At 72.9% G+C, this 101399-nt stretch carries 89 protein-coding genes, 1 rRNA gene and 1 pseudogene; 34 read left to right on the forward strand and 57 right to left on the reverse strand.

Annotated elements, in window-relative coordinates; genetic code table 11:
* Positions 1-118: 118 nt before the first annotated feature.
* The 7 genes from ACZ4U1_RS31025 to ACZ4U1_RS31055 form a co-directional block, all read right to left on the reverse strand.
* Positions 119-820 carry a class F sortase gene (locus ACZ4U1_RS31025; RefSeq protein WP_467907473.1) on the reverse strand — a complete coding sequence of 234 codons (702 nt, stop codon included), beginning with the start codon at positions 818-820 and terminating at the stop codon, positions 119-121.
* Positions 807-1499, reverse strand: a complete 693-nt coding sequence (locus ACZ4U1_RS31030) for a hypothetical protein (protein WP_467907474.1) — start codon at positions 1497-1499, stop codon at positions 807-809. The genes ACZ4U1_RS31025 and ACZ4U1_RS31030 overlap by 14 nt, the downstream gene beginning before the upstream one ends.
* 102 nt (positions 1500-1601) lie before the next feature.
* Complete coding sequence (locus ACZ4U1_RS31035) at positions 1602-2840, reverse strand: MFS transporter (RefSeq protein ID WP_467907475.1); 1239 nt, start codon at positions 2838-2840, stop codon at positions 1602-1604.
* A gap of 23 nt (positions 2841-2863) precedes the next feature.
* Complete coding sequence (locus ACZ4U1_RS31040; protein WP_467907476.1) at positions 2864-4252, reverse strand: CitMHS family transporter; 1389 nt, start codon at positions 4250-4252, stop codon at positions 2864-2866.
* Positions 4253-4376: 124 nt separating this feature from the next.
* Positions 4377-6608: a molybdopterin oxidoreductase family protein gene (locus ACZ4U1_RS31045; protein WP_467907477.1), complete on the reverse strand. Its 2232-nt coding sequence runs from the start codon at positions 6606-6608 to the stop codon at positions 4377-4379.
* A gap of 161 nt (positions 6609-6769) precedes the next feature.
* Complete coding sequence (locus tag ACZ4U1_RS31050; protein WP_467907478.1) at positions 6770-7387, reverse strand: TetR/AcrR family transcriptional regulator; 618 nt, start codon at positions 7385-7387, stop codon at positions 6770-6772.
* 81 nt (positions 7388-7468) lie between these two features.
* On the reverse strand, positions 7469-8026 hold the full coding sequence (locus ACZ4U1_RS31055) for a hypothetical protein (RefSeq protein WP_467907479.1): 558 nt from the start codon (positions 8024-8026) through the stop codon (positions 7469-7471).
* A 150-nt stretch (positions 8027-8176) separates the two neighbouring features.
* On the opposite strand from ACZ4U1_RS31055, the gene hmgA reads away from it, so the two are divergent.
* The 3 genes from hmgA to ACZ4U1_RS31070 are packed head-to-tail and all read left to right on the forward strand — an operon-like array spanning position 8177 to position 11463.
* A complete protein-coding gene (gene hmgA / locus ACZ4U1_RS31060) occupies positions 8177-9487 on the forward strand; it encodes a homogentisate 1,2-dioxygenase (protein ID WP_467907480.1) in 1311 nt (436 codons plus the stop codon).
* A 46-nt stretch (positions 9488-9533) separates the two neighbouring features.
* Positions 9534-10283 (forward strand): GntR family transcriptional regulator, encoded by a 750-nt coding sequence (locus ACZ4U1_RS31065; protein ID WP_467907481.1) that lies wholly within the window; start codon positions 9534-9536, stop codon positions 10281-10283.
* A 25-nt stretch (positions 10284-10308) separates the two neighbouring features.
* On the forward strand, positions 10309-11463 hold the full coding sequence (locus ACZ4U1_RS31070; protein WP_467907482.1) for a type ISP restriction/modification enzyme: 1155 nt from the start codon (positions 10309-10311) through the stop codon (positions 11461-11463).
* 200 nt (positions 11464-11663) lie between these two features.
* On the opposite strand, the gene ACZ4U1_RS31075 is transcribed toward ACZ4U1_RS31070, so the two are convergent.
* A complete protein-coding gene (locus ACZ4U1_RS31075) occupies positions 11664-11894 on the reverse strand; it encodes a hypothetical protein (protein ID WP_467907483.1) in 231 nt (76 codons plus the stop codon).
* Positions 11895-11973: 79 nt separating this feature from the next.
* Between ACZ4U1_RS31075 and ACZ4U1_RS31080 the strand changes: the two genes are divergently transcribed.
* A complete protein-coding gene (locus ACZ4U1_RS31080) occupies positions 11974-13170 on the forward strand; it encodes a CaiB/BaiF CoA transferase family protein (RefSeq protein ID WP_467907484.1) in 1197 nt (398 codons plus the stop codon).
* Between the two features lie 42 nt (positions 13171-13212).
* On the opposite strand, the gene ACZ4U1_RS31085 is transcribed toward ACZ4U1_RS31080, so the two are convergent.
* From ACZ4U1_RS31085 to ACZ4U1_RS31095, 3 genes are all read right to left on the reverse strand, one after another.
* Positions 13213-13482: a hypothetical protein gene (locus ACZ4U1_RS31085; RefSeq protein WP_230921270.1), complete on the reverse strand. Its 270-nt coding sequence runs from the start codon at positions 13480-13482 to the stop codon at positions 13213-13215.
* Positions 13483-13608: 126 nt separating this feature from the next.
* Positions 13609-14451 (reverse strand): anti-sigma factor, encoded by an 843-nt coding sequence (locus tag ACZ4U1_RS31090; RefSeq protein WP_467907485.1) that lies wholly within the window; start codon positions 14449-14451, stop codon positions 13609-13611.
* Positions 14448-14990, reverse strand: coding sequence for a sigma-70 family RNA polymerase sigma factor (locus ACZ4U1_RS31095; RefSeq protein WP_467907486.1), 543 nt, complete (start codon positions 14988-14990; stop codon positions 14448-14450). The genes ACZ4U1_RS31090 and ACZ4U1_RS31095 overlap by 4 nt, the downstream gene beginning before the upstream one ends.
* A 210-nt stretch (positions 14991-15200) precedes the next feature.
* Here ACZ4U1_RS31095 and ACZ4U1_RS31100 point away from each other — a divergent pair, with 210 nt between their 5' ends.
* From ACZ4U1_RS31100 to ACZ4U1_RS31115, 4 genes are all read left to right on the forward strand, one after another.
* Positions 15201-16742 (forward strand): DUF4331 domain-containing protein, encoded by a 1542-nt coding sequence (locus ACZ4U1_RS31100; protein WP_467907487.1) that lies wholly within the window; start codon positions 15201-15203, stop codon positions 16740-16742.
* Positions 16743-16830: 88 nt separating this feature from the next.
* Entirely contained in the window at positions 16831-18492 is a 1662-nt protein-coding gene (locus tag ACZ4U1_RS31105) for a tetratricopeptide repeat protein (RefSeq protein ID WP_467907488.1), read from the forward strand.
* Positions 18489-20108: a HoxN/HupN/NixA family nickel/cobalt transporter gene (locus tag ACZ4U1_RS31110; protein ID WP_467907489.1), complete on the forward strand. Its 1620-nt coding sequence runs from the start codon at positions 18489-18491 to the stop codon at positions 20106-20108. The genes ACZ4U1_RS31105 and ACZ4U1_RS31110 overlap by 4 nt, the downstream gene beginning before the upstream one ends.
* Before the next feature lie 27 nt (positions 20109-20135).
* Entirely contained in the window at positions 20136-21788 is a 1653-nt protein-coding gene (locus ACZ4U1_RS31115) for a serine/threonine-protein kinase (protein ID WP_467907490.1), read from the forward strand.
* A 45-nt stretch (positions 21789-21833) separates the two neighbouring features.
* On the opposite strand, the gene ACZ4U1_RS31120 is transcribed toward ACZ4U1_RS31115, so the two are convergent.
* Positions 21834-22640 carry an SGNH/GDSL hydrolase family protein gene (locus tag ACZ4U1_RS31120; protein ID WP_467907491.1) on the reverse strand — a complete coding sequence of 269 codons (807 nt, stop codon included), beginning with the start codon at positions 22638-22640 and terminating at the stop codon, positions 21834-21836.
* A 300-nt stretch (positions 22641-22940) separates the two neighbouring features.
* Here ACZ4U1_RS31120 and ACZ4U1_RS31125 point away from each other — a divergent pair, with 300 nt between their 5' ends.
* The 5 genes from ACZ4U1_RS31125 (at position 22941) to ACZ4U1_RS31145 (ending at position 30133) form a co-directional block, all read left to right on the forward strand.
* Positions 22941-23357 (forward strand): hypothetical protein, encoded by a 417-nt coding sequence (locus ACZ4U1_RS31125; RefSeq protein WP_467907492.1) that lies wholly within the window; start codon positions 22941-22943, stop codon positions 23355-23357.
* Between the two features lie 415 nt (positions 23358-23772).
* Positions 23773-24594 carry a glycosyltransferase family 2 protein gene (locus tag ACZ4U1_RS31130; protein WP_467907493.1) on the forward strand — a complete coding sequence of 274 codons (822 nt, stop codon included), beginning with the start codon at positions 23773-23775 and terminating at the stop codon, positions 24592-24594.
* Positions 24591-25769, forward strand: a complete 1179-nt coding sequence (locus ACZ4U1_RS31135; protein ID WP_467907494.1) for a glycosyltransferase family 2 protein — start codon at positions 24591-24593, stop codon at positions 25767-25769. Before ACZ4U1_RS31130 ends, ACZ4U1_RS31135 begins: the two co-directional genes overlap by 4 nt.
* Entirely contained in the window at positions 25762-26562 is an 801-nt protein-coding gene (locus ACZ4U1_RS31140) for a polysaccharide deacetylase family protein (RefSeq protein WP_467907495.1), read from the forward strand. The genes ACZ4U1_RS31135 and ACZ4U1_RS31140 overlap by 8 nt, the downstream gene beginning before the upstream one ends.
* A complete protein-coding gene (locus ACZ4U1_RS31145; protein ID WP_467907496.1) occupies positions 26555-30133 on the forward strand; it encodes a lipopolysaccharide biosynthesis protein in 3579 nt (1192 codons plus the stop codon). Before ACZ4U1_RS31140 ends, ACZ4U1_RS31145 begins: the two co-directional genes overlap by 8 nt.
* Before the next feature lie 15 nt (positions 30134-30148).
* On the opposite strand, the gene ACZ4U1_RS31150 is transcribed toward ACZ4U1_RS31145, so the two are convergent.
* Positions 30149-31567 (reverse strand): GH39 family glycosyl hydrolase, encoded by a 1419-nt coding sequence (locus ACZ4U1_RS31150; protein WP_467907497.1) that lies wholly within the window; start codon positions 31565-31567, stop codon positions 30149-30151.
* Between the two features lie 109 nt (positions 31568-31676).
* Between ACZ4U1_RS31150 and ACZ4U1_RS31155 the strand changes: the two genes are divergently transcribed.
* Together ACZ4U1_RS31155 and ACZ4U1_RS31160 are read left to right on the forward strand one after the other, a co-directional pair.
* Positions 31677-32771, forward strand: a complete 1095-nt coding sequence (locus ACZ4U1_RS31155) for a DUF5925 domain-containing protein (RefSeq protein ID WP_467907498.1) — start codon at positions 31677-31679, stop codon at positions 32769-32771.
* 15 nt (positions 32772-32786) lie between these two features.
* Positions 32787-33593: a DUF72 domain-containing protein gene (locus tag ACZ4U1_RS31160; RefSeq protein WP_467907499.1), complete on the forward strand. Its 807-nt coding sequence runs from the start codon at positions 32787-32789 to the stop codon at positions 33591-33593.
* A 62-nt stretch (positions 33594-33655) separates the two neighbouring features.
* Here the strand turns inward: ACZ4U1_RS31160 and ACZ4U1_RS31165 are convergent, their stop codons facing one another.
* Entirely contained in the window at positions 33656-34027 is a 372-nt protein-coding gene (locus ACZ4U1_RS31165; protein ID WP_467907500.1) for a GntR family transcriptional regulator, read from the reverse strand.
* A 72-nt stretch (positions 34028-34099) separates the two neighbouring features.
* Between ACZ4U1_RS31165 and ACZ4U1_RS31170 the strand changes: the two genes are divergently transcribed.
* Entirely contained in the window at positions 34100-35029 is a 930-nt protein-coding gene (locus ACZ4U1_RS31170; RefSeq protein ID WP_467907501.1) for a GNAT family N-acetyltransferase, read from the forward strand.
* Complete coding sequence (locus tag ACZ4U1_RS31175; protein WP_467907502.1) at positions 35010-35513, forward strand: ribonuclease FAU-1 family protein; 504 nt, start codon at positions 35010-35012, stop codon at positions 35511-35513. Before ACZ4U1_RS31170 ends, ACZ4U1_RS31175 begins: the two co-directional genes overlap by 20 nt.
* 20 nt (positions 35514-35533) lie before the next feature.
* On the opposite strand, the gene ACZ4U1_RS31180 is transcribed toward ACZ4U1_RS31175, so the two are convergent.
* Positions 35534-36154, reverse strand: coding sequence for a class I SAM-dependent methyltransferase (locus tag ACZ4U1_RS31180; protein WP_467907503.1), 621 nt, complete (start codon positions 36152-36154; stop codon positions 35534-35536).
* 142 nt (positions 36155-36296) lie between these two features.
* Between ACZ4U1_RS31180 and ACZ4U1_RS31185 the strand changes: the two genes are divergently transcribed.
* Positions 36297-36431, forward strand: coding sequence for a hypothetical protein (locus ACZ4U1_RS31185; protein ID WP_467907504.1), 135 nt, complete (start codon positions 36297-36299; stop codon positions 36429-36431).
* Positions 36432-36442: 11 nt separating this feature from the next.
* On the opposite strand, the gene ACZ4U1_RS31190 is transcribed toward ACZ4U1_RS31185, so the two are convergent.
* Positions 36443-36898, reverse strand: coding sequence for a GNAT family N-acetyltransferase (locus tag ACZ4U1_RS31190; RefSeq protein WP_467907505.1), 456 nt, complete (start codon positions 36896-36898; stop codon positions 36443-36445).
* Between the two features lie 138 nt (positions 36899-37036).
* On the opposite strand from ACZ4U1_RS31190, the gene ACZ4U1_RS31195 reads away from it, so the two are divergent.
* Positions 37037-37981, forward strand: coding sequence for a lytic polysaccharide monooxygenase auxiliary activity family 9 protein (locus tag ACZ4U1_RS31195; RefSeq protein ID WP_467907506.1), 945 nt, complete (start codon positions 37037-37039; stop codon positions 37979-37981).
* Between the two features lie 52 nt (positions 37982-38033).
* Here ACZ4U1_RS31195 and ACZ4U1_RS31200 read toward each other — a convergent pair whose 3' ends face one another.
* Positions 38034-38900 (reverse strand): esterase/lipase family protein, encoded by an 867-nt coding sequence (locus ACZ4U1_RS31200; RefSeq protein WP_467907507.1) that lies wholly within the window; start codon positions 38898-38900, stop codon positions 38034-38036.
* Positions 38901-39066: 166 nt separating this feature from the next.
* Positions 39067-39513 (reverse strand): MarR family winged helix-turn-helix transcriptional regulator, encoded by a 447-nt coding sequence (locus ACZ4U1_RS31205; protein WP_467907508.1) that lies wholly within the window; start codon positions 39511-39513, stop codon positions 39067-39069.
* Positions 39514-39604: 91 nt separating this feature from the next.
* Between ACZ4U1_RS31205 and ACZ4U1_RS31210 the strand changes: the two genes are divergently transcribed.
* Positions 39605-39979: a cupin domain-containing protein gene (locus ACZ4U1_RS31210; protein WP_467907509.1), complete on the forward strand. Its 375-nt coding sequence runs from the start codon at positions 39605-39607 to the stop codon at positions 39977-39979.
* Between the two features lie 17 nt (positions 39980-39996).
* On the opposite strand, the gene ACZ4U1_RS31215 is transcribed toward ACZ4U1_RS31210, so the two are convergent.
* The 7 genes and pseudogenes from ACZ4U1_RS31215 to ACZ4U1_RS31245 form a co-directional block, all read right to left on the reverse strand.
* Positions 39997-40965, reverse strand: coding sequence for a DNA polymerase Y family protein (locus ACZ4U1_RS31215; protein ID WP_467907510.1), 969 nt, complete (start codon positions 40963-40965; stop codon positions 39997-39999).
* Positions 40962-44390 (reverse strand): DNA polymerase III subunit alpha, encoded by a 3429-nt coding sequence (locus ACZ4U1_RS31220; RefSeq protein ID WP_467907511.1) that lies wholly within the window; start codon positions 44388-44390, stop codon positions 40962-40964. Before ACZ4U1_RS31220 ends, ACZ4U1_RS31215 begins: the two co-directional genes overlap by 4 nt.
* Before the next feature lie 273 nt (positions 44391-44663).
* On the reverse strand, positions 44664-45566 hold the full coding sequence (locus ACZ4U1_RS31225; RefSeq protein ID WP_467907512.1) for a S1 family peptidase: 903 nt from the start codon (positions 45564-45566) through the stop codon (positions 44664-44666).
* Positions 45567-45761: 195 nt separating this feature from the next.
* Positions 45762-46543: pseudogene (locus ACZ4U1_RS31230) on the reverse strand (DUF1684 domain-containing protein).
* Positions 46544-46590: 47 nt separating this feature from the next.
* Positions 46591-47352 carry an amino acid ABC transporter ATP-binding protein gene (locus tag ACZ4U1_RS31235; RefSeq protein WP_467907513.1) on the reverse strand — a complete coding sequence of 254 codons (762 nt, stop codon included), beginning with the start codon at positions 47350-47352 and terminating at the stop codon, positions 46591-46593.
* The gene (locus ACZ4U1_RS31240) at positions 47349-49124 is read right to left on the reverse strand and encodes an FAD/NAD(P)-binding protein (protein WP_467907514.1); all 1776 of its coding nucleotides are present in this window, start codon (positions 49122-49124) and stop codon (positions 47349-47351) included. The genes ACZ4U1_RS31235 and ACZ4U1_RS31240 overlap by 4 nt, the downstream gene beginning before the upstream one ends.
* Positions 49121-49978, reverse strand: a complete 858-nt coding sequence (locus ACZ4U1_RS31245; protein ID WP_467907515.1) for an amino acid ABC transporter permease — start codon at positions 49976-49978, stop codon at positions 49121-49123. Before ACZ4U1_RS31245 ends, ACZ4U1_RS31240 begins: the two co-directional genes overlap by 4 nt.
* A 405-nt stretch (positions 49979-50383) precedes the next feature.
* Between ACZ4U1_RS31245 and ACZ4U1_RS31250 the strand changes: the two genes are divergently transcribed.
* A complete protein-coding gene (locus tag ACZ4U1_RS31250; RefSeq protein ID WP_467907516.1) occupies positions 50384-51307 on the forward strand; it encodes an ABC transporter substrate-binding protein in 924 nt (307 codons plus the stop codon).
* 1 nt (position 51308) lies between these two features.
* Here the strand turns inward: ACZ4U1_RS31250 and ACZ4U1_RS31255 are convergent, their stop codons facing one another.
* The gene (locus ACZ4U1_RS31255) at positions 51309-52652 is read right to left on the reverse strand and encodes a DUF5685 family protein (RefSeq protein WP_467907517.1); all 1344 of its coding nucleotides are present in this window, start codon (positions 52650-52652) and stop codon (positions 51309-51311) included.
* A gap of 266 nt (positions 52653-52918) precedes the next feature.
* Here ACZ4U1_RS31255 and ACZ4U1_RS31260 point away from each other — a divergent pair, with 266 nt between their 5' ends.
* A complete protein-coding gene (locus tag ACZ4U1_RS31260) occupies positions 52919-53356 on the forward strand; it encodes a cell division protein SepF (protein WP_059248508.1) in 438 nt (145 codons plus the stop codon).
* A gap of 37 nt (positions 53357-53393) precedes the next feature.
* On the opposite strand, the gene ACZ4U1_RS31265 is transcribed toward ACZ4U1_RS31260, so the two are convergent.
* Positions 53394-54584, reverse strand: a complete 1191-nt coding sequence (locus ACZ4U1_RS31265) for an acyl-CoA dehydrogenase family protein (RefSeq protein WP_467907518.1) — start codon at positions 54582-54584, stop codon at positions 53394-53396.
* A 99-nt stretch (positions 54585-54683) separates the two neighbouring features.
* A complete protein-coding gene (locus ACZ4U1_RS31270; protein ID WP_467907519.1) occupies positions 54684-56345 on the reverse strand; it encodes an MFS transporter in 1662 nt (553 codons plus the stop codon).
* A 260-nt stretch (positions 56346-56605) separates the two neighbouring features.
* Between ACZ4U1_RS31270 and ACZ4U1_RS31275 the strand changes: the two genes are divergently transcribed.
* Both ACZ4U1_RS31275 and ACZ4U1_RS31280 read left to right on the forward strand, forming a co-directional pair.
* The gene (locus tag ACZ4U1_RS31275; protein WP_467907520.1) at positions 56606-57913 is read left to right on the forward strand and encodes a glycosyltransferase family 39 protein; all 1308 of its coding nucleotides are present in this window, start codon (positions 56606-56608) and stop codon (positions 57911-57913) included.
* A gap of 237 nt (positions 57914-58150) precedes the next feature.
* Positions 58151-59248: a phosphatase PAP2 family protein gene (locus ACZ4U1_RS31280; protein ID WP_467907521.1), complete on the forward strand. Its 1098-nt coding sequence runs from the start codon at positions 58151-58153 to the stop codon at positions 59246-59248.
* A 119-nt stretch (positions 59249-59367) separates the two neighbouring features.
* Here the strand turns inward: ACZ4U1_RS31280 and ACZ4U1_RS31285 are convergent, their stop codons facing one another.
* The gene (locus tag ACZ4U1_RS31285; RefSeq protein ID WP_189299971.1) at positions 59368-59583 is read right to left on the reverse strand and encodes an I78 family peptidase inhibitor; all 216 of its coding nucleotides are present in this window, start codon (positions 59581-59583) and stop codon (positions 59368-59370) included.
* A gap of 415 nt (positions 59584-59998) precedes the next feature.
* Between ACZ4U1_RS31285 and ctaD the strand changes: the two genes are divergently transcribed.
* Positions 59999-61690, forward strand: a complete 1692-nt coding sequence (gene ctaD / locus ACZ4U1_RS31290) for an aa3-type cytochrome oxidase subunit I (protein ID WP_467907522.1) — start codon at positions 59999-60001, stop codon at positions 61688-61690.
* A 95-nt stretch (positions 61691-61785) separates the two neighbouring features.
* Here ctaD and ACZ4U1_RS31295 read toward each other — a convergent pair whose 3' ends face one another.
* Entirely contained in the window at positions 61786-62481 is a 696-nt protein-coding gene (locus ACZ4U1_RS31295; protein WP_467907523.1) for a LysM peptidoglycan-binding domain-containing protein, read from the reverse strand.
* Positions 62482-63024: 543 nt separating this feature from the next.
* On the opposite strand from ACZ4U1_RS31295, the gene ACZ4U1_RS31300 reads away from it, so the two are divergent.
* Together ACZ4U1_RS31300 and ACZ4U1_RS31305 are read left to right on the forward strand one after the other, a co-directional pair.
* Positions 63025-63816: a hypothetical protein gene (locus tag ACZ4U1_RS31300; RefSeq protein WP_467907524.1), complete on the forward strand. Its 792-nt coding sequence runs from the start codon at positions 63025-63027 to the stop codon at positions 63814-63816.
* Between the two features lie 55 nt (positions 63817-63871).
* Positions 63872-64231: a hypothetical protein gene (locus ACZ4U1_RS31305; RefSeq protein ID WP_467907525.1), complete on the forward strand. Its 360-nt coding sequence runs from the start codon at positions 63872-63874 to the stop codon at positions 64229-64231.
* A gap of 58 nt (positions 64232-64289) precedes the next feature.
* Here ACZ4U1_RS31305 and der read toward each other — a convergent pair whose 3' ends face one another.
* The 5 genes from der to aroH form a co-directional block, all read right to left on the reverse strand.
* Positions 64290-65783 carry a ribosome biogenesis GTPase Der gene (gene der / locus ACZ4U1_RS31310; RefSeq protein ID WP_467907526.1) on the reverse strand — a complete coding sequence of 498 codons (1494 nt, stop codon included), beginning with the start codon at positions 65781-65783 and terminating at the stop codon, positions 64290-64292.
* A gap of 74 nt (positions 65784-65857) precedes the next feature.
* Positions 65858-66511 carry a lysophospholipid acyltransferase family protein gene (locus tag ACZ4U1_RS31315; protein WP_467907527.1) on the reverse strand — a complete coding sequence of 218 codons (654 nt, stop codon included), beginning with the start codon at positions 66509-66511 and terminating at the stop codon, positions 65858-65860.
* Complete coding sequence (gene cmk / locus ACZ4U1_RS31320) at positions 66508-67203, reverse strand: (d)CMP kinase (RefSeq protein ID WP_189299956.1); 696 nt, start codon at positions 67201-67203, stop codon at positions 66508-66510. The genes ACZ4U1_RS31315 and cmk overlap by 4 nt, the downstream gene beginning before the upstream one ends.
* A 99-nt stretch (positions 67204-67302) precedes the next feature.
* Positions 67303-68388 carry a prephenate dehydrogenase gene (locus ACZ4U1_RS31325; RefSeq protein ID WP_467907528.1) on the reverse strand — a complete coding sequence of 362 codons (1086 nt, stop codon included), beginning with the start codon at positions 68386-68388 and terminating at the stop codon, positions 67303-67305.
* Complete coding sequence (gene aroH / locus ACZ4U1_RS31330) at positions 68385-68747, reverse strand: chorismate mutase (RefSeq protein WP_467907529.1); 363 nt, start codon at positions 68745-68747, stop codon at positions 68385-68387. Before aroH ends, ACZ4U1_RS31325 begins: the two co-directional genes overlap by 4 nt.
* Positions 68748-68894: 147 nt before the next feature.
* On the opposite strand from aroH, the gene ACZ4U1_RS31335 reads away from it, so the two are divergent.
* Positions 68895-69362: a Rieske (2Fe-2S) protein gene (locus ACZ4U1_RS31335; RefSeq protein WP_467907530.1), complete on the forward strand. Its 468-nt coding sequence runs from the start codon at positions 68895-68897 to the stop codon at positions 69360-69362.
* A gap of 22 nt (positions 69363-69384) precedes the next feature.
* Positions 69385-70128, forward strand: a complete 744-nt coding sequence (locus tag ACZ4U1_RS31340) for a nucleotidyltransferase domain-containing protein (protein WP_467907531.1) — start codon at positions 69385-69387, stop codon at positions 70126-70128.
* Here ACZ4U1_RS31340 and ACZ4U1_RS31345 read toward each other — a convergent pair.
* The 11 genes from ACZ4U1_RS31345 to ACZ4U1_RS31395 form a co-directional block, all read right to left on the reverse strand.
* Positions 70054-70803, reverse strand: a complete 750-nt coding sequence (locus tag ACZ4U1_RS31345; RefSeq protein ID WP_467907532.1) for a nucleotidyltransferase domain-containing protein — start codon at positions 70801-70803, stop codon at positions 70054-70056. The genes ACZ4U1_RS31340 and ACZ4U1_RS31345 overlap by 75 nt on opposite strands.
* Positions 70804-70806: 3 nt before the next feature.
* Positions 70807-71814 carry an ADP-ribosylglycohydrolase family protein gene (locus ACZ4U1_RS31350; RefSeq protein ID WP_467907533.1) on the reverse strand — a complete coding sequence of 336 codons (1008 nt, stop codon included), beginning with the start codon at positions 71812-71814 and terminating at the stop codon, positions 70807-70809.
* A gap of 64 nt (positions 71815-71878) precedes the next feature.
* Positions 71879-72940, reverse strand: a complete 1062-nt coding sequence (locus ACZ4U1_RS31355; protein WP_467907534.1) for a pseudouridine synthase — start codon at positions 72938-72940, stop codon at positions 71879-71881.
* Positions 72941-72953: 13 nt separating this feature from the next.
* Positions 72954-73571, reverse strand: a complete 618-nt coding sequence (gene scpB, locus ACZ4U1_RS31360; RefSeq protein WP_467907535.1) for an SMC-Scp complex subunit ScpB — start codon at positions 73569-73571, stop codon at positions 72954-72956.
* Positions 73568-74566 carry a segregation and condensation protein A gene (locus tag ACZ4U1_RS31365; protein WP_467907536.1) on the reverse strand — a complete coding sequence of 333 codons (999 nt, stop codon included), beginning with the start codon at positions 74564-74566 and terminating at the stop codon, positions 73568-73570. The genes scpB and ACZ4U1_RS31365 overlap by 4 nt, the downstream gene beginning before the upstream one ends.
* Before the next feature lie 18 nt (positions 74567-74584).
* The gene (locus tag ACZ4U1_RS31370) at positions 74585-75142 is read right to left on the reverse strand and encodes a hypothetical protein (protein WP_467907537.1); all 558 of its coding nucleotides are present in this window, start codon (positions 75140-75142) and stop codon (positions 74585-74587) included.
* Entirely contained in the window at positions 75127-76260 is a 1134-nt protein-coding gene (locus ACZ4U1_RS31375) for a ParA family protein (protein ID WP_078611716.1), read from the reverse strand. Before ACZ4U1_RS31375 ends, ACZ4U1_RS31370 begins: the two co-directional genes overlap by 16 nt.
* Positions 76261-76674: 414 nt before the next feature.
* Complete coding sequence (ald, locus tag ACZ4U1_RS31380; protein WP_467907559.1) at positions 76675-77790, reverse strand: alanine dehydrogenase; 1116 nt, start codon at positions 77788-77790, stop codon at positions 76675-76677.
* A 146-nt stretch (positions 77791-77936) separates the two neighbouring features.
* Positions 77937-80012, reverse strand: a complete 2076-nt coding sequence (locus ACZ4U1_RS31385) for a tetratricopeptide repeat protein (protein ID WP_467907538.1) — start codon at positions 80010-80012, stop codon at positions 77937-77939.
* 174 nt (positions 80013-80186) lie between these two features.
* Positions 80187-80813, reverse strand: a complete 627-nt coding sequence (locus ACZ4U1_RS31390) for an NUDIX domain-containing protein (protein ID WP_467907539.1) — start codon at positions 80811-80813, stop codon at positions 80187-80189.
* A gap of 99 nt (positions 80814-80912) precedes the next feature.
* Positions 80913-82562 carry a CTP synthase gene (locus ACZ4U1_RS31395; RefSeq protein WP_467907540.1) on the reverse strand — a complete coding sequence of 550 codons (1650 nt, stop codon included), beginning with the start codon at positions 82560-82562 and terminating at the stop codon, positions 80913-80915.
* Between the two features lie 541 nt (positions 82563-83103).
* On the opposite strand from ACZ4U1_RS31395, the gene ACZ4U1_RS31400 reads away from it, so the two are divergent.
* From ACZ4U1_RS31400 to ACZ4U1_RS31410, 3 genes are read left to right on the forward strand one after another with little or no spacing between them, the layout of a single operon-like run.
* Positions 83104-84906 (forward strand): glycoside hydrolase family 15 protein, encoded by a 1803-nt coding sequence (locus ACZ4U1_RS31400; protein ID WP_467907560.1) that lies wholly within the window; start codon positions 83104-83106, stop codon positions 84904-84906.
* 60 nt (positions 84907-84966) lie between these two features.
* Positions 84967-86295, forward strand: a complete 1329-nt coding sequence (locus tag ACZ4U1_RS31405; protein ID WP_467907541.1) for an FAD-binding oxidoreductase — start codon at positions 84967-84969, stop codon at positions 86293-86295.
* A 44-nt stretch (positions 86296-86339) separates the two neighbouring features.
* Positions 86340-87986: a PucR family transcriptional regulator gene (locus tag ACZ4U1_RS31410; protein ID WP_467907542.1), complete on the forward strand. Its 1647-nt coding sequence runs from the start codon at positions 86340-86342 to the stop codon at positions 87984-87986.
* Between the two features lie 5 nt (positions 87987-87991).
* On the opposite strand, the gene ACZ4U1_RS31415 is transcribed toward ACZ4U1_RS31410, so the two are convergent.
* From ACZ4U1_RS31415 to ACZ4U1_RS31435, 5 genes are all read right to left on the reverse strand, one after another.
* Positions 87992-89137: a glycosyltransferase family 4 protein gene (locus ACZ4U1_RS31415; RefSeq protein ID WP_467907543.1), complete on the reverse strand. Its 1146-nt coding sequence runs from the start codon at positions 89135-89137 to the stop codon at positions 87992-87994.
* 436 nt (positions 89138-89573) lie between these two features.
* Positions 89574-91316, reverse strand: a complete 1743-nt coding sequence (gene recN / locus ACZ4U1_RS31420) for a DNA repair protein RecN (protein ID WP_467907544.1) — start codon at positions 91314-91316, stop codon at positions 89574-89576.
* 48 nt (positions 91317-91364) lie between these two features.
* Entirely contained in the window at positions 91365-92270 is a 906-nt protein-coding gene (locus tag ACZ4U1_RS31425; RefSeq protein ID WP_467907545.1) for an NAD kinase, read from the reverse strand.
* A complete protein-coding gene (locus ACZ4U1_RS31430; RefSeq protein ID WP_467907546.1) occupies positions 92267-93082 on the reverse strand; it encodes a TlyA family RNA methyltransferase in 816 nt (271 codons plus the stop codon). The genes ACZ4U1_RS31425 and ACZ4U1_RS31430 overlap by 4 nt, the downstream gene beginning before the upstream one ends.
* A gap of 7 nt (positions 93083-93089) precedes the next feature.
* Positions 93090-93374 carry a hypothetical protein gene (locus ACZ4U1_RS31435; protein WP_467907547.1) on the reverse strand — a complete coding sequence of 95 codons (285 nt, stop codon included), beginning with the start codon at positions 93372-93374 and terminating at the stop codon, positions 93090-93092.
* Between the two features lie 42 nt (positions 93375-93416).
* Between ACZ4U1_RS31435 and ACZ4U1_RS31440 the strand changes: the two genes are divergently transcribed.
* Entirely contained in the window at positions 93417-93764 is a 348-nt protein-coding gene (locus ACZ4U1_RS31440) for a sterol-binding protein (protein WP_467907548.1), read from the forward strand.
* A 12-nt stretch (positions 93765-93776) separates the two neighbouring features.
* Here ACZ4U1_RS31440 and ACZ4U1_RS31445 read toward each other — a convergent pair whose 3' ends face one another.
* The 4 genes from ACZ4U1_RS31445 to ACZ4U1_RS31460 all read right to left on the reverse strand — a co-directional run bounded on the left by ACZ4U1_RS31445 (position 93777) and on the right by ACZ4U1_RS31460 (position 97810).
* Positions 93777-94628 carry an ABC transporter ATP-binding protein gene (locus ACZ4U1_RS31445; RefSeq protein WP_467907549.1) on the reverse strand — a complete coding sequence of 284 codons (852 nt, stop codon included), beginning with the start codon at positions 94626-94628 and terminating at the stop codon, positions 93777-93779.
* Complete coding sequence (locus ACZ4U1_RS31450; protein WP_467907550.1) at positions 94625-95671, reverse strand: FecCD family ABC transporter permease; 1047 nt, start codon at positions 95669-95671, stop codon at positions 94625-94627. The genes ACZ4U1_RS31445 and ACZ4U1_RS31450 overlap by 4 nt, the downstream gene beginning before the upstream one ends.
* A complete protein-coding gene (locus ACZ4U1_RS31455; protein ID WP_467907551.1) occupies positions 95668-96711 on the reverse strand; it encodes a FecCD family ABC transporter permease in 1044 nt (347 codons plus the stop codon). Before ACZ4U1_RS31455 ends, ACZ4U1_RS31450 begins: the two co-directional genes overlap by 4 nt.
* A 70-nt stretch (positions 96712-96781) precedes the next feature.
* Positions 96782-97810, reverse strand: coding sequence for an HAD-IIA family hydrolase (locus ACZ4U1_RS31460; RefSeq protein WP_467907552.1), 1029 nt, complete (start codon positions 97808-97810; stop codon positions 96782-96784).
* Between the two features lie 73 nt (positions 97811-97883).
* Here ACZ4U1_RS31460 and ACZ4U1_RS31465 point away from each other — a divergent pair, with 73 nt between their 5' ends.
* Positions 97884-99167 (forward strand): DUF1015 domain-containing protein, encoded by a 1284-nt coding sequence (locus ACZ4U1_RS31465; RefSeq protein ID WP_467907553.1) that lies wholly within the window; start codon positions 97884-97886, stop codon positions 99165-99167.
* Positions 99168-99255: 88 nt separating this feature from the next.
* Here ACZ4U1_RS31465 and ACZ4U1_RS31470 read toward each other — a convergent pair whose 3' ends face one another.
* On the reverse strand, positions 99256-100053 hold the full coding sequence (locus ACZ4U1_RS31470) for a tetratricopeptide repeat protein (RefSeq protein WP_467907561.1): 798 nt from the start codon (positions 100051-100053) through the stop codon (positions 99256-99258).
* Positions 100054-101307: 1254 nt separating this feature from the next.
* A 5S ribosomal RNA gene (gene rrf, locus ACZ4U1_RS31475) occupies positions 101308-101399 on the reverse strand; the annotation flags it as partial.

Genomic DNA, 101399 nt, shown 5'->3' on the forward strand with positions numbered 1-101399 from the left:
CCTTGTCTGCTTTTCTGCTCCTCGTCATCCCCTTCTCCCCCCCCCCCCCCCCTCCCCCCCCCCCCCCCCCCCCCCCCCCCCCCCCCCCCCCCCCCCCCCCCCCCCCCCCCGCCACCGGTCACTTCGTCGCGGTCAGATGGGCGAACACCACCACATTGCTGGTGTATCCGGTCCGCCGGCTGAAGAGGCCGCCGCAGGTGATCACCCGCAGCTCCGGGCGGCCGGTCGGGCCGTAGACCTCCTTGTCGGGGAAGCCGGCCTTGTCGAAGACCTTCACCCCGTCCACGGAGTAGACGGCGGTACGGCCGTCCGCCCGCCGGACCTCGATGGGTTTGCCGGCCTTGACCTGGGCGAGTCCGGCGAACACGGCCGGTCCGGTCCGGGTGTCGCGGTGTCCCACGGCGACCGCGGTGCCGGCCTCGCCGGGCGTGGGACCGCCCTCGTACCAGCCGACCAGCCTGGGTGCGTCGACGGGAGGTGTCTCCAGTTCGCGGTTCCGGTCGAGGCGGAGCGGGGTGATCGGGGCGTCGATCCCCAGGGAGGGCACGCGGAAGGACGTCGGCCGGGACCGGGGCAGCGGGCGGGGCGGCGGGGTCGGAGTGGCGGGGGGCGGGGGGTCGTCCGGGTCGGCGTCCCCTCCGCCGGACCGGGAGTCCGCGCCGAAAGCCGCCGCGGAACCCCGGCCGGTCCCGGCCGCTCCGCCGTCCGGCCCGCACCGGGCCACCACCGTCACCAGGACGACCGCCAGCAGGGCCGTCCTGACGAGACGGTAGGCGCGGGTCCGGTACCAGGGCCTGCGTCGGTACCTACGCGGCACCATGGGGCCGCCGGCGGATCAGCCGGACGTACACGACACCGCAGACGGCGACCAGACCCACGGCGGCCGCGGCGGCCACCGGGGAGTACGCGGCGGCCGTGTCGATGAGACCGCCGCCGCCCGCGTGCACACCGCCCTTGGGGCCGTCGTGGTCGTTCTTGCCCCAGCCCCCGTTGTTGTTCTGCTGGTCGTCGGAGATCTGCCCGCCCGGACCGTGCTCCCCCTGCTCTCCCTCGTGGCGCCCGTCCTTGCAGTTGACGCGGAAGACCTTCTCCTTCACGGCCGCGGGGGTCCCCACGATCCAGCTGATCTTGTACTGCCCGTCCGCCAGGCCCAGCGGGTCGGTGTGCCCGGCTCCCCCGGCGAGCTGGATGACCCCGGAGACGGTGGCGGCGGTGGGCAGCGGGGGCTGCGGGGTGATGGTGTACGCGATGCTGGTCAGGGTGTCGAAGTTGACCGCTTCGAGATAGAACCTGCAGACCACCGGATCGTCCTTGGCCGACCCCACGAGCGACGTTCCGTGGAGGTGGCGCTCGTCGTGGATCCGGATGTCGCCGTTCTCCCCCTGGGCCACCGCGCTCGGCGCCGCCACCCATGACGCGCCCGCCGCGGCGAGGGCGGTGAGGACGACTGTGGCGCCCGCGCGGGAGCCGACGGCACGTGGGAGTGTCAGGGTGGGCATGCGCAATCCTCCGAGTTCAGACGATTTTCATACAAATCGCTCTTTCGCCTGGACTCTCCGTCATGGGCCGCGCGGCCCCGGGCACCGACGCCCGACGCGCCGTCAGAGATCGCTCGTGCGGCGCAATCCCGGGCGCTTCGGCCCTTTCCCGCTCACCCGTCCGGACGGCCCCTCGGACCGGCCCGGCGAGCGCAGCGCCACCCCCGACGACAGCAGCAGCAACACCCCCAGCATCACGAACGGCGCCGCCACCCCGGCCACACCGGCGACCAGACCCGCGGCGGCGGGCGCGGCGACCTGACCGAGCCGGTTGCCGGTCAGCCGCAGGGCGAGCGCGGTGGAGCGGGCCTGGTCGGGCGCGGCCTGCACCACCGTCGTCATCGACAGCGGCTGGCCCACACCCAGGCAGAAGCCGAGGACCGCGAGCATCGCGCCGAGCGCCCACACCGGCACCGGCAGCGCCACCCCCGCGCACAGCAGGGCGGCCAGCAGGCAGGTCACGGTGAGCAGCGCGGGCCGGCCGAGCAGCCGCAGCAGCGGGGTGAGGACGAGCCGGCAGGCGATGGTGGCGCCGGCCCGGAGGCTGAGCAGGACACCGATCACCGAGGGGGCGATGCCCCGGTGCTCGCCGACCACCGGAAGGTAGGCGGTGAGGATGTCGGTCGCGGACAGCACCGACAGGCTGATCAGCATGCCCGCGGGCACGCCCCGGGCGCGCAGGATCCCGGTGACCGGCACGCGTTCGCCCTGCCGCGGACGGGAGCCGACCACCGTACGGTCCTCGATGCGCCACAGCGAACTGAACGCCACGGCCGCGCCCGTCCCCGCCACGACGAGGGCGAGCGCGCTGCTGTGGGCCATGTCCGGGCCGCCGATGAGGGCGCCCGCGGCGACGGGGCCGATGAGCTGGCCGAGGGAGGCGCCGATGGTGAAGTGGCCGAAGTTGCGGTCCTGTTCGTGCGGCGCGGACTGGCGGGCCACCAGCGACTGGGCGCCGATCACGAAGCAGAGGTGGCCGAGGCCCATCACCCCGCTCCACAGGGCCATCGCCCACAGGGAGCCGGCGAGCCCGCTGAGCGCGCAGCCGCCCGCGATGAGGAGCACGCCCACCGGCAGCAGGGGCGCACAGCGCCCGTGGTCGGTGCGGCGGCCGAGCGGTACGGCGGCGAACAGCGGCAGCAGCGCGTACACACCGGCGATGACACCGACCGCGCGTTCGTCGGCGCCCAGCGCGAGGGCCCGGTAGGAGACGGCGGGCCGGGCCATCGACACCGCCCCCTGCGCGAAGGAGAAGGCGATGACGAGGCGGAGCAGCCAGCCGCGGTTCCCACCGGGCGCCATGGACACGACCTCCGTGCAGTGAGTCAGATGATGCCGAACAGGATTCCCGCGCCGAGCACCACCAGGGAGGTGAGCGCGGCCCACTTGACGACGAACCGGGTGTGGTCGCCGAACTCGACCTTGGCCATGCCGACCAGGACGTACACGGCCGGGACGAGCGGGCTGGACATGTGCAGGGGCTGGCCGACGATCGAGGCGCGGGCGATCTCCACCGCGGAGACGCCGTGCGCCTGGCCGGCCTCGGCGAGCACCGGCAGGACGCCGAAGTAGAAGCCGTCGTTGGACATGAAGTACGTGAGCGGGATGCTCAGCACGCCGGTGACGAAGGCCATGTGCGGGCCCATGCCGGCGGGGATGTTGTCCACCAGCCACTTCGCCATGTGGTCGACCATGCCGGTGCCCTGCAGGACGCCGGTGAACACGGCGGCGGCGAAGACCATGCCGGAGACGTTGAGGACGTTCTCCGCGTGGGCGGCGATCCGGGCCTTCTGGTCCGGCATGTGCGGGAAGTTGACGGTCAGGGCGAGGGCCGCGCCGAGCAGGAACAGCACCGGGATCGGCAGCCACTCCATGATCATGGCGGTGAGCAGGGCGACCGTGAGCAGCGCGTTGAACCAGTAGAGCTTGGGGCGCAGGGTGGCGCGGTCCGGGTCGAGGACCTGGAGGCTCGCGTCCTCGGGCTCGTCGGGCAGGTCCACGCCCGGGCCGGGGCCGCCGGGCTTCTTCGTGTCGTTGCCGGCACCGGCGCCGACCAGCACCGTCTCGGTCTCCTCCACCAGCACCTCGTCCAGCGTCAGCACGCCGAGACGCTTGCGTTCCCGGCGGCCGAGGACGTAGGCGAGGGCGAAGACGAACAGCAGGCCCATGGCGAGGGCCGGGATCATCGGCACGAAGATGTCGCCGGCGTCGACCTTCAGCGCGGTGGCGGCACGGGCGGTCGGGCCGCCCCACGGCAGCGTGTTCATCACGCCGTTGGCCATGGCGGCGACACCGGTCATCACGACCAGGGACATCTTCAGGCGCTTGTACAGCGGGTACATCGCCGAGACGGTGATCATGAAGGTGGTGGAGCCGTCGCCGTCCAGGGAGACGATCGCGGCGAGGACGGCCGTACCGACCACGATCCGCAGCGGGTCGGCCTTGCAGAACTTCAGGATGCCCCGCACGACGGGGTCGAAGAGGCCGACGTCGATCATCACACCGAAGTAGACGATCGCGAACATGAGCATCGCCGCGGTGGGGGCGAGGCCGGTGATGCCGTCGATGACGTAGTCGCCGAGCTTGGCGCCCTTGCCCACGAACACGCAGAAGAGCGCGGGTATGAGCACGAGCGCCGCGATCGGCGACATCTTCTTCAGCATGATCAGGACCAGGAAGGTCGCGATCATGGCGAAGCCGAGGATGGTCAGCATGAGTGGATACCTAACGTTCGCCCTTGAACATCCCACCTGGGGGTCGGCGGTGCGATGACGTTAGGTCCGTTCAAACGGCGTTAACAAGACGTTGACGTGCGAGCAATACGCGCAAAAGTCCAGGTCACAGCAGTGCAACGACCTCGACGGGTACGCCGTTGAGCACCGCGTTGCCCGACAGCGGGTCGAGCAGGCTGCCGTCGAGCAGCTGGTTGACGTTGACACCGGGGTCGCCGGCGGCGTGGCTGAGCCGGGTGCCGGGCCGGTCGTGGCCCCAGCCGTGCGGCAGGCTCACCACACCGGGCCGGACGCCGTCGGTGACCTCGGCGGGGGCCGTCACCGCACCCCCGGCGCCCTTGACGCGGACGTCCGCGCCGTCCCGGACGCCGAGCCGGGCGGCGTCCTCGGGATGGATGTGCAGGGTGCAGCGGTTGCTGCCGCCGGTGAGGGCGGGCACGTTGTGCATCCAGCTGTTGTTGGAGCGCAGATGGCGGCGGCCGACGAGGACGAGTCCCGCCGGCCGCTCGTCCAGCGCCCGGCGCAGCCGCGGGAGGTCGGCGGCGATCGGCTCGGGCAGCAGCTCGACCTTGCCGCTGCGGGTCTTCAGCGGCTGCGGCAGGCGCGGGCGCAGCGGACCGAGGTCGATGCCGTGCGGGTGGGCGAGCAGCTTCTCCAGGGTCAGCCCGTCGGGGCGGGCGCCGAAGCCGTCGCCGTACGGGCCGAGGCGCAGCATCAGGTCGAGCCGCCGCTCGGGGCCGTTGTCGCCGGTGAGCCGGGCGGCGAGGTCGCGCGGGTCGCGGCCGTACACCGGTGCGTGCTCGTCCTGGACGGCCTTGCCGAGCGTCTGGTCGATGACCATCGCGTCGACGGCGGCCGGGTCGGTGCCGTGCATGCCGGTGGCGGCCAGGATCAGCCGGGCGAGGATCTCGCTCTCGGCCATGCGGCCGGGCTCCAGCGGGACCGCGGGGCGGGTGTAGCGGACCTGGTTGCGTACGGCGAGGGTGTTGAAGGCGAAGTCGTGGTGCGGGCTCTGGGAGGGCGGGGGCGGGGGCAGCACGACGTGGGCGTGGCGCGAGGTCTCGTTCAGGTACGGGTCGACGCTGACCATGAAGTCCAGGGACGCGAGGGCCTTGTCGAGCCGGTCGCCGTCGGGCGCGGAGAGCACGGGGTTGGCGGCGATCGCGATCAGCGCGCGGACCGGGGTGCCCTCGTCGGTCGCGGTGTCGATCTCCTCGGCGAGCGCGGAGAGCGGCAACTCGCCCTTCGCCTCCGGGTGTTTGCTCACCCGGGAGTGCCAGCGGCCGAGCTGGAAGCCGCGGCCGGGGCCCGCCGGGCGGGGCGTCCGGTCGGTGGCGGCCTGCGGGAAGAGGGCGCCGCCGGGGCGGTCCAGGTTGCCGGTGAGGATGTTGAGGACGTCGACCAGCCAGCTCGCCAGGGTGCCGTGCGGGACGGTGCAGCTGCCGATGCGGGCGTACACGGCGGCGGTGTCGGCCGCGGCGAGGTCCCGGGCCAGGGCGCGGATCTCGCCGGCGTCCAGGTCGCAGGCGGGAGCCACGGCCTCGGGCGTGAAGTCGCCGAGGGCGTCCCGGAGTTCGGCGAGACCCTGGACGTGCGGGGCGAGGTGCCCGAGTTCGACCAGGTCCTCGGCGAAGAGGGTCTGCGCCATCGCGGCGAGCAGCAGGGCGTCGGTGCCGGGGCGGATGGCCAGGTGGCGGTCGGCCAGCCTGGCGGTGCGGGTGCGGCGCGGGTCCACCACGGTGAGCCGGCCGCCGCGGGCCTTGAGCGCCTTGAGCCGGCCGGGGAAGTCGGGGGCGGTGCACAGACTGCCGTTGGACTCCAGCGGGTTGGCGCCGATGAGCAGCAGATGGCCGGTGTGGTCGAGGTCGGGCACCGGGATCGCGTGGGCATCGCCGAACAGCAGCCCGCTGGAGACGTGCTTGGGCATCTGGTCGACGGTGGAGGCGGTGAACAGGCTGCGGGTGCGCAGGGCGCCGACCAGGACCGGCGGGTAGAGACCGCCGGCCACGGTGTGCACGTTGGGGTTGCCGAGGACCACGCCGACGGCGTCGGGGCCGTACCGCTCCACGACCGGGCGCAGGCCGGCGGCGACCGCGTCGAAAGCCTCCTCCCAGGTCGCCTCGCGCAGGGTGCCGTCCTTGCGGACGAGCGGGGTGCGCAGCCGGTCGGGGTCGCCGTCGACGGCCCCGAAGGCGGCGCCCTTGGGGCAGATGAAGCCCTTGCTGAAGACGTCGTCCCGGTCGCCGCGGGCGCCGGTGACGCGGGTGCCCTCGAGGGTGAGGGTCAGCCCGCAGGTGGCCTCGCACAGGGGGCAGATTCGCAGGGCGGTGCGGGACACGGGTCCTCCCGTAAGGGTCGGCGGCGGTGCCGTGCAGGCGGGCCGGGGCCGGGGCAGGCAGGTCGGAGCGAGCATACCGACCGGTAGGCATGGAGGGGAGCCTTCTTTCCGGAGGCTTCTTCACGGCACGGTGCGCGCTTCGGGGCGCGCGGCGCCCCGGCTCAGTCGAGCACGCGCCCCAGGTATGCCCGGAGCAGCTCCCGCGTCTCCTGGATGATCGCCTCGTCCCCCTGGGAGTCGACCCGGAAGGCCAGCTGGACCAGGGTGTCCGCGGTCTCCACGGCGACCAGGAAGACGCGGCGCAGGTCCGCGTCCGGGGTGCGGCCGAGATAGCCGGAGAGCAGGTGGATGAGCCGGTCGGCGACCCGGGTGTTGGGCTCGGCCTGCCGGACGCCGACCGGGATCTGGTTGCCGAAGTCGACCAGGGAGAAGCCGGGTGCGGTGCGCTTCATGCCGAGGTACTCGTCCAGGACCGCGTCCATCGCGGCCCGCCAGTCCCCCTTGCGGCCCTCCTTCAGCCGCTCGGTGACGCGCTCGACGTACCGCTCCAGGTTGCGCTGGGCGAGCGCGTCGGCCATCTGCCGCTTGTTGCCGAAGAAGCGGTAGACCGAGCCGATGGGGACTTCGGCGCGCTCGGCGACCGCGCGCGTGCTCAGGGCGTCGTAGCCGACCTCGTCGAGGAGTTCGGCGCAGGCGTCCAGGATCCTGGTCAGCCGTTCGGCGCTGCGCCGCTGGACGGGCGCACGGCGGAGCGATGTCGCATGGGGCACGGGCTTCATGATGCCTTTCCGCCGGGGTCCGGTGAACCTCCCCCCACAGTACGGAGACAGGTGGCCGGTGCACTCATGTGCGGGCGGGGTTCATGCGCCGGCGGCGGGCGACCCGGTTCCGGCCGGTGCTCCTCCCGTGCCCGTCTCCGCGTCGGACACCGTTATGTCGGCGCCGCTCTCGACCGGCTTGCCGTGGACGGCCCACACCGTGCCGTCGTCGGCGTAGAGGCGCGCGGTGATCTGGTGGGTGCCCTGCGGGACGGCGCCGGCGCCCAGGTGGTACGTGGGGCTGTGCAGCACGGCGACCCGGTGGCCGTCCACGAAGAGGCGGGCGAATCCGCGGCCGGTGACCGCCACCGGCCGCGCGTCCGGCGCGGAGCAGCGGAAGTGCCGGAAGGCCAGCCGGACGTCCCAGCCGCCGGACGGGTCCGGGGTGACCTCGACGGCGACCTCGGGGGCGTTCTCCTTGGGCACCTCCCGCAGGTTCCGGCCGGTGTCGTCGGTCTCGTCCAGGACCTTGCCCACGGGTGAGGACGAGACCGCGCCCTCATGCGCCTCGCTGGTGGTGCAGGCCACCGCTGCGAGCGGCAGCAGGGCGCACACCGCGAGCGCGGCGAGCCGTCCACGCTTCCCCTTCGTCCACGACATGACCGGGAGCGTAGAACAGCGGCCCGTTCCCCCGGATCCCCCTCAAGTCGGGTTCCGGCCCTACCTCTGAGGGAGGACCCGGCGCCCTCTTGCGCGGGGCCCCGCTCATTCCTACGGTGTTGCATAGGAATCGGAGCGCGAGGAGCGAGCATGAGCGGGGACGCACGGAAGACCGCCGAGGGGCTGTCGTATCTGACCGGGTTCGGCAACGAACACGCCTCGGAGGCGGTGCCGGGCGCCCTGCCCGAGGGCCGCAACTCGCCGCAGCGCGCCCCGCTCGGCCTGTACGCGGAGCAGCTGAGCGGTACGGCCTTCACCGAGCCGCGGGCGCACAACCGGCGCTCCTGGCTGTACCGCGTCCGCCCCTCGGCCGCGCACCCGGCGTTCACCCGCACCGGCAACGGCGCGATCCGCACGGCCCCCTTCACCGAGACGGTGCCTGACCCCAACCGGCTGCGCTGGAACCCGCTGCCGGAGCCCCCGGCCGGCACCGACTTCCTCGCGGGCCTCTGGACGCTGGGCGGCAACGGCGACGCGACCCAGCGCTCCGGCATGGCCGTGCACCTGTACCACGCCAACGCCTCGATGGAGCGGGTCTTCTCCGACGCCGATGGCGAGCTGCTGATCGTGCCCGAGCGGGGCGGGCTGTTGCTGCACACCGAATTCGGCCGGCTTCATGTGGAGCCTGCCCATGTTGCGCTGATCCCGCGTGGGGTGCGCTTCCGTGTGGAGCTGCTCGATGAGTCGGCCCGAGGTTATGTGTGCGAGAACTATGGGGCGCCGTTCCAGCTCCCCGATCTCGGTCCGATCGGTGCCAACGGGCTCGCCAATCCGCGGGACTTCCGGGCGCCCGTCGCCGCGTACGAGGACGTCGAGGGCCCGGTGGAGGTGGTGAACAAGTTCTGCGGCAACCTCTGGACGGCCACCTACGACCACAGCCCGCTGGATGTGGTCGCCTGGCACGGCAACCATGTGCCGTACGTCTATGACCTGCGCCGGTTCAATGTGATCGGCACCATCTCCTACGACCACCCCGACCCGTCCATCTTCACGGTCCTGACCTCCCCGTCGGACACCCCGGGCCTGGCCGGCGTGGACTTCGTGGTCTTCGCGCCGCGCTGGCTGGTGGGCGAGGACACCTTCCGGCCGCCGTACTTCCACCGGAACGTGATGAGCGAGTACATGGGCCTGATCGAGGGGGCGTACGACGCCAAGGCGGAGGGCTTCGTGCCGGGCGGCGGCTCGCTGCACAACATGATGTCGGCGCACGGCCCGGACCGGGAGACCTTCGACCGGGCGAGCGCGGCCGAGCTGCGGCCGCAGAAGATCGACGACGGGCTGGCGTTCATGTTCGAGACCCGCTGGCCGGTGACCCTCACGCCGCAGGCGGCGGGCGCCGAACACCTCCAGCAGCGCTACGACGACGTGTGGCAGGGGCTGGAGCGGCACTTCCGGGGGTGACCGCCACCGTTGCGCCGAACGTTCTCCGCCAGGTACGGATAGCCGCGTGACCTCCTTCGCTCCGGATTCGATCGTCCTGAACCGCAAGCTGCCGCTGTGGTACCAGGTGTCGCAGTCGCTGCGCGCCTCGATACTGGGCCGCTCGCCCGAGGACCCGCTGCGCCTGCCCACCGAGGAGCAGCTGGCGGAGCACTACGGCGTGAGCGTGCTGACCATGCGGCAGGCGCTGAAGGAGCTGGAGGACGAGGGCCTGATCAGCAGGCACCGGCGGCGCGGCACGTTCATCGAGCCCGACGTCCGGCGCGGGGCCCCGGTCCGGCTGCTGGGCTCGGTGGACGCGATCGTGGCCCAGCAGTCCGGGATGACGACCGAGCTGCTCGGCCACGGGCGGGTGCCGGTGCCGGCCGGGCTCGCCGAGTACTTCCCGGACTGCGCGGAGGTGGCGTCGTACCACCGGCTGCGCTGTGACGAGAAGACCGGCGAACCGACCAACCACGCCGTCAACCACATCCGTCCCGAACTGGCCGAGCGCATCGACGTGGACGACCTGGTCCGCTGGCCGATGACCAAGGTGCTGCGGGACGTGGTGAAGGCGGACATCAGCCGGATCACGGACACCGTGGAGGCCCGGCTCGCCGACCCGGAGACGGCCCGTCTGCTCGAAGTCCCGCTGCTCAGCCCGATCCTGCACTACACGGGCGTGACGTACGACAGCGAGGGGCGGGTGCTGGACGTGGCCGTCATCCACTACCGGGGGGACAGGTTCTCGTTCACCGTGACGCTGGACGCCACCTGATCCCGGGGGCGGGTGAGGCCGTACCATGCCCAGCGTGACGCACGACGACGCTCCGCTGCTGGCGGACCTCATGCCGTGGTCCGTCGCACCGCTGCGGCCGGGCCGTGCCTGGCCGGCGGCGCCCGATCCGGCCTCGCTGAGGGCCCGCTGGGACGCCCTGCTGAAGGCCGAGGGCCCCGACCGGGAGGCCCTGTTCGAACCGAGCCGCGCCCGTACGCTGCAGTCGGCGGTGGGCCAGCTGCCCGGCCAGTCCACCGGCACGGAGCGGCTCGTGCGCGCCGGGGGACCCTGCGCGGAGCCGGTGCGGGTCCTGGCGGCCCCCTTCGACGAGCAGTGGCTGATCCCGGACCACCGGCTGCTCGACACGGCCCGCCCGGAGCTGTGGCGGGTGGCGGACGAGCAGCAGGTGTTCACCGTCGAGACGGGCGACGCGGACACCCCGCTGCTGGCGACCTCGCACCTGCCGGTCCTGCGCACCGGCCGCGTCCGCCCGCTGTACCGCCGCCCCGGCGGCACGGAACCGAACCTGGCCCCCGGCCTGCTGGACCATCTGTCGGCCCGGCTGGGCGCCCGCCCCTGTGCGCCGGACGTGCTGGCGTGGATCCTGGCGACGGTCCGCCCCGACCTCACCGTCCCGCTCACCGAGGACCCCGGCGTCTGGGCGTCCGGCGTGGACGTGGGCCGCCGGACGCTGTGGCTGATGCGGCGCGACGGCGAGCGCCCCAAGCTGCCGGGCGGGCGCCGCCCGTACGTCCGTGCGCCCCTGCCGGCCCGGCCGCTCGGTCTCCGCTACGACCGTGACGAGGAGACCCTGCACCTGGACGAGGGCCGCATCTCCCCCGTCCCGCCCGAGGCCTGGGACTACGAGGTGGCCGGAGCACGGGTCCTGGAGACCTGGTTCACGGTCCGTACCGCACCGGCCGAGCCGGGTACCCTCACCGCGATCCGTCCGACGACCTGGCCGCAGACCTGGACGTCGGAACTGCTGGAGCTGGTCACGGTCCTCGCCCTGCTGGCGGAAGTGCGGGCGGCACGGGCCGAGTTGAAGGTGACGTCACCGGTCACGGCGGCGGAGCTGCGCCAGGCGGGCGTCCTGCCCGTGCCGGCGCCCGCCCGCCGTCCCGCCTCGGTCCTCGACCACCACGAGGAGGGCCCGGACGGACAGTTCGCGCTGCTCTGACCGCCGGCCCGCCCGCGCAGGGCGGTCTCCAGCCGGGCGATGTCCTCGGCGTCCTTGGCCCGGCGGGGCCGGGAGGGGTCCCAGACGGGCATCATGCGCTTGATCTCGATCTGCACGCGCGGGTCGACGATCGGCGCCTCCAGCGCGCCGATCCGGCCGGGTACGGCACCGAGCAGCCCGTCCGGCCAGGGAGTCCCGGCTCAGGGGCCGCCGGCGACGGTCACCCGGCCCCCGGCGTCCCGGTCGACCAGCGTGAAGCTGCTCTCCAGGCCGTCCTTGACGAAGTCGAGCTGGAGACCGGCGGGCGGCCCCGGCACCGGCGTGTGGCCGAGCCGGGTCAGCGTGCGGGCGAGGGGCGCCGCGTCCTTCGCCCGGGCGAACCAGTCGATGTCCCCGTGCTCCCGGGTGACCTCCCCGAGAAAGAAGTCCATGGCACGCGAGGAAGGCCGGCGCATGCCCACGCAACCCGGCTGCTGACAAAACGGTCGGCCCGGGGAGATCATCCACCCCATGGATCATCTCCCGCTGCCCCTGGAGGGCATCACCGTCGTCGCCGTCGAGCAGGCCGTGTCCGCGCCCTTCGCGACCCGGCAGCTCGCCGACCTGGGCGCCAGGGTCATCAAGGTGGAGCGGATCGACGGCGGTGACTTCGCGCGCGGCTACGACACCGCGGCCCGCGGCCTCGCCTCGCACTTCGTGTGGTGCAACCGCGGCAAGGAGTCGATCGCGCTGGACCTGAAGGACCCGCGCGGTCTGGACGTCGTACGACGCCTGGTCGCGGACGCGGACGTGTTCGTGCAGAACCTCGCGCACGGGGCCGCCGCCCGGCTCGGCCTGGACGCGGCCACGCTGTGCGCCGCGCACCCCCGGCTGGTCGCCGTGGACATCTCGGGCTACGGCGGCTCGGGGCCGTACGCGGACAAGCGGGCGTACGACATGCTCGTGCAGTGCGAGGCGGGGCTGGTGTCGGTGACCGGGACGCCGGAGCAGCCGGTGAAGGCGGGCATCCCGGCGGCGGACATCGCGGCGGCCATGTACGCGTTCTCCGGTGTGCTGGCCGCGCTCGTGCGGCGCGGCACGACCGGGCGGGGCGGGCCGGTGGAGGTGTCCATGCTGGAGGCGCTCGCCGAGTGGATGGGTCATCCGCTGCACCATGCGATGCACGGGGGTGAGCCGCCGGCGCGCACGGGACTCGCGCACGCCGTGATCGCGCCGTACGACGCCTATCCGACGGCGGACGGCGGGCGGGTGCTGCTGTCGGTGCAGAACGACCGGGAGTGGCGGCGGCTGGCCGACCAGGTCATAGGCCGCCCGGAACTGGGCACGGACCCGGCGTACGCGACGAACGCCGCGCGGGTGGCGCACCGGGAGCGGACCGATGCCCTGGTCGCGGGGGCGCTGGCGGTGCTGGACGCCGAGGAGGCGCTGGCGCGGCTGGAGGGGGCGGGTATCGCCTGTGCCCGGCTGCGGGATCTGCACGAGCTGGCGGAGCATCCGCAGCTCGCGGCCCGGGAGCGGTGGCGTCAGGTGGGTTCGCCGGCCGGACCGCTGAAGGCACTGCTGCCTCCCATCACGCTGCCGGGCGGGGACGAGGCACAGATGGGTGACGTGCCCGCACTCGGGCAGCACACCGGAGCGCTGCTGCGTGCCGTGGGGATGACGGACGACGAGATCGCAGCGCTGCGCCGGGACGGTGTGGCAGCCTGAGCGCGGGCACCCCTGCTCGGGGTCAGGGGCCCTGCGGTGCGGTCAGTGACCGCCGAACAGCGAACGGCGCAGTCGGCGCAGCGGCGCGAAGAGGGAGACGCGGCTGACCCGCGCGCCCCGGTCACTGCGCCGGTGCGTGGTGTCACGCGCCGTCAGTTCGCGCATCAGCGAGGTCGCCTCGACCGTCTCCCGCTGCGGTATGGCGGGACCCGCCAGCACCGAGAGATGGCGGTCGAGGCGCGAACTGGTCGCGCTGCTCCCGCAGGTGATCGCAGGGACCCTGGCCCTGCTGCGCACTGTTATCTGTTCCATGTCACTCCCCACCCGTACGAGTCCACCCGGCCCGGGCAGGGTAACCCTATCGCCCCGGTGGGGCACGCGTGTATCTCGGCCACAGGATTCACCTTCCCTGTAAGGGGGTTGACCATCCCTCTTTGACTACTCTCCGAATCCGACCGATTTCAGGGTGAGTTGGACAAGCGGCTGGCTGGTGGGCTGTGCTGATCCGCCATCAGGCTCGACGGTTACGGCGAGTGACGTCGAGGAGGGGTCGAGGCCCTTCGTGACCAAGGGCGTGTCGCCCGCGAGGAGCCCCAGGGAGCGCGGTTGTGCACGGGGGCGCATGAGCCAGAGCTGGTGGACGCGTCCGCCGGGCGGGGCGCCGTATCCGCTGAGGGTGACGACGGCCTCCCGCTCGGAGGCGGAAGCGATCACTCCGATACTGCGGCCCCGTGCGTCCTCGCTGCTCGCCGCTCGGGCGTCGGGAGCGGCCAGAACGTGGGCGATCTCACGTGCCCGGGCCTGCTCCGCGTCCAGCCGGTCCTCGGTGCGGTGCGCCTGGACGGCGAAGAGGGAGGCGACGACGAGGGCCGCGGCGGCGGTGGCCGTGGCGAGCGGGGCGAACAGGGGGCGCCCGCGGGGGGCGCGGGTGCGGGCCGGCGGGGGCTGGGTGCCCCAGACGTGCGGCGGCAACTGGGGCGTGCGCTCCCGGGACGGCGCCCGGTCCCGCGCGCCCGCGTGGTTGCGCGCCGGCTCCTGCGGGGTGCTGCGGACGGCGGCCAGCACCCGGTCGCGCAGGGCGGCGGGCGCGGGGGCCGCCGTGGACCAGGCCAGCCGGACCGCGTCCTCGGCCAGGTCCCGCACCTCGGCGGCGCAGCGGTCGCAGCCCGCCAGGTGTTTCTCGAAGCGGCGCCGCTCGCCCGGTTCGAGGGCGTCGAGCGCGTAGGGCGCGGCGAGGGAGTGCAGGTCCTCTCGGCGCAGCAGCTTGCCGAGGATGCTCATGCGGCGCCTCCCAGGCACTCGCGCAGCCGGGTGAGTCCGTCGCGCATCCGCGTCTTGACCGTGCCGAGCGGCAGCTTCAGCCGCTCGGCCACCTCACGGTAGGTGTACCCGTCGTAGTAGGCGAGGGTCACCGACTGGCGTTGCAGGGCCGTGAGCCGGTGCAGACAGCGGCGCACCCACTCGCGTTCCAGGCCGGCCTCGACCTCCTCGGCGACCTGGTCGAACGCCGGTTCCCCGGCGCGCAGGGCCTCGCGCTGCTCGCGTTCCCCGGCCGCGCGGGCGCTGCGCACCCGGTCGACGGCGCGGCGGTGGGCGAGGGTGAGGACCCAGGACAGGGCGCTGCCCCGGCCGGGGTCGAAGCGGGCGGCGGAGCGCCACAGTTCGAGCAGCACCTCCTGGGCGACCTCCTCGGACTGGGCGGGGTCGCGCACCACGCGTCGTACCAGTCCGTACACCGGCCCGGACACCAGTGCGTACAGCTCCTCGAACGCCCTCTGATCGCCTCCGGCCACGAGCACCAGCAGCTCGTCCGCCTGCATGCGGGCCCCCTCTCCGTGGCCGCAGCCGGCTCTTCCCCGCGCACCGCGCATCCGCACCGAGACACACCTCCCCGAGGGTTTACGGATGAGCGGGCCGAAAACGCGGGTCCTGAAGCGGGAAAAAGTTTTTCGCCGTCCGACCAAACCGAACGGCGGGTCCGCTCCGTATACCCGTCCGTCAAAGGCAAGTCGGCACTGAGGACGGACGGCATGACACCTCTCTTCTCCAGGGACGGTTCGGGACGCAAGGGCCTGGCCACGCTCATCTGCGGCGCGCTGGCCGCCGGAGGGCTCGCAGCCGCCGGCGTCGCCACGCTGGCACCCGGGGCGGCCTCCGCCTCCTCCCACCGGGAGGCCCCGCTGATCTCGGGCACCCCGCAGTACGACAACACCGACCTGTACGCGTTCGTCAGCCCGGACAAGCCCGACACGACGACGATCGTGGCGAACTGGATCCCGTTCGAGGAACCGGCCGGCGGACCGAACTTCTACACGTTCGCCGACGACGCCCAGTACGACCTCCACATCGACAACAACGGCGACGCACAGGGCGAGCTGGTCTTCCGCTACACCTTCAAGACGCGTACGAAGAACGGGGACACGTTCCTCTACAACACCGGTCCGGTCACCAGCCTGGACGACCCCGACCTCAACATCACCCAGACGTACGACATCGACCTCATCAAGCTCAGCAACGGGCACGAGATGTCGAAGACCAAGCTGGCCGACGACGTGCCGGTGGCGCCGTCGAACGTCGGCAAGGCGTCCATGCCGGACTACGGCAAGCTGCGGGCGCAGGCGGTGTACAAGACGGCGGGCGGCGCCGCGACCTTCGCCGGGCAGGCGGACGACCCGTTCTTCCTGGACCTGCGCGTCTTCGACCTGCTGTACGGCGGGAACCTCACCGAGGTCGGCCGGGACACCCTCAAGGGCTACAACGTCAACACCATCGCCCTCCAGGTGCCGAACGACATGATCCGCGAGTCCGCCCACCAGCCCGTCGTCGGCATCTGGTCCACCACCCAGCGCCGTAACGCCCAGGGCTACTACAGCCAGGTCTCGCGCCTCGGCAACCCGCTGGTCAACGAGGTCGTCAACCCGCAGAAGGACAAGGACAGGTTCAACGCGTCCCAGCCCGCGTACGACGCCCAGTTCCTGAAGAACGTCACCAACCCCGAGCTGCCGAAGCTCATCGAGTCCATCTACAAGATCAAGGCACCCGCGGAGCCGCGCAACGACCTGGTCGACGTGTTCCTCAAGGGCGTCAAGGGCCTCAACCAGCCGCCGCACGTGAAGCCTTCGGAGGAGCTGCGGCTGAACACCTCCATCAAGCCGAGCATGCACCCGAAGCGGCTGGGCGTGCTGGACGGCGACAACGCGGGCTTCCCGAACGGGCGTCGGCTCAGCGACGACGTGATCGACGCGGCACTGCAGGTCGTGGAGGGCGAACTGGTCGGCTCCAAGAACGACTTGGGTGACGCGGTCGACAAGAACGACAAGAAGTTCGAGAACTACTTCCCCTACGTCGCCCAGCCCACGGCCGGTTCGCGCGGCGCGCTCGCCAAGGGCACGACGGCGGGGACGGACGTGCGCAGCCAGCTCGGGGACGCCCTCCAGCCGGCCGGGTCCTCCTCCACCGGATCCGGCAACACCATGCTGATCGCCGCGTCGGCGGCCTCCGGCGCGGCCGGGATCCTGCTGCTCGGCACCGCCTTCGCCTGGTGGCGCCGGCGCATGCAGCGCGCGTACTGACCCCCGCACCCACCGAGACCGGCGCGGCCCGTACCCCCCCTCCCCCACGGCGGGCCGCGCCTCCCACACGACCGACGGAGGAAAAGGCATGGTCCCGCGCGGGCAGGACGAGGAGAAGGACGGGCCGAGGGCGGGCGTCAGCGGCGACACCGTGCCGAACCCGGCCACACCGGCACTCTCGGCGTCGGGACCGGCGGCCTCCGGCCCCGACACGGGCGCCGAGAGCGGAAGCGGGAGCGCCGGGCAACGCGCCTGTGCCGACGGCGAGAGCGGCACGCGACGAGCCGCCGGCGTCGAGGACGCGAGCGCCCGTCAAGGGGCCGCCGGTGGCGCAGGCACGAGCGCGGGAGAGCACACGGCCCCCGGCGCGGACGAAGGCACCGGTCACGATGAGCGTGTCGCCGCCGTGCGGCGGGTCGGGGCCGTCGGGCGGCGGTGGCGGTCTCTGCAGCTCGCCTGCTCCGCCGCGCTGTTGGCGGTGGCCATGACCGGCGGGGCCATCGCGCTCGGCGCCGACCGGGCGCCGCGGTCCGTGCCGGTCGCCGCCGGGGCCGTGGATCCGGGAGTGCTGGGCGGCGGGGACCTGGACGCGAGCATCACCGCGCTCCAGGGGCAGTTGCGGGCGCAGCCGAAGGATCACGGCGGCTGGGCCACCCTCGGACTGGCCTACGTCGAGCAGGCGCGGACCAAGGGGGACCCGTCCCGGTACCCGCAGGCCGAGCGGGCGCTGCGGCGGTCCCTGTCGCTGGCGCCGGGCGACGACCGGGCCCTGGCCGGCCGCGCCGCCCTCGCCGCGGCCCGGCACGACTTCGCGAACGCCCTCGCCTGCGCGGACGCGGCCCTGCGCCGGAACCCGTACAGCGAGCGCGCGCTGTCCTCGCGGATCGACGCCCTGGTGGAACTCGGCCGGTACGCCGACGCGGAGCGGGCCGCGCGGACCGCCGACGCCCGCCGGCCGGGCGTGCCGGTGTTCACCCGGTACGCCTACGTACACGAACTGCGCGGGGACGTCGGCACCGCACGCCGGGTCCTCCAGCAGGCGCTGTCCGCGGCCACTTCGCCGGGCGACACGGCGTACGTCGCCACCCAGCTCGGCCAACTCGCCTGGAACCAGGGCGACTACAAGACCGCCCTCACCTCCTACGCCCGCGCCCTCGCCGCCGACGACGGCTACCTCCCGGCGCTGGAGGGCCGGGCCCGCGCCCGGGCCGCGAGCGGTGACCGGGCCGCGGCGATCAAGGACATGGAGGCCGTGGTGGCACGCTCCCCGCTGCCCGGGCCGCTGGTCGCACTGGGCGAGCTGTACGAGGCCCGGGGCGCGGCCGGCGACCGGGCGCGGGCCCGGCAGCAGTACGCACTGGTCGACGCCTGGACCGCGCTGGCCCGCGCCAACGGAGTCAACGCCGACCTGGACACCGCGCTGGCCGCCGCCGACCACGGCGACAAGGCCTCCGCCCTGCGCGCGGCCCGCGCCGAGTGGGCCCGCCGGCACACCGTGCACACCGCCGACGCGCTCGCCTGGGCCCTGCACGTCAACGGCCATGACGAGGAGGCCCTGCCCTACGCCCGCCGGGCCACCGCCACCGGCTACCGCAACGCCGCCTTCCTCTACCACCGCGGCGTGATCGAACTGGCCACGGGCCACGAGCGGGACGGTCGCGCCTCCCTGAGGGCGGCCCTGAAGCTGAACCCCGGCTTCTCCCCGCTGGGCGCCGCCGAGGCCCGCACGGCACTGGAGGCCGCGAAGTGAAGCTGCGTCTGCCGTTCGTCCTCGTCGCCGCCGGCGCCCTCGCGCTCCTCCCGGCCGGCACCGCGAGCGCGCACCCGCTCGGCAACTTCACCGTCAACCGCTACGACGGTCTCGTCGCCGCCCCGGGTCAGCTCCGCGTCGACCACGTGGAGGACCTCGCCGAGATCCCGGCGACCCAGGCCGAGCCCGACATCCAGCGGCTGGGCCTCACCGCGTGGGCCGAGCGGCGGTGCACCGAGGCGGCGCGGGGCAGCAGGCTCACCGTCGAGGGACGCACCGCTCCGCTGACCCCCGGTTCCGCCCGTGCCGAGCCGCGGCCCGGGCAGGCCGGGCTGAACACGTTGCGGGTGGAGTGCCGGTTCACCGCGCCGCTTCCCCGGGGGAAGTCCGTCACCCTCGGCTTCCACAGCGCGGGGGCCGCCGGCGGGCCCGGCTGGCGGGAGATCACCGCGCGCGGCGACCGTACGACGCTCACCTCGACGGACGTACCGAAGACATCCGTCTCACGCGAACTCACCACCTACCCCGCGGACTTGCTGTCCTCTCCGGCCGACACCGCCGCCGCCTCCGTGCGCGTGCGCCCCGGTGGGCCGGCCCTCGCCGAAGAGCGGCAGGACGCCCCGGGCGCCGCGGTGCTGCCCCGGGGCGCCGACCGCTGGACCCGCGCCCTGGACGACCTCGTGGCCCGCCACGACCTCACGCTCGGCTTCGCCGCCCTGGCCCTGCTCATCGCCGTCGTCCTCGGCGCGATGCACGCCCTGGCGCCGGGTCACGGCAAGACCCTGATGGCCGCGACGGCGGCGGCGCGCGGGGGCCGGGCCCGGCCGCGGGACGTGCTGCCGCTGGCCGCCTCAGTCACCGTGACCCACACCCTCGGCGTAGTCGCCCTGGGCCTCCTCGTCACGGCCGGCTCCGCCGCCGCGCCCGCGGTGATCTCCTGGCTGGGCATCGCCAGCGGCGCCCTGGTGCTCGGGGCGGGCGTCACCCTCGTACGCCGGGCCTGGCACGGCCGTGCGCGGACCACCGCCGCTCTCCACGAAGAGACGGAGCAGCGCGAGTTGGCGGTGGTGGGCGTCGGCCACAGTGCCGGTCACCACCCTCACCACCATCACAGTGGTGAGCACACCCATGGGGGCCACACCCACACGCACGCCCACACACACGGGGACCACACACACGGGGACCACACGCACGCCCACACAGACGGAGGCCACACACACGCAGGTCACACCCACACTCACGGCGGTCACACCCATACCCACCCCGTCGCCCCCACCCTCCGCGGCACGATCCTGCTCGGATTCGCCGGAGGGCTCGTGCCCAGTCCGTCCGCCGTGGTCGTACTCGTCGGCGCCGCAGCGCTCGGCAAAGCCTGGTTCGGGCTGCTGCTCGTCGTGGCGTACGGGGCGGGTCTCGCGCTGACGCTCACCGCCGCCGGCTTCGCCGTCGTACGGCTGGGCGCGGGGGCGGGCCGGGTGCTGGAGCGGCGCCCGCGCTGGACCGCGCACCCGCTGACCGCCCTGGTGCGCCGGACCCTGCCGCTCGTGTCGGCGCTGGTCGTGCTGGCGCTGGGCATGGGATTGGTGCTCAAGGGGGCCGCATCCGCTTTCGGCTGAGCTACTTTTGTGGAGAATTCGCGCGAGATGCCTTGGGGGGCGCCCGTGTCCGAGGAGCCGGGGCCGGAACGTGTGATCGCGGACCGCTACCGTCTGCTGTCCCCGCTGGGCGAGGGCGGCATGGGGACCGTGTGGCGCGCCCGGGACGAGGTGCTGCACCGCGAGGTGGCCGTCAAGGAGGTGCGGGCGCCGGCCGGGCTGCCCGGCCCGGAGGTGGAGCGGTTGTACGCGCGCCTGGAGCGGGAGGCGTGGGCGGCGGCCCGGGTCGCGCACCGCAACGTGGTCACGGTGTACGACGTGGCCATGGAGCGCGGCCGGCCGTGGATCGTGATGGAGCTGGTGCGCGGGCTGTCCCTCGCCGACCAGCTGGAGGCGGAGGGTCCGCTGCCGCCGCAGCGGGCCGCGCACATCGGTGCCGAGGTGCTGTCCGCGCTGCGCGCCGCGCACGCCGCCGGGGTGCTGCACCGGGACGTGAAGCCGGCCAACGTGCTGCTGGCGGGCGACGGCCGGGTGGTGTTGACGGACTTCGGGATCGCCTCGGTGGAAGGCAGTTCGGCGCTGACCATGACCGGCGAGGTGATCGGCTCGCCCGAGTTCCTCGCGCCGGAGCGGGCGCTGGGGCGCACGCCGGGTCCCGAGTCGGATCTGTGGTCGCTGGGCGTGCTGCTGTACGCGGCCGTCGAGGGGATCTCCCCGTTCCGGCAGGACACCCCGCTCAGCACGCTGCGGGCCGTGGTGGACGAGGAGTTGCCGCCGCCGCGGTGGGCCGGGCCGCTCGCGCCCGTGATCCGTGGGCTGCTGCGCAAGGAGCCCGCCGAACGGCTGCCGGCGGAGCAGGCGGAACGGGAGCTGCGGCTGGTCGCGGCGGGCAGGACGCTGGGGGCGGACGGCGGGCAGGCGGTGTCCGCGTACCCGCCGTCGGCGGCGGACCGGCGGCCTCGGGAGTCGTACCGCACCCCGCCGGTGCCGTATCCCGCCCCGCCGATGCCGTTGCCCGGCGGCCGTCCGGAGCCGACGGCCACGGCCGCCGAGCGGGGTCCGCGGCCGCAGCGCGATCGCCGCGCCGCCGTGGCGCTGGTCGCGGGTGTGCTCGCGGTGCTGTGCGCGCTGGCGGGACTGACGTACGCCCTGCTGAACCGCGACGACCGGGGCGGGCAGGGAAACGACACCGCGAGCGGCACCGCCGTCCGCTCCCCCAAGCCGAGCAACGGCACCGACACGCACACCGGAGCGCCCGCGCCCGCTCCCACGCCCACGCGCGGCAGCGCCTCGGCGAGCAGCCCGCCCGCGCAGTCGGTGCGCGTCACCCTGACCGGCGCGCACACGGCGTACTCGGGGGCGTGTCCGCCGCCGGCCGCACAGGCGCCCGCGTTCACGGCCGCCTTCACGGTGGGGCGTGTACCCGCGCGGGTGGAGTACCGGTGGGTGCTCGCGCACGGGTCGGTGTCGGACCCCGGGTGGCAGACGCTGCCGTTCCCGGCGGGCGGCACGCGGACGCGGCAGCGGCAGGTGACCGTGACGACGTACGCGGAGGGCGGGACGATCGAGAACGGGATCAGCGTCGAGGTGCGCGGTCCGGTGCGGACCACCTCGGACTCGGTGCCGTTCTCGGTCACGTGTACGACGGCGACGGAGACCCCGTCGGGCGGGGCCTCCCCTTCGCCGTCGGGCTCGCCCTGAGCAGGTTCACCCGGAAGGGCGAGCCCGTACGGGTCGAGCGGGGTGTCAGGCCGCGTTCTTGAAGACCGGCAGGTAGCCGCCGGACTGGCCGGACGCGGTCGGGTGGTACGACTCGCCGATGTTGAGCCAGTTGACGCTGTGCAGCCAGGAGCTGCCGGAGCAGATCTCGTGGCCGGAGAACGTGGTGCGGACGTCGCCGAAGACGAAGTTGTGGGCGGTGGCGCGGGCCTTGATGGCGGCGTCGAGGTAGTCGGCGGCGTCGTTGATCGCGGACCGCTTGGTCTCCGAGAGGCCGAGGCACGACTGGCCGAGCAGGTAGAAGCGGGGATAGCCGATGACGACCACCCGGGCGGACGGGGCTTTGGCGCTGATCGCGTTGTAGACGGTGTCCAGCTTGCCGGGGAGCGTGTTGGCGACGTACGCCCTGGCGGTGTCGATGCGGGCCAGGCAGGTGCTGTCGGAGCTGGTCACACAGGTGGTCATGACGTCGGCGAAGCCGGCGTCGTTGCCGCCGACGGTGAGGGACACCAGTGAGGTGGAGGAGTTCAGCGAGCCGAGCTGGCCCGCGAGTACGTCGTCCGTCGTGGCGCCGGAGCAGGCGTTGAAGGCGAACGAGGACGGGCTGTTGGCGGCGTTCCACAGGTACGGGTACGCCTTCGTGCTGCGGTTGCAGCTGCCGCTGGAGCTGATGTAGCTGCCGGCGCCCACTCCGGAGGAGTAGGAGTCGCCGAGCGCCACGTAGCCGCCGGCCGCGGCTGTCGAGGAAGCCTGCGCCGAAGCGGCCCCGGTGAGACCGAGGCCTGCGGCGAGGAGGAGCGAGGTCACGAATCCGGTAAGTCGGGAACGTCTCATGGAACCTCCCTTTAGCAGGATCTCTGCCTCAACTTTCGTAGCAGCTACGCGTGTTGACAGGAAGTGTTCATGCCAAAACTTTTGTCATCTCAACGAGATCAACCCGAAATATTCACCGCTCATGTATGGCGCGTGTACGCCAGGTCTGTTGACGACCGGTCAACTCCGGCGCACGCCCCGGGCCTGCGCGAACACCTGTGCCCCGGGGGTTGTCGTCTTGACGACCCGCCCGCCCTGCGCCACATTGAAGCCCGGCATCCGGCGCGTCGGGGGGCAAAGTCGCCAATGCAGACCTTAGGCATGAAGACACCTTCACCAGACGGCGCCGCGGACGACGCCGACGGGAAGCGGCCAGGGCCGGGGAGGGACCTGTCGCCGCTGCTCGCCGGGGCCGCTGCCGCCGTCGCGGCGGCCGGTGCACTGCTCGCGTTCATCGACTCCGGGACACCACTGCGCGGCCCGTGCACGCTGTTCTTCGTGCTCACGGCGCCGGCCGCGGCCATCGCCGCGGCGCTGCGCGGGCTGCCGCCGTTCGGCCGGGCGGTCGCCGCGCTCGCGGGCGCGGTCGTCGTCGACATGCTGGTCGCCCAGGGCATGCTGGCCGTGCACCGCTGGTCGGCCCGCGGCGGGGTGGCCGCGGTGGCCGGTCTGAGCGTGCTGCTCCTGCTGGCGACCCTGCTCCAAGCGCGGATTTCCGGAAAACGCCCGCAAGACTGAGCAAAATGGGCCAACGTTGTGTACCGGCCAAACCATGGCAAAAGTGAGACAGTCGCCCAAGCCTGCCTTTAAGGTTCCATCGTCAATACCGTCGTACATCTCACCCGTACCGGAGCGTCGCACACGGCCCCAGGGGAGGGTTCAGGGGCCGCGGCGATTCCGGCGCGGGGCGCGGTAGGGGGGTGCCGTGCTCGGTGACCGCACGTGTGACCGAGCCGGGCCGCGCGACCGGCCGCCGTCTTTCTCCGGCGGACCGGCCAGCTTTGCCGACTCGTCAGCGGAAACGGAGAGCGTCGCGGACCCCGGTCCGGCGACAAGTCCGCCGTGCCGAAGACGAGAACCCCCCTTTCGAACCGGACACGAAGCCGGGCCGCCCAGGGGCGGGCGGCCCACCGGACGAGAGGGAAAACCACTCATGAGTTCCGTCGTGCGTCCGCCGAGTTCGGGGCAGGATCCCTTCCTCGCCGCCGGCTTCCGGCCCATCTCCTCTCACCTGGCGATCACTCCGCCGGTGAGCGTGGTGATTCCCGCCATGAACGAGGCGGAGAACCTGCCCTACGTCTTCAAGACCCTGCCGGACTGGATACACGAAGTGGTCCTGGTCGACGGCAACTCCACGGACGGCACCGTCGGTGTGGCGCGTGCCCTGCGGCCGGACGTCAAGGTCGTCGAACAGCGGGGCAAGGGCAAGGGGGATGCCCTGATCACCGGGTTCGAGGCGTGCACCGGCGACATCATCGTGATGGTCGACGCGGACGGCTCGGCCGACGGCGGCGAGATCGTGTCGTACGTCTCCGCCCTGGTCTCCGGCGCCGACTTCGCCAAGGGCTCCCGGTTCGCCAACGGCGGCGGCACCGACGACATGACCTTCGTCCGCAAACTCGGCAACTGGGCGCTGTGCACCGTCGTCAACCGCAAGTTCGGCGCCCGCTACACCGACCTGTGCTACGGGTACAACGCCTTCTGGCGGCACTGCCTGGACAAGATCGACCTCGACTGCACCGGGTTCGAGGTCGAGACGCTGATGAACATCAGAGTGGTCAAGGCGGGCCTGAAGGTGCAGGAGATACCGAGCCACGAGTACCTCCGCATCCACGGCACCAGCAACCTGCGCGCCGTCCGGGACGGGCTGCGGGTGCTGAAGGTGATCCTGAAGGAGCGGTCCAACCGGCGTGACCTGCGCCGCCGCACGCACCACTCCCCGCTGCCGCGGACCGGGCAGGGAGAGGTCTCTTGACGGATCCCGGCATCTCCGTCGTGATCTGCGTGTACACCGAGGACCGCTGGGAGGACATCCTCGCGGCGGTCTCCTCGGTCCGCGCGCAGTCGTACCCGGCGCTGGAGACGCTCCTGGTCGTGGACCACAACCCGGCCCTGCAGGACCGGCTGGCCCGCGCGTACAAGGAGACCGAGGGCGTCCGCGTCCTGGCCAACGCGGGCCCGCGCGGGCTGTCCGCCGGCCGCAACACCGGCATCGCCGCCTCCCACGGCGAGGTCATCGCCTTCCTGGACGACGACGCCGTGGCCGAACGGGACTGGCTGCGCCACTTCGCCGCGGGGTACGCCGACCCGCGCGTGCTCGCGGTCGGCGGCCGTACGGTGCCCGGCTGGGCGTCGGGCCGGCGGCCGGCCTGGTTCCCGGAAGAGTTCGACTGGGTGGTGGGCTGCACCTACAAGGGGCTGCCGCCCGGCCGGGTCCGGGTCCGCAACGTCCTCGGCGGCAACGCCTCCTTCCGGCGTACGGCGTTCGAGGCGGCGGGCGGCTTCGCCACCGGCATCGGCCGCGACGGCGACCGCCGCCCGCTGGGCTGCGAGGAGACGGAACTGTGCATCCGCCTCACCCGCGCCCGCCCCGACGCCCTCCTCCTCATCGACGACCGCGCGGTGATCCATCACCGGGTGCCCGGGCCCCGCGAGCGCTTCGCCTACTTCCGCACCCGCACCTACGCCGAGGGCCTGTCCAAGGCCCTGGTGGCGCGCAGCGTCGGCGCGGGCAGGGGCCTGGAGACCGAACGCCGGTACACCACCCGGGTGCTGCCGGCCGGTGTCGCCCGGGGCCTGCGCGACGCGCTGCTCCTCCGCCCGGGCGGCGCGGGCCGCGCGGGCGCGATCGTCGCCGGTGTCCTGAGCGCCGCCGCCGGCTACGCGGTGGGCACCCTGCGGGCGCGGCGGGGCGGTACGACGTTCACCGCGACGCGGATCCGCCCCGCGGCGCCGGCCCGGACGTCCGGTCCAGACGCCCGCCCCTACGCCCGTGCAGGCGCCGGTCCGGCAGCCGGCGCGGATGCCCGACCGGACCTCAGCCGGGGCCGCGGCACGGGCACCGCTCCGAGCGCCGGCCCGGACAGCGGGTCCGGCCTCCTCCCCGGCGCTCACCCAGGCGCGCCGGACACAGGGGGCACCCATGAGTGAGGCACCCGTACCGATCCTCATGTACCACTCGGTCGCGAGCACGCCGAACGACGCGACCCGGGCCCTGTCGGTCGCACCGGAGGTCTTCGCGGAGCAGATGGCGCTCGTCGGCGAGCTGGGGCTGACCCCGGTCACCACCGCCGATCTCGCCGGCCACTGGCGCGCCGGGCGTCCGCTGCCCGCCCGGCCGGTGCTGATCACGTTCGACGACGGCTACGAGGGGGTCCACCGGCACGCGCTGCCCGTGCTCGCGCGGCACGGATTCCCGGCCACGCTGTTCGTCTCCACCGGCTGGCTCAGGGGCGCCCACGACACCGGGGGCGGCCTGGACACCATGCTCGACTGGCACCAGGTGCGCGAACTGGCCGCCGCCGGCGTCGAGATCGGCGGGCACAGCCACACCCACCCGCAGCTCGACCAGCTCGGCGACGACGCACTGCGCACCGAGCTGACCCGCTGCACGGAGATCGTCACGGCCGAACTGGGCGCCCGCCCGGTGTCGTTCGCCTACCCGTACGGCTACTCCAGCCGCCGGGTCCGCCAGGCCGTGCGCGCGGCCGGGTACGCCCAGGCGCTCGCCGTCGGCAACGCCCTCGCCCGGCGCCGCCAGGGCCCGTACGCCCTGGAGCGGGTCACGGTCCGCCGCACCACCGGCGCCGAGGAGTTCGAGCGGCTGCTCCTCGGCCGTGCCGTCGCCCGCGCCTTCGCCGGGGACCGCGCCCTCACCAAGGGCCACGCCCTCGTCCGCAGAGCCCGCCAGGTCCGCCGGAAGGCCATGAGATCCCGTGTCTGACACGACCACCACGACCGAGACCGAGACCGAGACCCCGGACGCCGGCGCGGCCGACAAGCCGGGGCGCCGGCTGCGGCTGCGGCTGCCCGGCACGGGCCGGTCCGCCGACGGCAGCCCGCTGTTCCGCAACGCCTACGCGCTGATGCTCAACACCGGCATCTCCGCCGTACTCGGGCTCGGCTTCTGGCTGGCCGCGGCACGCTACTACTCCGAGTCGGCGGTCGGCCAGGGCTCGGCGGCCATCGCCGCGATGAAGTTCCTCGCCGGGCTCACCGCGGTGACCCTGACCGGCGCCCTGGCCCGCTTCATCCCGGTCTCCGGTGACCGCACCGGCCGGCTCGTCCTCCGTACCTACGCGGGCAGTTCGCTGATCGTGGCGCTGGCCGCCGGCGTCTTCCTGCTGACGCTGGACGTGTGGGGGCCGTCGTACCGCTTCCTGCACGGGACGCTCAACGGGCTCGGTTTCATCGCGGCCGTCGCCGCCTGGAACCTGCTCACCCTGCAGGACGGTGTGCTGACCGGGCTGCGCAGCGCGCCCTGGGTGCCGGTCGGCAACACCGTGTTCTCGGCGGTGAAGCTGGCCCTGCTCGCCGCGTTCGCCGTGGCCCTGCCGACCACCGGTGTCTTCGTGTCCTGGGTGGCCGCCATCGCCACCTCGGTGGTCCCGCTGGGCTGGCTGGTGTTCCGGCGGCTGGTGCCCCGGCACGCGAAGGCGTCCGAGGGCCACGCCGACCCGCCGGCGCCGAGGGAGATCGGCAGGTTCCTGGCCGGGGACTACACCGGCTCACTGTTCTCCCTCGCCGTGGTCTACCTCGTCCCGGTGATCATCGCCGCGCAGGTCGCCTCCGAGGAGAACGCCTACTTCTACATCACCACCACCATCGGCGGTACGACCAACCTGCTCGCCATCAACATGGGCGCCTCCCTGACCGTCGAGGGCTCCCACGACCCGGCCCGGCTGGCCGCCAACACCCGGGCCGCGCTGAGGCGGATGGCCCGGATCATGCTGCCGATCGCCGGGCTGCTGTTCGTCGGCGCGCCCTGGATCCTGGGCGTGTTCGGCGCGGGCTACGCGGACGCGGCGACCCCGCTGCTGCGCTGGTTCGCGGTCGGCGCGGTGCTGCGGACCGTGATGGAGATCCACTTCGCGGTGCTGCGCGCGCAGAGCCGCACCGCCGGACTCGCCTGGCTGCAGGGGCTGTTGTGCGTGCTGGTGCTGGGTCTGACGCTGCTGCTCCTGCCGCGGATGGGGCTGACGGGGGCGGGTGTCGCCGAGATCTCCAGCCTCGCGGTGATCGTGGCGATCGCCGCGCCGAGGCTGTGGCGGACGCTGCGGTCCGTGCCCGCCGCCCTGCCCGAGGCGGTGGCCCCGGACGGGGACCTCGCCGACCTGGGCACGCCCGGCGGGAGCCGCGCCGCCTCGACCCGCCGGTCCGGTCCCGCGTGGGCGCCGGACGCCGACACCCTGGCCCTCGGCACCGCCGCACCCCTGCCGGGCGAGCGCCCGGCACCGGAGCCCGAGGACGCCGTACCGGAGGACGCCGTACCGGCCGGGCCCCCGCGCCGGGTGCCCACCCGGGCCGGGGTGCTCCTCGGCTGTCTGCTGATCGCCGCGCTGGTGCTGTACTGGGTGCCGGCGCTGCGGCTCGGCGAGGCCGACCTGGACCGGATGGGCGGGCTCGGCCTGGTGTCGGTGCTGCCGCTGCCGACGCTGGCCGGGGCGGCCCTGCTGATCACCGTCTTCGCCGTACTGCTGTGGCTGCGCCGCGAGCACCGGGCGCTGCTGCTGGTCACGCTGGTGGCGACCGTGGTGTCCCTGCACGCGCTGCCCGCGGTGATCGAGCCCGAGCCACGGTTCCCGACGGCCTGGCAGCACCTCGGCTTCCTCGACCACATCGAGCGCACCGGCTCGGCCGTGCCGGACCTGGACGCCCGCTGGAGCTGGCCGGGCTTCTTCGCGGTGGCCGCGTTCGCCGGGCGGGCGTGCGGGGTCACCGACTTCACCGAGGTGATCCGCTGGTGGCCGACGGCGATCCAACTCGCCTATCTGGCGCCGCTGTTCCTGCTCACGCGCGCGCTGCGGGCGAGCTGGCGGGCGAAGTGGACCGGCGTCTGGCTGTTCGTGTTGAGCGGCTGGGTCGGCCAGGACTACTTCTCCCCGCAGGGCTTCACCTATCTGCTGTACCTGGTGTTCGTGGCGGTCCTCCTGGTCTGGTTCCGCCCGCCCCGGGTGATCTGGACGAGGCTGCGTCCCGGCGAGGCCGAGGTGGAGCCGGCCGGCCGGCGGCAGCGGGCCGTGCTGCTCCTGCTGCTGATCGGCCTGTACGCGGCGACCGTGCCCGCGCACCAGCTCACCCCGTTCGTGATGCTGGGCGTGCTCACGGCCCTCGTCCTGCTCGGCCGCTCGGAGCTGCGCGGTCTGCCGCTGCTCTGCGCGGTGCTGGTCGCGGTCTGGGTCGGCTTCATGGCCGAGCCGTACTGGTCCGGGCACTTCGACGAGCTGTTCGGCGGGGTCGGCGGGGTCGGCAGCAATGTCTCCACCTCGGTCTCCGGCCGTATCCAGGGCGGGAGTGCGACCCACAAACTGGTGCTGTACACCCGGGTGCTGCTGGCCGGTTCGGTGCTGGCCCTGGCCTGCTGGGGCTGGTGGCGGCGGCGCCGGAAGGGCCTGCGCGAACGGTCCCTGCTCATCCTCACGTTCGTCCCGTTCCTGGGCTTCGGCATGCAGTCGTACGGCGGCGAGATGGCGCTGCGGGTCTTCATGTTCGCGGTGCCGGGCGCGGCCCTGCTCGGCGGGCTCGCGTTCTTCCCGCGCGCCGGCGTCGGCGCGGGGCGGCGCCGGCGGTGGCCGGCCCCGGTGGCCGCGCTGCTCGCCGGGCTGCTGCTGATGGGCGGCTTCCTGGTGGCCCGCTGGGGCAACGAGCCGTTCGAGCGGATCCGGCCCGGTGAGGTCGCGGCGATGGACTGGGTGTACGCCCACGACCGGCCGACGGTACGGCTGCTGTGGCTGAGCCAGGACCCGGTCGACGATGTGACACCGGCGCTGCCGTGGGGCGCGCGGGACATGGAGCGCGTGGACTATGTGCCGACGCGGGCGCCGGCCGATCCGGCGCTGGTGGCCGACCTGGTCGAGGCGCTGGGGGACGCCGGCCCGAACGCGTACCTGATGGTCAACCGGAGCCAGGTGACGTACCTGGAGCTGGACGCGGGCTTCCCGGCGGCCTGGGCGTCCGGGCTGACCGGGCATCTGGACGGGCGGCGGGAGCTGACGAAGGTCCTGGTCAACGAGGACGTCACGGTGTACGCGCTGCGCACGCGGCCGGCCGGGCCGGTGCCGAAGCCGGATCCGGGGCCGATCGGGCCGCAGGTGACCTGGACGCCGTGGTCGGTGGTGGGTGCGCTGGCGGCCGTGGTCCTGGTGGTGCTGCTCGCCGCCCGGGAGCTGGTGCGGGTCGCGGTCCGGCCCGGTGTGCGCCGACTGCGGGTGGTCCAGGGCGGTTTCTGGTTCGCGCTGCCGCTGCTGGCGGTGGTGCTGGCCTCGCTCGTGCAGCGGTTCCTGACCATGAAGTGACGGGGCGGGGGTGGCTCAGCGGTCGAGCCACCTCACCTCGTACGCGCCCATCCCGAACCGCTTGCCGTCGATCCGCGCGCTGATCGGCCGGTCGAGGGTGTTGACGACGAGGACGGTCTTCGCGGTGGCCAGGACGCGGACGTTGGGCACGTCGTCCGGGGCCACGGACACCGTCTCGTACCGGGTGCCCGGCCCGAACGCCTTGCCGAACCGGGACACCAGGCCGTACATGGGCAGTTCCCGGCCCCCGCCCGCGGTGTCCGTCGGGGACCACAGGCAGCCCGGGCAGCGGCCGGTCCGCTCCTGGGGGTTCCAGTAGAAGCCGGAGTCGGCGCCGCCCCTGACCATGGCGATCAGTCCGGCGGCGTGCACGGCGCGGCGGCGGGCCTCGGACCAGCCGTCGCGTTCGCCCTTGCCGTCGGCGGGTTCGACGTAGTACTCCGCCCACCACAGGGGGAGGTCACGGGTCTGCCGCCGGAGCCACTCACCCACCGCGGTGAACTTGTCGGTGGCCGCGAACTCGTCCGGCAGCAGCTCGTCGTCGTTGGTGTAGCTGGAGCCGTCGACCACCACGAAGTCGGCCCCCGCCTTCTTCCGGTTCCAGTACCCGAAGGCGTCCAGGACCCGCTGGTCCATGGCGCCCCACGGGCCCTTCAGCGCGTCGGAGGCGTTCGCGTCGCGCGGGTCGAGGCTGTCCATGCCCAGATAGGGGCCGCCGACCATGATGTCCGGGTCGACCCTCTTCAGCGCCTTGTAGACGAGGTTGTACATCCTCGTGTAGCCCTCGTGGTCCCAGCGGCCCCGGGCGTTGTTCCAGAAGCCCTTGAACTCGTTCCAGACGACGAAGTGGCGTACGTCGGGGTAGCGCCGGGCGACGGTCGCGGCCAGGTCGGCGAAGTCCTGGTAGTGGTCGGGGGTGGGCGCGGTCTCCAGGGCGGCCCGGCTCCAGTCGGTGTCGCCGGCGCCGGACCTGCCGCCCTTCATCCAGTCCGGCGCGCAGCACAGCGTGATCACGGGCGTGCCGCCGGAGGTGCGGATGAAGTCGATACGGCGGTCCAGCGCGGCGAAGTCGTAACGCCCCTTCACCGGCTCGGGGTTGCCGGCGCCCCAGCCCATGATCGCCTGGTCCTGCGGCAGCCCGCCGCCCCGCGCCAGCAGCCGTTCGACCCGCCCGACGGCCGGGCCGCTGCCCTCGTCGGCGCTGTACTGGGTGTGGGTGAAGCCCCAGCCCACGTACGGCTGCGGGTGCTCGGGCCCGGCCGCGGGGGTGCCGTGCACCGTGGCACCGTCACGCGAGGTACCGGCGGTGCTGCCGCCGCCCCCGGGGGGCGTGCCGGCCAGGGTCACCACTAGGGCCAGAGCGGCCACGCCCCCACCGAGCAGGGCGGCGAACCGCCATCGCCGGACCCCCGTGAACCACTCATGACGTCCCATCGAGGACAACAGTAGTGGCGCGGACCGCGGGCCGGGCGGGTATGGGAACACCCGGGACAAGGGACGGAAATGCCATGCGCGAACCCCACCGGTGACGGATCATGGCGGCATGTCTGCCAACCCACACGACGCTCTGCCGATCCGGCTCCACGTCGACGACTCCGACTCGCCGTCCGACGTCGTCGACGCGCTGTTCCTCGGCCGCTTCGCGACGGGCGAGCAGCCGTACTCGCACGCGGCGAACATCGACCGGGTGCGCTCGGGCGCGACCCTGCTGCCGGAGGGCGCCCGCGTCCTGCGGATGGCCCGCGACGACGACCGCAGCGCGACCCTCGCCGAGGGGGACGGCTGGACCCTGCTGGTCTCCCGCTGGAACCGGGGCGCGGACGTCACGGTCACCGCGACCAGCGCCGAACTGGCCGAGCGGGTCCTCGGCCAGGCCACGGACGGCGCGGCCGACGAGCCGGAACCGCAGCCGGAGAACGTGACGATGGGGTTCTGGTACGTCTCCCCGCGGCGCGGCCCGCACCGCACGACCCGCCAGATCTCCGCGGGCACCTGGGAGGAGGTCCGGCCCAACTACACGGCTCCGGTGGCGGAGGCCATGGACCGGCTGATGAAGACGACCCCGGAGGACATCGCGGGCCGGCTGCTCCTCCTCCACGGTCCGCCGGGCACCGGCAAGACCTCCGCCCTGCGCACCCTCGCCCGCTCCTGGCGGGACTGGTGCCAGGTCGACTGCGTCCTGGACCCGGAGCGGCTCTTCTCCGACGTCGGCTATCTGATGGACATCGCGATCGGCGAGGACGACGGCGCGGGCAAGGGCCGCTGGCGGCTGCTGCTGCTGGAGGACTGCGACGAGCTGATCCGCGGGGAGGCCCGGCACACGGCGGGCCAGGCGCTGTCCCGGCTGCTGAACCTCACCGACGGCCTGCTCGGCCAGGGCCGCAACGTCCTGGTCGGTGTCACCACCAACGAGGACCTGGAGCGCCTGCACCCGGCCGTGGTCCGGCCCGGCCGCTGTCTGGCCCGCATCGAGGTGGGCCCGTTGACCCGCACGGAGGCGGTGAACTGGCTCGGCACCGAGGAGGGCGTCGGCCGCGAGGGGGCGACCCTGGCCGAGCTGTACGCGCTGCGCCGGGGCACCGCGCCGACCTCGGTGCCGGGTGCCCGGGAGGGTGCGGACGCGGGCCTGTACCTGTAGTGCTTTCATGAGGGTATGACCCTGTTCGTCGGCACGTCGGGGTGGCAGTACAAGGACTGGCGGGACCTCGTCTACCCGGCCGGGGTGCCGACGCGGCTGTGGCTGGAGGAGTACACCCGGCTGTTCGCGACCGTGGAGATCAACAACGCGTTCTACCGGCTGCCGTCGTACGACACCTTCGCCGCCTGGCGCGAGCGGGTGCCGCCGGAGTTCGTGGTCGCGGTCAAGGCCAGCCGGTACCTCACCCACATCAAGCGGCTCAAGGAACCCGAGGAGCCGGTGCACCGCCTGATGTCGCACGCGGCGGGCCTGGGCGACCGGCTGGGCCCGGTCCTCCTCCAGCTCCCGCCCACCCTGCGCGCCGACCCGCCGCTGCTGGACGCCTGCCTGGCCTGCTTCCCGCCCGGTACGCGGGTCGCGGTCGAACCCCGCCACGACTCCTGGTGGACGCCGGAGGTACGGCAGGTCCTGGAATCCCGTGGCGCCGCCGTGTGCTGGGCGGACGTCCTGGCCCGCCCGGTCACCCCGCTGTGGCGCACCACCGGCTGGGGCTACGTCCGCTTCCACCAGGGCCGCGCCCGGCCCTGGCCGCGCTACGGCCGCCGCTCCCTGGACACCTGGGTGGACCGCATCGCGACGACCTGGTCCGACGGGGAGGACGTCTACGCGTACTTCAACAACGACCCCGGGGGCGCGGCGGTGCAGGACGCGGTGACGTTCGGCAGGGCGGCGAGGAGGGCGGGCCTGACGGTGACGAGGACACCGGAGCCGGCGAAACACGGACAGCAGCCTCCCGCCGCCGCGAAGCCGCAGCTCAGCTGATTCCTTTCCGGCCGCGACGGCGCTCAGCCCCGACGGCGCGGTCCGGCGGTGCCGAACTCCCCTCAGCCCTCCCCGTAAGCCGCACGCAGCGCGTCCCGCACGGCACCCAACGCCTCGTCCTCACCGAGCCCGAGCCGCCGCACACGCTCGGCGTAGGCCTGCGCGGCCAGGGAAGCCTCACGCTCCGCGGCCGAGCCGGCGGCAGCCACGAACGTGCCGTTGCGCCCCCGCGTCTCGATCACCCCGTCGCTCTCCAGCGCCCGGTACGCCTTGGCCACCGTGTTCACCGCGAGCCCCAGGGACTCGGCCAGCCCCCGCACGGTCGGCAGCCGGTACCCGACCGGGAGCGTCCCGGACCGCGCCTGCTCGGAGATCTGCGCCCGCACCTGCTCGTACGGGGGCGCGCTGTCATCGATGCGGATCTTCAGGCTCACACGGGCGATTGTCCCGCACCCGCCGGAAAATGGGAGGCAGTCCCGCCTTCCCGCCCCGTACGGTGCCTCCTCATGACCGTGCTCGTGCGTGCCCTGCGCCCCGACGTGCCGGCCGACGCCGAGGGCTTCGCCCTCGTCCGCCGGCTCGCTCTGCCGTACATCCTGTTCACCGCGGACTCGGTCCGGCACACGGCCGCCCACGTCCACCCGGACGCCCGCTTCCGGCCGCTGGTCGCGGAGGAGGACGGCGAGATCATCGGCACCGCACAGGTCCATCTGATCCACGACAGCCCCGACCCGGGCCAGGGCGCGCTGAACGTGTACGTCCGTCCGGACCGGACCCACCGCGGCGCCGGCCGGCTGCTGGTCCGGGCCGCCGAGGAGTACCTGGCGGACCTGGGCGCGACCAGACTGCTGGCCTGGGCCCTGGACGAGCCGGCCAACCGGGCGTTCGCCGAGCGGCGCGGCTACCGGCGGGGCCGTACCGCCCACTTCCTCCGGCTCGACCTGGCGCACGGCACCCTGCCGCCGCTCCCGGAGATCCCTGCGGGCGTGCAGCTGCGGTCGGCCGCCGACTTCGCGGACGATCCCCGGCCGCTGTTCGAGCTGGACGCGGAGACGGTGCGCGACGAACCGAGCGATGTGGACCACGAGTTCACGGACTACGACGCCTGGCTCGCGGAGACCTGGAACCATCCGCTGCTGAACCGGGAGCTGACGACGGCCGCCTGTGTCGACGGCCGGCCGGTCGCCTTCACCGTGGCCTACACCGACGATGACTCCCGTTACTCCTCGGCGATGACCGGCACGGCACGCGCCCACCGCGGCCGTGGTCTGGCCAGGCTCGCCAAGACCCATTCCCTGCACCGGGCCCGCGCCGCCGGTGTCACCGAGGCCTTCACGGGCAACGACACCGGCAACGATCCGATGATCGCGATCAACAAGTGGCTCGGGTACGAGATCTGCGCGACGGAGGTGCGCTATGTCCGCGAACTCGGCTGAACCGACGGCCCGGTTGGAGGTCGTCCTGGTCAAGGCGGGCCGTACGAAGATCCGTTACCCGGCGGAGCTGCTGCGGGACGACGGCGACCGGATCGCCGTACGCGCCCCGTGGGCGGGCTCCGGGGTCCGCGACTTCGGGTTCGTGCGGTTCGAGCCCGGGGACGTGTTCACCGAGTACTACTGGCGGGACCGGTGGTACTCGGTGAAGGAGGTGCGGGCCGCGGACGGTTCCGTCAAGGGCTGGTACTGCGACATCACACGGCCCGCGGTGCTCTCCGGCTCCGACCTCGTCGTGGAGGACCTCGACCTGGACCTGTGGCGCTCCGCGGACGGCCGGGACGTGCGGCGCCTGGACGAGGACGAGTTCGCCGAGAGCGGGCTCACGGAGACGGACCCGGCGGCCGCGTCCGCCGCGGTGGCCGCCCTCGACACGCTGGAGGCGCTGGCGTCCCGCGCCGACGGCTTCGAGGAGTTGCTGTCCTGACCCGCCCCGGTGCCCCGGTGTCACACTCCGGCCAGCACCGCGTACCGCTCGTCGTCCACCTCCTTGCCCCACAACACCGCGTGTCCGGACAGGTGCTCCACGCGCACGTCCCGGGCGAGCGGCTCCAGCAGGGCGGTGAGCCGCGCGGCCGGTATGCCGACCGGGCCGGTCGTCCCCCAGACGCCCTCGACCAGCACGAACCGGCCTCCGGGCCGCAGCAGGCCCCGCCAGTGCCGGAGCACCCCGGCGGGGTCGGGCAGGGCCCACAGCACATGCCGTACGAGCACCACGTCGAAGCGGCGGCCGGCCACCGGCGGGGCCGCGGCGTCCCCGCGGAGGATCTGCGCGGGATGCCCGGCGAGCTTGGCCCGGGCGCGCTCGGCCATCGCCGGGGACCGGTCGACACCGGTCACGCGGTGCCCCTGCTCGACGGCGAGGAGTGACAGGCTGCCGGTCCCGCAGCCGAGGTCGAGGACGTCGGCGGGGTGCTCGGGCAGCCAGGCGCGGAGCCGGTCCGCCCAGGCCGCGCGGACGGCGGGGTCGCGCAGGCCGTGGTCGGGTTCGTCGTCGAAGGCGGCGGCCTGTGCATCCCAGTCCGTTTCCCGGGCAACCGCAACCGCGTGCGTGTTCTCGCTCGTCATGCCCAGAGAGTGACACACGCCACTGACAGTGCGGACGTGACAGCCGCCACTGACAACCCGGCACCGATGAGGAACTCTCCCCGAAAGCGTCTACCTCCGTGACAACGCGGAACTCGGGTAGGCACTGAAGGAGGCAGCAGCCATGCGCCGTGCAACCGTGCAGAAGCCCCTGAAGAGGACGGACAGCCGCCGGCTCCGCGAAGAGGCGGAGGAACGCCCGGCGGGCCGCCCGGAGGTCCGCAAGGACATCGCCCGGACCTGGTGGCCGGACGGCTGACGCGGCGCGGCTCAGCCCAGCAGCTTGCGGTAGTGGACGCGGTCGTACGGACCGTCGACGCGACGTGCCGTGACCTCGTAGCCGTACCGCGGGTAGATCTTCTGGTTCTCCCACATCATCGCGTTCGTGTAGAGCCTGATCTCGCCGAGCCCGAGTTCCCGCGCGCGTGCGTCGACGAAGTGCAGCAGCCGGCGTCCGACGCCCGTGCCGTGGGCGCTCGGGTGGACGGCGATGCTGTCCAGGAAGAGATGGCCGGCGAACGCCTCGATCACCACCAGCCCGACGACGGGCTCCCCCGTGACGAACACCCGGCCCGCGGCCACGTCGGCCGCGTGGTCCGCCTCCATGGGCTGGGGCACCACACCGATGCGCGCGAGGTAGGGGTGGTAGGCCGCGTCCGTGACCGCTTTGACGGCCGGTACGTCCTCGGGGCGGGCGGGCCGGACCGGTTCGGTGTCGTTGAGCATGCCCGCACGCTACCTACCTGAGCGCAGTCTGAGCGCTCCCTTAAGGGCACCATAAAGATCTCCTCCCACCGCTCCCAGCAGTGGATTTCGCGGTTTCCTGGGGCTGGCTCCTGATCAACCCCACCGGAGGATTCCCCCATGCCAGCACGCCGCAAGGCCGCCACCGCCGCCGCTCTCGGCCTCAGCGCGCTCGCGCTGTGTGCCGCGCCCGCGTCCGCGCACGGCTCCCTGGGTGACCCGGTCAGCCGGATCTCGCAGTGCTACGCGGAGGGGCCGGAGAGCCCGGAGTCGGCCGCGTGCAAGGCGGCCGTGGCGGCCGGCGGCACCCAGGCCCTGTACGACTGGAACGGCGTCCGGATCGGCGACGCGGCCGGGCGGCACCGGCAGCTGATCCCGGACGGCAGGCTGTGCAGCGCGAACAACGAGGAGTTCAAGGGGCTCGACCTGGCCCGCGCCGACTGGCCGGCGACGAGCGTGCACGGAGGGTCGTACACGTTCCGGTACCGCGTGACCGCCCCGCACAAGGGCACCTTCACGGTCTATCTCACCAAGCCCGGTTACGACCCGGCGAAGCCGCCGGCCTGGTCCGACCTGGATCTGGAGCACCCGGTGGCGACGGCCACCGACCCGGCTCCGTCGGGCGGTTTCTACGCGTTCTCCGGCACCCTGCCCGAGCGGTCCGGCCGGCACCTGCTGTACGCGGTCTGGCAGCGCTCGGACAGCCCGGAGGCGTTCTACTCCTGCTCGGACGTCGACTTCGGCGGCGGCGGAAACGGCGGTACGACCCCCGCGCCGAGCGCCTCCGCACCCTCGGACGAGCAGATCGCGGACGGTGCCGGCAAGTCGACGGTCGAGCACCACGGGCACGGCGACGACGACGCGAGCACCTCGGCGGAGCCGTCCGTGACGACCCCGGCCAACCGGCCGAAGGCGGCCGGGGCTTCGGCGGGCCTCGCCGAGACGGGCGCGTCCACCGGCACCTCGTACCTCGCGGTCGGCGGCGCGGCGGCGCTGGCGCTCGGCTCGGCGGCGCTGTTCCTGTCGGTGCGGCGGCGCGCATCGGGTGGCGGTCACCGCCGGTGAGGGCTTCCGGGGCCTGTCCGGCGGCTCAGGCCGGACAGGCCCCGGCGGTACGTCAGCTGAAGGCGGAGGCGCAGCTGGTGGCGGTGGCGTGGGCCGGGTCGAGGGCGTTGGCCACCTCGTGGAAGGCGATCCGGTCGAACAGGCCGATCGCGAGGTGCTCGGAGAGGTCGAGCGGGCACAGGTCCTGGAGCAGGACGTTGCGGACGTCGGCACCGCTCAGGTACTGGGTGCGCCAGGGGGTGACCACCTCGTCGTACCGGGTGGCGATGACCGTGTAGCGCACGCCGGGGACGGTGTCGCCGCCCGCGTTGAGCTTGGTGAGGAAGGCGGACCCGGTGATCTGGTCGGCGAGGCCGGGGGTGGTGGCCTTGAGCAGGTCCTCGGCGCCGGGGAAGTACGGCAGCAGGTGGGTGAGGCCGTCCAGGTCGGTGCCGTGGTTGTCGGGGGCGATGCCGACGAGGGCGTTCACCTTGGCGGCTCCGCCGAGGAACTTCAGGTAGTAGCGGGGCATCATGCCGCCCTGGGAGTGTCCGACCAGGTCGGCCTCGGCGGCTCCGGTGGCGGCGAGCACCTTGTCGACGAAGGCGGACAGCTGTTCGGCCGACTTGTCGATGGGGCCGAGGCCGTGGAAGAGGGGGACGCCGGGCAGTTGGCCGTAGTCGAGGGAGTAGGCGCAGTATCCGCGGCTCTTCAGATAAGGGGCCAGGCCGAGCCAGTTGTCGACCGAGTTGCCCAGGGTTCCGTGGACGAGGACGACGGGGCGGGGGTGGGCCGCGGAGGGCTTGCACGAGTAGTCGTTCCAGCCACTGCTGGGCGCAGCGCTGTCCGAAGCACTGGCGGTGGCGGCGGGTACGACGGCGACGGCGACGGTGAGGAGCAGCGCGGCGAGGGGTCTGAGGGCGCGCTTCCAGGGCAGCATCGTGTGATCTCCTTGCGGCTCAAGGGAGGTGCACGGCCAACCCTGTGATCCGGATCACGGGATGCTGTTCACTCGTCAAGTTACGAGCGAGTAGTGCAAGTGTGAAGTTACGCGGCAGTAAAAACTTCCAGTGATAACCGGAGCCGCGCGGGACATCGGCGACGCGTCACCACGCCGGACGGATCGGACCCCGGGGAGCGATCCGCGCCAAGTGCTCCCGCAGACCGCGCAGCTCCCCCTCGCCCAGCAGCTCGGCCCACCCCCCGACCACCTCGGCGGCCGCCTCCTCCGCCGCCCGGGTGCAGGCCCACCCGCGCTCGGTCAGCACGACCAGCCGGGCCCGGGCGTCCCCGGGGTGCGGCCTGCGCTCGGCGTATCCCTTGCGTACGATCTCGTCCACCAGCTGACTCGCGGCCTGCTTGGTCACCCCGAGGTGCGCGGCCAGGTCGGTGGCGGTGGCGCCGTCCGGGGCGAGCCGTGCGAAGGCGAAGCCGTGGGCGGGCCGGATGTCCGCGAAGCCACGGGCGACCACCCCGTCATGGATGCGCTGGGTGAGGTCGCCCGCCACGGCGAGCAGGACGGCGGACAGGGCCAGGGCGTCGGAGTTCTGCACGGAGGCATTGAAACACCCTTGACGACTTGGTCAAGCAGGTTGACTATATAGTCAAGTCGCTTGACCATCATCCCGGACGGAGTCCACCGCCATGCCCATAGTCCGCTCCTCGGCAGCCGTCACCCACGAGATCCACGGCGCCCGCTTCGTCTCGTACGCCACCCCGCGCACCGGCAGCACGGAGCTGTGCGCCTGGCGCGGTGAGATCCCGGCCGGTGTCAAGGCGCCCGCCCACACCGTCAGCCGGGAGGAGATCTTCCATCTCCTCGTCGGGGAACTCCTGATCACCCTCGACGGACAGACCGAGCGGATCTCCGCGGGCGACACGGTGATCGTCACGCCCGGTGCGACCCTGGCCGTCGAGAATCCCACCGGGCACACCGCGCTCTCCTGGGTCACCACCTCCGTCGGCCTCACGGCGGAACTGGCCGACGGCACCCGCATCACTCCGCCCTGGGCCAACTGACGCGGCCCGGAGCGGAGTCATGCCGCGAGGCTGCCCGGCATCACCGCCTTCGGCCCGAACTTCGCCCGGGCGCGGTCCGCGACCTCCTCGATGCGGCGGACCTTCTCGTCCACGGGGTCGAAGGTGAGCTGGTGGGAGGCCTGCTCTGCGGGGGTCAGGCCCTCGGCGCGCAGGGTGAGCGCACGGACCCGGGCGCGCTGCAGGCCGAGCGCCTCGTACATGCCGTAGGCCGCCTTGGTCAGGGCCGTAGAGTGCGCGGTCGGCTCCTTCAGGGTGCGGCTGCGGGTGGTGGAGGAGCGGTCGGCGTAGCGCACGGTGAGGGTCAGGGTGCGGCAGACCTTCTCCACCGCGCGCAGCCGGGCGCCGATCTCCTCGGCGGCCGACAGCAGTGCCCTGCGGTGCCGGGCGGGGTCCAACTCGTCCACCTCGAAGGCCCGTTCCGTCATCAGCGACCGCGCCACGGCGTTCGGGACGACCCGGCCGCGGTCGACACCGGCCGCCTTCTCCCGCAGCTCCCGGCCCGCCTTCGCGCCGATCAGCCGCTGGAGCGTGGAGAGCGGCGCGGCGGCGACCCGGCCCAGGGTGTCCAGACCGTACTCGTCCAGGGTGCGGGCGGTCGCCGCGCCGACGCCGGGCAGCGCGGCGACGGGTTTGCCGGCGAGGAACTCGGCGACGGCGTCCTCGGGGACCGCGCAGGTCACCCCGGGCCGGGCGTCGCGCAGCGCCACGCGGGCCAGCATCGGGCCCGGCCCGGCGCCGATCACACAGTCGACGCCGTACCGCGCGAGGGCCCGCACCCGGATCACCGAGGCCAGCTCCACCGCGCTGCGCCCGAAGTACCGCTCGGCGCCGCGCAGATCGGCCAGCGCCCCGTCCGGCGGCAGCGCCTCCACGACCGGGGTGAACTCCTCCAGCAGTCCGAGCAGGCCCGGCAGGGCCGCCTCGTACATCGGCGGCAGCTGGAAACGTACGCAGAGGATGGTCATCCCGCACTCCCCGGACTCTGGTGCCACAACTTCCGTATCGCCGCGGGCCCTTGTGCGGCCCCCTGACCCGCGGGCCGCAGGTCGGCCCAGGGGTGCATCGCGTATCCGGTGGGCAGCTGGATCCGCCGCCCGCCGGTCGGATCGCCGCCCGCGCCCTCGGTCACGGGCTCCGCGAGCCGCGCGGCCACCTCGTCCAGGCCGCCCTCGGCACGCAGTTCGACCAGCTCGGCGAGGTTCCAGGCGGCGGAGCCGACCACGCTCAGGCTGCGCGGGCCGCGCCGCTGCACCACTCCGCGCACCAGCAGCAGCCACGAGTGGAAGACGGTGTGGGCGCACGCGTCGTGCGAGTCGTCGAAGAACGCCAGGTCGACCAGGCCCGTGCCGTCGTCCAGCGTGGAGAAGATGACCCGCTTGCCGGAGCGGATCGGCGGGGTCTGGGTGGCCGCCTTGGCACCCGCGACCAGCACGGTCTCACCGTGCCGGGCCTCGCGCAGCCGGCGTGCGGAGACCACGCCCAGCTCCGTGAGGAACTCCCGGTGGTCGTCCATCAGATTGCGCGAGGCGTCCATGGACAGCACGCCCAGCTCGGCGCTGAGCCTCTCCGCCGAGGTCAGGTCCGGCAGCCCGGCCGACGCGGTCTTCCGCCCGCCCGCCAGCGGGAGTTGGCCTCCGCCGCCGCTCCGGGCGCCGCGGTGCAGCTCGGTCAGGTGCAGTTGCAGATCCCGCCGGTTGGCGCCGAAGGCGTCCAGCGCCCCTACCTGCGCGAGCCTCTGGGCGAGCGGCCGGCTCGGCCGGGCCCGCTCCCAGAAGTCCACCAGCGAGGAGTACGGCTGCCCGTCCGAGATCCGCTTCGCCTCGGCCTCGCTGATGCCGTGGACGTCGGAGAGGGCGAGCCGCAGCCCCCACACCGCCGGCGATTCAGACACCAGTTCGATCCTGTGTGCGACCCCGGAGGCGTTCACGTCCAACGGCAGGATCGGCACCCCTCGCCGCCGGGCGTCCGCCAGCAGCAGCCGCTTCGGATACATCCCGGGGTCGTGTGTGAGCAGCCCGGCGTAGAAGGCGGCCGGGTGGTGCGCCTTCAGCCACGCCGACTGGTAGGTGGGCACGGCGAAGGCGACGGCGTGCGCCTTGCAGAAGCCGTACGACCCGAAGGCCTCCACGATCTCCCAGGTCCGCTGGATCGTCTCCGCGCCGTACCCCCGGGCCGCCGCCTGCTGGGCGAACCACACCCGGATCCGCCCCTGCGACTGGGGGTCGGACAGCCCGCGCCGCACCCGGTCGGCCTCACCCCGTCCGCAACCGGTCATGATGGCCACGATGTCGATGACCTGCTCGTGGAAGACGACGACCCCGTACGTCCCCTTCAGCGGTTCCTCCAGGTCCGGGTGCGGATAGCGCACCGGCGCCCGCCCGTGCCGCGCCTCGATGAACGGCCGCACCATGTCGGCGGCGACGGGACCGGGCCGGAAGAGGGAGATGTCCACGACCAGGTCGTGGAAGGTGCTCGGCTGGAGCCGCCCCACCAGGTCCCGCTGGCCGGGCGACTCGATCTGGAAGCAGCCCAGCGTCTCGGTGGACCGGATCAGCCGGTACGTCTCCGGGTCCCCCGGCTCCACCGCGTCCAGGTCGATCCGCTCCCCGCTCACCCGCTCCACCTCGGCGACCGCGTGCGCCATCGCCGACTGCATCCGCACGCCCAGCACATCCAGCTTGAGCAGCCCGAGGTCCTCCACGTCCTCCTTGTCGAACTGCGACATGGGCAGCCCCTCACCGCTGGTCGGCACCACCGGCGTACGGGCGAGCAGGGAGGCGTCCGAGAGCAGCACCCCGCACGGGTGCATGGCGACCCCGCGCGGCAGGGCGTCGAGCGCCTCGACCAGCTCCCAGAGCCTGCCGTACCGCTCCTTCTCCTCCGCGAGCCGCTTCAGCTCGGGCAGCTCCTCCAGCGCCGCACGGGCGTCGCGCGCCCGGATGTGCGGGAAGGACTTGGCGATCCGGTCGATCTCGGCCGGGTCCATGGACAGCGCGGCGCCCACGTCCCGGATCGCATGCCGGACCCGGTAGGTCTCCGGCATGGAGACGGTGGCGACCCGCTCGCTGCCGAACCGCCCGATGATCGCCCGGTAGACCTCCAGCCGCCGGGCGGACTCCACATCGATGTCGATGTCGGGCAGCACGACGCGCTCCTTGGACAGGAAGCGCTCCATCAGCAGCCCGTGCTCGACGGGATCGGCGTGCGCGATCCCGAGCAGATGGTTGACGAGCGACCCGGCACCGGAGCCCCGGGCGGCCACCCGGATCCCCATGTCCCGTACGTCGTCCACCACCTGGGCGACCGTCAGGAAGTAGGAGGCGAAGCCGTGGTGGGCGATGATGTCCAGCTCGTCGTGCATCCGCTCCCAGTACGCGCGCCGGCCGCCGTACCCGAGCCGCAGCATGCCCGCCACCGCCCGTGAGGCGAGCGCCCGCTGCGCGGTGCGCCGCCCGGCGCCGACGAGGTGCGCCTCGGGAAAGTACACGCCCCCCATGCCCAGATCACCCTCGGGGTCGACCCGGCACTCGGCGGCCGTGTCCCGGGTCTGCTCCAGCAGCCGCCGGGCGGTGTCCCGCCGGTACCCGGCCGCCTCCACGATCCGCTCGGCCACGTCCAGCATGGCCGGCGCGTCCTTCAGCCAGGCCTCACCGGAGTCCAGCTCGCCCCGGGGGTCGATCGGCACCAGACGCCGTGCGGCATCCAGCACATCGGCGACCGGCCCCTGCCCGGGATCGGCGTACCGCACGGCGTTGCTGAGCACCGGCCGCACCCCCTGCTCGGCGGCGAACCCGACGGTACGGGCCGCCAGCCGCAGGGAGCCGTCCCCCGTGCCCGTACGCCCGTGCCAGACGGCCTCCAGCCGCAGCGCGTCACCGTAGGCCTCGCGCCACGGGGCCAGCAGTGCCGCCGCCCGGTCGGGCCGCCCGGCGGCGAGCGCCCGCCCCACGTCCGACCCCGGCCCGAGCAGCACCACCAGGCCCGCACCCCGGTGCGCGGCCCAGGGAAGCAGCACAGTGCCCTCGCCCGCGTGCGCCGCCGTGACGAGCCGGCACAGCTCGGCCCAGCCCCGGGCGCCGTCCCGGGCGAGGAAGGTCACCCGGGGGGCCGACTCGTCCACGAAGGCGCCACCGCGCACCGGCGTCCGCCGCCGGTCACGCCGTACGGCCTCCCTCGCCTCCACCGCCAGGTCCACCCCGAACAGCGGACGGACGCCCACCCCGGCACATGCCTTGGCGAAGCGCACGGCACCGGCGAGGGTGTCGCGGTCGGTCAGGGCCAGGGCGTCCATGCCCCGCTCCGAGGCGCGCTCCGCCAGCCGCTCCGGATGGGACGCCCCGTACCTCAGGGAGAACCCGGAGACGGTGTGCAGATGCGCGAAGCCCGGCACACACACCTCCCGCACTCGTGAGCCCCGAACAGCTCTCGAACATCAGTTCCCAAATCCAACCTCCACCATACCCCCATTCCCGAACATGTGTACGACACCCGCTCGCCCGCCCCCGGCCCGCCCCCCACCTGCGCAAACGCCTTCCCGCACCCCTCGGCGACCGGCCTGCGACGGCGTCGGCCCTGGCCGAGAACAGCCCCTCGGACACCCCGCACAGCGAAGCCCCCGCACACCCAGGGCGTGCGGGGGCCGGACTGCCGGAGAAGGGGGCGCTCAGTAGACGTGCACCCCGTAGGCGCTCAGCGCCTCGGTGACCGGCTGGAAGAACGTCGTACCGCCGGAGCTGCAGTTGCCGCTGCCGCCCGAGGTCAGACCGTAGGCCGTCGTGCCGCCGTACAGCGGGCCGCCGGAGTCGCCGGGCTCGGCGCAGACGGTGGTCTGGATCAGGCCGGAGACGATGTCGCCGCCGCCGTAGTTGACCGTGGCGTTGAGCGCGGTGACCCGGCCGCTGTGCGTACCGGTCGTGGACCCGCGACGGTAGACGGTCGTGCCCACGGAGGGGGTGGCCGCGCTGGTGATGTCCTGGCTGCCCACGGCACCGGACTTGGTCACCGAGCTGTTGGTGTAGCGCACGATGCCGTAGTCGTTGCCGGGGAAGCTGGAGCCGGCCGTGGTGCCGAGCGTGGTGGAGTGGGACGAGTTCGACCACCAGGTGCCCGCGCCGTCGGTGCAGTGCCCGGCGGTCAGGAAGTAGTAGTTGCCGCTGGAGTCCTGGACGTTGAAGCCCAGCGAGCAGCGCCAGCTGCTGGCGTAGATGGCGTCGCCGCCGGAGATCAGCTTGTTGAACTTGCCCGGCGTGTGCTTGATGACCAGGGCGTCCGCGGTGGCGCCGGCCTGCTTCTTGATCTTGGCGATCTCGGCCTGGGACACCGTGCTGTCGACGGTGACGACGACGCGGTGCGTCTTGCCGTCCACCGCCCAGGCCGTGCCGGGGATGTCGGCCTTCAGGACGGAGTCGCTCGCCTTGGTGAGCTGGGTGGCGCTGAACGTGTGGGCATCACTGGCGTTCGCGGTGGGGGCGGCGAACGCGGCTGCGGCCAGGAAACCGGTGGCCACGGCGGTCAGCCGGGTCCGTCTCGCCGTGCCGGCGCGGGGAGTGGTGCGCTTGATCCTCACGTTTCGTTCCCTCCAAGGGAAGTCGGGGGCCCGCGTGGGGTCGGGGCCCGTGAGGCGCAGCCAGGGACCGACCGGATTCGAATATGCATGCCCCTGACAAGCGCTGGGGGGAGTATTCGGCCGAACGGCCGGTCGGCACAAGGGTGCCTTTCGGCCGTCGGTCCGTCACCGCGGGGGAACTGAGGGGAACTGAGGTCAGCTCAGGCGCCGCTCCCCCGCCTCGACCGCCACGTCCAGCGTGTTGCCGGGGGCCGGGACGGGGCAGATGAAGTGGTCGGCGAAGGCGCACGGCGGGAGTTGGGTGCGGTTGAAGTCGACGGTCGTGCGCCCCTCGGCGTCCGGGGCCGGCGGGAAGAGGAAGCGGAACCGGAAGCTCGTGTCACCGCTGGTGGCGTCGGCGAACACCGCCCACAGCCGCCCGTCCCCCTGCCGCGCGACCTTCAGGGTCCGCTCCTGTCCGGCCAGGGCGAACGTGAGTTCCCCGGCGAGATCGAACCCGCGCTCACGGCCGTCGGCGTTGCCGAGCCGGACGGTGCGCGTGCCCTCGTACGGCGTGAACCGCCCCGGCACCGACCAGCGGGGATCGTAGGGGCCGGCCTCGATGCCGCGGAAGGCCAGCCGGGCGGCGGAGCAGGGGTCGTACACCCGCACCCCCAGACGCCCTCGCGCACCAGCACGACCAGCCGTTTCCCGCCCAGCGCGACGCGCGATCCGGCCACCGGACCGCGGTCGGCGGACAGCCGTACCTCGCCCGTGAAGGGCCGGTCGTCCACGGTCAGGCCGTCGGTCTCGGCGGCCGTCAGCACCACCCCGGCCTCATCCGCCACCCAGTTCCCGGGAATGTCCGGAAGTCGACCCTCCGGATAGTCCTCGACCCAGTGCGTCGCGGTCAGCGCGAGCGGCCCGTAAGGGTCCGCGACCCCCTCCACGCGCTGCTCGTGCCACTGCTTCCAGGCGTCGGACGCATCCGTCGTCATGTCGTCGGTTCCTCTCCTCCGGGTCCCCACGGGACCTTGGTGTGTTCTCACAGGACCTTCGCCAGAAAACCCCGGGTCCGTTCCTCGCGCGGAGCGCCCAGCACCTCCTCCGGCGGCCCCTGCTCCACGATCCGCCCGTCGGCCATGAACACCACCGTGTCGGCGACCTCCCGGGCGAAGGCGATCTCGTGCGTGACGACGATCATCGTCGTCCCCTGCGCCGCCAAGTCCCGGATGACGTCCAGGACTTCCCCCACCAGCTCGGGATCGAGCGCCGACGTCGGCTCGTCGAACAGCAGCAGCTTCGGCTCCAGGGCGAGCGCCCGTGCGATGGCGACCCGCTGCTGCTGTCCGCCGGACAGCTGCCGCGGATAGGCGCCGGCCTTGTCCGCGAGCCCGACCCGCTCCAGCAGCCGGTGCGCGCGCTCCACCACGGCCTTCCGGGGCCGCTTCAGCGCGGACACCGGCGCCTCGACGATGTTCTCCAGGACGGTGAGGTGCGGGAAGAGACCGAAGTTCTGGAAGACGAACCCGATCCGGGTCCGCTGCCGGAGCACCTCGCGCTCGGGCAGCTCGTACAGCTTGTCCCCGGCCCGCCGGTACCCCATCAGCGCGCCGTCCACGCTGATCTCGCCCCGGTCCACCTTCTCCAGATGGTTGACGGTGCGCAGCAGCGTGGACTTGCCGGAGCCGGACGGGCCGAGCACGACGGTGACCTCACCGGCGCGCACCTGGAGGTCGATGCCCCTGAGCACGTCCAGCGAGCCGAAGCTCTTGTGCACCGACCGGATGTCGACCATGACACTCATCGCACGAGTTCCTTCGTGAGGGAGCCGCTCAGAAAGGCCAGCACCGCCCGGGCGGTGGCGTCGTTCTGGCGGAAGGCGGGGCCGCCGGTGCGGGGGCGGGTGAACGCGCCGGCGGTACGGGTTTCGGTGTGCGGGCCGAGCGCGAACCGCCGGGGGTGCGGGCGGCCGGCGCGGTCGAGGATCCGTCCGTCGCCGGGGTCGACCCGGAGCAGTCCGTCGGGGGTCTCGCCGGCGCCGTCGGCGTACAGTCCGCGCAGCAGGCTGTCGCGGGCGCGTCCGACGGTGGGTCCGGGCAGCCGGGCCTCCACCAGCGCCCGGGCCTCGACGGAGAAGCCCGGCACGGTGGGGCTGGCGGCCCGGAACACGCCGTCCTCGGCGGTGACGGTCATGCCGGCGCCGACGAACCGGAGCAGTCCGGCCCGGGACAGCGCGAGCATCTGCCGCAGCCGGGGTCCGGGCGGCCCGGACGCCAGACAGCTGAAGAACCCGTGCCACCAGGACCCGATGTCCCCGAGCCGCACCAGTTGCCCGTAGACGGAGAGCAGCCCGAAGAAGACGCTCAGGTCCTGGCTGTGGGCGGGGTCGTGCCGGCGTGCGAGGTCGGCCTCGACGTAGTGTCTGAGCCCTTCCTGGAAGTCGTCGTGCGAGGCGTACCGCACCCCGTCCAGCGGGTGGTCGAGCGCGGCGAGGTCGAGCCGGTCGGCCGGGTCGGGTACGGCGGCGGCGACCAGCGCCCGGATCTCGGCGGGGTCGCCGGCCGCCGCGTACTTCTCCTCGAAGTCGGCCCAGGCCATCTCCGTACGCCCGGGGTGGGCGGTGAACAGCCGGTGGTAGTGGGCGAAGCCCAGCTCCTTCTCGACCAGCGGCCATACATCGCGCCGGAAGTCGAAGCCTCCCGGCCGGGCCAGGAGTGCGTCCACCTCGGCGGGGCCGAGGAAGCGGGGCAGCGGGGGCCGGTCACCGGTCCAGTCGTAGCCGATCTTCGAGTGGTACGGCACTCCGCGCCGCGAGCCGACGTACAGCACCGGCTCCCGCCCCGAGGGCACGTACACCTCCCCGTCGCGGCCTCCCGCCACGTACCGTCCGCCGCGTCCCTCGGTGAGCAGCACCATCAGGTCGACGAAGGCCAGCCCGAAGCCGCGGACGAGGACGGGTTCGCCGGGCTTCAGCGGGGAGAGGTCGCTGTCGGCGGTGAAGTCGGGCGGCAGGTGCACCAGGCCGTGCCTGCGGGCGTACTCGGCCAACTCGGCCTGTTCTGCGTCGAGTTCGGCGTCCTGATGGCCGGTGGCGAGGATCACCAGGTCGGCCGGGAGCGGGCGCGGGCGGCCCTCCAGCCAGACCTGCTGGCGGCCCTCGCGCGGTCCGCCGACCCTGAGCGCGCGGTGCGGGTGGTGGTGGACGGTGACGTTGGCGGGGAGGTCGGCGCAGGCCTGTTCGTAGACCCAGCGCAGGTACCGGCCCTGGAGCCGCCGGTCGGGGAAGGTACGGCCGTCCAGCCCGGCCCACTCGTGCAGGGTGGGACCCTCGCGCACCGGTCCGGCCATGGTCACCGTGTCGTCGGTGAACATGGTGACGTCCTCGGCCTGCGAGTTCATCCAGAGCAGCGGCGACTGCGCCTGCCGCCAGATGCGTCCGCCGCCCGGCGGATGGGGGTCGACCAGATGGATGTCGAGGCCCGGACCGGCGTACAGCTCGGGCGCGTTGGCGGCGAGGCGTTCGAGGATGCCGGTCCCCCGCGGCCCGGCTCCGACGATCACCAGCTGCTGCCTCATCGGGCGGCCTCCGTGCCGCGCGCGTAGTACTTCTCCACGTAGTACTGGCCGATGCCGAGCAGCGAGGTGACCACGGCGTACCAGAGGGTGGCGACCATCAGCAGCGGGATCACCTGGTAGGTGCGGTGGTAGACCAACTGGGCGGAGAACAGCAGGTCGTTGACGGCGATGACGCTGACGATCGAGGTGCCCTTGAGGGTGCCGATCAGCATGTTGCCGGCGGGCGGCACGATGGCGCGCATCGCCTGCGGCAGCACGATCCGCCACCAGCGCCGCCAGGGGCTCAGGCCGAGCGCCTGGGCGGCCTCGATCTGGCCGCGGTCGACGGAGAGGATGCCGCCGCGGACGACCTCGGCGGCGTAGGCGGCCTCGTGCAGGGTCAGGCCGACGATCGCGACGGCGACCGGGCTGAGCAGGTCGACGGTCTTCACGCCGAGCACCTGCGGGTACAGCGCCCCGATGTTGAACCACAGCAGCAGCTGCACCAGGATCGGTATGGACCGGAACAGCCACACGTAGCCCCAACCGACCGCGCGCAGCACGGGGTTGGCGGACAGCCGGAACGCGGCGAGCAGGGCGCCGAGGGCGAAGCCGAGGACCATCACCACCGCGGTCAGCCACAGCGTGAGCCACAGCCCGCGCAGGATGGAGTCCGAGGTGAAGTAGTCGGCGACGACGCCCCATTGGAACGCCTTGTTGCGCAGGACGGAGTTGACGGCGAACCCGAGCAGCGCGAGGACGGCGACGGCTGCCGTCCACTGGCCGTACCGGCGCTGCGGGACGATCCGCGGGGCGTCCGCGGGCTGGGGTGTCCCCGATGCGGTGGGGACTTTGGCGAGGGTGTCGGATGACATGCGAAGGCTCCGTGACGCGGTGGTCGAACACGGGTGGTGCCTTCACACGGACGCGCCCAGGCGGCGCGCTACGGCCGAGCCCCTCAGCAGGGCCGTGCGTCGAGAGTACGCGGGCGTTTCGGTCCGCTGTCAAGGCTGTCCGGAGTGTGAGCCGTACGTCTCACGTCAGTTGACGCGGAACCGGATGCCTGTTCCACTTGGCCCATGCATCCACAGCAGTGGCTGGTCACCCGCTCCCACATCGACTTCGGTCGCGTGTGGTCCTCGTCCTGTTGAGCTGACCCCCTGCGCAGGCCTGCCCTCCGGGCGGGCGCATTCGCGTTCTCCCTCTTTTCCCTCGCCTTCACACGCGCACCCCTCCCCTCGCGCCCTGCACGCCTTCTGCTGCCAGGAGACCGCTACCCCATGCGTACGCACCTTTTGATCCCTTTTGTTGCCATTACCTCGGCTACTCTGCTCCTCACCGCCTGCGGCTCCGGCGACACGGACACCACCTCGGTGGCGGCCAAGTCCGTGAAGGTGCCCACCACGGACGTCGTCTCCGCCGTGCGCAAGGACGACGCCGTGGCGAAGCTGCTGCCCGCCGGCACCACCCGGCTCACCGTCGCGGTGAGCGTCGGCGGCACCCCGCCCGGCACCACCTACCTCGCCGACGGCAAGACCCTGACCGGCCAGGACGTCGACTTCACCAAGGCGGTCGCGCGGGTCCTCGGCATCGAGCTGAAGGTGGAGCAGGCCGGCTTCGAGGCGATCCTGCCCGCCCTGGACAGCGGCAAGTACGACTTCGGCGCGAGCAACTTCGGCGTCACGGACGAGCGGCGCAGGACGATCGACTTCGTCACCTACATCAACGACGGCCAGGGCTTCGCCACCCGCGAGGACAGCGAACTCGGGAAGATCACCGACCTGAAGCAGCTGTGCGGCCTGAACGTCGCGACCGGCGCCGGCACCACGTTCGAGGCCACACTGGAGGAGAACAAGCACCTGTGCGCCGACGCGGGCAAGAAGGCGTACCGGGTGCAGACGTACGCCGAGCAGAGCGCGATCTGGTCCTCGCTGCAGCAGGGCCGCAGCGACGTCGTGATGTCCACGATCAACGGCCTGCGCTATGCCGTCGCCCACCAGGAGGGCCTGAAGTTCCTCAACGAATACCACCGCCTTGACGTCGGTTTCGCCTTCAAGAAGGGCACGAAACTGGCGCCGGCCTTCCAGGCGGCGGTGAACAAACTGCTTTCCGACGGTACCTACGACCGGATTCTGAAGAAGTGGGGCACCACGGGTTCGGCGATCAAGCAGTCGCGGATCAGCCCGCCGGAACTGAAGAACTGAATCAGCAGCCGTCGCAGGGGCAGCAGCAGTCGCAGCCGTCGCAGCCACCGGGGCAGGAGCAGTCGCACCACTGGCAGCAGCCGCTGCGCTTCTTGCGGGACCACGGACCCTCGTATTCCTCGGCGCAGCACATCCTGCAGGTGCAGAACAGCGCGAAGAACATCCCGCAGCCCGCCCAGAAACCGCGTCGGCCCTTGGCGGCGGGCTCGGGCGGCGGTCCGAAACCACCGCCCCCGAAACCACCGCCTCCGCCATGGCCACCGCCCCCGCCATAACCGCCGGTTCCGCCGGTTCCGCCGGTTCCGCCGGGAAAGCCGCCGCCGGCATACGGATTGCCCGGAGCGGGAGCACCGGCGCCCTGCGGCATCCCGCCGCCGTACGGCCCCTGCGGCATCCCGCCGCCGTACGGCCCCTGCGGCATCCCGCCGCCGTAGGGCCCCTGCGGCGCTCCGGCACCGTACGGTCCGTGCTGATGGGCCGCGCACACCGGTGCCGTGCCGAAGGCGCGGTCCACCGAGCGGCGCAGCTCGTGGACGAGGAGGAGGTGGACGAGCCCGCCGTCGCGGAACTCGGCCTCCTTCAGGGCGAGCCGGATGCCGTGCAGGGCGTCGTCGGCGAGCCGGCGGGCCTCGGTGAGGGGCGTGCCGGTGGCGGTGAGGGGGTTCCAGGCACCCGACAGGGCGTCGGCCCGCTGGTCCTCCACGGCGTCCAGCAGGTGGGCGAGCCGGCCGAAGAGCCGGCCCGCCTCCGCCAGGGGCGCTGCGTTGCCGGGCCGCCCGGCCAGCACCGCTGTGTGCGCGAAGGCCGCGGCGGTCGCGGTCTCGGTCGGCTCGGTGACCGTGAGGATCGGGGTGCCGGGCCCGGCCAGGGTCTCGACGCCGAGCTGCCGGTCGACGGCGTCGACCAGGACGCCGGTGTCGAAGCCGACCGCCGCCCCGCTGTGCTCCCCCGCCCGGCCCCAGCTCGCGGCGACCCGGCGCGCGGCGGCGGCGACCGGTCTGCGGGCCAGCAGTCCGTCCCGGTCGGCGACGTGGTCGCGCACCTTGGCGGCGGCGAGCACCAGGGAGACGGCGGCGGCGAGCCGCGCGCCCTCGCCCTGGGCGACGGACGCCGTCCGCATGCCACGCAGCGCACATGGCCCGGCGGTACGTCGGCCACCGCTCACCGGACCGGTCTGAGCCTCTGTCAGAACTGATATGAGAAGACCGTCATAATTCGTCACGACCCGCGCGAACTGACCGTGGTCGCGGCGCAGGGCGAGACAGAGCCCGCACAAGTGCGCCATCCACTCGGCCTTGAGGCCCTCCCCGAGCCGGTGAGAGCAAGGCCTGACGATTCCGAACACGACATCCCCCGTACTGTGATACGACGTTGGCGTTCACCCGTACGCACCGCGCATCACCCGTCCGCCGCAGACAATCATATTTCACTCTCAGTCAGCGCCCGTATGAGTCGCGACCCTTGGGGCACAAGGACTCTCGACGGATCGGCTGTGCACCAGTACCGTCACAAACCCCCCGCGCGGCGTCTATCCACTTGGCGCACCGTCCGCATCATGGATGACCATAGGGATGCGGAAATCAAGAAAGACCGCTGTGAGAGGAGGCGTCCATGGGATCGGTACGCAAGGCGAGTGCGTGGCTCGGCCTCGTCGACGACAACGATGACGAGCGCTACTACGACGACGACTACTCCGAGGGCACCGAGTCCGGGGACGCCTGGGTCACCGACCCGCGGGTGAAGGTGGCCACGGACACGGCCGAGGAGAAGGGCCGCCGGATCGGCACGGTCACCCCGGACAGCTTCCGGGACGCCCGCGCCATCGGCGAGCTGTTCCGGGACGGGGTCCCGGTCATCATGAACCTCACCAACATGGAGCCCGGCGACGCCAAGCGCGTCGTGGACTTCGCGGCCGGGCTCATCTTCGGTCTGCGCGGCTCGATCGACCGGGTCTCGAACCGTGTGTTCCTGCTCACCCCGGCCGACACGGAGATCATCAGCGGCGAGGCGTCCGCCCACCGCTCGGACGGCTTCTTCAACCAGAGCTGAGGCAGGGCCGCCGCACCGGCCCCGCCTCCCGCCCGGCTCACCGGAAGGCGTCGAGCCCGGTGAGCGCCTTGCCCAGCACCAGCTGGTGCATCTCGACGGTGCCCTCGTAGGTGAGCACCGATTCCAGGTTGGTCGCGTGCCGCATCACCGGGTACTCCAGGGAGATCCCGTTGGCACCGAGGATCGTCCGCGCCGTACGGCAGATCTCGATGGCCTCGCGGACGTTGTTGAGCTTGCCGAAGCTGACCTGCTCGGGGCGCAGGCGGCCGGCGTCCATCCGCCGCCCCAGATGGTGGGCGAGCAGGATCCCCTTGTGCAGTTCCACCGCCATGTCGGCGAGCTTGGCCTGGGTGAGCTGGAAGCCGCCGATGGGCCGCCCGAACTGCTCCCGTGACTTCGCGTAGTCGAGGGCCGCCTCGAAGCTGCTGCGCGCGGCGCCCATCGCGCCCCAGACGATGCCGTAGCGGGCGTGCGAGAGACAGCTGAGCGGTCCGCGCAGCCCGGTGACCTCGGGGAGGACGGCGTCTGCCGGGAGCCTTACGTCGTCCATCACCAGTTCGCTGGTGACGGAGGCGCGCAGGGACCACTTGTGCTTGATCTCCGGCGCCGAGAAACCGGGGCTGTCGGTGGGGACGACGAAGCCGCGGATGCCCTCCTCGGTCTGCGCCCAGACGACGGCCACCCCGGCGACCGAGCCGTTGGTGATCCACATCTTGCGGCCGCTCAGGACCCAGTCGTCGCCGTCGCGCTTGGCGTGGGTGCGCATGGCGGCGGGGTCGGAGCCGTGGTCGGGCTCGGTCAGCCCGAAGCAGCCGATCACCTCGCCGGCGGCCATGCGCGGCAGCCACCGCTGCTTCTGCTCCTCGCTGCCGAACCGGTGGATGGCGTACATCGCGAGGGAGCCCTGCACGGAGACCAGCGACCGGATGCCCGAGTCGGCCGCCTCCAGTTCCAGGCAGGCCAGGCCGTACTGCACGGCGCTGGCGCCCGCGCAGCCGTAGCCCGTGAGCGACATGCCGAGCGCGCCGATCGACCCCAGTTCGCGGGCGAGGTCCCGGATCCCGGGCAGCTCCCCCTTCTCGTACCAGTCGGCGACGTACGGCAGCACACGGTCGGCCGCCCAGGTGCGGACGGTGTCCCGGACGGCCCGGTCCTCCGGCTCCAGCAGGTCGTCGATCCCGAGCGGGTCGGCGGCATCGAACGGGGGCAGCTTCGCGGACGCGGACATGGAACACCCTCCGGACACGGGACGTCGGCAAAACTAGCAGCGCTAGTTACGGCTCTCGGGCCGACGTTACGGTGCAGTGTCCCGCACGTCCAGAGGGGGTCAGGCGGTGACCCGCGGCTTCCCGGCCGCCGCCTCCGCCTCCCGCGGCGCCGGCAGCCCCACCTCGGCACCGGCCCGCTCCTCCGCGTCGGCCCGCTCCTCGGCACCGGCCTGCTCGTCGCCGCACTGCATGATCCACGGCAGCCTGAGCGCCATCACCGCGCCCAGCAGCAACAGGCCCGCGCTCACCAGCAGGGTCACATGCAGCCCGTGCACGAAGGAGTCCCGCGCCGCCCGGCGCAGCGCCGCCCCGGCGGTGCCGCCGAGCCGGCCGGCGACCTCGTAGGCCTCGCCGAGCGAGTGGCCCGCCGCGTCCGACGCGCGCCGCGGCACGCCCGGCACCGCGCGCAGCCCCGGCGCGTAGGCCGCGTTCATCACGCTACCCAGCAGCGCGATGCCGATGCCGGCGCCGAGCTGGTACGACGTCTCGCCGATCGCCGCCGCGCCGCCGGCCTGGTCGGCCGGGGCCTCGCTGAGCATCGACTCGTACGCCCCGAAGAGCGTGGTCTCCAGACCGAAGCCCAGCAGCACGAAACCGGCCAGCAGCAGCGTCGGGTTGTCGGTACCGCCCATCGCCGTCAGCGTCAGCACCGCCGCGGCCGTCAGGCAGAAGCCGAAGCACACCATCCGGCGCGGCCCGAAGCGGCGCAGCATGCGCGCGCCCGCCAGGCCCGCCGCCATGGCCGCCACGGTCAGGGGCAGCAGCCTGAGGCCGGTCTCCAGCGGGGACAGACCGAGGACCAGCTGAAGGTACTGGGCGGCGATCAGCTCCAGGCCGACCAGCGCGAGCATGGCCAGCACGATGCAGCCCACCGAGGTGCTGAACGCGGGCCGCCGGAACATCCGCAGGTCCACCAGCGGATGCGGGAGCCGGCGCTGGCGCCGTACGAAGAGGAAGAGGAGGGCCGCGCCGATCAGCAGCGGCAGCACGGTGAAGGGGCTCGCCGCCGCCTCCCCGCCGCCGAGCCGCTTCACGCCGAGGACCACGCCGAAGAGCCCGGCCGCCGCCATCAGCGCGCCGGTCACGTCCCAGGGCCCCTCGCGCTCGCCCCGGGACTCGGGCAGCAGGGCCCGGCCCACGGGGAGGCTGACCAGCATCAGCGGAATGTTGACCAGGAAGACCGCGCCCCACCAGAAGTGCTCCAGCAGGAAGCCGCCGAGCAGCGGACCGACCGCCGCACCGACCGCGGCGACCGCGCTCCAGATGCCGATGGCGAGGGCGCGCTCACGCCGGTCGGGGAAGACCTGGCGCAGGAGCGACAGGGTCGCGGGCATGATCATCGCGCCGCCGACGCCGAGCAGCGCGCGGGCCAGGATGAGCATCTCGGCGGTCTGCGCGAACGCCGCCACGGCGGAGGCGACGCCGAAGAGGCCGTAGCCGAGCAGCAGGACGCGTCTGCGGCCCACCCGGTCGCCGAGGGTGCCGAAGAGGATCAGCAGCGAGGCGCAGACCAGCGGATAGACGTCGACGATCCAGAGCAGCTCGATGGCGCCGGGCTTGAGGTCCTCGGTGACGGCGGGGACCGCCACGTGCAGCACGGTCGCGTCGAGCGCGACGAGCAGCAGGCTGACGCAGAGCACGACGAGGACGACCCAGCGGTTGGCACCGGCCCCGGGCGTCCGACGGCGCGGCCGTACGGCAGCCGTGGTCGTCCCGGACATGTACGTACCTCCCAGATGATCCCTCGCGTGGGGCGGACCGACGGGGTGGGGACTCCCTGTCGTACGGCCGGAGAGGAGCGGTGTCTCCGGCCCGCGCGAACCCTCGCGGGTGACTCGTCAGCGTACGCGAGTTCGCCGCGGGGGCACGTGGCGGACCTCTCACACGCACGACGGAACCCGTGTGGCGTACGCCACGTCACCCCCTCTTGACCGGGACCCGGCGACCGGTCCGGTGGGGTGCCCGGTCGATAATCGAGCCCGTGACCGATCTTGCAACGCGCGTGGCCCGGCCCCACGCCCCTCTTCTGCGCCGGGCGGCCCCGGCCCTGCTGGGCTATGCGGCGGTCCGCGCCCTGGGGCTGGTGGTGCTGGCGGTGTGGAGCGCCGCGCGCGGCAAGAGCGCGTACACGGTGCTCACCGCGCGCTGGGACTCGCTGTGGTACACGCGGGTCGCCGAGCTGGGCTACGGCTACGAGGTGCGGCTGCCGAACGGGGACGTCCACTCCAACCTGGCGTTCTTCCCGCTGCTGCCGTGGCTGGAGCGGCTGCTGCACGCGGTCGGTCCGCTGTCGTACGCGGACGCCGGGTTCGTGGTGAGCCTGCTGGCCTCGCTCGCCGCCGCGGCCGGGATCTTCGCGGTCGCGGACCGGGTGTACGGGCCCCGGGTCGGGGTCTGTGCCGTGCTGCTGTGGGCGGTGCTGCCGGTCGGGGTGGTGCAGTCGATGGCGTACAGCGAGTCGCTGTTCACGGCGCTGGCGGCCTGGTCGCTGTACGCGGTGCTGACCGGGCGGTGGCTGAGCGCGGGCACGCTGGCGGCGCTGGCGGGGCTGACCCGGCCGGTGGGGGTGGCGGTGGTCGCGGCGGTGTGGACAGCTGGCGTGGTCTCGTTCGTGCGAGAGCGCGGCACGCGGCACACGCCGGGCGCGCACCACGACGAACACACCCCCCGCGCACACTCCGATGCCCACGCCCCCGCGCCCGGCGCACTCACCGAGCCGACCCCCGGCGCGCTCACCGCCCCGCAAGCTCCCGCGCCCACCCCCAGCGCGTCCGCCGTTCCGCGCGCCTCCGTCCGGCGGCGTGCCCTCGGCATGCTGATCGCTCCGCTCGGCGCCGCCGGGTACGTCCTCTGGGTCGGCCACCGCACCGGCAAGGGCCCGCTCGGATATCTGGACGTCCAGGCCGGATGGCGCAACGGCTTCGACGGCGGCTACGCCTTCGCCCGCTTCGTGGCCGACAAGTTCACGTCATTTCCGTCCGCCCTCGCCGGCCTGGGCCTGATCCTCGGGGTCGCCCTGCTGATCTGGCTGTACGTCACCGGTGTCCGCGGACGCCAGCCGGTCGCCCTGCTGGTGTACACGGGCGTCGTGCTCGCCCTCGCCCTGTGCGCGTCCAGCTACTTCGGTTCCAAGCCGCGGCTGCTGATGCCCGCCTTCCCGGTGCTGCTGCCGCTCGCCGGCGCCCTGGCCCGGCTGCGCGTCCCCCGGTCGGCCCTGGTCGTCGCCGGGTTGGCGGTCGCGGCGTCGGTCTACGGGGCCTTCTGGCTGAACGGCTCCGGTCCGCCATGATCCACCAGTCCGCCCGATGACGCCCCGGAAAATTCCGTACCAGGACCGGGTTAACGCATTCATAAGCGCGATATAAACAACACCCGGAACGATCAAAGGAATTGGCCCGAACGGTCTCATCGGATTGCGGAATCCTCGGAATTGGGGCCGCCCTTGAGACGTTTCCCACATCACATCGTCATCACAAAGCCCCTGTTTCGACCGGGAACACCGCTCACTCGCTGTAACGTCGATTGGGTGCGTACCGAACGAAACCTCACCCGGCGTCTGGACCGGGTGTTCGCCAGGCTGGACCGTGAGCCGGAACGACCGGCCCACATCGATGTGCCGAGGATGAGCCGGCACAGGGTCGTTCTGTTCTCGGCGACCCTGGCTTTCTACCTGGCGATCGTGTGGGCCGTGGTGACCACCTCGTGGCTGGTCCGGCTGGACTGGCAGGTCATGTTCTTCCGGCCGTACCAGCAGTGGCCCGAGATCCACGCGTTCCTCGACTACTACGTGGTGCTGGGCCAGCGCGGCCCCACCGCCGTGATGGTCGCGGCCTGGCTCGGCTGGCGCTCCTGGCGGCAGCACACCGTCCGGCCGCTGCTCACCCTGGCCACCTCGCTGCTGCTGCTGAACATCACGGTCGGCGCCGCCAAGATCGGCATGGGACGGCTCGGTCCGCACTACGCCACCGTGATCGGCTCGAACGAGATGGGCATGGGCGGCGATATATTCCCCAGCGGCCACACCGCCAACGCGGTGGTGACCTGGGGAATCCTGGCGTATCTGGCCTCCACCCCGAGAGCGCGCCGCTGGCTGTCGGCCCTCTCCGCGGTCACCTCGCTCGGCGTCGGCCTCACCACCGTCTACCTCGGTACGCACTGGCTGAGCGACGTGCTGCTGGGCTGGGCCGCGGGCCTGCTGATCCTGCTCGCCCTGCCCTGGTTCGAGCCGCTGATCGCCAGGGCGGAACTGGTCCTCTTCGACCTGCGCGACCGCTGGCGCGCGCGCCGCGGCCGGCCCGCGACCGAGCCGGCCGTCCCGGTCACGCCGGTCGTGCTCACCGCGCGCGGCGCGCCGGCCGAACCGCAGGCGATGGCCGAGCAGCCGGCGATGGCCGAGCAACCGGCACCGGCCGAACCGCCGACGCCGGCCCGCGAGCCGGTCTCCGCCACCCGGACCTCCCGTGGCCTGGCGCATCTGGCGCCCGGACCGCACACGGCCCGTTCGGAGCGCACCCCGGTCACCCCGGCGGGCAGCCGTCGCCCGCCGCACGCCGACCGGCTCCCGCACACCGAGCGGCTCCCGCGCGGCACCTCCCAGCCGGCCCGCCCCCTGACCGGCGGCTGACGGCGGGAAACGGCAGCGGGGTTCCGGTACGCACCACCACCCCCGCGCCAGACGGAAGGCCCCGCTCCGGGAAAGAGGAGCGGGGCCTTCGTCGTCCGCGTGCCCGGACCGGCCGGCGGTCAGCCTTTCCAGCAGCGGGACACCCGGCCGTCCCGCACCTCGAAGTTGAGCCGCCCGGCCCGGTACTCCATGGTGATGATCGCGCCCGGCGGCAGCGACCGTACCGTCGACCAGCCGCGCTCCCGAGCGAGCCGCTCGGCGTGCACGGCGTCGAGACCGACGTAGCCGTCCGGACTGTCCTGGGGCTCCGCTGGCGGAGTGGGAATCGGTGCCATGCGGCCACGCTAGTCCCGCACGTCCGGGTAAGAGAAGCGTCCGCCCCCCGTCACACTTCTGTCACAGCCTGCGGACCCGCGTTTTACTCGAACTCCGTCACACGTACGGGGGTTTCCGTTCGGCCTACCGGGGTAATCGAACAGAATTCACGCGTGTCGGATAGCCACTCCGAATTCCCCGGCGGAAAGTGCCGCAGTGGGGATCGGGGCGGGCCCGGGACGCGATTCCCCGCGCAATCCGCCGGGGCGCCACGGCAGCTGACGCCACATAGGAATTTCACGGATTCAGCACACAACCGCCGGACGCCCCCTGCCGGAGCGCACGCCCGGCGGGCATCAGGACGGCGGCCCGCGGGTACGCGTGCCGCGGGCGGCGGCGGGCCCGGGCGCGACGATGCGAAGGGGCGAGCGAGCGATGGGGACCGAGACCGTCGGGACGGCGGCACGACCGGGGTGGCGCGACCGGGGCGGCCGGCTGGTGGTGGACTGGCTCACCACCACCGACCACAAGAAGATCGGCCACCTCTACCTGATCACGGCGTTCGGATTCTTCCTCGCGGGCGGCGTCATGGCGCTGCTGATGCGCGCGGAACTCGCCCGGCCGGGACTCCAGCTGCTGGACAACAACCAGTTCAACCAGATGTTCACGCTGCACGGCACGATCATGCTGCTGCTGTTCGCGACGCCGAGCTTCGCGGGCTTCGCCAACGAGCTGATGCCCTTGCAGATCGGCTCCCCCGACGTCGCGTTCCCCCGGCTGAACATGCTGTCGTACTGGCTGTTCGCGTTCGGCGGGCTGATCGTGCTGGGCTCGCTGATGGTGCCCGACGGGGCGGCCGCCTTCGGCTGGTTCGCCTACGCGCCGCTCAACGACCTCAGGCACTCCCCCAGCGTCGGCGCCGACCTGTGGATCATGGGGCTGGCGCTGGCCGGCTTCGGGACGATCCTCGGCGCGGTCAACTTCGTCGCCACCATCGTCGGGATGCGCGCGCCGGGCATGACGATGTTCCGGCTGCCGATCTTCACCTGGAACACCCTGTTCACGTCGATCATGATCCTGATGGCGTTCCCGGTGCTGGCGGCGGCGCTGCTGGCGCTGGAGTCGGACCGGCGGTTCGGCTCGCACGTGTTCCAGGCGGCGAACGGCGGGGCGCTGCTGTGGCAGCACCTGTTCTGGTTCTTCGGGCACCCCGAGGTCTACATCATCGCGCTGCCGTTCTTCGGGATCATCACGGAGATCATCCCGGTGTTCAGCCGGAAGCCGATCTTCGGCTATCTGACGCTGGTCGGCGCCACGATGGCGATCACCGGGCTGTCGATGGTGGTGTGGGCGCACCACATGTTCGCCACCGGCGCGGTGCTGCTGCCGTTCTTCTCCTTCATGTCGTTCCTGATCGCGGTGCCGACGGGCGTGAAGTTCTTCAACTGGACCGGCACGATGATCAAGGGCTCGCTGTCCTTCGAGACCCCGATGCTGTGGGCGATGGGCTTCCTGGTGACGTTCCTGCTCGGCGGTCTGACCGGGGTGATCCTGGCGTCCCCGCCCATGGACTTCCACGTCACGGACTCGTACTTCGTGGTCGCCCACTTCCACTACGTGGTCTTCGGCACCGTGGTGTTCGCGGTCTTCGGCGGCTTCTCCTTCTGGTGGCCGAAGTTCACCGGCCGGATGCTGGACGAGCGGCTCGGGAAGATCCAGTTCTGGACGCTGTTCACGGGCTTCCACACGACCTTCCTGGTGCAGCACTGGCTGGGCGCCGAGGGCATGCCCCGCCGGTACGCCGACTATCTGGCGGCCGACGGCTTCACCACGCTCAACACGGTCTCCACGATCGGCTCGTTCCTGCTCGGCCTGTCCACGCTGCCGTTCCTGTACAACGTCTGGAAGACCGCCATGTACGGCGAGAAGGTCGAGACCGACGACCCCTGGGGCTACGGCCGCTCCCTGGAGTGGGCGACCTCCTGCCCGCCGCCCCGGCACAACTTCGTCACCCTCCCCCGGATCCGCTCGGAGTCCCCGGCGTTCGACCTGCACCACCCGGAGTACGCGGCCCAGACCCCGCAGCCCGAGCCGAAGCGGCACCAGGCCGGTCCCGAATCCTCCTGACGGCGCGTGCGCCGGGAACACGCCGGGGACAGGGAGGGACACGGACAGCCGCCGCCCTCGTCGGGGCGGCGGCTGTGCGCTGTGGTGTGCCGGACTCAGAGCGCGAGGCGCTGGCCGGGCACGATCAGGTTCGGGTCGTCGCCGATGACGGCCTTGTTGGCGGCGTAGATCCGCTGCCAGGTGGTCCCGTGCCGGGCGGCGATGGTGCTCAGGGTGTCGCCCTCGCGGACGGTGTAGTCACCGTGGGAGGCGCCGCGGTGCGTGGTGGCCGCCGGACGCTCCGGCGCCTTCGCCGGGGCGGACTTCGCCGGGGCGGACTTCGTCGTCGCGCCGCCGCGGGAGGCCGCCGTACCGGAGGACCCGGTGTGGGCCGCGGCCGGAGCGGCTCCGGAGGCTCCGGCCCGGGCCGAGCAGACCGGCCAGGCGCCCCAGCCCTGGGACTGCTGGACCTTGGTGGCGACGGCGATCTGCGCGCTCCTGGAGGCCTGGTCGGCCGTCGGGGCGTAGGCGGAGCCGCCGTACGCGCGCCAGGTCGAGGCGGAGAACTGGAGTCCGCCGTAGTAGCCGTTGCCGGTGTTGATGTGCCAGTTGCCGCCGCTCTCGCACTGGGCGATGCGGTCCCACACTCCGTTGTCCGCCGCGGCGGCGTTGCCGGTCGCGGCCAGCAGTCCCAGCGGGGCCAGCAGGGCGGCTCCGGCGAGTGCGGCCGTCGTACGGCCCTTGCGGGATCCGTCGGGACGGGCGCTCGCGGGACGGGCGGTGTTGCGGGTGGTATCGGCACACTCGGACATGTAGTTCCCTCTCCACGAACCCGGGCTCCCCCAAGGCGGAGCGCGCCTCACCGCGTAGGACCGCGGTTCCTCGCGCCCGCCCCGCCCGCCGTGACCGGAGTCGGCGATGCAGCTCTGCCTGTGCCGGCCGGCGGACGTACCCGAGCGGTGCTCGTTGCACACGGCGGAGGAATGTATGGAGGACGAGCGGCCCGAATCAACCAACTCGTCGTCGCTCCAGGCCAGTTGGGCGTTACCGCAGGTAGCGGCAATTTTCGGTCACCCACTACATGCTCTGATTTCCTGATTTTTCTACCACCCGTCGAGGCGATCTGTGACCCACTTCACCTGCCCAAGTTCCTTGACCGCGCGCGTAATTGACGGTGAGTGGCCGATTCCGCACCCAAGGTGACCGCGTGCGGTGGCCGGTCCGAACCGGTCCGCGTCGGGGCGTGACTCCCACCACAGGACGCCCGTTGTCTTCTTCATGAGCCCGGAACCCCGGGGCTCATCGGCCGGGAGCCACCCGGCCGACCCCAGCACCGCATCCCGAGGGAGCCACCCGTGCCGCGCATGCTCGACGTCAGCGACGACGTACGCGCCGAGATCGGCGACGAAGAAGCCGACCGGCTGCTCGCCGGAGAGAACGCCCCGGGCAGTTACGACTGCACGTCCTGTCGCACCCCGGGCGACTCCGAGCAGGAGCGCACCAGCACCGTTCTGTTCGTCGGCGACGAGACCGCCGTCCTCGCCTTCGCCCACGCCAGCTGTCTGCCCTCGCAGGTCGTCCAGGTGACGGAGGAGCAGTTGCAGGGCGCCGTCCGGTCCATCGGCGCCGTCGGCGGCGACCCGACCCGGGGCGAGCCGCAGAAGGCCGTGCCCGAGCAGGCGGTGCTCGGCGTGACCAGCGGACTCGTCCTGCTCGACGGCGAGTTGCACCCCGCGCTCGTCGTCGAGCCGACCTCGCCGATCGTCCGTCCGGGCACCACCGGGTCCGGCGACGACTTCCTGCCGCTCCTCATCGAGCAGGGCTTCATGCCGGTGACCGAGCTGGCGTCCGTCCCGCCGGTGCTGCACGGCTGGTCCGTCCTGCTGGCCATGGGCCAGCTGCACGCGGTGCTGCAGCCTTCCGCCGCCGGGGGGCAGCCGGTCGCCTGGTGGCAGGCGCACCAGCCGCTGCAGGTGACGGACAGCTGGCGGGCCGCGGCGAACAAGCACCAGCAGGTGCTGCTGTTCGCGGCGCCGGTGGGGTCCATCGGGCGTCAGCCGCGGGAGGACCTGCTGCGGGAGGCGCTGGACAAGGCCGCGGCGGGCGGCAAGCTGGTCGCCGCCGCGCTGCCCCTCGCGGGCACCTGAGCCCCGGTGAGTCCGCCGACCGCATCTCTTTGAAGGCCCGGTCGTTTGGACATACGTGCACGCATACGACACTTCTCCCCGCCGGTCCTTCTCGTCCGTGCCGTCCGCCCGGACGGCGCACGAGCCCTCCGGCGGGCCGTCGGCCACGCCGATCTACGACTCGCTCTACGCGGAGTGGGTCAAGACCTTCCGCACGCTGCCGGGTGACCGCAGCGGCGAGGAGGAGCTGAGGTTCAGCGCCTTCGGGGACCTCCCGGACGGCGCGGGCACGTACGGCGGCCACCGGCCGGGGTCGTTCAGCAGCTCGTACAGCGCCTACAGCGCGGGGGCCTACAGCGCCCGGCAGCAGTCGCAGTGGCAGCGCGTCGGCACCATCGCGGCCGCCCTGCCCCCGGGACAGCGCCGGGGCGCGTGACACGGACGGCAAGGGCGGCCCTGGAGAACCAGGGCCGCCCTGACGCGTCGTACCGCCGTCACTTCTTCTTCGCGCCGCGCTTCTCGCGCACCCGCACCGAGATATGGATCGGGGTGCCCTCGAAGCCGAACTCCTCACGCAGCCGGCGCTCGATGAAGCGCCGGTAGCCGGCCTCGATGAAGCCGGAGGCGAAGAGCACGAACCGCGGGGGCTTGGTGCCGGCCTGGGTGCCGAACAGGATGCGTGGCTGCTTGCCGCCCCGGATCGGGTGCGGGTGGGCCGAGACCAGCTCGCCGAGGAAGGCGTTCAGGCGGCCGGTGGGGACGCGCGTCTCCCAGCCCGCCAGCGCCGTCTCGATCGCCGGGACCAGCTTCTCCATGTGCCGGCCGGTACGCGCCGAGACGTTGACCCGGGGCGCCCAGGCGACCTGGCCCAGCTCGGTCTCGATCTCCCGCTCCAGGTAGTAGCGGCGCTCCTCGTCGAGGGTGTCCCACTTGTTGAAGGCGATGACCATCGCGCGGCCCGCCTCGACCGCCATGCTGATGATCCGCTGGTCCTGCACGGAGATGGACTCGGAGGCGTCGATCAGGACGACCGCGACCTCGGCCTTCTCCACCGCGGCGGCGGTGCGCAGCGAGGCGTAGTAGTCGGCGCCCTGCTGGAGGTGGACCCGCTTGCGGATGCCGGCGGTGTCCACGAACTTCCAGGTCTTGCCGCCGAGTTCGATGATCTCGTCCACCGGGTCGCGGGTGGTGCCCGCCAGCTCGTTGACGACGACGCGCTCCTCGCCGGCCACCTTGTTCAGCAGCGAGGACTTGCCGACGTTCGGGCGGCCGATGAGGGCGATGCGGCGGGGGCCGCCGATCGCGGTGCCGAAGGACTGCTCCGGGGCGCTCGGCAGGACCTCCAGGACGGCGTCGAGCATGTCGCCGGTGCCGCGGCCGTGCAGGGCCGAGACCGGGTGGGGCTCGCCGAGGCCCAGGTTCCACAGGTAGGCCGCGTCGGCCTCGCCGCTCGGGCCGTCGACCTTGTTGGCGCAGAGCACGACCGGCTTGCCGGCCTTGCGCAGCAGCCGGACGACCGCCTCGTCGGTGTCGGTCGCGCCGACCTTGGCGTCGACGACGAAGACGACCGCGTCGGCGGCCTCGATCGCGTACTCGGCCTGCGCGGCCACGGAGGCGTCGATACCGAGGACGTCCTGCTCCCAGCCGCCGGTGTCGACGACCTTGAAGCGGCGGCCGGCCCACTCGGCCTCGTAGGTGACGCGGTCGCGGGTGACGCCCGGCCGGTCCTCCACGACCGCCTCACGGCGGCCGATCATCCGGTTCACCAGGGTCGACTTGCCGACATTGGGGCGGCCGACGACGGCGAGCACGGGCAGCGGACCGTGGCCCGCCGCCTCGATGGCGCCCTCGACGTCCTCGATGTCGAAGCCCTCTTCCGCCGCGAGCTCCATGAACTCCGCGTACTCGGCGTCGCCGAGAGCCCCGTGCTCGTACTCGTGCGCGTTGTCGTACACGTCCGAGCCGTCGGGCTGGATGTCGTCGTTCATGAAGTCCGTACCTCGTTCGTTCGTGGTGATCGGTGGACCGCCGTACAGCGGCTGATCCACTACTCAAGTGTCGCCTAGCGCCCGGTCAGGCGCCTGGCGTTTTCCAGGTGGCTGGTGAGCTGCTTCTGGATGCGCTCGGTCGCCTCGTCCAGCGCCCTGCGCGTACGCCGCCCGCTGCCGTCGCCCGCCTCGAACGGGTCGCCGAAGACGACGTCGACGCGGGAGCGCAGCGGGGGCAGCGCCTTTATCAACCGTCCGGGCCGCTCGGCGCTTCCCAGGACGGCCACGGGGACGATCGGCGCCCCGCTGCGGACCGCGAAGTAGGCGAGCCCGGCGCGCAGCGAGGCGAAGTCGCCCTCGCCCCGGGTGCCCTCCGGGAAGATGCCCAGCACTCCCCCGGCCGCCAGCACGTCGAGAGCCTGGCCGATCGCGGTGCGGTCGGCGGCGGCGCGGTCCACCTTCAGCTGGCCGATGCCGGTCAGGAAGGGGTCCAGCGGGCCGATGAAGGCTTCCTTCTTGATCAGGAAGTGCGTCGGCCTGGGTGCCACGCCCATGACCATCGGGCCGTCGATGTTGTGGGAGTGGTTCACGGCGAGGATCACGGGGCCGGTGGCCGGCACCTTCCAGGCGCCGAGCACGCGCGGCCGCCACAGGCCGTACATCAGGCCGACGCCGATGCGCCGCCCGACCTCGGCGCCCCGCTCGGACGCGACCGGCGTACGGCTCACTTCCCGGCCCGCTTCTCCTCGACCAGGGTGACGACGCACTCGATGACCTGGGCGAGGGTGAGCTCGGTGGTGTCCACCTCGACCGCGTCGTCCGCCTTGGCGAGCGGCGAGGTCTTGCGGCTGGAGTCGGCCGCGTCCCGCTTGATCAGGGCCTCGCGGGTGGCGTGGACGTCGGCGCCCTTCAGCTCACCGCTGCGGCGGGCCGCACGGGCCTCCGGGGAAGCGGTGAGGAAGATCTTCAGGTCGGCGTCCGGCAGGACGGTCGTACCGATGTCCCGGCCCTCGACCACGATGCCGTGCTCCGCGGCGGCGGCCAGCGAGCGCTGCAGCTCGGTGATCCGGGCGCGCACCTCGGGCACCGCGCTGACCGCGCTGACCTTGGAGGTGACCTCCTGGGTGCGGATCGGGGCGGCGACGTCGACGCCGTCGACCGTGATGGTCGGGGCGGCCGGGTCCGTGCCGGAGACGATCTCCGGCTTGCCCGCGACGGCGGCGATGGCGGTCGGGTCCTCCAGGTCGATGCCGTTGGTCACCATCCACCAGGTGATGGCCCGGTACTGGGCACCGGTGTCCAGGTAGCTCAGGCCGAGCTGCGCGGCCACGGCCTTCGACGTGCTCGACTTGCCCGTGCCGGAGGGACCGTCGATCGCGACGATCACGGGCTTGGCGGTCGGGGCGGCGCCGTTTTCCACGGGAGGGCACCTTCCTGGTGAAGGGTGGTGGGCGGGGTCCGGGGCGCGAGGGCGCCCCGGACAAGGTTACTGGCTCGCGGGAGCCGCCCTCACCGGGTGTTACTGGCGCAGTGCCCAGCCCCGCTCGCGCAGCGCCTCCTTCAGGGCCGCGGCGGCCTTCGGTTCGACCATGAGCTGCACCAGACCGGCCTGCTGTCCGGTCGCGTGCTCGATCCGGACGTCCTCGATGTTGACCCCGGCCCGGCCCGCGTCCGCGAAGATGCGCGCCAGCTGCCCGGGCTGGTCGTCGATGAGGACGACGACGGTCTCGTACACGCGCGGGGCGCTGCCGTGCTTGCCGGGTACCCGCACCTGGCCGGCGTTGCCGCGGCGCAGCACGTCCTCGATGCCGGCGGTGCCCTCGGTCCGCTTCTCCTCGTCGGAGGACTGCAGGGCGCGCAGCGCGCGGACCGTCTCCTCCAGGTCGGCGGCGACGTCGGAGAGCAGGTCGGCGACCGGGCCGGGGTTCGCGGACAGGATGTCGATCCACATGCGCGGGTCGGAGGCGGCGATCCGGGTCACGTCCCGGATGCCCTGCCCGCACAGCCGTACGGCGGCCTCCTCGGCGTGCTCCAGGCGCGCGGCGACCATGCTGGACACCAGGTGGGGCATGTGGGAGACGAGGGCCACGGCGCGGTCGTGGGCGTCGGCGTCCATGACGACCGGGACGGCCCGGCAGTGCGAGACCAGCTCCAGGGCGAGGTTGAGCACCTCGGTGTCGGTGTCCCGGGTCGGGGTGAGCACCCAGGGGCGGCCCTCGAAGAGGTCGCCGGTGGCGGCCAGCGGGCCGGACTTCTCCCGGCCGGACATGGGGTGGCTGCCGATGTACGCGGTGAGGTCCAGGCCGAGCGCCTCCAGCTCGCGGCGGGGGCCGCCCTTGACGCTGGCGACGTCCAGGTAGCCGCGGGCCACGCCCCGGCGCATCGCGTCGGCGAGCAGCCGGGCCACATGGGCGGGCGGGGCGGCCACGATCGCCAGGTCGACCGGGCCCTCCGGGGCCTCGTCGGTGCCGGCGCCGAGCGCGGCGGCCGTGCGGGCCTGCTCGGGGTCGTGGTCGGCGAGGTGGACGGTGACGCCGCGCTGGGCGAGGGCCAGGGCGGCGGAGGTGCCGATGAGGCCGGTTCCGATGACGAGTGCGGTTCTCACTGGGCGATGTCCTTGCGCAGGGCCGCGGCGGCGCCGAGGTAGACGTGGTTGATGGCGGCGCGGGGCTTGTCCGACTCGATGTGCGCGAGGATCCGCACCACCCGGGGCATGGCGCCCTCGATGTCCAGTTCCTGGGCGCAGATGAGGGGGACGTCCACGATGCCGAGCTTGCGGGCGGCGACGGCCGGGAAGTCGCTGTGCAGGTCGGGGGTGGCCGTGAACCAGATGCTGATCAGGTCGTCGGCGGTCAGTCCGTTCCGCTCCAGGACGGCGGTGAGCAGGGCTCCCACCTGCTCCTCCATGTGTCCGGCCTCGTCCCGCTCCAGTTGGACGGCCCCCCGGACCGCTCGTACCGCCACGGCGCTGCTCCTCGCTGACGTGCGTGTTCCGTTGTTGGTCCGTCCAGCCTAGTCAGCCCGCGCGGGACGGGCGTGCGCCGCTCGCTCGCTGAGACGATGCGGAAGTTCCGGTATCCACCGATATGCACTTCTGTACGGAGGTCTGACATGCCCCAGCCAGCGACACGGCGAACAGTCCTCGCCACGGGCGCCGGTGCGCTCGCCCTGGGATGCGTGGGGTGCGGCGGCGAGGACGGCGGTGCGGCCGCGACGGCGTCGAGGTCGGCGTCGTCGGTGCCCCCCGCCGCCGAAGAGGCGTCCCCCGCCGCGAGGGAGGCGTCCCCCGCCGCGAAGGCGCTGGCGCGGACCAGCGACATCCCTCAGGGCGGCGGCAAGGTGTTCACGAAGGAGAAGGTGGTGGTCACCCAGCCGAAGAAGGGTGACTTCAAGGCCTTCTCGGCGGTCTGCACCCACCAGGGCTGCACGGTGAGCGAGGTGGCGGACGGCACCATCGACTGCCCCTGCCACGGCAGCAGGTTCCGGATCGCCGACGGTTCGGTGGCCCACGGCCCCGCGACCAGGCCGCTGGAGAAGCGGTCGGTCACGGTGGACGGAAACTCGATCCACGTGGACTGAGGCGGCCGCGTACGCTCCGGGGATGCAGCCGCACGACCTCGTACGCGACCACACGGTCTACGCCTGTGTCATGGGCTCCCGCGCCTTCGGTCTGGCGACGGACGCCAGCGACACCGACCGGCGCGGGGTGTTCCTCGCCCCGACCCCGTTGTTCTGGCGGTTCGAGAAGCCGCCGACGCATGCCGAGGGACCGGGCGAAGAGCAGTTCTCCTGGGAGCTGGAACGCTTCTGCGAGCTGGCGCTGCGCGGCAACCCGAACATCCTGGAGTGCCTCCACTCCCCGCTGGTGGAGCACATGGACGACACCGGCCGTGAGCTGCTGTCCCTGCGCGGCGCTTTCCTGTCCCGGCAGGCCTACGACACCTTCACGCGCTACGCCCTCGGCCAGCGCAAGAAGCTCGACGCCGACGTCCGCGCCACGGGCGCCCCGCGCTGGAAGCACGCGATGCATCTGCTGCGCCTGCTGATGAGCGCCCGGGACCTGCTGCGCACCGGCGAGCTGGTGATCGACGTCGGTGAGCAGCGCGAGCCCCTGCTGGCGGTCAAGCGCGGCGAGCTGCCGTGGGCCGAGGTCGAGGCGTGGATGGTCCGGCTGGCGGCCGAGGCCGAGGAGGCCCTGCCGGGCAGCCCGCTGCCGCCGGAGCCGGACCACGCGCGCGTGGCCGGCTTCCTGTACCGGGTGCGCCGGGCCTCAGCCCTCCAGCCGGAGCCGGACCACCAGGTCGTGCAGGGCGTCGTGGGCGCCGGCCGCGTCGGGCAGGGCTGAGCCGGCCTGCGCCTCGTCGAGCACGTCGTGCAGCCGCTCCACGTCGGCCTCGACGCGCTCGCGGTCGACGTCGGCCGTGCCGTGTTCCCGCTCCCGCTTGGCGGCTATCAGCTCGGGCAGGTAGCCGGGCCCGCCGACCTCGTCCAGGAGGGTGGGCAGGTGGGCCTGGACCTCGCCGCTGCGCATGAGGTGGATGCCGGTGAGCAGGACCCGGAAGGTGTAGAGCAGCGGCTTGAGTTCGCCGGTCTTCTCGAACAGCCGCCACTGGGTCACCGCGAACCCGCGGTAGTGGTGGGCGTGGTGGCTGGTGAGGACGCCGGGGGCCAGGGCGGCCAGCTCCCGGTGGGCGTCGGTGGTGTGCACGACCAGGGGCGAGAGCAACTGCTCCAGCACATAGCCGTTGCGGCGGAGCATCAGCCGTACGAATTTGCGCAGGTCGTGGGTGACGAGGTCCAGCTCGACGCCGTACCGGACCCAGGCCCGCGAGCGGGTCTCCTCGGGCTCGCGCAGTCCGACGAGGTCGGCGGCGGGGAGCAGATGGACGCCCCGCAGGTCCACGTCGGAGTCCTGCGAGGGGAAGCCGTACAGGTGGGCTCCCGAGACGGTGGCGAACAGCAGCGGGTCGGGCTGTTCCGCGACCACCGGGGCCAGGTCGATGTCGAGGTCGTCGATCATGGACTAAGCGTCCCAGAGCGCTCCGAGGGCCAACAGGTCGCCTCGGTACTCGATCCGGCCGGCCCAGTCGGCGGGCCAGGCGTCGGCGCCCAGCCAGGCGCCCGCGAAGGCGCCGGTGAGGCAGGCGATGGAGTCGGAGTCGCCGGCGGTGCAGGCGGCCCGGCGCAGCGCGGTGAGGGGTTCGTCGGGGAAGAGCAGGAAGCACAGCAGCCCGGTGGCGAGTGCCTCCTCGGCGATCCAGCCCTCGCCGGTGGCCAGGCAGGGGTCGGTCTCCGGGGACACGGTCCGTACGGCCTCCTGGAGCCGGCCGAGGATCTCCAGGCACTCGTCCCAGCCGCGCGCGATGAAGTGCTCGGGGCCGGGGTCCTGGGACCGGGTCCACAGGTCGCCGAGCCAGGTGTGGTCGTAGCGGGTGCGGTTCCGCAGGGCGTACGAGCGCAGGCGTCCGACCAGTCCGGCCGGGTCGGTGCCCCGGGCGAGCAGGTGGACGGCGTGGGCGGTGAGGTCGGAGGCGGCCAGCGCGGTGGGGTGGCCGTGGGTGAGCGCGGCCTGCAACTGGGCGGCGCCGGCGCGCTGTTCGTCGCTCAGACCGGGGGCGAGGCCGATCGGGGCGACCCTCATGTTGGCGCCGCAGCCCTTGGAGCCGAGCTGGCTGGCGTCCTGCCAGGCGCGGCCCTCCGCCTTCAGCAGCTCGCAGGCCCGCAGACAGGTGTTGCCGGGGGCGCGGTTGTTCTCCGGCGACTGGTACCAGTCCACGAACTCCTCGCGCAGGGGCCGCTCCAGCCGCTCGGGGGCGAGGTGTCCGCGTTCCATGGCCGTGCGCAGGGCTCGCCCGAGGGCGAGGGTCATCTGGGTGTCGTCGGAGACGAGCGCGCGCTCCGACAGCTCCAGCTTCCGCCAGGGCCCGAACACCGACTCGATCAACGGCACGGTCTTGAACTCGGTCGGGTAGCCGAGGGCGTCCCCGAGGGCGAGGCCGAGAAGCGCTCCGGTCGCCGGCTGCTTGGGCATATGCACCATCCCCCTTTATCGTCATCGTGACAATAAAGGGGGATGGTGATCACCGCAAGGCGCTTTAGAGGTCGACTTCCTTCATCAGCATGCCGACCTCGGTGTTCGACAGGCGGCGCAGCCAGCCCGACTTCTGGTCGCCCAGGGTGATCGGGCCGAAGGAGGTGCGCACCAGCTTCTCGACGGGGAAGCCCGCCTCCGCCAGCATCCGGCGCACGATGTGCTTGCGGCCCTCGTGCAGGGTCACCTCGACCAGGTAGTTCTTGCCGGTCTGCTCGACCACCCGGAAGTGGTCCGCGCGCGCGTAGCCGTCCTCCAGCTGGATGCCGTCCTTCAGGCGCTTGCCCAGGTCACGCGGGATCGGTCCGACGATCGCGGCGAGATAGGTCTTCTTCACGCCGTACTTCGGGTGGGTGAGGCGGTGCGCCAGCTCGCCGTGGTTGGTGAGCAGGATGACGCCCTCGGTCTCGGTGTCGAGCCGGCCGACGTGGAAGAGCCGGGTCTCGCGGTTGGTGACGTAGTCACCGAGGCACTGCCGGCCCTCCGGGTCCTCCATGGTGGACACCACGCCCGCGGGCTTGTTCAGCGAGAAGAACTGGTACGACTGGGTCGCGACCGTCAGACCGTCGACCTTGACCTCGTCCTTCTCCGGGTCGACCCGCTTGCCCTGCTCGGTGACGATCTCGCCGTTCACCTCGACCCGGGCCTGGTCGATCAGCTCCTCGCAGGCCCGCCGGGAGCCGTAGCCGGCGCGCGCGAGGACCTTCTGCAGCCGCTCGCCCTCCTGCTCGGCGCCGGGGAAGGTCTTGGGCAGCTTGATGTCCTTCTTGCCCGCGTACCGCTCCCGGTTGCGCTCCTCGACCCGCGTCTCGTACTCGCGCGAGCGCGCCGGGGCCGTACGGCCGCCCTGCTGGGGCCGCTTCGGGCCGCCCTTGGCACCGCCGCGGGCCGCCCCGCCACGTCCGGCCTTGGGGCCGTCCTTGGTGGCCCCGGGGCCCACGTCGTAGCGGCGCTCCTCGGGGCGGGGCTTGCGGGGACGACCCTGCCCCTGCTTCTGGTCCCTGTCGTTGCCGGCACCGCGGTAGTTACCGCGCCCGCCGCTCTTGCCGCTGCCGCTGCTTCGCATCAAGGTTTCCGTCTTAGTCGTCTGCGTCCTGACCGCCGGGCGCGTCGGGCGCGTCCGGGTCGAACGACGGGACCCCCTCCTGGGTCTCGGCCTCGATCGCCTCCGCCTCGGGGAGGAAGGGCGCGAGCTCCGGAAGCTCGTCCAGGCCGCGCAGGCCCATCCGCTCCAGGAAGTAGTTCGTCGTCCTGTACAGGATCGCACCTGTTTCGGGTTCCGCGCCCGCCTCCTCGACCAGACCGCGTTGCAGGAGGGTGCGCATCACACCGTCGCAGTTCACCCCGCGCACGGCGGAGACGCGGCTGCGGCTGACCGGCTGGCGGTAGGCGACGACCGCGAGGGTCTCCAGCGCGGCCTGGGTGAGCCGGGCGGTCTGGCCGTCCAGGACCAGCCGCTCGACGGCCGGCGCGTAGGCGGCGCGGGTGTAGAAGCGCCAGCCGCCGGCGACGAACCGCAGCTCGAAGCCGCGGCCCTGCACGGTGTACTCGTCGGCCAGCTCGCGCAGCGCGTCCGCGATCTGCCGCGTGGGCCGCTCCAGGATCTTCGCCAGGTGCTCCTCGGTCGCGGGCTCGTCCACGACCATGAGCATCGCCTCCAGGGCGGGCTTGAGGTCGAGGTCGGCGGGCTCGCTCATGCCTTCTTCTCCTCCTCGGGCGCCTGTGGCGGCCGGTCGAACTCGTCCGTGACCCTCGGCGTCTCGTCCCCGTCCCCGCCGGTCCAGCGCACCAGCAGCTCGCCGAGGGCGGTCTCCTGGTCGAGGGCGACGGCCTTCTCCCGGTACAGCTCCAGCAGCGCCAGGAACCTCGCCACGACGGTGAGGGTGTCGTCGGTGTCCTCCACCAGCGCCCGGAAACTGACCTCGCCCAGCTCCCGCAGCCGCGCCACCACGATGCCGGCCTGCTCCTGCACGCTGACCAGCGGGGCGTGGATGTGGTCGACGTAGACCTGCGGCTTGGGCCTGGGCTGCATCGCCTTGACCGCGAGTTTCGCGAACCCCTCGGGGCCGATGCTGATGACGACCTCGGGCAGCAGCTCGGCGTGCTCGGGTTCGAGGCCGACGGTACGGGGATACCGCCGGGCCTCCTCGTCGAGCCGCTGGTTGAAGATGTCGGCGATCTGTTTGTACGCGCGGTACTGGAGCAGCCGCGCGAACAGCAGGTCCCGGGCCTCCAGCAGCGCGAGGTCGGCCTCGTCCTCCACCTCGGCGGCGGGCAGCAGCCGGGCGGCCTTGAGGTCCAGCAGGGTGGCCGCGACGACGAGGAACTCGGTCGTCTGGTCCAGGTCCCAGTCGGGTCCCATGGCCCGGATGTGCGCCATGAACTCGTCGGTGACCTTCGACAGGGCGACCTCGGTGACGTCCAGCTTGTGCTTGGAGATCAGCTGGAGGAGCAGGTCGAAGGGGCCCTCGAAGTTCGAGAGGCGGACCTTGAAGACACCGTCGGAGGATTCCTGCGGCGGTGCGGATCCCGGCTCACGTCCGGGAGCCTGCGGCTCGGGTCCGGGCCGCTCCGGTTCGGGCGCCTCGGCGGGTACGGCGACCGGCTCGTCCGGCGCGGCCCCCGGCCCTCGCCCCAGCGCACGCCGACGACCGGCGGATGCGCCGGGGACAGGGGCTCCGTTCGAGGTCATAGCCCCCGCAGGCTACCGTTACCGCCCGCGCAGCCGTCGTACGAGGATGCTCGCGTCCCCGCGGGACTCCAGGTCGGCCAGGACCACGGCCACCGCCTCGCGGACGATCCGCCCGCGGTCCACCGCGAGCCCGTGCTCGCCGCGGAGCACCAGACGCGCGTGCTCCAGGTCCATCAGCTCCTCGGCCGAGACGTAGACGGTGATCTTCTCGTCGTGCCGCTCGCGCCCGCTGGGCCGCCGGGTCGCCGCCCGACCGCGCTTGCGCGGTTGCGCGGCAGCGGCCGCGGCAGAACCTTCCTGCGCCGCCTGACGCCGGGCCGGCCGGGTGCGGGACTCGCCGGCCTCGGCCGGCTCGGCCTCCGCCGCCGCATGCTCCGCGCCCTCTCCGTCACCGCTCTGGACGGGCACCGACTGCGGTGCGTCCTCGGCCGCGGCCACCTCGTCGCTCTCTCCCGCGGGAGCCGGCACCCGGGCCTCGCCGTTGGCCGCGCGGCGGGGCGTGGACGGCTGGAGCGCCATCCCCCCGGTCGTGCGGAACAGTTCGTCGGCCCCGGGCAGACTCACTCGGCGTGACACCGGGCGAGCACCTCCCTGGCGAGCTGGCGGTAGGCGGCGGCACCGACGGAGTTGGAGGCGTACGTGGTGATCGGCTCACCGGCGACCGTGGTCTCCGGGAAGCGGACCGTGCGGCCGATGACCGTGTGGTAGACGTGGTCGTCGAACGCCTCGACCACGCGGGCCAGCACCTCGCGGCTGTGGACCGTGCGCGAGTCGTACATCGTGGCGAGGATGCCGTCCAGCTCCAGCTCGGGGTTGAGCCGCTCCTGGACCTTCTCGATGGTCTCGGTCAGCAGGGCCACGCCGCGCAGGGCGAAGAACTCGCACTCCAGCGGCACGATCACCTTGTGAGCGGCCGTCAGGGCGTTGACGGTGAGCAGACCGAGCGAGGGCTGACAGTCGATCACGATGTAGTCGTAGTCGGGCAGCAGGGGCTTCAGCGCCCGCTGGAGCGTCGACTCGCGCGCGACCTCGGAGACCAGCTGGACCTCGGCGGCCGACAGGTCGATGTTGGAGGGCAGCAGGTCCATGTTGGGGACCGCCGTCTTCAGCAGGACCTCGTCCGCGGACATGCCCCGCTCCATGAGCAGGTTGTAGACGGTGAGGTCCAGCTCCATCGGGTTGACGCCGAGACCGACCGACAGCGCGCCCTGCGGGTCGAAGTCCACGAGCAGCACGCGCCGGCCGTACTCCGCGAGCGCGGCACCCAGGTTGATGGTCGACGTCGTCTTGCCGACGCCGCCCTTCTGGTTGCACATCGCGATGATCGTCGCGGGGCCGTGGTCGGTCAGCGGGCCCGGGATCGGGAAGTACGGCAGCGGGCGTCCGGTCGGGCCGATGCGCTCACGGCGCTGGCGGGCCGCGTCGGGCGCGAGCGTGGCCGCGTACTCGGGATCGGGCTCGTACTCGGCGTCGGGGTCGTAGAAGTGCCCCTCGGGCAGTTCGTCGTAGTCGGCGAATTGGTTGTGGGGCGCGCCACTTCCGTCGCCGGCCATGGCGTTCACGTGATGGCCATCCATGCTCTGGTGTGCTGTCCCGGCCGCCTGCGGACCGGAACTCTGGTGGGCTGCGAAGGTGCGCACAGCTACGGAGCCGACAGCCTCGAATCCCGCGGGGCCCTGGCCCCGTGCAGGCATTCCTGGTTGACCACCCCCGGGAGAAAATGTCGACTCATTCACAAGTCGTCTTACCTCCTTGGTGACCAGGAAACTTCTAGACAAGGTCAGCGTGGCACCATGCCGACGGTTGGCGACTCTATGGCGTGTCGGCGGTCCGCAGCAACACAATCCGCCGGACCCGGCAGGATGTGTCGGCAATGAAACATCTCGCTGTCAAGGGCGTACGGCCGTCGCACAGCAGGTTTCACCGGTGTGCGAATCGGTCGAAGGGTTACGTTCGAGGCGAGTTGACCGAGAGTCGCAAAGTGACCATACACACATCCGGCCGGACCTTGTCGGGCAAGGTCCGGCCGGGTGCGCGGGGTTGACGAGACGTGTTGACGAATCGCCTTTTACCTGTGGGCGACTTAACGACTCACCAGGTCACAGGGGTCAGCCGAGCAGGGACTCCAGCTCGACGTGGTCCAGGCCGTGCGCCTGGGCGACCTCCTTGTAAACGACCTTGCCGTCATGGGTGTTGAGACCCTTGGCGAGCGCGGCGTCGCGGCGCAGCGCCTCCACCCAGCCGTTGTTGGCCAGCGAGACGATGTACGGCAGCGTGGCGTTGGTGAGGGCGTTGGTGGAGGTGTTGGGCACCGCGCCCGGCATGTTGGCGACGCAGTAGAAGACCGAGTTGTGGACCTGGAAGGTCGGCTCGGCGTGCGTGGTGGGGCGGGAGTCCTCGAAGCAGCCGCCCTGGTCGATCGCGATGTCGACAAGAACACTTCCCGGCTTCATGCGGGACACCAGCTCATTGGTGACCAGCTTCGGGGCCTTGGCGCCCGGGATGAGGACCGCGCCGATGACGAGGTCGGCGTCGAGGACGGCCTTCTCCAGCTCGAAGGAGTTGGACATGATCGCCTTGACCTTCGTACCGAAGATCCGGTCGGCCTCGCGCAGCTTGTTGATGTCGCGGTCGAGCAGGGTCACGTCGAAGCCCATGCCGACGGCGATCTGGGTGGCGTTCCAGCCGGAGACACCGCCGCCGATGACGACGCACTTGGCCGGGGTCACGCCCGGGACGCCGCCCGGCAGGACGCCACGGCCGCCGGCCGCGCGCATCAGGTGGTAGGCGCCGACCTGCGGGGCCAGCCGGCCCGCGACCTCGGACATCGGGGCGAGCAGCGGCAGGGCGCGGTTCGGCAGCTCGACGGTCTCGTAGGCGATGGCCGTGGTGCCGGACTCCAGCAGCGCGTCCGTGCACTCCTTGGAGGCGGCCAGGTGCAGGTAGGTGAAGAGGGTCTGGTCCTTGCGGAGGCGGTGGTACTCCTCCGCGATCGGCTCCTTGACCTTCAGCAGCAGATCGGCGGTGGCCCAGACCTCGTCCGCGGTGTCCAGGATGGCGGCACCGGCGGAGACGTACTCCTCGTCCGTGATCGAGGAGCCGAGGCCGGCACCCCGCTCGATGACGACCTGGTGGCCGTTGCGCACCAGCTCGTGCACACCGGCGGGGGTGATGGCCACCCGGAACTCGTTGTTCTTGACCTCGCGGGGGATGCCGACCTTCACGTCGATCACGGTCCTTGGCTCAGAGGGTATGGGGGTGCAATAAAGACGTACCCAGACATGCGGGGGCATACCGGGAGACACCGCAGGAGAACGTGCGGCAGAGCCAGTCTAATGAAGGTGTTCCCGCTGTCTAGCCTTTCATTGCATCAATCTTCGCTGGATGCAGTACGGATTTCGCAGGCGTTAGGGGCTTGTTCCGGCCTTGCGTCCTCCTCCTGCGGCTCCTCACCCAGCATGCGCTCCGCCGCCGCGCGGTGCAGGCGGGCCGCCGCCGGGTCGCCGAGCCGGTCCAGGGTGTCGGCGAGCCGCAGCTGGAGTGCGGCCTGCAACCGGCGGTCCTCGGCCCGCCGCGCCCACTCCACGGCCTCCTGGCAGGTGCGCAGCGACTCCTCGGGCCGCCCCGCGTACTCCTGCACCCGGGCGATCTCGCTCAACGCCCGTGCGCTGGCGGCGACATCACCGCTCCTGCGGTAGCCGGCCAGGGCGGCCCGCCAGTTCCTGAGCGCCTCGCCGTAGCGCCCGGCGTAGGTGTGCGCGGTGCCGATACGGCCGTACAGCCGGGCGGCCTCCGGGTGCTCCCCCCGGGCCAGCCGCTCGGCCAGCGCCCGGCCGAACCAGTCGGCGGCCCGGTCGTGATCCCCCAGCTCCTGGTAGGCGCCGCCTACGGATTCCATCGCGCGGCCGGTCGCGTACGGGTCGTTCGCCTCGCGTCCGGCGTCCAGAGCGGCCCGGTAGCGGACCAGCGCCTCCCGGGTGCGGCCGGTCTGGGCGTCCAGATCGCCCAGGTTCAGCAGGGCCGCGGCCTTCTCCCGGGGCAGCCCGCGCCGCTCGGCGACGTCCAGGACGAGGCCGTGGACGCCGTACAGGTCCGGGGCGGCGGCCTGCGTGCCGACATGCGCCGCCAGGGCCTTGACCAGCTGGGACATCAGCCGGCGGGCGAGGGTGTCCAGCTCGCCGTCGGCCACCGCGAGGCGCGCGGACGCCAGCAGGGCGGGCCGCCGGATGCGCAGCCAGTCGGCGGCGGCCCGCGGGGTCGGGAAGCGCAGCGCGGGCGGCATGCCGTTCAGCTTCTCGCGGGCCTGCGGGCTGTCCGTCTCGGTGATCGCCCGGCAGGACTGGAGCAGCCGTACCGTCCGCTCCAGCATCCGGGCCCGGGCCAGCTGCAGCTCCGCGGGCCGCTCCTGGCTCTCGGCCAGGGCGCGCAGCAAGGGGTGCAGACAGCCGGGGACCTCGTACTGGGGCAGGGGTGAGTCCACCGTGCGGAGCAGACCGAGGGCGACGAGGTCGTCCAGGGTGGCACGGGCGGCGTCGACCGAGCAGCCGGCCAGCGCCGAGGCGGTGTGCGGGTCGGCCAGGCCGGCCGGGGCCAGGCAGAGCAGTCGCAGTATCCGGGCGGCCGGTGCGGGCAGCTGCTCGTACACGAGCCGGAAGACACGGGACAACGGGGTGCCGTCAGTGCCGTCCGCGCCGCCCTCGGTGTACGCGTGCATCCGCTTGGCGAGGTCGGAGACGGCGGCCTGCGGGCGGGCGGCGAGCCAGCCGCCGGCCAGCACCAGCGCGGCCGGGTGGCCTTGGCAGGCCTCCACCAGGCTCTCCGCCGAGCGCGGGTCGACGGTGATGCGGACCGAGCCGGTGTGCCCGGTGAGCAGTTCCAGCGCGGACTTGGTGTCGAGGCCGCCCAGCGTGCAGGGGCGGACGTCCGCGATGCCGGTGAGCGGGCCCTGGGACACCGCCACGGCCAGGCAGTCCGGGGCGTCCGGGAGCAGCGCGTCGACCTGCTCGGCGCCGGCCGCGTCGTCCAGCAGGAGCAGCATCCGCCGGCCGGCGAGGGCCGCGCGCAGGGCCGCGGCCAGATCGTCCTCGGCGGCTCCGGCGGGGGCGGGCACCCCCAGCGCGGCCAGCAGGTCACGGGCGGCCTGCTCGACGGGCACCGGAGTGCCGCCGGGCTCGCTGAGCCGGGCCCGCAGCACCCCGTCGGGGTAACGCTCGGCGACCTGCCGGACGAGTTCCTCGGCGAGGCGGGTACGGCCGGAACCGGGGCGGCCGGCGATCAGGAGCACACGCGCGCGGGGGGCCTTGCGGCCGGAGAGGGTGTCCAGGCCCGCGCGCTCGATGTCGGCGCGCAGCTCCTTCAACTCCCGGGTACGGCCCAGGAATCGGTTCTCCGAGGCCGGGTGCGCGGACAGTTCCGCACCGTCTGGGTCCACCGCCTGATCCGTCACGGGCCACACTCCCGTCCCACCGCACGCGCAAGCCCGCCGGTGTCTTCCGGTACGGGCGTTGAAGAGCCTAGTTCACGCTCTGCGACGTTCCCGGAGGAGCGCGGCGGACGGGTCGCTCGATCGGATCAGGCGATCGTCACACGAGTGCCCGGACGGGTCGGGCCCACACCACGCTCAGGACTCGAAGGGGCGCGCCGGCCAGGGCGCGTCCGCCGGGCGCAGCGCGTCCAGACCGTCCCCGCCGCGGGCGGCGACCAGGGAGAGCACGCCGACCACGAGGCAGTTGTTGTGCACGTCACCGGCCAGGACACCGCGCACCAGCTCCTCGACCGGCACGCGCGCGTGCTGCATGTCGGTCTCCTCGTGCTCCGCCGCGAAGCGCTCGCCCTCCACGTCGGACAGGCCGCGGGCCAGGAAGATCCGTACGGCCTCGTCGCAGCCGCCGGGGGTGGTGTACACGTCGCTCAGCACCCGCCAGTCCTCGGCCTTGACGTGCGCCTCCTCGTACAGCTCCCGCTGGGCGGCGTGCAGCGGGTTCTCGCCGGGCACGTCCAGCAGGCCGGCCGGGATCTCCCACAGCTTGTGCCGCACCGGGTGCCGGTACTGGTTGATCAGCAGCACCCGGTCCTCCTCGTCCAGGGCGAGGACCGCCACGGACCCGGGGTGGACCTGGTAGTCACGGCGGGCCACCGAGCCGTCGGGCATGACCACGTCGTCCGTCCGGACGGAGGTCTTGTTGCCCACGAAGGGGGTGTCCGTGGCCCGGATCTCCCACTCCTCGGGGGTGTCCTTGATCGTCATGCCCTGTCCCTCCACACGCCGTGCCGAAGTCCGGTCACACAGAAGACCGGGGTGCCCACCTTTGAAGGTATGCACCCCGGCCACCGTACAACTGGTGTGTTACTTGGAATTCTTCCGCTCGACCGCGGCCTTCACCAGGCCGGCGAAGAGCGGGTTCGCACGGGTCGGCCGCGAGCGCAGCTCCGGGTGCGCCTGCGTGGCGACCAGGTAGGGGTGGACGTCACGCGGGTACTCCACGTACTCCACGAGCTTGCCGTCGGGGGAGGTGCCGGAGAAGACGATGCCGGCCTTCTTCTCCAGTTCCGCGCGGTAGGCGTTGTTGACCTCGTAGCGGTGCCGGTGGCGCTCCTCGACGTACTCCTTGCCGTCGTAGACCTCGCGGACGATGGAGCCCTCGGCCAGCTTGGCCGGGTACATGCCCAGGCGCATCGTTCCGCCCATGTCGCCCTCGCCGGCCACGATGTCGAGCTGCTCGGCCATGGTGGAGATCACCGGGTGGGCGGTGGCCGGGTCGAACTCGGTGGAGTTGGCGTCGGGGATGTCGGCCAGGTTGCGGGCGGCCTCGATCACGATGCACTGCAGGCCCAGGCACAGGCCCAGCAGCGGGATCTTGTTCTCCCGCGCGTACTTGATCGCGCCGACCTTGCCCAGCACCCCGCGGTCACCGAACCCGCCCGGGATGCAGATGCCGTCCACGTCCGCGAGCTGGGCCTTGGCACCGGCCGGGGTCTTGCAGTCGTCGGAGGTCACCCACTTGATCTTCACGCGGGCGCGGTTGGCGAAGCCGCCGGCGCGCAGCGCCTCGGTGACCGACAGGTAGGCGTCGGGCAGGTCGATGTACTTGCCGACCAGCGCCAGGGTGACCTCGTGGTCGGGGTTGTGCACCCGGTCCAGCAGGTCGTCCCAGGTCGTCCAGTCCACGTCGCGGAAGGGCAGGTCGAGCTTGCGCACCACGTAGGCGTCCAGGCCCTCGGCGTGCACGACCTTGGGGATGTCGTAGATGGAGCGGGCGTCGGGGCAGGCCACCACGGCGGCCTCGTCGACGTCGCACATCAGGGAGATCTTCCGCTTGATCGCGGTGGGGACCTCCCGGTCGCAGCGCAGCACGATCGCGTCCGGCTGGATACCGATGTTGCGCAGCGCGGCCACCGAGTGCTGGGTGGGCTTGGTCTTCAGCTCACCGGACGGGCCGATGTAGGGCAGCAGGGAGATGTGCACCACGAAGACGTTGTCCCGGCCCACCTCGTGCCGGACCTGGCGCACGGTCTCCAGGAACGGCAGGGACTCGATGTCGCCGACCGTGCCGCCGACCTCGGTGATGACCACGTCGACCTCGTCGGTGGCCATCCGCCGGATGCGGTGCTTGATCTCGTTGGTGATGTGCGGGATGACCTGCACGGTGTCACCCAGGTACTCCCCGCGCCGCTCCTTGGCGATCACGGTGGAGTAGACCTGGCCGGTGGTCACGTTGGCGGTGCCGTCCAGGTCGCGGTCGAGGAACCGCTCGTAGTGGCCGATGTCCAGGTCGGTCTCGGCGCCGTCGTTGGTGACGAACACCTCACCGTGCTGGAAGGGGTTCATCGTGCCCGGGTCGACGTTCAGGTACGGGTCGAGCTTCTGCATCACGACACGCAGGCCACGGGCCTTGAGCAGCATGCCCAGGCTGGAGGCGGTCAGACCCTTGCCGAGCGAGGAGGCGACACCCCCGGTGACGAAGATGTGCTTGGTCGTCGTGGTTTTGGGCGGCATGGCCAAGAGGGGGCTCCCGTGGTCGCGGTCTGGGGGTGCGGTACGGCGTCCCTCCCGGGCGTTTCCGGGGGTGCCGTCGCTGCGGTTCGGGGGTTTTTTCCCACCGGTCCACGGGCTACCAGCGTATCAGCGCCTGGCCCGGATGGCTTCCGGCCACGCTTCGCGCACGCCCGGACACGGGCTGCCCGCCACATACGTCACGCGTGTAATCCACGAGCGCACTGGACACACGGCTATCACCCGCTGCTCACTCGTTCGGCCCACACGGGTTGCCCGGAGCGGCACGCAGATCATCTACGTGCGTCGTATCCTGCTCGGACATTCGCTGCCGAGCCCGGCCGGAACGACGGCACACCCCCGCCAACATCACCCGGAACAACGAGAGCGCGGCAGTTCGTTGAGCAAAGACTGTCGTATTGCCTCAGGGCTCGGCGGGCTGCTTTGCTTCACCGCTCAACGACGCACAACAACGACCCCTTGACCGCACTAGCGACAGCCCCCTGCGCGGGGGTGTGACGTGGCCGTTCGACTGGAGTTGCACGTGGCCGGGCGCATCGAAGACTACGCACTCATCGGAGACATGCAGACCGCGGCGCTGGTCTGCCGGGATGGCACGGTGGACTGGCTGTGCCTGCCCCGCTTCGACTCGCATGCCATCTTCGCCGGCCTGCTGGGCACCGAGGAGCACGGCTTCTGGCGGCTCGGCCCGGCGCACGCCGCCGACGCCAAGCCGCCCACGGCCGCCCGGCGCAGCTACCGCGGTGACTCGCTGATCCTGGAATCGGAGTGGGACACCCCGCGCGGCACCGTCCGTGTGACCGATTTCATGCCCCCGCGTGACGGCGCCCCGCAGCTGATCCGGATCGTGGAGGGGGTCACCGGCCGGGTGCCGATGCGCTCGGCCCTCAGGATGCGGTTCTCCTACGGCCGGGTGGTGCCCTGGGTGCACAAGCACGAGGGCCGCACGGTCGCGGTGGCCGGGCCGGACTCCGTGTGGTTCGACACGGAGGCCGAGACCTACGGCAAGGCGCTCACCACGTACGCCGACTTCACGGTCGCCCCCGGTGACCGGATCACCTTCACGATCTCCTGGCAGCCCTCGCACAAGCAGCCGCCGCCGCTGCCGGAGCCGGAGGCCTCGCTGGAGGCGACGGAGGACTTCTGGCGCGAGTGGGTCGAGCACTGCACGTACCACGGGCCGTACCGCGAGGCGGTGATCCGCTCGCTGATCACCCTGAAGGCGCTGACGTACGCCCCGACCGGCGGCATCGTCGCCGCCCCCACCACCTCCCTGCCGGAGGACATCGGGGGCGTGCGCAACTGGGACTACCGCTACACCTGGCTGCGGGACGCGGCGATCACCCTGTCCTCGCTGCTGCGCACGGGCTACCGCGAGGAGGCCCGCGCCTGGCGCGAGTGGCTGCTGCGCGCGGTCGCCGGCGACCCCGAGAACCTGCAGATCATGTACGGCATCGCCGGCGAGCGCGAGCTGGGCGAGGCCGAGCTGGACTGGCTGCCCGGCTACGAGAACTCGGCCCCGGTCCGGGTCGGCAACGGCGCCGCGCACCAGCTCCAGCTGGACGTGTACGGCGAGGTCACCGAGGCCCTGCACCTGGGCCACATGACCGGCCTGGCCCGCAACGACTACGCCTCGCTGCTCCAGCTGAAGCTGATCCGCTACCTGGAGGACCACTGGCAGGAGCCGGACGAGGGCATCTGGGAGGTGCGCGGCCCGCGCCGGCACTTCGTGCACTCCAAGGTGATGGCCTGGGTCGCCGTCGACCGCACGATCAAACTGATCGAGTCCGGGGACGCGGACGGCCCGCTGGAGCGCTGGCGCGAGCTGCGCGACGACATCCACCGGGACGTGTGCGAGAAGGGCTACGACAAGGAGCGCAACACCTTCACCCAGTCCTACGGCTCGCAGGAGCTGGACGCCTCCCTGCTGCTGATCCCGCAGATGGGCTTCCTGCCGCCGGACGACAAGCGGGTGATCGGCACGATCGAGGCGATCCAGCGCGAGCTGTCCACCCCGGACGGGTTCATCCTGCGCTACCCGACGGAGGGCGCGGACGCGGGCGTCGACGGCCTGCCGGGCGACGAGGGCGCCTTCCTGGCCTGCTCGTTCTGGATGGCGGACGACCTGGCGATGATCGGCCGCGTCGACGAGGCCCGCAAGCTGTTCGAGAAGCTCCTCGCGCTGCGCAACGACCTCGGTCTGCTCGCCGAGGAGTGGGACCCGCGCCTGAAGCGCCAGGTGGGCAACTTCCCGCAGGCGTTCAGCCACGTGCCCCTGATCGACACGGCCCTGCGCCTGACGGCCTCGGGGGCGTACGGCGGCTAGGGCCGCCCCGGCCTACGCTGGAAGCCGGACCCCGCTCCAAGGCGCTCCAAGGGGGCGGCCATGGCTTCCAAGGCGCACACCGCCCTCGCGGCGCTCCGTGCGGAACTGGCCGGCGAGGTGTTCGCGCCGGGAGATCCGGGGTACGACGACGCGCGGGCGGTCCCCAACGCCAGGACCGACCGGCGTCCGGCCGTGATCGCCCGCTGCGCGCACGCCACGGATGTGGTCCGGGCCGTGCGCTTCGCGCGGGACCTGGATCTGCACATCGCGGTGCGCGGCGGCGGGCTGGGCCTTGCGGGCACCCTGGTGGACGGCGCGCTGGAGGTGGACCTGCGCCGGATGCGGGAGGTCACCGTCGACCCGGCGGCCGAGGCGGCCCGGGTCGGCGGCGGGACCACGGTGGGTCGCCTGGACCTGGCCACGCGGCCGTACGGCCTCGCGGCGACCGTCGGCCGGGCCCCGGGCATCGGGGTCGCCGGCTGTGTCCTGGGCGGCGGCACCGGCCGGCTGGACCGCGCCGTCGGCCCCGCCGCTGACCATCTCATCGGTGTGGAGCTGGTGACCGCCGACGCCGAGCGGGTGCACGCCAACCCCGACGACAACCCGGAGCTGTTCTGGGCGCTGCACGGCGGAGGCGGCAACTTCGGCATCGCGACCGCGCTGACCCTGACGCTGCACGAGCTGCCCCGGCTCGCCGCCCTCATGGTGCTCTACCGGCCGGAATCCGGCCCGGCCGCGGTACGCGCCTTCCGCGAGGTCGTCGGCACCGGCCCGGACGAGGTGGGCGGGACGGCGCTGTACCTGTCCGGACGGCCGGCGCCGATGTGCGCCGCCCTGCTGACGTACGCGGGCACCGAGGAGGAGCTGCGCGCCCTGGCCGAGCCGCTGACGGCGCTCCCGCACGAGACGGAGGTGTGCGGTGCCCGGGCGCTGGGGCTGCTGTACCCGGCCGGGGGGATGCGCGCCCACTGGTCGGCACAGTGCCTGACCGGTCTGCCCGACGCGGCCGTGGACGCCTTCTGCGCCCTCGCGGCGGGCCTGCCGGCGCCGGACTCCCGGCTCATGCTCCTGCCGCTCGGCGGAGCGGTCGCCGCCCAAGGCGCCGGTCATCCGCTGCCGTACCGGCGGGCGGCCTGGATCGCGCACCCCTTCGCCTGCTGGGCGGACCCGGCCGACGACGAGCGGGCCCTCGCCTGGGTGCGGGACGCGTGCGCCGGCGTACGCCGCTGGAGCACGGACGCCGTCCCCCTCACCCTCGTCGGCGACGAGGGCCCCGAACGGGTCCGCGCGGGCCTGGGCGCGGGGAACCTGCTGCGCCTGGAGAAGGTCAAGCGGCGGTACGACCCCGACAACGTGTTCCGCTTCAACCACAACATCCGGCCGCTCTAGGCGGGAGCTGTCCTGAGGGCGTTGTCGCAGGTAGCGTCCGCTGCATGGACAGCCGTACGGACCACCGACTCGACACCCAGGGCGCCGGCATCACCGTGCAGCGGGCGCTGGAACTGCCCGGCCTGCGCAGCGGGCTGCCGGAGGTCCTGGCGGGCGCCGACCGGCTCGGCCGCACCGTGCGCTGGGTGCACGCGGGCGAGGTCCCGAACATCGCCTCGCTGCTCAAGGGCGGCGAGCTGCTGCTCACCACCGGCTACGGCCTCGGTACCCGGCCGGCCGAGCAGCGGGCGTTCGTCCGGACGCTCGCCGAGCGCGGGATCGCCGCCCTGGTGGTGGAGCTGGGCCCGCGTTTCGCCCGGCTGCCGGCGGCCCTGGTGGACACGGCCCGGGCAGCCGGGCTGCCGCTGGTCCAGCTGCACCGCGAGGTGCCGTTCGTGACGGTGACCGAGGAGATCCACACCGAGATCGTCAACGGCCACTACGCGCTGCTCCAGCGCGCGGAGGAGGTGCACCGGCGCTGCACCGAGGCCCTGCTGGGCGGTGGCGGGGTGCCGCAGGTGCTGGGCATCCTGGCCGACTTCAGCGACAACCCGGTGTTCCTGGAGACCGCCGACGCCCGGCTGCTGTACGCCGCCGGGGCCGGGCCCGAGGGCGCGGACCCCTTGCAGGTGTGGGAGGGGCTGCGCGGCCCGCACAAGGAGGCCCCGCCGCCGGCCGGTTCGGTGCTGGTGGACGTGCCCGGGGGCGGGCCCGGGGCGGCCGGTTCCGTGCGCGCCCGGCTGGTGCTGCTGCCGGTGCGGTCCCCGCTGGCCCCGGTGCACCGGATCGCCGCCGAGCGGGCCGCGGGCATCCTGGCCGTGGTGCTGATGCAGGCCCGGCAGGAGGAGGAGCTGGCGGCGCGCGGGCGCGGTGACTTCCTCACCGATCTGGCCGAGGGCCGGATCGCGGCGGAGGACGCCCCGGCGCAGGCCCGGGTGCTCGGCTTCAAGCCTGGGGGCAGCCCGCTGCTGCCCGTGGTGATGCGGATCGGGGACACCCTCTCCCCCGGCGGGGGCTGGGCGGTGCTGGCCCGGGCGGTCTCCGAGGAGCTGGCCGCGGTGGGGGTGCCGGTGCTGCTGGGGGTGCGGCCGGTGGAGGGCCGGGTGCTGGTGCTGCTGGGGCTGCGCTCGGAGTCGGAGCGGGCGGCGGTCGCGGACCGGGTGGCGGCCGCGCTGCGGGCGGGGGTGGAGCGGGCCGGGATGCGCCGGCCGGGCTCGCCGCCGCCGGTGGTGGTCGTCGGGGTGGCGGGCGGCTGGGCGGCGGCCTCGGCGGGGCTGCGGCACGCGGCGGAGACGGCGACGGCGGCCCAGGGCCTGACCGACCGGCCCTGGTACGACGCCCGGCGCCTGGACATCGACCTGCTGCTGTGGCGGCTGCGCGACCACCCGGACCTGGCGGCCTTCGTGGACCGCGCGATCGGCCCGCTGCGGGACCACGACCACCGCTCCAAGCCGCCGCTGCTGCCGACCCTGGAGACCTATCTGGCGCACGCCGGCCGCAAGGCGGAGACGGCCCGCGAGCTGCATCTGAACCGGCAGACGCTGTACAACCGGCTGGCCCGGATCGGGGAGTTGCTGGGCACCGACCTGGACGACCCGCAGACGGTACTGGCCTTGAGCCTGGCCCTGCGGGCGCGCCGGCACGTGCCCTGAGGCCGTCAGGCCAGTGGCCTCGGCTGGGTCAACTCGTCGTAGACGCTGAGGACTTGGGCGACGGTCTCGTCCTCGGTCGGCCAGGTGGCGGCCTGCCGGGTGCCGCGCTCGCGCAGCAGTTCGCGGCGCCCGGGGTCGGCGAGCAGCCGTACGACGGTGTCGGCGAGGGCTCCCGGGTCGCCGTACGGGACGAGTGCGGCCGCGTCGCCGACGAGGTCGGGGATGCCGCCGACCCGGGTGGCGACGAGCGGTACCCGCGCGTGCAGGGCCTCCTGGGCGAGGACGGAGCGTGACTCCCAACTGCTGGTCAGCAGCGCCAGATCGGCGGCGCAGAGCAGTTCGGGCACGTCCTCGCGGTGGCCGATGAGCCGCACCGGCAGCTCCTCGTCCTCGATGCGCCGTTGCAGCACCGGCCGCAGCGGACCCTCCCCCGCGACGACCACCAGCGGTACCGGGTCAAGGTCGCGCCAGGCGCGGGCGGCGTCGAGCAGGACGTCGTAGCCGCGCTGCCGGTCCAGGGAGCCGACCGCGATGAGCAACGGGCGGCCGGTGGAGCCGAGTTCGGCCCGGATCTTGGGCCGCAGCCGGTCGGGGTCGTCCGGGTCCACGAGGTCTGCGGGCCGGCGCCGGCCCGGCAGGGCGACGGCGGCGAGCCGGGCGTCCCGCGCGCCGCTGCGCCGGGCCAGGTCGACCAGGTCGGAGCTGGTGCCGAGGACCACGGCCGCGGTCTTCACCACCCGCCGCTCCAGCAGCCGCAGCAGATGCGCCCGCGGGCCCTCCGCGTGGGCCCGGTTGTGCCAGGTGACCACCAGCGGGGTGGTGCGCCCGCTGAGCGCGAGCACGGCCCGGAAGGAGGCGTGCAGACCGTGTGCGTGCACCAGGTCGGCGTTCGCGCAGGCGGTGCGGAGCGCGGCCACGGAGACGGGGTCGCTGCTGCGGGGTACGTGCACGTGTTCGGCGCCGGCTCCGGTGAAGTCGTAGGCGCGGTCGGCCTCGAGGGGGGCGCACACCGTGACGCGCACGCCCCTCGCCACGAGCCCCTCGGCCAGGGAGCGCACATGCGCACTGCTGCCGGCGTTGCCTCCGCCGAGCACCTGCACGGTGCGCAGCGGCGACTGGCCGTGCGGTGCGTTGCTGCTCAGGGGGCTCACGGGGCCGGGGCTCCTGGTTCACGGGGGCGGTCACGAAAGAACGTACAGAAGGTAGCGGGCTCCGGGGGGCGGAAGGACGCACCCCGCGCGCCTCCCGCACGGACCGTCCGGACCCCCTGCCCGCCCCGCGTTCCCTGCCAAGCATGCCAGGCCGTACGGCCGTTCAGGGACATCCGAGAGGGCGCACTGTGCGGCGGGCCGGGGCAATGCGCCGGAGCACATCACCCACACGGGTGAGAGAGCCCCCGCCGCGGCCGGGCCGGGTGCCCGGGCATACGGCGAGGTCAGCCGCTCACGGCATCCGCGCCCACGCCCTCACCCGGTCCCCGTACCGGGCCGTGCCGACCAGAGCGACGGCGTGCGCGAGCAGCCCGCACGCCGGTTCCCCGCCACGACGGCCGCCCCCAGTGCGGCACCGGGGCGCCTCCCCCTGCCGCTACAGGTCCGCCCTGGCCGTGGCCAGCAGTTCCTCCGCGTGCGCGCGGGCCGTCTCGGAGTCCTCCTGGCCGGCGAGCATGCGGGACAGCTCGCGGACGCGCTCCTCGCCCTCCAGGACCTTCACTCCGGAGCGGGTGACGGAGCCGTCGTTGGTCTTCTCCACCAGCAGCTGGCGGTCGGCGAACGCGGCGACCTGGGGCAGGTGGGTGACCACGACGACCTGCGCGGTCCTGGCGAGCTTCGCCAGGCGCCGCCCGATCTCGACGGCCGCCTTGCCGCCGACACCGGCGTCGACCTCGTCGAAGAGGTACGTCGGCACCGGGTCGGTGCCCGCGAAGACCACCTCCACGGCCAGCATCACGCGGGACAGCTCACCGCCGGACGCGCCCTTGGCGATGGGCCGCGGCGGGGCGCCCGGGTGCGGGGCGAGCAGCAGCTCGACCTCGTCCACGCCGGAGGGGCCGTAGGCGACCGTCCGCCCGCCGACCTCGACACCCTCGGGGTCCTCGGTCTGCCGGATGTCGAAGGACACGCGCGCGTGGGGCATCGCCAGCGAGGCCAGCTCGGCGGTCACCGCGGCGGCGAACCGCTCGGCGGCCTCCGTCCGCGCGTCCGTCAGGGCCTGTGCGAGCCCGCCCAGTTCGGTGCGCAGCGCGTCCCGCTCGGCGGTCAGCTCCTCGATCCGCTCGTCGTCGCCGTCCAGCTCGGTGAGCCGGGCCGCGCTCCGCTCGGCCCAGGCCAGGACGGCGGCGACGTCGTCCCCGTACTTGCGGGTCAGGGTGTTCAGGGCGGCCCGGCGCTCCTCCACCGCGGCCAGCCGCAGCGGGTCGGCGTCGAGATCGTCGGCGTACCCCGCCAGCTCGCCGGCCACGTCACCGAGCAGGATGCCGATCTCCCCGATCCGGTCGGCGAGCGCGGCCAGCGCCGGATCGTGCGCGCGCACGGCCTCCAGCGCCCGGTGGGCGCCCGCGACGAGCGTCGAGGCGTCGATGCCCTCGGGGTCCTCCGGATTGCCCGCGAGAGCGGCGTGCGCGGCCGTCGCGGCGGACGCCAGCGCCTCGGCGTGCCCCAGCCGCTCGGCCTCCTCGGCCAGCTCCACGTCCTCACCGGGCCGGGGCTCCACGGCGGCGATCTCGTCCAGGCCGTACCGCAGCATGTCGGCTTCCTGCGCCCGCTCACGCGCGCGCGTGGTGATCTCCTCCAGCTCGGCGGAGACGGCCCGCAGCCGCTTGTAGGCCTCGGTGTACTTGGCGAGCGGCACGGCGACGGCGTCCCCCGCGTACCGGTCGAGCGCCTGCCGCTGCCGGGACAGCTTCAGCAGCCCCTGCTGGTCGGTCTGCCCGTGCACGGCCACCAGGTCGTCGGCCAGCTCGGCGAGCAGCCCGACGGGCACGCTGCGCCCGCCCAGGTGCGCCCGGGAGCGGCCCTCGGCGGACACGGTGCGGCTGATCAGCAGGGCGCCGTCGTCCAGCTCGGCCCCGGCCTCCTCGGCGCGTACGACGGCGGCGGCGCCGGCGGGTACGGCGACCCGCCCCTCCACGACCGCCTTCTCCGCGCCGATCCGCACGAGCGCCGGGTCCGCCCGGCCACCGAGCAGCAGCCCCAGGCTGGTGACCACCATGGTCTTGCCCGCACCCGTCTCACCGGTGACGGCGGTGAACCCCGGCGACAGCTCGACGACGGCATCGTCGATGACCCCGAGTGACCGTATCCGCATCTCCTCCAACACGGAACAGACCATACGAGGTCCGGGGCGGGGAGTGCACACAGGCCGCTCTTTCCGGTGAGGCTAGTGAGGCGCCCCGCGCCAGCCGGTGGTCGGCAGCGCGAACTTCGCCACCAACCGGTCCGTGAAGGAGGAGTGGTGCAGTCTGGCCAGCCGCACCGGCACGGCCCCCCGCCGCACCTCCACCCGCGCCCCGGGCGGCAGCTCCACGGTCCGCCGCCCGTCACACCACAGCACACCCGGCGGAATGTGCGGCAGCACCTCCACCGCCAGCACGGAGTCCGGCGAGGTCACCAGCGGCTTCGCGAACAGCGCGTGCGCGCTGATCGGCACCATCAGCAGCGCCTCCACCTCGGGCCACACCACAGGCCCGCCCGCGGAGAACGCGTACGCGGTGGATCCGGTGGGGGTCGACAGGACGACCCCGTCGCACCCGAACCCGGTCACCGGCCGGCCGTCGATCTCCAGGACGACCTCCAGCAGCTTCTCCGCGCCGGCCTTCTGCACGGCCGCCTCGTTCAGCGCCCAGTCGGTGTGCACGATGTCCCCGTTGCGGTGCACCACGACATCGACGGTCATCCGCTCCTCGACCTCGTACGACCGCGCCACCACCCGGTCCACCACCCGGTCGAGGTCGTCCCGCTCGGCCTCCGCGAGGAACCCGACGCGCCCGAGGTTGACGCCGAGCATCGGCACCCCGGAGGCCCGGGCGAACTCGGCACCGCGCAGCAGCGTGCCGTCACCGCCCAGCACGATCAGCAGCTCGCACCCGTCCAGGCACTGCGGGGTCGCCTCCTTGACGAGGACCACCTCGTCCGGCAGCGGCAGGTCGCGCGCCTCCTCCTCCAGCACCCGCACCCCGATGCCATGCCGCAGCAGGCCCTTGACGACGAGTTCCGCACTGCGGATCGCCGCGGGCCGCCCGGTGTGGGCGAGCAGGAAAACAGTACGCGCCAGGTTCTGTGTCAACGCGGCCCCTCCGCCACTGCACGGTCGACGTCGGCCGGGTCCACCTGGGGTGCGCCCGCCCGCAGCCAGAGAAAGTACTCGACGTTCCCCGAGGGGCCGGGCAGCGGACTCGCGGTGACCCCCCGCACCCCGAGCCCCAGCTCCCAGGCCTTCTCGGCCACTCCCCGCACGGCCTCCGCCCGCAGCTGCGGACTCCGTACGACACCCCCGCTGCCGAGCCGCTCCTTCCCGACCTCGAACTGCGGCTTGACCATCATCACCAGGTCGGCGTCCGGCGTCACGCACCGCTTCAGGGCGGGCAGCACCAGCCCGAGCGGGATGAAGGACAGATCACCCACGACAAGATCCACAGGTTCCCCATCGATCGCCTCAAGCGTCAACTCGCGTACGTTCGTACGGTCCTTGACGGTGACGCGTTCATCGTTCCGGAGAGACCAGGCGAGCTGTCCGTAGCCGACGTCCACCGCGACGACATGGGCGGCGCCCGCGCGCAGCAGGACGTCGGTGAAGCCACCGGTGGACGCGCCGGCGTCCAGCGCGCGCCGGCCCTCGACCACGAGCCCCTGCGGCACGAAGGCCTCCAGCGCGCCGGCGAGCTTGTGGCCGCCCCGGGAGACGTAGTCGGGGTCGCTGTCGTCGGACCGGACCACGATCGCGGCGGCGGTCTCCACCTGGGTGGCCGGCTTGGTCGCCACGGTCTTGCCGACGGTGACCCGGCCGGCGGCGATCAGCTGGCTGGCGTGCTCGCGCGAGCGGGCGAGCTTCCGGCGGACCAGCTCCGCGTCGAGACGGCGGCGTGCGACTCCTGCCACGTTCGGTTCAGCTCCTGCTCTGGTGGTACGAGGGAGGGGGCGCCGGAGGTCCCGGGCGGGCGTCGAGCGCGGTCAGCGCGTCGCGCAGCCCCCGGTGTACATCCTCGTACACCTCCAGGTGTCCGTCGGTGGCGAGGTGGTCGGCGTCGGCCAGCCGGTCCAGCTGGGCGTCGACCTCGGCGTTGCCGGTGGGCGTGCGGGGGACGTTCACAGGGGCCGGGGCCGCGGGGGCGTACTCGGGCTCGGCCTCCGCCACGGCTTCCGCGGGGGCCTCGGACACGGACTCGCTCATGCCCAGACGCTACCCCGAACCGCTGGGGTACCGTCGTGGGCGATGGCCACGATCGAGGAGTGCCGCGCCGCACTGGGGAAGCTTTCGGACAACATGCAGGGGGCCGAGGGCGACGTCCGCGCGGCCGCCGCGCTGGACCGCTCGGTGAGCTGCCACATCACCGACCTGGACGTCACCTTCGCCGGCCGGCTGACCGGCGGCCGGATCGAGGTGGACGACACTCTTGCCGGTCCGCCCCGCGAGCGGGCGCAGATCAGGCTCGCCATGGCCGGGGACGACCTGGTGGCCCTGGTGGGCGGCGAGCTGAACTTCGCGACCGCCTGGGGCTCGGGCCGGGTACGGCTGGAGGCGAGCCTGCTGGACCTGTTCCGGCTCAGGAAGCTGCTGTAACCCAGTTCCGGCTCAGGAAGCCGCTGTGACCCGCTCGGCGCGCGCCTTGCGGGCCGCCGGCACCACCAACGGGGTCCCGGTCTCCGGGTCCTCGATGACCTGGCAGCGCAGCCCGAAGACCTCCTCGACCAGCTCGGCCGTGACGATGTCGTTCGGGGCGCCCTCGGCGATCACCGTGCCGCCGCGCAGGGCGATGAGGTGGGTGGCGTAGCGGGCCGCGTGGTTGAGGTCGTGCAGCACCGCCACCAGCGTCCGGCCCTGCTCCTCGTGCAGTTCGGCGCACAGGTCGAGGACGTCGATCTGGTGCTGGATGTCCAGGTAGGTGGTCGGCTCGTCCAGGAGCAGCAGCGGGGTCTGCTGGGCGAGCGCCATGGCGATCCACACGCGCTGCCGCTGGCCGCCGGACAGCTCGTCCACGTACCGCTCGGCCAGCTCGGCGACGCCGGTCTGCCGCATCGATTCCCGAACGACCCGTTCGTCCTCCGCCGACCACTGGCGCAGCAGGCCCTGGTGCGGGTAGCGGCCCCGGCCCACGAGGTCGGCGACCGTGATGCCGTCGGGCGCGACGGACGACTGCGGCAGCAGGCCGAGGGTCCGCGCGACCTTCTTCGCGGGCATCGACTGGATGGCCTGCCCGTCCAGCAGGACCCGGCCCTGACTGGGCTTGAGCATCCGCGACAGCGCCCGCAGCAGCGTCGACTTGCCGCACGCGTTCGGGCCGACGATCACCGTGAAGGAGTTGTCGGGGATCTCCACCGACAGCTGCTCGGCGATGACCCGCTGGTCGTAGGCGAGGGTGACGCTCTCGGCGGACAGGCGGTTCACAGTGCTCCTTGGATTGTTCGTCGCGCCGGCGGGGGTCATATCCGGCCCGCCCGGCGCTCGGTGACCAGCAGCCACAGCAGGTAGGCGCCGCCGAGGACGCCGGTGACCACGCCGACGGGCAGCTGGTCGGCGCCGAAGGCGCGCTGGGAGGCCCAGTCGGCGGCGACCAGCAGGGTCGCTCCCATGCAGAGGGAGGGCACCAGGTTCGGTCCCGGCGAGCGGGTGAGGCGGCGGGCGAGTTGCGGCGCGGTCAGCGCGACGAAACTGACGGGGCCGGCGGCGGCCGTGGCGGCGGCGGTGAGCAGGACGGCGGAGGCCATCAGCAGCAGCCGGACGCGCTGCACGCGCACGCCGAGCGCGTTCGAGATGTCGTCACCCATCTCCATCATCCGCAGGCCGCGCGCGTGGGCGAGGACCAGCGGGAAGAGGACGGCGCACAGCCCGAGCAGCGGCCGGACCTGCTCCCAGTCACGGCCGCTCAGCGAGCCGGTCATCCACACCACCGCGCGGGTCGCGTCGACCAGGTCGGCCTTGGTGAGCAGATAGCCGTTGACCGCGGTCATGACGGCGTTGACGCCGATGCCGACCAGCACCAGCCGGTAGCCGTGCACGCCCTGCTTCCAGGCGAGCGCGTAGAGGGCGAAGCCGGTCACCAGGCCGCCGACCAGCGCGCCCAGGGTGACCTGGGCGGCGCTGCCGGACAGCACCACGATCACGACCAGCGCGCCGGCCGTCGAGGCCTGTGACAGGCCGAGCAGGTCCGGGCTGCCGAGCGGGTTGCGGGAGACGGACTGGAACAGTGCGCCGCCGAGGCCCAGCGAAGCCCCGACCAGCAGGCCGACGAGGACCCGCGGCAGCCGCAGCTGGTTGACGATGAAGTCCTGGTAGGCGGTGCCGTTCCCGGCGAGCGTCCGCAGCACGTCGGCCGCCGGGATCTTCGCCTCGCCGGTCCCGATCAGGGCGACACCCGCGGCGCAGGCGGCGGCCAGCAGCAGGACGACGACGATCAGGGCACGCGGCTCCAGGCGCAGGGAGAGCCCGCCGGGAGTGCGTACGGCACGGCTCCTGGAGTGTGTCTTCACAGCTGGGCCGTCCTCCGCCGTCGTACGAGAAAGATGAAGACCGGGCCGCCGATGACGGCGGTGACGATGCCGACCTGGAGTTCGGCGGGGCGGGCCACGATCCGGCCGATGACATCGGCGCCGAGCAGCAGCACGGGCGCCAGGACCGTGGCGTACGGCAGGATCCAGCGCAGGTCGGGGCCGGTGAAGGAGCGCACGGCGTGCGGGACCATCAGGCCGACGAAGACGATCGGGCCGCAGGCGGCGGTCGCGGCGCCGCACAGCAGCACGGCGGCCAGCATGGCCAGCGCACGGGTGCGGCCCAGATGGGCGCCGAGGGCGCGGGCGGTGTCGTCGCCCATCTCCACGGCGTTCAGCGGGCGGGCCAGCACGAGCGCGAGGACCGTGCCGACCGCGAGGAACGGCAGCACCTGCGTGATGGTCGAGGAGCCGGCCGACGCCAGGGAACCCACCGTCCAGAACCGCATCTTGGCCAGGGCCGCGCCGTCCATGATCATCACGGCCTGGAGGTAGCCGTACAGAGCGGCGCTGACCGCCGTACCGGCGAGCGCCAGGCGTACCGGTGTGGCGCCCCGGCTGCCGCCGAGGAACCACACCAGCGCGCCGACCGCCGAGGCGCCCAGGAACGCGAACCACACATAGCCGGTGAGGCTGGTGACGCCGGCGTAGGTGATGGCCGTGACGACGGCGGCGGAGGCCCCCGCGTTGATGCCGAGCAGCCCGGGGTCGGCCAGCGGATTGCGGGTCAGCGCCTGGAGCACCGCGCCGGACAGACCGAGCGCGGCACCGACCAGCAGGCCGAGGACCGTACGCCAGAGCCGCTCGTCCACGACCACGTCGCCGTACGTCCCCGTGTCGTGGAACAGGCCGTGCCAGACCTGGTCCGGCGACAGCGCTTTCGCCCCGATCGCGATGCTCGCCAGAGCGACGAGCGCCAGGAGCAGGACCGAGAGCAGGAGCCCAAGGGCCCTCGCCGCCCGGCGGGTTGGGGGCGCGGGGGCGGTCTCCGCGCGCTGTTCCGGAGGACTGTCGACCAACACGAGGTTAGGTTAGCCTACCCTCGCATTCGATCTCGATCCCCGGTGTCCTGCGCAGTGCGCTGGGGGAGCGTCAGAGTCCCAGCCGGGCCAGCGCCTTCTCCGCCTCCAGCGTGCAGGAGCCGTCCCCCGCCGCCGTCCAGGCCGCCGCGCACAGCGCCCGCAGCCCGTCCAGCGCCTCGCCGTCGCCGGTCAGCTCCAGCCGGTCGGTCCCGGCCGTCGCCGTCCACCCGCCGCAGCGGAAACCGTCACTCTCCTGGGCGATCTCCGGCTGGCCGGTGAGCAGCCCCCGCAGATCGGCGTCCACATACGTCGGCCGGTGCCGCGGCGGCGCGGCGAGCAGCTGTGCCCCGTCGGTGACCCCGGTCAGCACCAGCAGCGAGTCCACCCCGCCGTTGAAGGCGCCCTCGATGTCCGTGTCCAGCCGGTCCCCGACCACCAGCGGCCGCTCGGCACCCGTCCGGATGACCGTCTCCCGGTGCATCGGGGGCAGCGGCTTGCCCGCGACCTGCGGCTCGGCACCCGTCGCGATCCGGACGACCTCCACGGCCGCCCCGTTGCCCGGCGCGATCCCCCGCCCGCTCGGAATCGTCAGATCGGTGTTGGACGCGAACCACGGCACACCGCGCCGGATCGCGTACGACGCCTCCGCGAACCGCCCCCAGGGCAGATCCGGCCCGCCGTACCCCTGCACGACCGCCGCCGGATCGTCGTCCGCCGACTCCACCGGCACCAGGCCCCGCTCGCGCAGCGCCACCCGCAGCCCCTCACCGCCGACCACCAGCACCCGCGCCCCGGCCGGCACCTGCTCGCTGATCAGCCGCGCGACGGCCTGCGCCGAGGTGATGACGTCGTCCGCCTCCGTGGGTATGCCCAGCTCCGTCAGGTGCCCGGCCACCGCGTCCGGGGTGCGCAGCGCGTTGTTGGTGACGTACGCCAGGTGCATCCCGCCCGCCCGGGCCACCGCCAGCGAGTCGACCGCGTGCGCGATCGCGCTGCCGCCCGCGTACACCACCCCGTCCAGATCGAGCAGCGCCGTGTCGTACGCCTCGCTCAGGGGCTGCGCACTGCCCTCGGGCCTGGTCCTGACGTCCTGGCTCATGTCCGCATCGCTCCTCGTTCACTCGCTTTCCCCCGATCATCCCGCACGCCACTGACACACGTACGATGCCGGGATGAACACAGCAGGTCACTCGGAGGCAACGGCGCGTCGCGGCCTGGAACTCACCCCGTTCCGAGGCCTTCGGTACGACCCCGACCGGGTCGGCAGCCTCGCCTCCGTCACCTCCCCGCCCTACGACGTCGTCGTACGCCCCGACGGCCTGCACCACCTACAGTCGTCCGACCCGTACAACATCGTCCGGCTGATCCTGCCCGAGGCCGGCACGCCCAGCGCCCGCACCGAGCAGGCCGCCGACACACTGCGCCGCTGGCTGGACGAGGGCATCCTCACCGCCGACCCGGAGCCGGGCCTGTACGTGTACGAGCAGAGCGACGGCGACGGCATGCTCCAGCGCGGCATCATCGGCGCCCTGCGGGTGACGGAGCCCGCCGAGGGCGTGGTACTGCCGCACGAGGACGTCATGCCGCCCGTGGTCGCCGACCGCGCGGCCCTGATGCGCGCCACCCGCGCGAACCTGGAACCGCTGCTGCTGACCTACCGTGGCGACGGAGCGGCGGCCGAGGTCGTCGAGCGTACGGCGGACCGCCCGCCCCTGCTGGCCACGACCACCGAGGACGGCTTCCACCACCGCCTGTGGTCCGTGACCGACCCCGAGGAACTGGCCCGCATCCAGACCGACCTCGCCGGCCGCCAGGCCCTGATCGCCGACGGCCACCACCGCTGGGCCACCTACCGGCGCCTGCGCACCGAACACACCTCCCCCAGCCCCTGGGACTACGGCCTGGTCCTGCTGGTCGACACCGTGCGCTACCCGCTGCGCGTCCGCGCCATCCACCGGCTGCTGCACGGCCTCCGGGTCACCGACGCACTGGCGGCGGTGGAGGGCCTGTTCCGGGTACGACGGCTCGACGTGCCCCTGCCGGAGGCGCTGGAGACCCTCGCGGACGCGTCCTGCGCGGGCAACTCCTTCCTGCTGGCCGGCGACGGCACCTTCCACCTGCTCGACCGCCCCGACCCGGACCTGCTGGCCCGGACGATCCCGGCGGACCGCCCGGCCGCCTGGCGCTCCCTGGACGCCACGGTCCTGCACGCCACGCTGCTGGACCACGTCTGGCGCATCCCCGAGGACTCCCCCGCCCACATCGCCTACATCCACGACGCGGCCGCGACGGTGGAGAAGGCGGAACGCGACGGCAGCACGGCCGTCCTGATGCACCCGGTCCGCGAGGAGGTCGTCCGCGACCTGGCCCGGCAAGGGGTGCGGATGCCCCGGAAGTCCACCTCGTTCGGCCCGAAGCCGGCCTCGGGTCTGGTGCTGCGGGCACTGGAGATCTGAACCGGCGCCACGCACCGGCATCACACGAAAGAGGGCAGACCCCGCGGGGGTCTGCCCTCTTCTCAGTGACGGACGTCAGTCCTCGTCGTCAGTCCTTGTCGCCGTCCTCGCCGTTCTTGCCGTCCTCGCCGTCCTCGCCCTCCTCCGTGGAGGCGTCGGCGGGCTCAGCGGACTCGGCGGACCCGCCGGACTCCTCGGCGTCGTCCTCGGCCAGGGCGTCGACGAACTCCACGCCGTCCAGCTCGGCGAGCCGGTCGGAGGCGTCCGTGCTGCCGTCCCGGTCGGCCTCGACGGCCTTCGCGAACCACTCCCGTGCCTCGCGCTCCCGGCCGACGGCCAGCAGGGCGTCGGCGTACGCGTAGCGCAGGCGGGCGGTCCACGGCTGCACCGAGTTGGAGGCCAGCTCCGGGCTCTGCAGGGTCACGATGGCCGCGTCCAGCTGGCCCATGTCACGCCGGGCACCGGCGGCGACGAGCCGCATCTCGACCTGACCGGCCTTGTCCAGCTTGTGCACCTCCGGGGCGCCGGCCATCTCCAGTGCCTTCTCCGGCCGGCTGAGCCCGCGCTCGCAGTCGGCCATCACCGGCCACAGGTCCACGGTGCCGGTCATCCGCCGGGCGGCCCGGAACTCGGCGAGGGCCTCGCTGTACTTCTGGTTCGCGTACGCGGCGAAGCCGGCGGCCTCGCGTACGGCGGCCACGCGGGACGCCAGGCGCAGGGCCACCTTGGAGTAGCCGTAGGCGCCCTCGGGGTCCTCGTCGATGAGCCGGGCGACCATCACCAGGTTCTTGGCGACGTCCTCCGCGAGCGTCTTGGGCAGGCTCTGCAGCTCCTGCCGGACGTCCTTGTCGATCTCCTCGCCGGTGACGTCCTCCGGGATCGGCAGCCGCTTGATCGGCTCACGATCACGGTCACGGTCCCGGTCCCGGTCCTCGCGGAACCGGCCACCGCCACGGCGGTCGTCCCGCCCGTCGCGGCCCCGGAAACCACCGGACCGCCCACCGCGGTCCCCACGGTCGTCCCTACGGGGCCCCCGGCCCCCACGGTCGTCCCGCCCTCGGAAGCCACCGCGGTCGCCCCGGCTGTCGTCCCGCCGGAAGCCACCTCGGTCGTCACGCCGGTCGTCACGGCGGTCGTCACGGCGGTCGTCACGGCGGAAGCCACCGCGGTCGTCGTCACGGCGGAAGCCACCGCGGTCGTCGTCACGGCGGAAGCCACCTCGGTCGTCGTCACGGCGGTCGTCGCGGCGGCCGTAGCCGCCACGGTTGTCGTCGCGGCGGCCGTAGCCGGCGCGGTCGTCGTCACGGCGGTAGGAGGGACGGTCGCCGCCACGGTCGCCCCGGTCGTCGCGACGGAACCCGCGGTCACCACGGTCATCGCGGCGGTCGTCCCGGCGATCGTCCCGGCGATCGTCCCGACGGAACGCCGGGCGCGCACCACGGTCGCCCTCGCGACGGAAGTCGCCACCACGGCGGTCGTCGCGGCGGTCGTCCCGACGGTCGTCACGCCGGTCGGAGTCCCGGCGGAAGCCGCCGCGCTCACCACGGTCACGGTCGTCACGGCGATCATCTCGCCGGTCGTCGCGGCGGCCGTAGCCGCCACGGTTGTCGTCGCGGCGGCCGTAGCCGGCGCGGTCGTCGTCGCGCCGGTAGGAGGGACGGTCGCCGCCACGGTCGCCCCGGTCGTCGCGGCGGAACCCGCGGTCACCACGGTCATCGCGGCGGTCGTCCCGACGGTCGTCACGCCGGTCGTGGTCACGGCGGAACCCGCCACGGTCACCACGGTCACGGTCGTCCCGCTGGAATCCCGGACGCGTACCGCGCTCCCCCTCGCGACGGAAACCGCCACCACGGCGGTCATCCCGACGGTCGTCACGCCGGTCGTCACGGCGATCATCGCGGCGGCCGTAGCTGCCACGGTCGCCACCACGCCGGTCGTTGTCACGACGGTCGTTGTCACGGCGGAAGCCGCCACGGTCACCGCGGTCACCACTGTCCCGTCGCCGCTGGTCGCGCTCCGGTCGGTCGTCGGGAGAGTTGGTGGACATGGTGACTCCTGTCTTCGGTACCACAAGCATTGTAAAAACAAAAGGACCCCTGGTCCCAGCTGAACGCTGGTGACCAGGGGTCCTCCAAAGATTGTTCGGCGGCGTCCTACTCTCCCACAGGGTCCCCCCTGCAGTACCATCGGCGCTGTGAGGCTTAGCTTCCGGGTTCGGAATGTAACCGGGCG

It is taken from the genome of Streptomyces sp. NPDC028928 (genome assembly GCF_055564915.1).

Bases quoted from the DNA above. Each gene is read 5' to 3' on its own strand.
- ACZ4U1_RS31025 (WP_467907473.1), bottom strand. From the start codon at position 820: ATGGTGCCGCGTAGGTACCGACGCAGGCCCTGGTACCGGACCCGCGCC.
- ACZ4U1_RS31030 (WP_467907474.1), bottom strand. From the start codon at position 1,499: ATGCCCACCCTGACACTCCCACGTGCCGTCGGCTCCCGCGCGGGCGCC.
- ACZ4U1_RS31035 (WP_467907475.1), bottom strand. From the start codon at position 2,840: ATGGCGCCCGGTGGGAACCGCGGCTGGCTGCTCCGCCTCGTCATCGCC.
- ACZ4U1_RS31040 (WP_467907476.1), bottom strand. From the start codon at position 4,252: ATGCTGACCATCCTCGGCTTCGCCATGATCGCGACCTTCCTGGTCCTG.
- ACZ4U1_RS31050 (WP_467907478.1), bottom strand. From the start codon at position 7,387: ATGAAGCCCGTGCCCCATGCGACATCGCTCCGCCGTGCGCCCGTCCAG.
- ACZ4U1_RS31055 (WP_467907479.1), bottom strand. From the start codon at position 8,026: ATGTCGTGGACGAAGGGGAAGCGTGGACGGCTCGCCGCGCTCGCGGTG.
- hmgA (WP_467907480.1), top strand. From the start codon at position 8,177: ATGAGCGGGGACGCACGGAAGACCGCCGAGGGGCTGTCGTATCTGACC.
- ACZ4U1_RS31070 (WP_467907482.1), top strand. From the start codon at position 10,309: ATGCCCAGCGTGACGCACGACGACGCTCCGCTGCTGGCGGACCTCATG.
- ACZ4U1_RS31075 (WP_467907483.1), bottom strand. From the start codon at position 11,894: ATGGACTTCTTTCTCGGGGAGGTCACCCGGGAGCACGGGGACATCGAC.
- ACZ4U1_RS31080 (WP_467907484.1), top strand. From the start codon at position 11,974: ATGGATCATCTCCCGCTGCCCCTGGAGGGCATCACCGTCGTCGCCGTC.
- ACZ4U1_RS31085 (WP_230921270.1), bottom strand. From the start codon at position 13,482: ATGGAACAGATAACAGTGCGCAGCAGGGCCAGGGTCCCTGCGATCACC.
- ACZ4U1_RS31090 (WP_467907485.1), bottom strand. From the start codon at position 14,451: ATGAGCATCCTCGGCAAGCTGCTGCGCCGAGAGGACCTGCACTCCCTC.
- ACZ4U1_RS31095 (WP_467907486.1), bottom strand. From the start codon at position 14,990: ATGCAGGCGGACGAGCTGCTGGTGCTCGTGGCCGGAGGCGATCAGAGG.
- ACZ4U1_RS31100 (WP_467907487.1), top strand. From the start codon at position 15,201: ATGACACCTCTCTTCTCCAGGGACGGTTCGGGACGCAAGGGCCTGGCC.
- ACZ4U1_RS31105 (WP_467907488.1), top strand. From the start codon at position 16,831: ATGGTCCCGCGCGGGCAGGACGAGGAGAAGGACGGGCCGAGGGCGGGC.
- ACZ4U1_RS31115 (WP_467907490.1), top strand. From the start codon at position 20,136: ATGCCTTGGGGGGCGCCCGTGTCCGAGGAGCCGGGGCCGGAACGTGTG.
- ACZ4U1_RS31120 (WP_467907491.1), bottom strand. From the start codon at position 22,640: ATGAGACGTTCCCGACTTACCGGATTCGTGACCTCGCTCCTCCTCGCC.
- ACZ4U1_RS31125 (WP_467907492.1), top strand. From the start codon at position 22,941: ATGAAGACACCTTCACCAGACGGCGCCGCGGACGACGCCGACGGGAAG.
- ACZ4U1_RS31130 (WP_467907493.1), top strand. From the start codon at position 23,773: ATGAGTTCCGTCGTGCGTCCGCCGAGTTCGGGGCAGGATCCCTTCCTC.
- ACZ4U1_RS31140 (WP_467907495.1), top strand. From the start codon at position 25,762: ATGAGTGAGGCACCCGTACCGATCCTCATGTACCACTCGGTCGCGAGC.
- ACZ4U1_RS31150 (WP_467907497.1), bottom strand. From the start codon at position 31,567: ATGGGACGTCATGAGTGGTTCACGGGGGTCCGGCGATGGCGGTTCGCC.
- ACZ4U1_RS31155 (WP_467907498.1), top strand. From the start codon at position 31,677: ATGTCTGCCAACCCACACGACGCTCTGCCGATCCGGCTCCACGTCGAC.
- ACZ4U1_RS31160 (WP_467907499.1), top strand. From the start codon at position 32,787: ATGACCCTGTTCGTCGGCACGTCGGGGTGGCAGTACAAGGACTGGCGG.
- ACZ4U1_RS31170 (WP_467907501.1), top strand. From the start codon at position 34,100: ATGACCGTGCTCGTGCGTGCCCTGCGCCCCGACGTGCCGGCCGACGCC.
- ACZ4U1_RS31175 (WP_467907502.1), top strand. From the start codon at position 35,010: ATGTCCGCGAACTCGGCTGAACCGACGGCCCGGTTGGAGGTCGTCCTG.
- ACZ4U1_RS31180 (WP_467907503.1), bottom strand. From the start codon at position 36,154: ATGACGAGCGAGAACACGCACGCGGTTGCGGTTGCCCGGGAAACGGAC.
- ACZ4U1_RS31185 (WP_467907504.1), top strand. From the start codon at position 36,297: ATGCGCCGTGCAACCGTGCAGAAGCCCCTGAAGAGGACGGACAGCCGC.
- ACZ4U1_RS31190 (WP_467907505.1), bottom strand. From the start codon at position 36,898: ATGCTCAACGACACCGAACCGGTCCGGCCCGCCCGCCCCGAGGACGTA.
- ACZ4U1_RS31195 (WP_467907506.1), top strand. From the start codon at position 37,037: ATGCCAGCACGCCGCAAGGCCGCCACCGCCGCCGCTCTCGGCCTCAGC.
- ACZ4U1_RS31200 (WP_467907507.1), bottom strand. From the start codon at position 38,900: ATGCTGCCCTGGAAGCGCGCCCTCAGACCCCTCGCCGCGCTGCTCCTC.
- ACZ4U1_RS31210 (WP_467907509.1), top strand. From the start codon at position 39,605: ATGCCCATAGTCCGCTCCTCGGCAGCCGTCACCCACGAGATCCACGGC.
- ACZ4U1_RS31215 (WP_467907510.1), bottom strand. From the start codon at position 40,965: ATGACCATCCTCTGCGTACGTTTCCAGCTGCCGCCGATGTACGAGGCG.
- ACZ4U1_RS31235 (WP_467907513.1), bottom strand. From the start codon at position 47,352: ATGAGTGTCATGGTCGACATCCGGTCGGTGCACAAGAGCTTCGGCTCG.
- ACZ4U1_RS31240 (WP_467907514.1), bottom strand. From the start codon at position 49,124: ATGAGGCAGCAGCTGGTGATCGTCGGAGCCGGGCCGCGGGGGACCGGC.
- ACZ4U1_RS31245 (WP_467907515.1), bottom strand. From the start codon at position 49,978: ATGTCATCCGACACCCTCGCCAAAGTCCCCACCGCATCGGGGACACCC.
- ACZ4U1_RS31250 (WP_467907516.1), top strand. From the start codon at position 50,384: ATGCGTACGCACCTTTTGATCCCTTTTGTTGCCATTACCTCGGCTACT.
- ACZ4U1_RS31260 (WP_059248508.1), top strand. From the start codon at position 52,919: ATGGGATCGGTACGCAAGGCGAGTGCGTGGCTCGGCCTCGTCGACGAC.
- ACZ4U1_RS31265 (WP_467907518.1), bottom strand. From the start codon at position 54,584: ATGTCCGCGTCCGCGAAGCTGCCCCCGTTCGATGCCGCCGACCCGCTC.
- ACZ4U1_RS31270 (WP_467907519.1), bottom strand. From the start codon at position 56,345: ATGTCCGGGACGACCACGGCTGCCGTACGGCCGCGCCGTCGGACGCCC.
- ACZ4U1_RS31285 (WP_189299971.1), bottom strand. From the start codon at position 59,583: ATGGCACCGATTCCCACTCCGCCAGCGGAGCCCCAGGACAGTCCGGAC.
- ctaD (WP_467907522.1), top strand. From the start codon at position 59,999: ATGGGGACCGAGACCGTCGGGACGGCGGCACGACCGGGGTGGCGCGAC.
- ACZ4U1_RS31295 (WP_467907523.1), bottom strand. From the start codon at position 62,481: ATGTCCGAGTGTGCCGATACCACCCGCAACACCGCCCGTCCCGCGAGC.
- der (WP_467907526.1), bottom strand. From the start codon at position 65,783: ATGAACGACGACATCCAGCCCGACGGCTCGGACGTGTACGACAACGCG.
- ACZ4U1_RS31335 (WP_467907530.1), top strand. From the start codon at position 68,895: ATGCCCCAGCCAGCGACACGGCGAACAGTCCTCGCCACGGGCGCCGGT.
- ACZ4U1_RS31340 (WP_467907531.1), top strand. From the start codon at position 69,385: ATGCAGCCGCACGACCTCGTACGCGACCACACGGTCTACGCCTGTGTC.
- ACZ4U1_RS31345 (WP_467907532.1), bottom strand. From the start codon at position 70,803: ATGATCGACGACCTCGACATCGACCTGGCCCCGGTGGTCGCGGAACAG.
- ACZ4U1_RS31350 (WP_467907533.1), bottom strand. From the start codon at position 71,814: ATGCCCAAGCAGCCGGCGACCGGAGCGCTTCTCGGCCTCGCCCTCGGG.
- ACZ4U1_RS31355 (WP_467907534.1), bottom strand. From the start codon at position 72,940: ATGCGAAGCAGCGGCAGCGGCAAGAGCGGCGGGCGCGGTAACTACCGC.
- scpB (WP_467907535.1), bottom strand. From the start codon at position 73,571: ATGAGCGAGCCCGCCGACCTCGACCTCAAGCCCGCCCTGGAGGCGATG.
- ACZ4U1_RS31365 (WP_467907536.1), bottom strand. From the start codon at position 74,566: ATGACCTCGAACGGAGCCCCTGTCCCCGGCGCATCCGCCGGTCGTCGG.
- ACZ4U1_RS31375 (WP_078611716.1), bottom strand. From the start codon at position 76,260: ATGCCTGCACGGGGCCAGGGCCCCGCGGGATTCGAGGCTGTCGGCTCC.
- ACZ4U1_RS31390 (WP_467907539.1), bottom strand. From the start codon at position 80,813: ATGACGATCAAGGACACCCCCGAGGAGTGGGAGATCCGGGCCACGGAC.
- ACZ4U1_RS31395 (WP_467907540.1), bottom strand. From the start codon at position 82,562: ATGCCGCCCAAAACCACGACGACCAAGCACATCTTCGTCACCGGGGGT.
- ACZ4U1_RS31405 (WP_467907541.1), top strand. From the start codon at position 84,967: ATGGCTTCCAAGGCGCACACCGCCCTCGCGGCGCTCCGTGCGGAACTG.
- ACZ4U1_RS31410 (WP_467907542.1), top strand. From the start codon at position 86,340: ATGGACAGCCGTACGGACCACCGACTCGACACCCAGGGCGCCGGCATC.
- recN (WP_467907544.1), bottom strand. From the start codon at position 91,316: ATGGTCTGTTCCGTGTTGGAGGAGATGCGGATACGGTCACTCGGGGTC.
- ACZ4U1_RS31435 (WP_467907547.1), bottom strand. From the start codon at position 93,374: ATGAGCGAGTCCGTGTCCGAGGCCCCCGCGGAAGCCGTGGCGGAGGCC.
- ACZ4U1_RS31440 (WP_467907548.1), top strand. From the start codon at position 93,417: ATGGCCACGATCGAGGAGTGCCGCGCCGCACTGGGGAAGCTTTCGGAC.
- ACZ4U1_RS31445 (WP_467907549.1), bottom strand. From the start codon at position 94,628: ATGACCCCCGCCGGCGCGACGAACAATCCAAGGAGCACTGTGAACCGC.
- ACZ4U1_RS31460 (WP_467907552.1), bottom strand. From the start codon at position 97,810: ATGAGCCAGGACGTCAGGACCAGGCCCGAGGGCAGTGCGCAGCCCCTG.
- ACZ4U1_RS31465 (WP_467907553.1), top strand. From the start codon at position 97,884: ATGAACACAGCAGGTCACTCGGAGGCAACGGCGCGTCGCGGCCTGGAA.